The organism is Rhodobacter viridis (genome assembly GCF_003217355.1).
GTDB lineage: Bacteria > Pseudomonadota > Alphaproteobacteria > Rhodobacterales > Rhodobacteraceae > Rhodobacter > Rhodobacter viridis.
Map to the genome: position 1 here is coordinate 1 of NZ_QJTK01000005.1, position 111,133 is coordinate 111,133.

107 protein-coding genes, 3 pseudogenes and 1 other annotated feature (1 of these 111 cut by a window edge) are annotated in these 111,133 nt (G+C 66.1%); of the genes and pseudogenes, 52 read left to right on the plus strand and 58 right to left on the minus strand.

Going from position 1 to position 111,133, the window contains the following annotated elements; all coding sequences use genetic code 11:
• Positions 1 to 53: 53 nt before the first annotated feature.
• Positions 54 to 239: a hypothetical protein gene (locus tag C8J30_RS19350; protein WP_110805381.1), complete on the minus strand. Its 186-nt coding sequence runs from the start codon at positions 237 to 239 to the stop codon at positions 54 to 56.
• Positions 108 to 221, plus strand: a sequence feature (AL1L pseudoknot). Its footprint overlaps the gene before it by 114 nt.
• Before the next feature lie 162 nt (positions 240 to 401).
• Between C8J30_RS19350 and C8J30_RS19355 the strand changes: the two are divergent.
• Positions 402 to 689: pseudogene (locus tag C8J30_RS19355) on the plus strand (hypothetical protein); the annotation flags it as partial.
• 313 nt (positions 690 to 1,002) lie between these two features.
• Positions 1,003 to 1,089 (plus strand): annotated as a pseudogene (locus C8J30_RS19360) (hypothetical protein); the annotation flags it as partial.
• Between the two features lie 254 nt (positions 1,090 to 1,343).
• Here C8J30_RS19360 and C8J30_RS08275 read toward each other — a convergent pair.
• Together C8J30_RS08275 and ftsY are read right to left on the minus strand one after the other, a co-directional pair.
• A complete protein-coding gene (locus C8J30_RS08275) occupies positions 1,344 to 1,958 on the minus strand; it encodes an inner membrane-spanning protein YciB (RefSeq protein WP_110805382.1) in 615 nt (204 codons plus the stop codon).
• Between the two features lie 270 nt (positions 1,959 to 2,228).
• Complete coding sequence (gene ftsY / locus C8J30_RS08280; RefSeq protein ID WP_110805383.1) at positions 2,229 to 3,647, minus strand: signal recognition particle-docking protein FtsY; 1,419 nt, start codon at positions 3,645 to 3,647, stop codon at positions 2,229 to 2,231.
• 368 nt (positions 3,648 to 4,015) lie between these two features.
• On the opposite strand from ftsY, the gene C8J30_RS08285 reads away from it, so the two are divergent.
• Entirely contained in the window at positions 4,016 to 5,353 is a 1,338-nt protein-coding gene (locus C8J30_RS08285; RefSeq protein ID WP_245909733.1) for an alkane 1-monooxygenase, read from the plus strand.
• A 70-nt stretch (positions 5,354 to 5,423) separates the two neighbouring features.
• Entirely contained in the window at positions 5,424 to 5,834 is a 411-nt protein-coding gene (locus C8J30_RS08290) for a hypothetical protein (RefSeq protein WP_146227880.1), read from the plus strand.
• A gap of 112 nt (positions 5,835 to 5,946) precedes the next feature.
• On the opposite strand, the gene xseA is transcribed toward C8J30_RS08290, so the two are convergent.
• Both xseA and C8J30_RS08300 read right to left on the minus strand, forming a co-directional pair.
• Positions 5,947 to 7,416: an exodeoxyribonuclease VII large subunit gene (gene xseA, locus C8J30_RS08295; RefSeq protein ID WP_110805385.1), complete on the minus strand. Its 1,470-nt coding sequence runs from the start codon at positions 7,414 to 7,416 to the stop codon at positions 5,947 to 5,949.
• Positions 7,417 to 7,452: 36 nt separating this feature from the next.
• The gene (locus tag C8J30_RS08300) at positions 7,453 to 7,830 is read right to left on the minus strand and encodes a peptidoglycan-binding domain-containing protein (protein WP_110805386.1); all 378 of its coding nucleotides are present in this window, start codon (positions 7,828 to 7,830) and stop codon (positions 7,453 to 7,455) included.
• Between the two features lie 189 nt (positions 7,831 to 8,019).
• Between C8J30_RS08300 and purD the strand changes: the two genes are divergently transcribed.
• Positions 8,020 to 9,282 (plus strand): phosphoribosylamine--glycine ligase, encoded by a 1,263-nt coding sequence (gene purD / locus C8J30_RS08305; RefSeq protein WP_110805387.1) that lies wholly within the window; start codon positions 8,020 to 8,022, stop codon positions 9,280 to 9,282.
• A gap of 177 nt (positions 9,283 to 9,459) precedes the next feature.
• On the opposite strand, the gene C8J30_RS08310 is transcribed toward purD, so the two are convergent.
• Positions 9,460 to 10,839 (minus strand): L-serine ammonia-lyase, encoded by a 1,380-nt coding sequence (locus C8J30_RS08310; protein ID WP_110805388.1) that lies wholly within the window; start codon positions 10,837 to 10,839, stop codon positions 9,460 to 9,462.
• Between the two features lie 214 nt (positions 10,840 to 11,053).
• Between C8J30_RS08310 and C8J30_RS08315 the strand changes: the two genes are divergently transcribed.
• The 8 genes from C8J30_RS08315 to C8J30_RS08350 all read left to right on the plus strand — a co-directional run bounded on the left by C8J30_RS08315 (position 11,054) and on the right by C8J30_RS08350 (position 18,762).
• Positions 11,054 to 12,022 (plus strand): Hint domain-containing protein, encoded by a 969-nt coding sequence (locus tag C8J30_RS08315; RefSeq protein ID WP_110805389.1) that lies wholly within the window; start codon positions 11,054 to 11,056, stop codon positions 12,020 to 12,022.
• A gap of 99 nt (positions 12,023 to 12,121) precedes the next feature.
• Positions 12,122 to 12,907, plus strand: a complete 786-nt coding sequence (gene rpiA / locus C8J30_RS08320; protein ID WP_110805390.1) for a ribose-5-phosphate isomerase RpiA — start codon at positions 12,122 to 12,124, stop codon at positions 12,905 to 12,907.
• The gene (locus C8J30_RS08325) at positions 12,876 to 13,370 is read left to right on the plus strand and encodes a hypothetical protein (protein ID WP_146227881.1); all 495 of its coding nucleotides are present in this window, start codon (positions 12,876 to 12,878) and stop codon (positions 13,368 to 13,370) included. The genes rpiA and C8J30_RS08325 overlap by 32 nt, the downstream gene beginning before the upstream one ends.
• Positions 13,371 to 13,414: 44 nt before the next feature.
• The gene (gene gorA, locus C8J30_RS08330) at positions 13,415 to 14,767 is read left to right on the plus strand and encodes a glutathione-disulfide reductase (protein ID WP_110805392.1); all 1,353 of its coding nucleotides are present in this window, start codon (positions 13,415 to 13,417) and stop codon (positions 14,765 to 14,767) included.
• 89 nt (positions 14,768 to 14,856) lie between these two features.
• Positions 14,857 to 16,035, plus strand: coding sequence for an FtsH protease activity modulator HflK (gene hflK / locus C8J30_RS08335; protein WP_110805393.1), 1,179 nt, complete (start codon positions 14,857 to 14,859; stop codon positions 16,033 to 16,035).
• On the plus strand, positions 16,032 to 16,940 hold the full coding sequence (hflC, locus tag C8J30_RS08340; protein ID WP_394341923.1) for a protease modulator HflC: 909 nt from the start codon (positions 16,032 to 16,034) through the stop codon (positions 16,938 to 16,940). The genes hflK and hflC overlap by 4 nt, the downstream gene beginning before the upstream one ends.
• Positions 16,940 to 17,131 carry a DUF2065 domain-containing protein gene (locus C8J30_RS08345; protein ID WP_110805395.1) on the plus strand — a complete coding sequence of 64 codons (192 nt, stop codon included), beginning with the start codon at positions 16,940 to 16,942 and terminating at the stop codon, positions 17,129 to 17,131. Before hflC ends, C8J30_RS08345 begins: the two co-directional genes overlap by 1 nt.
• 122 nt (positions 17,132 to 17,253) lie before the next feature.
• A complete protein-coding gene (locus C8J30_RS08350; protein ID WP_110805396.1) occupies positions 17,254 to 18,762 on the plus strand; it encodes a DegQ family serine endoprotease in 1,509 nt (502 codons plus the stop codon).
• 51 nt (positions 18,763 to 18,813) lie between these two features.
• Here the strand turns inward: C8J30_RS08350 and C8J30_RS08355 are convergent, their stop codons facing one another.
• Complete coding sequence (locus C8J30_RS08355; protein WP_110805397.1) at positions 18,814 to 19,416, minus strand: peptidoglycan-binding domain-containing protein; 603 nt, start codon at positions 19,414 to 19,416, stop codon at positions 18,814 to 18,816.
• 174 nt (positions 19,417 to 19,590) lie between these two features.
• Here C8J30_RS08355 and fdxE point away from each other — a divergent pair, with 174 nt between their 5' ends.
• The 6 genes from fdxE to C8J30_RS08385 all read left to right on the plus strand — a co-directional run bounded on the left by fdxE (position 19,591) and on the right by C8J30_RS08385 (position 24,139).
• Entirely contained in the window at positions 19,591 to 19,914 is a 324-nt protein-coding gene (gene fdxE / locus C8J30_RS08360) for a ferredoxin FdxE (RefSeq protein ID WP_110805398.1), read from the plus strand.
• 335 nt (positions 19,915 to 20,249) lie between these two features.
• Positions 20,250 to 21,134 (plus strand): formyltetrahydrofolate deformylase, encoded by an 885-nt coding sequence (purU, locus tag C8J30_RS08365; RefSeq protein ID WP_110805399.1) that lies wholly within the window; start codon positions 20,250 to 20,252, stop codon positions 21,132 to 21,134.
• A gap of 307 nt (positions 21,135 to 21,441) precedes the next feature.
• Positions 21,442 to 22,734: a lipoprotein-releasing ABC transporter permease subunit gene (locus C8J30_RS08370; RefSeq protein WP_110805400.1), complete on the plus strand. Its 1,293-nt coding sequence runs from the start codon at positions 21,442 to 21,444 to the stop codon at positions 22,732 to 22,734.
• Positions 22,727 to 23,407 (plus strand): ABC transporter ATP-binding protein, encoded by a 681-nt coding sequence (locus C8J30_RS08375; RefSeq protein ID WP_110805401.1) that lies wholly within the window; start codon positions 22,727 to 22,729, stop codon positions 23,405 to 23,407. Before C8J30_RS08370 ends, C8J30_RS08375 begins: the two co-directional genes overlap by 8 nt.
• Positions 23,407 to 23,727 carry an arsenate reductase family protein gene (locus C8J30_RS08380; protein ID WP_110805402.1) on the plus strand — a complete coding sequence of 107 codons (321 nt, stop codon included), beginning with the start codon at positions 23,407 to 23,409 and terminating at the stop codon, positions 23,725 to 23,727. The genes C8J30_RS08375 and C8J30_RS08380 overlap by 1 nt, the downstream gene beginning before the upstream one ends.
• A gap of 130 nt (positions 23,728 to 23,857) precedes the next feature.
• Complete coding sequence (locus tag C8J30_RS08385; RefSeq protein ID WP_110805403.1) at positions 23,858 to 24,139, plus strand: helix-turn-helix domain-containing protein; 282 nt, start codon at positions 23,858 to 23,860, stop codon at positions 24,137 to 24,139.
• Positions 24,140 to 24,291: 152 nt separating this feature from the next.
• Here the strand turns inward: C8J30_RS08385 and C8J30_RS08390 are convergent, their stop codons facing one another.
• The 4 genes from C8J30_RS08390 to proS form a co-directional block, all read right to left on the minus strand.
• Positions 24,292 to 24,498 carry a cold-shock protein gene (locus tag C8J30_RS08390; protein ID WP_055212694.1) on the minus strand — a complete coding sequence of 69 codons (207 nt, stop codon included), beginning with the start codon at positions 24,496 to 24,498 and terminating at the stop codon, positions 24,292 to 24,294.
• A gap of 366 nt (positions 24,499 to 24,864) precedes the next feature.
• On the minus strand, positions 24,865 to 26,811 hold the full coding sequence (gene thrS, locus C8J30_RS08395) for a threonine--tRNA ligase (protein ID WP_110805404.1): 1,947 nt from the start codon (positions 26,809 to 26,811) through the stop codon (positions 24,865 to 24,867).
• Between the two features lie 277 nt (positions 26,812 to 27,088).
• Positions 27,089 to 27,724: an outer membrane protein gene (locus tag C8J30_RS08400; protein ID WP_110805405.1), complete on the minus strand. Its 636-nt coding sequence runs from the start codon at positions 27,722 to 27,724 to the stop codon at positions 27,089 to 27,091.
• 185 nt (positions 27,725 to 27,909) lie between these two features.
• Positions 27,910 to 29,247 carry a proline--tRNA ligase gene (gene proS / locus C8J30_RS08410; protein WP_110805407.1) on the minus strand — a complete coding sequence of 446 codons (1,338 nt, stop codon included), beginning with the start codon at positions 29,245 to 29,247 and terminating at the stop codon, positions 27,910 to 27,912.
• A 235-nt stretch (positions 29,248 to 29,482) separates the two neighbouring features.
• Here proS and C8J30_RS08415 point away from each other — a divergent pair, with 235 nt between their 5' ends.
• The 6 genes from C8J30_RS08415 to C8J30_RS08440 all read left to right on the plus strand — a co-directional run bounded on the left by C8J30_RS08415 (position 29,483) and on the right by C8J30_RS08440 (position 36,691).
• Complete coding sequence (locus C8J30_RS08415) at positions 29,483 to 29,884, plus strand: DUF1842 domain-containing protein (protein WP_110805408.1); 402 nt, start codon at positions 29,483 to 29,485, stop codon at positions 29,882 to 29,884.
• A gap of 241 nt (positions 29,885 to 30,125) precedes the next feature.
• Positions 30,126 to 31,064 carry an ABC transporter permease gene (locus C8J30_RS08420; RefSeq protein ID WP_110805409.1) on the plus strand — a complete coding sequence of 313 codons (939 nt, stop codon included), beginning with the start codon at positions 30,126 to 30,128 and terminating at the stop codon, positions 31,062 to 31,064.
• A complete protein-coding gene (locus tag C8J30_RS08425) occupies positions 31,061 to 31,912 on the plus strand; it encodes an ABC transporter permease (protein WP_110805410.1) in 852 nt (283 codons plus the stop codon). Before C8J30_RS08420 ends, C8J30_RS08425 begins: the two co-directional genes overlap by 4 nt.
• Positions 31,909 to 33,564: a dipeptide ABC transporter ATP-binding protein gene (locus C8J30_RS08430; protein ID WP_110805411.1), complete on the plus strand. Its 1,656-nt coding sequence runs from the start codon at positions 31,909 to 31,911 to the stop codon at positions 33,562 to 33,564. Before C8J30_RS08425 ends, C8J30_RS08430 begins: the two co-directional genes overlap by 4 nt.
• Complete coding sequence (locus C8J30_RS08435; protein ID WP_110805412.1) at positions 33,561 to 35,075, plus strand: ABC transporter substrate-binding protein; 1,515 nt, start codon at positions 33,561 to 33,563, stop codon at positions 35,073 to 35,075. The genes C8J30_RS08430 and C8J30_RS08435 overlap by 4 nt, the downstream gene beginning before the upstream one ends.
• Before the next feature lie 56 nt (positions 35,076 to 35,131).
• On the plus strand, positions 35,132 to 36,691 hold the full coding sequence (locus tag C8J30_RS08440; protein WP_110805413.1) for a D-aminopeptidase: 1,560 nt from the start codon (positions 35,132 to 35,134) through the stop codon (positions 36,689 to 36,691).
• Positions 36,692 to 36,697: 6 nt separating this feature from the next.
• Here the strand turns inward: C8J30_RS08440 and C8J30_RS08445 are convergent, their stop codons facing one another.
• Positions 36,698 to 37,069, minus strand: coding sequence for a VOC family protein (locus tag C8J30_RS08445; RefSeq protein WP_110805414.1), 372 nt, complete (start codon positions 37,067 to 37,069; stop codon positions 36,698 to 36,700).
• A 67-nt stretch (positions 37,070 to 37,136) separates the two neighbouring features.
• Positions 37,137 to 37,829: a helix-turn-helix transcriptional regulator gene (locus tag C8J30_RS08450; RefSeq protein WP_110805415.1), complete on the minus strand. Its 693-nt coding sequence runs from the start codon at positions 37,827 to 37,829 to the stop codon at positions 37,137 to 37,139.
• 181 nt (positions 37,830 to 38,010) lie between these two features.
• Here C8J30_RS08450 and C8J30_RS08455 point away from each other — a divergent pair, with 181 nt between their 5' ends.
• The 6 genes from C8J30_RS08455 (at position 38,011) to C8J30_RS08480 (ending at position 44,541) form a co-directional block, all read left to right on the plus strand.
• On the plus strand, positions 38,011 to 38,484 hold the full coding sequence (locus C8J30_RS08455; protein ID WP_110805416.1) for an NYN domain-containing protein: 474 nt from the start codon (positions 38,011 to 38,013) through the stop codon (positions 38,482 to 38,484).
• An 82-nt stretch (positions 38,485 to 38,566) separates the two neighbouring features.
• Positions 38,567 to 38,830, plus strand: a complete 264-nt coding sequence (locus tag C8J30_RS08460; RefSeq protein ID WP_146227882.1) for a hypothetical protein — start codon at positions 38,567 to 38,569, stop codon at positions 38,828 to 38,830.
• Between the two features lie 114 nt (positions 38,831 to 38,944).
• The gene (locus tag C8J30_RS08465; protein ID WP_110805418.1) at positions 38,945 to 40,048 is read left to right on the plus strand and encodes an AI-2E family transporter; all 1,104 of its coding nucleotides are present in this window, start codon (positions 38,945 to 38,947) and stop codon (positions 40,046 to 40,048) included.
• Between the two features lies 1 nt (position 40,049).
• Positions 40,050 to 40,727 (plus strand): P-loop NTPase family protein, encoded by a 678-nt coding sequence (locus tag C8J30_RS08470; RefSeq protein WP_110805419.1) that lies wholly within the window; start codon positions 40,050 to 40,052, stop codon positions 40,725 to 40,727.
• Between the two features lie 47 nt (positions 40,728 to 40,774).
• Complete coding sequence (locus C8J30_RS08475; RefSeq protein ID WP_110805420.1) at positions 40,775 to 42,949, plus strand: RNA degradosome polyphosphate kinase; 2,175 nt, start codon at positions 40,775 to 40,777, stop codon at positions 42,947 to 42,949.
• A gap of 38 nt (positions 42,950 to 42,987) precedes the next feature.
• Positions 42,988 to 44,541 (plus strand): Ppx/GppA family phosphatase, encoded by a 1,554-nt coding sequence (locus tag C8J30_RS08480; protein WP_110805421.1) that lies wholly within the window; start codon positions 42,988 to 42,990, stop codon positions 44,539 to 44,541.
• 26 nt (positions 44,542 to 44,567) lie between these two features.
• Here the strand turns inward: C8J30_RS08480 and C8J30_RS08485 are convergent, their stop codons facing one another.
• Genes C8J30_RS08485 through C8J30_RS08500 form a run of 4 tightly spaced genes read right to left on the minus strand, consistent with a single transcriptional unit; the run spans position 44,568 to position 47,271 of the window.
• Complete coding sequence (locus C8J30_RS08485) at positions 44,568 to 45,017, minus strand: hypothetical protein (RefSeq protein ID WP_245909734.1); 450 nt, start codon at positions 45,015 to 45,017, stop codon at positions 44,568 to 44,570.
• An 18-nt stretch (positions 45,018 to 45,035) separates the two neighbouring features.
• Positions 45,036 to 46,064, minus strand: coding sequence for an endonuclease/exonuclease/phosphatase family protein (locus C8J30_RS08490; protein WP_110805422.1), 1,029 nt, complete (start codon positions 46,062 to 46,064; stop codon positions 45,036 to 45,038).
• Positions 46,064 to 46,768, minus strand: coding sequence for a molecular chaperone DjiA (locus tag C8J30_RS08495; protein WP_110805423.1), 705 nt, complete (start codon positions 46,766 to 46,768; stop codon positions 46,064 to 46,066). The genes C8J30_RS08490 and C8J30_RS08495 overlap by 1 nt, the downstream gene beginning before the upstream one ends.
• Positions 46,769 to 46,785: 17 nt before the next feature.
• On the minus strand, positions 46,786 to 47,271 hold the full coding sequence (locus C8J30_RS08500; RefSeq protein ID WP_110805560.1) for a GNAT family N-acetyltransferase: 486 nt from the start codon (positions 47,269 to 47,271) through the stop codon (positions 46,786 to 46,788).
• A gap of 153 nt (positions 47,272 to 47,424) precedes the next feature.
• Here C8J30_RS08500 and nhaA point away from each other — a divergent pair, with 153 nt between their 5' ends.
• Complete coding sequence (nhaA, locus tag C8J30_RS08505; RefSeq protein WP_110805424.1) at positions 47,425 to 48,585, plus strand: Na+/H+ antiporter NhaA; 1,161 nt, start codon at positions 47,425 to 47,427, stop codon at positions 48,583 to 48,585.
• Between the two features lie 166 nt (positions 48,586 to 48,751).
• Here the strand turns inward: nhaA and scpA are convergent, their stop codons facing one another.
• The 8 genes from scpA to C8J30_RS08545 all read right to left on the minus strand — a co-directional run bounded on the left by scpA (position 48,752) and on the right by C8J30_RS08545 (position 59,241).
• Positions 48,752 to 50,881, minus strand: a complete 2,130-nt coding sequence (scpA, locus tag C8J30_RS08510; protein ID WP_110805425.1) for a methylmalonyl-CoA mutase — start codon at positions 50,879 to 50,881, stop codon at positions 48,752 to 48,754.
• Positions 50,829 to 51,791 carry a hypothetical protein gene (locus tag C8J30_RS08515; protein WP_110805426.1) on the minus strand — a complete coding sequence of 321 codons (963 nt, stop codon included), beginning with the start codon at positions 51,789 to 51,791 and terminating at the stop codon, positions 50,829 to 50,831. Before C8J30_RS08515 ends, scpA begins: the two co-directional genes overlap by 53 nt.
• Before the next feature lie 233 nt (positions 51,792 to 52,024).
• On the minus strand, positions 52,025 to 53,602 hold the full coding sequence (locus C8J30_RS08520; protein WP_110805427.1) for a hypothetical protein: 1,578 nt from the start codon (positions 53,600 to 53,602) through the stop codon (positions 52,025 to 52,027).
• Positions 53,599 to 55,602 (minus strand): acetyl-CoA carboxylase biotin carboxylase subunit, encoded by a 2,004-nt coding sequence (locus C8J30_RS08525; protein WP_110805428.1) that lies wholly within the window; start codon positions 55,600 to 55,602, stop codon positions 53,599 to 53,601. The genes C8J30_RS08520 and C8J30_RS08525 overlap by 4 nt, the downstream gene beginning before the upstream one ends.
• A gap of 153 nt (positions 55,603 to 55,755) precedes the next feature.
• Complete coding sequence (locus tag C8J30_RS08530) at positions 55,756 to 55,995, minus strand: hypothetical protein (protein WP_110805429.1); 240 nt, start codon at positions 55,993 to 55,995, stop codon at positions 55,756 to 55,758.
• A gap of 337 nt (positions 55,996 to 56,332) precedes the next feature.
• Positions 56,333 to 56,731 (minus strand): hypothetical protein, encoded by a 399-nt coding sequence (locus tag C8J30_RS08535; RefSeq protein WP_110805430.1) that lies wholly within the window; start codon positions 56,729 to 56,731, stop codon positions 56,333 to 56,335.
• Positions 56,732 to 57,158: 427 nt separating this feature from the next.
• The gene (locus tag C8J30_RS08540) at positions 57,159 to 57,698 is read right to left on the minus strand and encodes a DUF6497 family protein (protein WP_245909735.1); all 540 of its coding nucleotides are present in this window, start codon (positions 57,696 to 57,698) and stop codon (positions 57,159 to 57,161) included.
• A 10-nt stretch (positions 57,699 to 57,708) separates the two neighbouring features.
• Positions 57,709 to 59,241, minus strand: a complete 1,533-nt coding sequence (locus C8J30_RS08545; RefSeq protein ID WP_110805431.1) for an acyl-CoA carboxylase subunit beta — start codon at positions 59,239 to 59,241, stop codon at positions 57,709 to 57,711.
• Positions 59,242 to 59,417: 176 nt separating this feature from the next.
• On the opposite strand from C8J30_RS08545, the gene C8J30_RS08550 reads away from it, so the two are divergent.
• Together C8J30_RS08550 and C8J30_RS08555 are read left to right on the plus strand one after the other, a co-directional pair.
• Complete coding sequence (locus tag C8J30_RS08550; protein ID WP_110805562.1) at positions 59,418 to 59,768, plus strand: DMT family protein; 351 nt, start codon at positions 59,418 to 59,420, stop codon at positions 59,766 to 59,768.
• Positions 59,769 to 59,838: 70 nt separating this feature from the next.
• The gene (locus tag C8J30_RS08555; RefSeq protein ID WP_110805432.1) at positions 59,839 to 61,023 is read left to right on the plus strand and encodes a multidrug effflux MFS transporter; all 1,185 of its coding nucleotides are present in this window, start codon (positions 59,839 to 59,841) and stop codon (positions 61,021 to 61,023) included.
• On the opposite strand, the gene C8J30_RS08560 is transcribed toward C8J30_RS08555, so the two are convergent.
• Positions 61,017 to 61,577: a hypothetical protein gene (locus tag C8J30_RS08560; protein WP_110805433.1), complete on the minus strand. Its 561-nt coding sequence runs from the start codon at positions 61,575 to 61,577 to the stop codon at positions 61,017 to 61,019. The genes C8J30_RS08555 and C8J30_RS08560 overlap by 7 nt on opposite strands.
• Before the next feature lie 109 nt (positions 61,578 to 61,686).
• Here C8J30_RS08560 and C8J30_RS08565 point away from each other — a divergent pair, with 109 nt between their 5' ends.
• On the plus strand, positions 61,687 to 63,084 hold the full coding sequence (locus C8J30_RS08565; RefSeq protein ID WP_110805434.1) for a helix-turn-helix domain-containing protein: 1,398 nt from the start codon (positions 61,687 to 61,689) through the stop codon (positions 63,082 to 63,084).
• 60 nt (positions 63,085 to 63,144) lie between these two features.
• Here C8J30_RS08565 and C8J30_RS08570 read toward each other — a convergent pair whose 3' ends face one another.
• From C8J30_RS08570 to betI, 6 genes are all read right to left on the minus strand, one after another.
• The gene (locus tag C8J30_RS08570; protein ID WP_110805435.1) at positions 63,145 to 63,384 is read right to left on the minus strand and encodes a YdcH family protein; all 240 of its coding nucleotides are present in this window, start codon (positions 63,382 to 63,384) and stop codon (positions 63,145 to 63,147) included.
• Positions 63,385 to 63,460: 76 nt separating this feature from the next.
• Positions 63,461 to 64,015 carry a DUF1003 domain-containing protein gene (locus C8J30_RS08575; RefSeq protein WP_110805436.1) on the minus strand — a complete coding sequence of 185 codons (555 nt, stop codon included), beginning with the start codon at positions 64,013 to 64,015 and terminating at the stop codon, positions 63,461 to 63,463.
• 81 nt (positions 64,016 to 64,096) lie between these two features.
• Positions 64,097 to 64,732 (minus strand): thermonuclease family protein, encoded by a 636-nt coding sequence (locus C8J30_RS08580; RefSeq protein WP_110805437.1) that lies wholly within the window; start codon positions 64,730 to 64,732, stop codon positions 64,097 to 64,099.
• A gap of 69 nt (positions 64,733 to 64,801) precedes the next feature.
• Positions 64,802 to 66,457: a choline dehydrogenase gene (betA, locus tag C8J30_RS08585; protein WP_110805438.1), complete on the minus strand. Its 1,656-nt coding sequence runs from the start codon at positions 66,455 to 66,457 to the stop codon at positions 64,802 to 64,804.
• 83 nt (positions 66,458 to 66,540) lie between these two features.
• Positions 66,541 to 67,992, minus strand: coding sequence for a betaine-aldehyde dehydrogenase (betB, locus tag C8J30_RS08590; RefSeq protein ID WP_110805439.1), 1,452 nt, complete (start codon positions 67,990 to 67,992; stop codon positions 66,541 to 66,543).
• Positions 67,989 to 68,573, minus strand: a complete 585-nt coding sequence (gene betI, locus C8J30_RS08595; protein ID WP_110805440.1) for a transcriptional regulator BetI — start codon at positions 68,571 to 68,573, stop codon at positions 67,989 to 67,991. The genes betB and betI overlap by 4 nt, the downstream gene beginning before the upstream one ends.
• Before the next feature lie 117 nt (positions 68,574 to 68,690).
• Between betI and choX the strand changes: the two genes are divergently transcribed.
• From choX to choV, 3 genes and pseudogenes are all read left to right on the plus strand, one after another.
• Positions 68,691 to 69,617, plus strand: coding sequence for a choline ABC transporter substrate-binding protein (gene choX, locus C8J30_RS08600; RefSeq protein WP_110805441.1), 927 nt, complete (start codon positions 68,691 to 68,693; stop codon positions 69,615 to 69,617).
• A gap of 169 nt (positions 69,618 to 69,786) precedes the next feature.
• Positions 69,787 to 70,721 (plus strand): annotated as a pseudogene (gene choW / locus C8J30_RS08605) (choline ABC transporter permease subunit).
• Entirely contained in the window at positions 70,718 to 71,779 is a 1,062-nt protein-coding gene (gene choV / locus C8J30_RS08610) for a choline ABC transporter ATP-binding protein (protein ID WP_110805442.1), read from the plus strand. The pseudogene choW and the gene choV overlap by 4 nt, the downstream one beginning before the upstream one ends.
• Before the next feature lie 66 nt (positions 71,780 to 71,845).
• On the opposite strand, the gene C8J30_RS08615 is transcribed toward choV, so the two are convergent.
• Entirely contained in the window at positions 71,846 to 72,733 is an 888-nt protein-coding gene (locus tag C8J30_RS08615; protein ID WP_110805443.1) for a DMT family transporter, read from the minus strand.
• Positions 72,734 to 72,951: 218 nt separating this feature from the next.
• On the opposite strand from C8J30_RS08615, the gene C8J30_RS08620 reads away from it, so the two are divergent.
• The 7 genes from C8J30_RS08620 to C8J30_RS08650 all read left to right on the plus strand — a co-directional run bounded on the left by C8J30_RS08620 (position 72,952) and on the right by C8J30_RS08650 (position 77,819).
• Positions 72,952 to 73,383 (plus strand): hypothetical protein, encoded by a 432-nt coding sequence (locus tag C8J30_RS08620; protein ID WP_110805444.1) that lies wholly within the window; start codon positions 72,952 to 72,954, stop codon positions 73,381 to 73,383.
• 96 nt (positions 73,384 to 73,479) lie between these two features.
• Entirely contained in the window at positions 73,480 to 74,112 is a 633-nt protein-coding gene (locus C8J30_RS08625; protein ID WP_110805445.1) for a nitrous oxide reductase accessory protein NosL, read from the plus strand.
• A 54-nt stretch (positions 74,113 to 74,166) separates the two neighbouring features.
• Entirely contained in the window at positions 74,167 to 74,688 is a 522-nt protein-coding gene (locus tag C8J30_RS08630; protein ID WP_110805446.1) for a nitrous oxide reductase accessory protein NosL, read from the plus strand.
• Positions 74,685 to 75,014, plus strand: a complete 330-nt coding sequence (locus C8J30_RS08635; RefSeq protein ID WP_110805447.1) for a hypothetical protein — start codon at positions 74,685 to 74,687, stop codon at positions 75,012 to 75,014. The genes C8J30_RS08630 and C8J30_RS08635 overlap by 4 nt, the downstream gene beginning before the upstream one ends.
• Positions 75,011 to 76,150, plus strand: coding sequence for an ABC transporter permease (locus tag C8J30_RS08640; protein ID WP_110805448.1), 1,140 nt, complete (start codon positions 75,011 to 75,013; stop codon positions 76,148 to 76,150). The genes C8J30_RS08635 and C8J30_RS08640 overlap by 4 nt, the downstream gene beginning before the upstream one ends.
• Positions 76,147 to 76,824 (plus strand): ABC transporter ATP-binding protein, encoded by a 678-nt coding sequence (locus tag C8J30_RS08645; protein WP_110805449.1) that lies wholly within the window; start codon positions 76,147 to 76,149, stop codon positions 76,822 to 76,824. The genes C8J30_RS08640 and C8J30_RS08645 overlap by 4 nt, the downstream gene beginning before the upstream one ends.
• Positions 76,821 to 77,819: a hypothetical protein gene (locus C8J30_RS08650; protein ID WP_110805450.1), complete on the plus strand. Its 999-nt coding sequence runs from the start codon at positions 76,821 to 76,823 to the stop codon at positions 77,817 to 77,819. Before C8J30_RS08645 ends, C8J30_RS08650 begins: the two co-directional genes overlap by 4 nt.
• A 179-nt stretch (positions 77,820 to 77,998) precedes the next feature.
• Here C8J30_RS08650 and C8J30_RS08655 read toward each other — a convergent pair whose 3' ends face one another.
• The 4 genes from C8J30_RS08655 to C8J30_RS08670 form a co-directional block, all read right to left on the minus strand.
• Positions 77,999 to 78,739, minus strand: coding sequence for a YebC/PmpR family DNA-binding transcriptional regulator (locus tag C8J30_RS08655; protein WP_110805451.1), 741 nt, complete (start codon positions 78,737 to 78,739; stop codon positions 77,999 to 78,001).
• A gap of 72 nt (positions 78,740 to 78,811) precedes the next feature.
• Positions 78,812 to 79,180, minus strand: a complete 369-nt coding sequence (locus tag C8J30_RS08660) for a hypothetical protein (RefSeq protein ID WP_110805452.1) — start codon at positions 79,178 to 79,180, stop codon at positions 78,812 to 78,814.
• A 7-nt stretch (positions 79,181 to 79,187) separates the two neighbouring features.
• Complete coding sequence (locus tag C8J30_RS08665) at positions 79,188 to 80,975, minus strand: SLC13 family permease (RefSeq protein WP_110805453.1); 1,788 nt, start codon at positions 80,973 to 80,975, stop codon at positions 79,188 to 79,190.
• Between the two features lie 131 nt (positions 80,976 to 81,106).
• On the minus strand, positions 81,107 to 81,922 hold the full coding sequence (locus C8J30_RS08670) for a TIGR00282 family metallophosphoesterase (RefSeq protein WP_110805454.1): 816 nt from the start codon (positions 81,920 to 81,922) through the stop codon (positions 81,107 to 81,109).
• A gap of 291 nt (positions 81,923 to 82,213) precedes the next feature.
• On the opposite strand from C8J30_RS08670, the gene C8J30_RS08675 reads away from it, so the two are divergent.
• The gene (locus C8J30_RS08675; RefSeq protein ID WP_245909736.1) at positions 82,214 to 82,795 is read left to right on the plus strand and encodes a CHAP domain-containing protein; all 582 of its coding nucleotides are present in this window, start codon (positions 82,214 to 82,216) and stop codon (positions 82,793 to 82,795) included.
• A 45-nt stretch (positions 82,796 to 82,840) separates the two neighbouring features.
• Here the strand turns inward: C8J30_RS08675 and C8J30_RS08680 are convergent, their stop codons facing one another.
• From C8J30_RS08680 to mgtE, 6 genes are all read right to left on the minus strand, one after another.
• Positions 82,841 to 83,194, minus strand: coding sequence for a zinc ribbon domain-containing protein YjdM (locus tag C8J30_RS08680; RefSeq protein ID WP_110805455.1), 354 nt, complete (start codon positions 83,192 to 83,194; stop codon positions 82,841 to 82,843).
• Between the two features lie 12 nt (positions 83,195 to 83,206).
• Positions 83,207 to 84,997: a patatin-like phospholipase family protein gene (locus C8J30_RS08685; RefSeq protein WP_110805456.1), complete on the minus strand. Its 1,791-nt coding sequence runs from the start codon at positions 84,995 to 84,997 to the stop codon at positions 83,207 to 83,209.
• On the minus strand, positions 84,981 to 86,018 hold the full coding sequence (locus C8J30_RS08690) for an HNH endonuclease family protein (RefSeq protein WP_110805457.1): 1,038 nt from the start codon (positions 86,016 to 86,018) through the stop codon (positions 84,981 to 84,983). Before C8J30_RS08690 ends, C8J30_RS08685 begins: the two co-directional genes overlap by 17 nt.
• Positions 86,005 to 87,888: an AAA family ATPase gene (locus C8J30_RS08695; RefSeq protein ID WP_181420818.1), complete on the minus strand. Its 1,884-nt coding sequence runs from the start codon at positions 87,886 to 87,888 to the stop codon at positions 86,005 to 86,007. Before C8J30_RS08695 ends, C8J30_RS08690 begins: the two co-directional genes overlap by 14 nt.
• Positions 87,889 to 88,345: 457 nt before the next feature.
• Positions 88,346 to 88,906 carry a 5-formyltetrahydrofolate cyclo-ligase gene (locus tag C8J30_RS08700; RefSeq protein ID WP_110805459.1) on the minus strand — a complete coding sequence of 187 codons (561 nt, stop codon included), beginning with the start codon at positions 88,904 to 88,906 and terminating at the stop codon, positions 88,346 to 88,348.
• A complete protein-coding gene (mgtE, locus tag C8J30_RS08705) occupies positions 88,903 to 90,285 on the minus strand; it encodes a magnesium transporter (protein ID WP_110805460.1) in 1,383 nt (460 codons plus the stop codon). Before mgtE ends, C8J30_RS08700 begins: the two co-directional genes overlap by 4 nt.
• A gap of 99 nt (positions 90,286 to 90,384) precedes the next feature.
• Between mgtE and guaD the strand changes: the two genes are divergently transcribed.
• A complete protein-coding gene (guaD, locus tag C8J30_RS08710) occupies positions 90,385 to 91,698 on the plus strand; it encodes a guanine deaminase (protein ID WP_110805461.1) in 1,314 nt (437 codons plus the stop codon).
• A 98-nt stretch (positions 91,699 to 91,796) separates the two neighbouring features.
• Here the strand turns inward: guaD and C8J30_RS08715 are convergent, their stop codons facing one another.
• The 3 genes from C8J30_RS08715 to C8J30_RS08725 form a co-directional block, all read right to left on the minus strand.
• Positions 91,797 to 93,134, minus strand: a complete 1,338-nt coding sequence (locus C8J30_RS08715; RefSeq protein ID WP_110805462.1) for an 8-oxoguanine deaminase — start codon at positions 93,132 to 93,134, stop codon at positions 91,797 to 91,799.
• Positions 93,135 to 93,233: 99 nt separating this feature from the next.
• On the minus strand, positions 93,234 to 94,055 hold the full coding sequence (locus C8J30_RS08720) for an inositol monophosphatase family protein (RefSeq protein WP_110805564.1): 822 nt from the start codon (positions 94,053 to 94,055) through the stop codon (positions 93,234 to 93,236).
• A 96-nt stretch (positions 94,056 to 94,151) separates the two neighbouring features.
• Positions 94,152 to 94,514 (minus strand): helix-turn-helix domain-containing protein, encoded by a 363-nt coding sequence (locus C8J30_RS08725; protein WP_013066617.1) that lies wholly within the window; start codon positions 94,512 to 94,514, stop codon positions 94,152 to 94,154.
• 345 nt (positions 94,515 to 94,859) lie between these two features.
• On the opposite strand from C8J30_RS08725, the gene C8J30_RS08730 reads away from it, so the two are divergent.
• Together C8J30_RS08730 and C8J30_RS08735 are read left to right on the plus strand one after the other, a co-directional pair.
• Positions 94,860 to 95,819, plus strand: a complete 960-nt coding sequence (locus C8J30_RS08730; RefSeq protein ID WP_110805463.1) for an NADPH:quinone oxidoreductase family protein — start codon at positions 94,860 to 94,862, stop codon at positions 95,817 to 95,819.
• A gap of 123 nt (positions 95,820 to 95,942) precedes the next feature.
• Positions 95,943 to 96,659: a Bax inhibitor-1/YccA family protein gene (locus C8J30_RS08735; protein WP_110805565.1), complete on the plus strand. Its 717-nt coding sequence runs from the start codon at positions 95,943 to 95,945 to the stop codon at positions 96,657 to 96,659.
• Between the two features lie 66 nt (positions 96,660 to 96,725).
• Here C8J30_RS08735 and fghA read toward each other — a convergent pair whose 3' ends face one another.
• The 9 genes from fghA to C8J30_RS08780 all read right to left on the minus strand — a co-directional run bounded on the left by fghA (position 96,726) and on the right by C8J30_RS08780 (position 104,367).
• Positions 96,726 to 97,556 (minus strand): S-formylglutathione hydrolase, encoded by an 831-nt coding sequence (gene fghA, locus C8J30_RS08740; RefSeq protein WP_110805464.1) that lies wholly within the window; start codon positions 97,554 to 97,556, stop codon positions 96,726 to 96,728.
• An 8-nt stretch (positions 97,557 to 97,564) separates the two neighbouring features.
• Complete coding sequence (locus C8J30_RS08745; RefSeq protein ID WP_110805465.1) at positions 97,565 to 98,674, minus strand: S-(hydroxymethyl)glutathione dehydrogenase/class III alcohol dehydrogenase; 1,110 nt, start codon at positions 98,672 to 98,674, stop codon at positions 97,565 to 97,567.
• Between the two features lie 17 nt (positions 98,675 to 98,691).
• Positions 98,692 to 98,958 (minus strand): metal/formaldehyde-sensitive transcriptional repressor, encoded by a 267-nt coding sequence (locus C8J30_RS08750; RefSeq protein WP_110805466.1) that lies wholly within the window; start codon positions 98,956 to 98,958, stop codon positions 98,692 to 98,694.
• 123 nt (positions 98,959 to 99,081) lie between these two features.
• A complete protein-coding gene (locus tag C8J30_RS08755; protein WP_110805467.1) occupies positions 99,082 to 99,780 on the minus strand; it encodes an aspartate/glutamate racemase family protein in 699 nt (232 codons plus the stop codon).
• A complete protein-coding gene (locus C8J30_RS08760) occupies positions 99,780 to 100,493 on the minus strand; it encodes an ABC transporter ATP-binding protein (RefSeq protein ID WP_110805468.1) in 714 nt (237 codons plus the stop codon). The genes C8J30_RS08755 and C8J30_RS08760 overlap by 1 nt, the downstream gene beginning before the upstream one ends.
• A 2-nt stretch (positions 100,494 to 100,495) precedes the next feature.
• Positions 100,496 to 101,278: an ABC transporter ATP-binding protein gene (locus C8J30_RS08765; RefSeq protein ID WP_110805469.1), complete on the minus strand. Its 783-nt coding sequence runs from the start codon at positions 101,276 to 101,278 to the stop codon at positions 100,496 to 100,498.
• Positions 101,275 to 102,246, minus strand: a complete 972-nt coding sequence (locus C8J30_RS08770) for a branched-chain amino acid ABC transporter permease (RefSeq protein WP_110805470.1) — start codon at positions 102,244 to 102,246, stop codon at positions 101,275 to 101,277. The genes C8J30_RS08765 and C8J30_RS08770 overlap by 4 nt, the downstream gene beginning before the upstream one ends.
• Before the next feature lie 3 nt (positions 102,247 to 102,249).
• A complete protein-coding gene (locus tag C8J30_RS08775) occupies positions 102,250 to 103,119 on the minus strand; it encodes a branched-chain amino acid ABC transporter permease (RefSeq protein WP_110805471.1) in 870 nt (289 codons plus the stop codon).
• A gap of 57 nt (positions 103,120 to 103,176) precedes the next feature.
• Entirely contained in the window at positions 103,177 to 104,367 is a 1,191-nt protein-coding gene (locus tag C8J30_RS08780; protein WP_110805472.1) for an ABC transporter substrate-binding protein, read from the minus strand.
• 195 nt (positions 104,368 to 104,562) lie between these two features.
• Between C8J30_RS08780 and C8J30_RS08785 the strand changes: the two genes are divergently transcribed.
• Positions 104,563 to 105,288, plus strand: coding sequence for a GntR family transcriptional regulator (locus tag C8J30_RS08785; protein ID WP_110805473.1), 726 nt, complete (start codon positions 104,563 to 104,565; stop codon positions 105,286 to 105,288).
• On the opposite strand, the gene C8J30_RS08790 is transcribed toward C8J30_RS08785, so the two are convergent.
• Entirely contained in the window at positions 105,215 to 106,189 is a 975-nt protein-coding gene (locus tag C8J30_RS08790; RefSeq protein WP_110805474.1) for a LysR family transcriptional regulator ArgP, read from the minus strand. The genes C8J30_RS08785 and C8J30_RS08790 overlap by 74 nt on opposite strands.
• A gap of 71 nt (positions 106,190 to 106,260) precedes the next feature.
• On the opposite strand from C8J30_RS08790, the gene C8J30_RS08795 reads away from it, so the two are divergent.
• The gene (locus C8J30_RS08795) at positions 106,261 to 106,890 is read left to right on the plus strand and encodes a LysE/ArgO family amino acid transporter (protein WP_110805475.1); all 630 of its coding nucleotides are present in this window, start codon (positions 106,261 to 106,263) and stop codon (positions 106,888 to 106,890) included.
• A 75-nt stretch (positions 106,891 to 106,965) separates the two neighbouring features.
• On the plus strand, positions 106,966 to 108,963 hold the full coding sequence (locus C8J30_RS08800) for an amidase (RefSeq protein WP_110805476.1): 1,998 nt from the start codon (positions 106,966 to 106,968) through the stop codon (positions 108,961 to 108,963).
• Positions 108,964 to 108,975: 12 nt separating this feature from the next.
• Here the strand turns inward: C8J30_RS08800 and C8J30_RS08805 are convergent, their stop codons facing one another.
• Both C8J30_RS08805 and C8J30_RS08810 read right to left on the minus strand, forming a co-directional pair.
• Positions 108,976 to 110,202: a glycosyltransferase gene (locus C8J30_RS08805; protein WP_110805477.1), complete on the minus strand. Its 1,227-nt coding sequence runs from the start codon at positions 110,200 to 110,202 to the stop codon at positions 108,976 to 108,978.
• Positions 110,199 to 111,133: the 3' portion of an ABC transporter ATP-binding protein gene (locus C8J30_RS08810; RefSeq protein WP_110805478.1), read on the minus strand. The gene runs 658 nt beyond the window's last position; 935 of the gene's 1,593 nt are visible here — the last part of the coding sequence; the start codon falls outside the window, past its right edge — the gene reads right to left on this strand; it ends in the stop codon at positions 110,199 to 110,201. Before C8J30_RS08810 ends, C8J30_RS08805 begins: the two co-directional genes overlap by 4 nt.

The window sequence follows — 111,133 nt, forward strand, 5'->3', positions numbered from 1 at the left end:
TTGAACTCCTTCGTGAACTTCCGTCTCACCATGTCCGATCTCCGTTTCCTTGGTCACGATCTTATCTTCGTGTCCACGAAACCGGCAGCAGGCCAGCGTGACAGGATCGACTTTGCGATGGCGGAGCTTGACCGCCGGTCGAAGGGAGGGTCGAGTTCATCCTCGACCATCGCGGTGAACATGGGGTCGAGCCGATCTGCAAGCTGCTGCCGATCGCCCCGTCCGCCTCTCATGAGCATGTGGCCAGGCGTGCCGATCCGGCGCGTCTGTCGGATCGCGCCAAGCGCGACGAGGCGCTTCGGCCCGAGATCCGAGCCGTGTTTTCGCTGCCAACAGGCAGGTCTACGGTCGCTTCAGGGGCTTACACGGCCCCACCGGGGCCACGGTCCCCTTTCGCCATCGGCGACAGTTATGACAATGCGCTGGCCGAGACGATCGGCGGCCTGTTCAAAGCGGAGGAAATCCACCGTCGTGCTCCGTGGCGCAGCTTCGAGGCCGTCGAATACGCAACCCTCGAATGGATCGACTGGATCAACAACCGCCGCCTGCTCGAGCCTGTCGGGAACATCCTGCCTGCAGGGCGCCAAGCGCAAGATCTCGGCGCTGAAGTCCGATCTGCGTCGCACGACCGAGCAGCTCAGCATGCTGAAAAGCAAAATGTGGGGCGAGAGTTCCGAGAAGGGTCGTGAAGCGATCGAGGATGACGACACCGATCTCGCCGATATCCCCGATTTCGAGCTGGAAGAGACCGAGAAAAAGAAGGGGCGCGGGGGGACGAAACTGCCCGACGACCTTGAGCGGCGGCATGTCGATCATTTTCCGCCGGAACGCCACTGCCCCTGCGGCCGCGAAAAGAAGTCGATCGGTGTCGAGACCCGGGAACGCCTGGTCACGATCCCCGAACGGCAGGTGGTGGAAGTCCATCACTATCACAGCTGTGCCTGCAACCGGATCCTCTGCAAGGAGAACAAACCGATGTCCGCCAAAGCTGAACGCTACATCATGCGCGGCCGCAAGGCCGATCTCGACACCGTGATCGAGACCGCGCGCCTGAACGATGTCGATCCGGTCAAATACGTGCGCTGGGTCGTGGGCGAGATCGAAAGGGGGCGCGAATTGACCGATTACAGCCGCCTGATGCCCCGGGATTACAAGGCTGTGGCTCCGGCGCTCGCAAACCCGCCGAAAAAGATGGCGCAGCATCAGGAGACACCACATTCGAGGACGCGATTCGAGTTCAACAGGCTTCAGACGAGCCGAACGCCAGCTTGGGGACGAAATCCATGTCGATCCCCGGCCAGATGCACCGCTTACGATATTTTGGCCCCGCCAAGACTTTGGGCTCAGGCCTCGGGCTTGTCGCTGTCCTCGGGGGCGAAGCGGGTGAAGAGCGGGCTTTGCGCGGCAAAGAAACCCATCAGGAGCACGGTCAGGCCGAAGGTCTTGAAATTGACCCAGGTCGCATCTGAGAAATTGCGCCAGATCACCTCGTTCGCGACGGCGAGGAACAGGAAGAAGCCGACCAGCCGTTTCGTCAGGATCGTCCAGCCCTCGGGCCGCATCGGGATCGCACCATCCATCACCAGCTGCAGCCAGGGCTTGCCGCGCAGCAGGCCAAATCCCAGCAACCCGGCAAACAGCAGATAGATCAGCGTCGGCTTCATCTTGAAAAAGCGCGGATCGTTGAACCAGACCGAGAGCCCGCCAAAGACGGTAACCAGGATCAGCGTCGCCACCTGCATCGGCGCCAGATGACCCGAGAGCCGCCACAGCACCGCCATCGACAGCATCAGCACCGGCACGAAGACGGCGGTGGCCAGAACGAAGCCGCCATAGGTCTCGCCGCCAAAGCGCACCGGATGGTCGCGCAACAGGAAGAAAGCGGCAAAGAAAACGACAAGCGGCCCGAAATCAAGCGCGAGTTTCAGCCCCTGCGGTACCGGTTTGCGTTCTGCCATTTCTCCCCCTCCGCGGCTTCCCGCGCTCCGGGCGCCTCTCCCATCGGGCGACCCGTGCCCGTTAGATAGGCAAGCCCGCGCGCAAGGACAGGGCTTTTCGTCGCGAGCGCGCATTCCTGACGGGATTGTGTCCTTCGCGCCGCAACCCGCTTGCCTTTTCCTTGGGCGAAACGCCGGGGGGGTTGCGCGTCAGCGCAAAGCGGGGGGCAGCGCCCCCCGAAGCGCCGGGCGAGCGGCGGGCCTGCCCGCCCGAGGCGGGCGCATCCGCCCTCAGGCCTCTTCGAGACCGACCAGAGCCGCGGCAAATTCCTCGGGATCGAAGGGCGACAGATCGTCGATCTGCTCGCCCACCCCGATCGCATGGATCGGCAGGCCGAACTTGTCGGCCAGCGCCACCAGCACGCCCCCCTTCGCCGTGCCGTCGAGCTTCGTCATCACGAGCCCCGACACGTCGGAAATCTTGCGGAACACCTCGACCTGCAACAACGCGTTCTGCCCGGTCGTCGCATCCAGAACCAGAAGCGTGTTATGCGGCGCAGACTCGTCGATCTTGCGGATCACCCGCACGATCTTCGCCAGCTCCTCCATCAGGTCGGTGCGGTTCTGCAGCCGCCCGGCGGTGTCGATCATCAAGAGATCCACCCCCTCGGCCTTCGCCCGCGTCAGCGCGTCAAAGGCGAGCGAGGCGGGATCGGCCCCCTCGGGCGCGGTCATCACCGGCACGCCCGCCCGGTCGCCCCAGACCTTCAGCTGCTCGACCGCCGCGGCGCGGAACGTGTCGCCCGCGGCAATGATCACCGACTTGCCCGCGGCGCGGAACTGCGAGGCGAGCTTGCCGATCGTCGTCGTCTTGCCCGAGCCGTTCACGCCCACCACCAGCACCACCTGCGGGCGGCGCGCATAGATCGGCATCGGCCGCGCCACCGGCTCCATGATCCGCGCCACTTCGGCGGCCAGCAGATCCTTCAGCTCGTCAACCGAAAGCTTGCGCCCCATCCGCCCCTCGGCGAGGTTCGCCGTCACCCGCAGGGCGGTGTCGACCCCCATGTCGGCGGCGATCAGCACTTCCTCGATGCTTTCGAGCATCGCATCGTCCAGCACCCGGCGCGGCACGTCGGCCCGGCTGACCAGACGACCGAGCAGGCCCTGCCGCGCAGGTGCGGGCGCCGCCACCGGTTCCGGCACAGGCTCGGGCTCCTCGGGTTCCGGTTCGGGCTCGGGCTCCGGTTCGGGCGCAGCGCCCCCCCGGCCCAGCAGGCGGCCAAAGAAGCCGCGCTTCTCGGGCTCAGGCTCGGGTTCAGGCTCCGGTTCGGGCTCGGGTTCATCTTCCGGCTCGGGCTCAGGCTCCGGTTCATATTCCGGCTCAAGCTCCGGCTGAGGTTCAGGCTCGGCTTCGGCTTCCGGCTCACTCTCGACCTCAGGCTCCGGCTCCACCTCGGGCTCAAGCGTGGCCACAGGCTCCGCCTCGGCCTCCGGCGCGGGCTCGACGGCGGGTTCCGCGTCGACTTCAGGCTCGGGCTCCGGCTCGGCCACAGGCTCGGGCGCAGCCGCGACCTCCGGCTCGGGCAGTGCCTCGACTTCGGGCTCGGGCGTGGTGTCCGGGGCCTCGGCGATGATCGCATCGAGCCCCTCCTCGAGTTTCGAGGACGAGCGGGTGAGCCGGGACTTCAGCTTGTTGAAGAACGACATCGGAGCCTCCGTTTTGCAAACCCCTAGCGGATCGAGGGGAAAGAGGGAAGGGAGAAGCCAGGACCAGGGGCCAAGGGCACGGCAGGACGCAGAGAAGAAAGGCCCGACTCGGGCCCTTTGCAACACCGCGGCGCCGCCTCGGAACGCGGGCGGATTTCCGCATCCCGGACCGATCCGGCAAAGACGACGCATCGCCACAGCACCCCGATCAGCACGAAATCCGTGCGAAATCTGCCGATTTCCCCCGCAACTGCGGCCGTCATGGGCGAAAAACGACCTTGCGGCAAGTCGTCGCCCTGCGGATTTCTCAAAGCTGGCTACAGTGCGCGCTCAAGTCGGAGCCATCTCATGCCGGAGTACCCCGCATCATGACTGAAAAGCCCGCTGAACTGTCCTTCGCGAAATTCATGGTCGCCCTACGCAGCCTGCGCAAGATCGGCCGCGAAATCCCCGAAGTCGACACTTTTGCTCTCTTCGCCTTCGCCCCAGTGCCGCTGATCTTCCTGGGCGCGCTCTTCGGAGGCCTCTTCTCCTGGCTCGCTGTCGCCTGGATCACGGTCGGCATCTTCGTCGTCGACCGCCGCGCGCCGAAGCCCTCCCCCGATGCCCCCGAGGGCTCGGAATTCCCCGCCGCCGACAAGCTTTCCTCGGCGCTCGCGATCACCCATTTCGTGCTTCTGCCGATCGTCGTCGCCTCGCTCGCGGGCTACGCGGGCATCTCGACGATGGGCACGCTTGGCCTGATGATCGCCGCCGCGCTCTGGTTCGGGCAGATCTCGAATGCGAACGCGCATGAGCTGATCCACCGCGCCGACCGGAAATTGTTCAATCTCGGCAAGTGGGTCTACATCTCGCTGCTCTATGGCCACCACGTCTCGGCGCACCGGCTGGTGCACCATGTCGCGGTGGCGACGCCGGCCGACCCGGCCACGGCGACGCTGGGCGAAAGCTACTGGAACTATGCTTCGCGCAGCTGGTCGGACTCGTTCAAGGCGGGCTACGCCAAGGAACAGGCGATCATCGATGCGCGGGTGAAGGCCAATCCGGGCAAGCCGACGCTCAAGGAGCGGATCAACCGCATCAACCCCTATGCCACCTATGTTCTGGGAGGCATTTGGTTCGTGATCGGCGCCGGACTTCTCTTTGGCTCGGCCGGGTTTGCGAGCTTCCTGTTCCTCTGCGCGCTGACGCAGGCGCAGCTGATGCTGTCGGATTATGTCCAGCACTACGGGCTGGTGCGACAGGAAACGGCGCCGGGCGAATATGAGCCGGTGAGCAAGGCGCACAGCTGGGATGCGATCGAGACGGGTTCAGCGCTGATGATGCTGAACGCGCCGCGCCATTCCGATCACCACGCCCATCCGGCGCGCCCCTATCCGGCGCTGCAACTGGGCGATCTGAAGGAACAGGGGCGTCCGATCCTGCCCTACAGCCTGCCGGTGATGGCGATGCTGGCGCTGGTGCCCTCGCAATTCGCCAAGCTGATGGATCACCGCGTTCTGGCCGTGCGCAAGGGCGAAAGCGTCTACAGCGAGCCGAAACCCAAGCTCGCCCCGGCCCCGGCAGCGGCGGCCCCGACGGAAGGCGAAACGCCGCTCGTTCTGACCGGTGCCGAACCGGCCGAGGCCCCTGCCCCGCAAGTGAGCGTGGCCCCCGCGGCTCCGGCCGCCCCCGTTGCGGCGGAACCGGAAAAGGCCGACGCCTGAAAACTTTCACGCAGGCGTGGCTTTCCACGCCCGCGCAGATCCGGCAAGCTGGGCGCAAAGGGAGACCCCGATGCGCCCAGTTTTCGTTTCACTTGCCCTGATGCTCGCGCCCCTTGGCGCGCTGGCCGAGGACATCGGCCCCCCGCTCACGGCAGAGCAATTCGACGCGCAGACGCTCGGCAAAACGATCACCTATTCCGCGGGCGGCGTGACCTACGGGATCGAGGAATACCGCCCCGGCCACAAGGTCGTCTGGGCCTTCGCCGAGGGCGATTGCGAGGAAGGAGACTGGTTCCAGAAGGGCGAGCAGATCTGCTTCGACTACCACAGCCCCGATGTCGGGCTGCAATGCTGGACCTTCCACATGCAGGGCAACGCGCTGGTCGCCTGGTTCGAAGGCAAGAAGGACAGCTCACCGCTCGTCTCGCTCGACACCAGCACCGCGCCGCTGAACTGCCCCGGCCCGGAGGTCGGGGTCTGAAAGGCCGCGCCCGGCCCTGCGGGCAGAAAGAGGCGTATTTGAGCCAAGAAGAAACATGGGCTTCTTCTTGGCTCAAATACGCTCTTTGCGCGGGTTGCCCCGTGAAAACCCCTCAGAACAACGAGCCCTGATCGGGTGGGGCCTTGGCAGGTTTGCGGGGTTTGGCAGGCGGTTTCTGGGCCGCCTGCGGCGGGGGGGGCGGCGCGTCGGAGGGGAGGACGCGCAGACGGCCATCCTGAAACTCGATCGCGAGCGGCGCGCAGGTCGCGGCGGTGGCGGCGGTGGTCAGCACCTGATCGGCCGGGCCACGCACCACCGCATAGCCGCGCCGCAGGGTCTCCTGATAGCCCAGCGTCTGCAGCATCGCGATGAGCCGCGCGAACCGGTCCTGCGCCCGGGTCAGCCGGGTCTTCTGCGCGCGCTCGAGCCGGTCGGAGAGCGAGGCCAGCCGGTCGCGCTCGACCCGCAGATAGGTCTGCAACAGCCGCGGCGAGATCCGGGCCTCGAGCGGCGCAAAGGCCGCGCGCTTGCGCACGACGACCATGCGCAGCGCGGGCGAGAGCCGGTCGGCGACCAGATCGAAGCGCTGGCGGCGCGGCCGGGTGATCGCCTCTGGGCGGCCGAGCGCGCGTGACAGATCGGCAAGGCGCTGCGCCCGGGTGCTGAGGCGCAGTTGCGTTGCCCGGGCGATGCGGGCCTGCATCTCGGCAAGCCGGATCGCCAGTTCCGCCCGCACCGGCACGGCCATTTCCGCCGCCGCCGTAGGCGTGGGGGCGCGCCGGTCGGCGGCAAAGTCGATCAGTGTCGTGTCGGTCTCATGGCCCACCGCGGAAATCAGCGGGATCTTGCTTTCCGCCGCCGCCCGCACGACCACTTCCTCGTTGAAGCCCCAGAGGTCTTCCAGCGAGCCGCCGCCGCGCGCGACGATGATCAGATCAGGCCGCGGCACCTTGCCTCCGGGCGTCAGCGCGTTGAAACCACGGATCGCCGCCGCCACCTCGGGGGCGCAGGCCTGCCCCTGCACCGCCACCGGCCAGATCAGCACCCGGCGCGGAAAGCGGTCGCGCAGCCGGTGCAGGATGTCGCGGATGACCGCCCCCGAAGGCGAGGTGACCACCCCGATCACCGCGGGCAGCCAGGGCAGCGGTTTCTTGCGGGCCGGATCGAACAGCCCCTCGGCCGTCAGCGCCTTGCGCCGCGCTTCGAGCATCGCCATCAAGGCCCCCGCTCCCGCGGGTTCGACATCATCGACGATCAGCTGATATTTCGACTGCCCCGGAAAAGTGGTCAGCTTGCCGGTGGCGATGACCTCCATCCCCTCCTCGGGGCGGATCTGCATCCGCGCCACCTGCCCCTTCCAGCTGACCGCGGCGATGACGGCATTCGGGTCCTTGAGGTCGAAGTAAAGATGCCCGGAGCCGGGACGGCTGACCCGCCCCACCTCGCCGCGCACCCGCACACGGCCGAATTCGCCCTCGATCACGCGTTTCACCGCCCCGGAGATTTCCGAGACGGTGAATTCGGGCGTGTTGCCGGAGGGCGTGTTTTCGGGGGCCGCCGGGCCATCGTCAAGCAGATCCATGCCCCCTGTTTGCCCCAGCCTATGGCCTGCGGCAAGTCAGTGCACGATGCAACTCACGCAGAAACCCGCCTCGGGCGTCATCCACATGTCATAACCGCCCTGCGCAAGGTCGCGCAGATAGGCTGCCCGCGCCGCGCGGGTGCTGACATCGGGCAGATCCTGCCCCTGCGACCGGCGGATGATGTGGCGCACCGAGGCCGCGATCGCCTGCTCGGTCTCCGGGCCCCAGTCCCCGTCGACATCGCCCTGATAAAGATCGGCAAGCACCAGCATGCTTTGCACCTGCTGCCGCTGGGCGGGCGTCAGCGCCTCGAAAGCCTCGGCAAAGCCGCCGCCGTTGCCCGCAGCCGCGGGCAGGACCAGCGCGCAAAGCGCTGCCGGAACCAGCTTCAGAAAGGCCCGTCGTCCGCGCATCGCTTTCCCCCGTTCGTCAGCCCGGCGTCGCGCGGGCTTGAGGCCCTTTCCCGGTCCCGATGTGGCAGCTTCGCGGCAAGTTCCGCGAATTTTCGGCACTTGCGGACACGCTCCGCCCCCAGCATTCACAGTTGAAAGGCATCTGGGTCCGGCCTACAAGCCCGCAGGCTTTGATCCAAGGGGCGCGCGATGAACATTCTCATTCTGGGCAGCGGCGGGCGTGAACATGCGCTGGCCTGGGCGGTGAAGCAGAACCCGAAATGCGACCGGCTGATCGTCGCGCCGGGCAATGCGGGCATCGCGCTGCTGGCCGAGGTCGCGGCGATCGATCCCTGCGATGCGGCGGCAGTTCTGGCCTGTGTCGAAGAAAACGCCGTGGATTTCGTCATCATCGGCCCCGAGGCGCCCTTGGCCGCGGGCGTGGCCGATGCGCTGCGGGCGGCGGGCGTGCTGACCTTCGGTCCCTCGGCCGCGGCGGCGCAGCTTGAGGCCTCGAAGGGCTTCACCAAAGAGATTTGCGACGCCTGCGGCGCGCCGACGGCGGCCTGGGCGCGGTTCAACGACCTCGATGCCGCGCTGGCCTATGTCCGCGCCCAAGGCGCGCCGATCGTGGTCAAGGCCGATGGTCTGGCCGCGGGCAAGGGCGTGATCGTGGCGATGACGCTTGACGAGGCCGAGGCCGGCCTGCGCGAGATCTTCGGCGGCGCTTTCGGCGCGGCGGGCGCCGAGGTGGTGATCGAAGAATTCATGGCGGGCGAGGAAGCGAGCTTCTTCATCCTGTCCGATGGCGTGAACGTGCTGCCCGTCGGCACGGCGCAGGACCACAAGCGCGTGGGCGATGGCGACACCGGGCCGAACACCGGCGGCATGGGCGCCTATTCCCCGGCGCCGGTTCTGACCACCGCCATTCAGGAACAGGTGCTGGCCGAGATCGTTCGCCCGACGGTGGCAGAAATGGCCCGCCGCGGCATGCCGTTTCAGGGCGTGCTTTACGCCGGTCTGATGATCGAGAACGGCCGGGCGCGGCTTGTCGAATACAACGTCCGCTTCGGCGATCCGGAATGTCAGGTGCTGATGCTGCGCCTTGGCGGTCAGGCGCTTGATCTGCTGCAAGCCTGCGCCGAGGGGCGGCTGGATCAGATCACCGCGCAATGGGCCGAGGATCATGCCCTGACCGTGGTGCTGGCCGCGCAGGGCTATCCGGGTGCCTATGTGAAGGGCAGCGAGATCAGGGGCCTCGACACCCTGCCCGAGACCGCGTCGCAGATGGTCTTCCATGCCGGAACGACGGCGACGGACGGCAAGATCACCGCGACGGGCGGGCGCGTCCTGAACGTCACCGCCCGCGCCGCGACCCTCGCCGAGGCGCAACAGCGCGCCTATGCGATGGTCGATGCGATCGACTGGCCCGAGGGCTTCTGCCGCCGCGACATCGGCTGGCGCGCGCTCTGACCCTGCGCGCGGGGGCGCTGCCCCCGCACCCCCGGGATATTTCAGGCAAGATAAAGCAGGTCGTTTCCTTTTATCTTGCCGCAAATATCTCGGGGGAGCCCGCTTGCGGGCGGGGGCAGAGCCCCCGAAGCGCCCGACGCGCGGCGGGCTTGCCCGCCCAAGGCGGGCGCAACCACCTCAGCAGTTCGGCACGTTCACCGCCAGACCGCCAAGCGATGTTTCCTTGTAATGCTCGTGCATGTCGCGCCCGGTCTGCCGCATCGTCTCGATCGCGGCATCAAGCGGCACGAAATGCGTGCCGTCGCCGCGCAGCGCCAGCGAGGCCGCCGAAATCGCCTTGATCGCCCCAAGGCCGTTCCGCTCGATGCAGGGCACCTGCACCAGCCCCTTCACCGGGTCGCAGGTCATGCCAAGATGATGTTCCAGCGCAATCTCGGCCGCGTTCTCGATCTGCTCGGGCGTACCGCCCAGCACCGCCGCCAAGCCCGCCGACGCCATCGCCGCCGCAGAGCCCACCTCGGCCTGACAGCCGCATTCGGCGCCGGAAATCGAGGCATTCGTCTTGATGATCCCGCCGATTGCCGAAGCCGTCAGCAGGAAATCCCCCACCCGGCTCGTCGAGGCCCCGGGCACGTGATCCAACCAGTAGCGGATCACCGCGGGCACAACCCCCGCCGCGCCATTCGTCGGCGCCGTCACCACCTGCCCTCCGGCCGCGTTTTCCTCGTTCACCGCCATCGCATAACAGGAAATCCAGTCGTTGATCGTATGCGGCGCCACCATGTTCAGCCCGCGTTCAGATTCGAGCGCCAGATGGATCGCCTTCGCGCGGCGCTTCACCTTCAGCCCGCCCGGCAGCACGCCATCGGTCTCGAGCCCGCGCGTCAGGCAATCGTTCATCACCTGCCAGACCCGGGCGAGACCCGCCTCGATCTCCTCGTCCGAGCGATACCGCCGCTCGTTGCGGCGTTTCATCTGCGCGATCGTCAGCCCCGCGGCATGGGCCATCGACAGCATCTCGTCCGCCGTGCGGAACGGATAGGGCACCGGCGAGGGCGCCGCGAGCGCCTTGTCATCGACCGCGGCATGTTCCGCCTCGGTCAGGACAAACCCGCCGCCGATCGAATAGAAGGTCTCGCGCAGGATCACGTCGCCCTCGGCGTCGCGGGCCTCGATCACCATGCCATTCGCATGGCCGGGCAGCGGATGGCCGTAATCGAAGATCAAATCGTGCTCGGGATCGAATTGCAGCGGCGCGAGACCCGGCGGCGTCAGCATGTGGGTCTCGCGGTTGGCGGCCAGCGCCGCCTCGGCCTTCTCGGCCTCGTAGCTCTCGGGCAGGAACCCGGCGAGGCCCAGGATCGTCGCGCGGTCGGTCGCGTGGCCCTTGCCGGTGAAGGCGAGCGAGCCGTAAAGCCGCACCCGCAGATGGCGCGGATGGAAAGGCGAGGCGCGGAGCATGTCGAGAAACCGCCCGCCGGCCACCATCGGCCCCATCGTATGCGACGAGGACGGGCCGACGCCCACCTTGAAGATGTCGAAAACGCTCAGAAACATGGCGCACTCCCTTTGACGCCATGCTGCCCTGTCGCGCCCCGCAACGAAAGCGCGAAAGCGACATTTCCGCGCACGCAAGCGGTGCAGCCCCTCACGTTCGCGGCACGCCGGTCCTGCCCGTCTCGGCGGGCGGCGGGAAATTCGGTAAATGGGTTAATGTGTTAAGCCCTGTTTCACCGGTTTTGGCGATACTGCCGCAAAGGCGGGAGATGCCATGCCCACACTCTGTTTCTGGCCGCTCACCGACGTCACCTCCGCTGGCCCCGATCCGTTCGGTTCGGTTCCCGGCGCGGAGGAGGCCGCGGTGGGGCGCGCCCATTTCGCATTGCGCCCCGGGGCGGCGATGCGCTTCATCGACCTGCCCGACGACGGCGGGGCGGAGGCTGACGCGCCAGCGATCGAGCCCGATGTCTCCTATCTGATCCGGCCGCTCGCGTCGGAGGATGTGGCCGATACTGCCGTCGTGCATCTGATCGACACGCCCGCCACCGGGCGCGGTCTGGCCTCCTCCGAACGGCTCAAGCCCGGCCGGGCCTACCGCATCACCGGGCTCGAGGCCGAGGGGATGCTGACCCCCTTTGCCAGCCAGTCGATCTGTTTTGCCGCCGGAACCCTGATCGCGACCCGGCGCGGGCCGAAACCGGTCGAGGAATTGACGCCCGAAGACCCGCTGCAGACCTCGGACAATGGTTACCGCCCGGTGCAATGGGTCGGGCGCTGGCGCGTCGGCGGTCTGGGCGCGGCGGCGCCGGTGCGCTTTGCGCCGGGGGTGCTGGGCAATGACCGGGCGCTGTTCGTCTCGGGCCAGCACCGGGTGCTGATCCGCCCGACCACCGGCCCGCTCGCCGGGGAAGAGGTGCTCGTCGCGGCGAAGGCGCTCGTCGGCCTGCCGGGGATCGCGCGGGCGCCCTGCGAGCGGGTCGAATGGGTGCATGTGATGATGCCGACGCATGAGGTGATCTTTGCCGAAAGCGCCCGCGCCGAAAGCATGCTGGCCGGGCACAAGACAATGATGGTGATGGAACCGACGCAGGCCAAGGCGCTGCGCCAGAGCCTGAGCCACGATCCCTTCACCGGCCTGCCCGCGCGCCCGATCGTGCCCACGCCGAAGGTCGAGAAACTGATCTTGCAGCACCGCCGCGGCCATACCCCCCTTGAAAGCGCGGGACTGATGCGGCGCTGAGACATCCGCCCGGCCGGGGCGCAAAATTCCCTCGCACGGGCTGGGGCCCTTGGGTATAACGTCGCGGAACATTCCAAGGTCCGAGCGACAGGAGCCGCCATGCCCGCCGAGCTTTCCCCCATCGACAAGGCGAAATTCGCCGCCGCGCGTCGTGCCGTCGATTTCGTCGACGACGGGATGAAGGTCGGTCTTGGCACCGGCTCCACCGCCGCCTGGATGGTGCGCTGCCTTGGCGAGCGCGTGCGCGAGGAAGGCCTGCGCATCATCGGCGTGCCGACGAGCTCGCGCACCGCGGATCTGGCGCGGCAAGTGGGCATCTCGGTCGTGGGCCTCGATGAAGCGAAATGGCTTGATGTCACCATCGACGGCGCCGATGAATTCGACGCGCAGCTGCAGCTGATCAAGGGCGGCGGCGGGGCGCTGTTGCAGGAAAAGATCGTCGCCACGGCCTCGGATCGGATGATCGTGATCACCGACGCCTCGAAGGAAGTGGTGAACCTGGGCGCCTTTCCGCTGCCGGTCGAGGTCGTGCCCTTCGGCTGGCAGACCACCCGCGCCCTGATCGAGGAAATGCTGATCGCCACCGACGTTCTGGGGCGGCAGACGACGCTGCGGCTGAATGGCACGCAGCCCTACATCACCGACGAGGGTAACTATATCGTCGATCTGCACCTCAACCGCATCGGCAACGCGCGGGCTTTGGCGGTGGCGCTCAACCAGATCCCCGGCGTGGTCGAGAACGGGCTGTTCATCGACATTTGCGACATGGTGATCATTGGCGGCGCCGAGGGCCAGGTCGAGCTGCGCGACATCAACGCGGGCACGATTGCCCATGAACGGATCGATTTTGCCGATGACGAGAACATCTTCGCCGACCTCGACTGAGACCCGCCCGGATCTGGTGATCCCCGGCCGGTCGGTGCTGCCTCTGGTGATGGGGGCGGTGATCGGCCTGATCGGCGTGGTGCAGATCATCACGCCGATCCTGACGCTGGCCGCCTTCTTCGGCGAGGGCTTTCGCGACGACATGATCCTGAATGCGATCGTCGGCGCGGTGGGGGCGAGCCTGTGCTTCTATCTGGCCTGGGTGGTGCTCTCGGTGCCGCGTCCTGTGCTGGTCTTCCGCGCCGACCGCGTTGAAATCGCCAAGCTTTTCGGCAAATACGCCAGCGTGCCCTACGCCGAGATCAAGGGCGACGGCGCCCCTGCCCCGGCCGGAAAGGCGCCCGCGCGGCAGCGCGAGCTGTCGGTGCCGGGCTGGGTGATGACCGCCGAGGAAAACGCCGCCTGGCAAGCGGAACTGGCCGCGCGGGCGCCCGCCCTTGCCGGAACGGCGGCGCGGGGCTAAGTCCTTAGGCGCGGCATCCGGCCGCGGCTTGGAAAGGACGGCAGATGAGCTTCGATTTCGACCTCTTCGTGATCGGCGGGGGGTCCGGCGGTGTGCGGGCAGCCCGCATCGCGGCTGGCTATGGCGCACGGGTTGCGCTCGCCGAAGAAGATCGGATGGGCGGCACCTGCGTCATCCGCGGCTGCGTGCCGAAGAAGCTGATGGTCTTTGCGTCAAGCATGCCCGCGGCGGTGGCCGAGGCCCGCGCCTATGGCTGGGACGCGACGATCGGCGGTTTCGACTGGGGCGCGTTCAAGGGCAAGCTGCATGCGGAACTCGACCGGCTCGAAAAGATCTATCGCGCCGGGCAGCAGACTGCGGGCGTGACCGTCCACAACAGCCGCGCCACCGTGAGAGGCCCGCACGAGGTGCAATTGGCCGATGGCACGGTGATCAGCGCCAAGCACATCCTGATTGCGGTCGGCGGGCGCCCCTTCGTGCCCGCTTTCGAGGGCGCCGAGCATGTGCTGACCTCGAACGACCTCTTCCATCTGCCCGCGCTGCCGAAGCGCCTGCTGATCGTGGGCGGCGGCTATATCGCCTCGGAATTCGCCTGCGTCTTCAACGGGCTGGGGGTCGAGGTTGCGCAATGGAACCGCTCGCCGCTTCTGCGCAGTTTCGATACCGAATGCCGCGATCTGATCGTGGCGCAGATGAAGGCGCGCGGCATCGACGTGCATGAAAACGTCATCATCGACCGGGTCACGAAGACCGAAACCGGCGTCGTCGCGCATTGCGGCGACGGCCGGTCGCAGGAATTCGATGCCGTGGTCTATGCCACCGGGCGGGTGCCGAACACCTCGGGGCTGGGGCTGGAAGCCGCGGGCGTGAAGCTCGCCACGAATGGCGCGGTGCTGGTTGATCAATGGTCGCAGACCAATGTCCCCTCGATCTTTGCCGTGGGCGATGTGACCGACCGGATCAACCTGACCCCCGTCGCGATCCGCGAGGGCCACGCTTTCGCCGACACGATCTTTGGCGCGAAACCGCGTGCGAGTGATCACGAGCTTGTCGCCTCGGCCGTCTTCACCCGGCCCGAATTCGGCACCTGCGGCCTTTCGGAAGAAGCCGCCCGCAAGGCCGGCCCGATCGAGGTTTATACCAGCGCCTTCAAACCGATGCGCTCTGCCTTTGCCGGGGCCGAGGAGCGCGTCTTGATGAAACTGATCGTCTGCAAGGACACGCGCAAGGTGCTGGGCTGCCACATCGTCGCGCCGGAAGCGGGCGAGATGATCCAGATGGCCGCGATCGCGATGAAGATGGGCGCGACCAAGGAACAGTTCGACGCCACCTGCGCGGTGCATCCGACGATGGCCGAGGAACTGGTCACGATGCGGACACCGACGCGGCATTCCTGAGCGAAGCGATTGACATTGCCCCGGCCGAAGCGGTTGACTTTGCGCAAACAATCCCCACTTCGGGGCAAGAGCATTCGAAAGAGGACAGCATGACCAACGGAGGACCCTGGGGCTCGGGTGGCGGCGACGATCGCGAACCGCCGCGCCGCCCCGGCCCGCGCCGGCCAAACGACACCGCGCCCATTCCGGAAATCGACCAGATCGTGAAGAAGGGCACCGAGCAGCTGCGCGTCCTGATGGGCGGTCGCGGCGGCAATGGCCGCCCGGGCGGCGGCGGGCGCGATGACGGCCCGGCCTTCACCCTTGGCACGCTCGCCATCGGCGCGGCGGCGCTGGCGGCGGTCTGGGCCTGGACCTCGTTCTACACGGTCCAGCAGAACGAGCGCTCGATCGAGCTGATGTTCGGCAAGTATTACGCCACCGGCAATCCGGGCCTGAACTTCGCGCCTTGGCCCGTGGTCTCGAAAGTGGTGATCCCGGTCACCGACGAACGCACGACCGAAGTTGGCACCGGCCGGGCCCGGCCGATCAGCTCTTCGGAAAGCAGCGACGGCATTTTCTCCTCGGGCCGCAGCGCCGATTTCGTCACCGATTCCGGGCTGATGCTGACGCGCGATCAGAACATCGTCGATGTCAGCTACCAGATCGTCTGGAACGTCTCGGACCCGTCGAAATTCCTGTTCAACCTCGCCGACCCGGAAGACACGATCCGCGCCGTCAGCGAATCCGCGATGCGCGACATCATCGCGCGCTCGGAACTGGCGCCGATCCTGAACCGCGACCGCGGCACCATCGCCTCGGATCTGCGCACCGCCGTGCAGGCGACGCTCGACAGCTATGCCGCGGGCATCAACATCGTGCGGGTGAACTTCAACCGCGCCGACCCGCCGCGCGAGGTGATCGACAGCTTCCGCGACGTGCAGGCCGCGCAGCAGGAGCGCGACAAGCTGGAGAAAGAGGCCGACGCCTACGCGAACCAGGTGACGGCGGGCGCCCGCGGTCAGGCCGCGCAGCTGGTGCAGCAGGCCGAGGCCTATCGCGCCTCGGTGGTCAACGATGCCCAGGGTCAGGCCGCGCGCTTCACCTCGGTCTACGAGGAATACCGCAAGGCTCCCGACGTGACGAAGCGGCGGATGTTCTATGAAACCATGAGCACGACGCTGGGCGGCGTGAACAAGGTGGTGATCGACGGGCAATCGGGCACCGTGCCCTATCTGCCGCTGGACCAACTGCGGCCCGTGCAGACGACGAACGGGGGGACGAACTGATGAAAGCGCAATTCGTGATCCCGCTCGCCATCATCGCGATGGGGCTGGGGCTGTCGTCGATCTACACCGTGGACGAGCGCGAAAAGGCGCTGGTGCTGCAGTTCGGCGAAGTCACCGCGGCGCGGACCGAACCGGGCATCGGCTTCAAGATCCCCTTCGTGCAGAACGTGGTGAAATATGACGACCGGATCATCTCGCTGACGACGCAACCGCTGGAAGTCACGCCGCTCGACGATCGTCGTCTGGTGGTCGATGCCTTCGCGCGCTGGCGCATCGTCGATGCGGTGAAGTTCCGCGAAGCGGTGGGCGATGGCGGTGAAAGCTTCGCCAAGAACCGGCTCGACGGCATCCTGAACAACGCGATCCGCGAAGTCATGGGCTCGGTGCCTTCGACCGCCGTTCTGTCGAACGACCGCACGGCGCTGATGAACAAGATCCGCGACATCGCCAAACGCGAGGCGAATGCGCTGGGCGTCGACGTGATCGACGTGCGTCTGACCCGTACCGACCTGCCCGAGCAGAACCTCGCCGCGACCTATGCGCGGATGCGGGCCGAGCGCGAGCGCGAGGCGGCGGACGAGCGCGCCCGTGGGGGCGAAGCGGCGCAGCGTGTGCGGGCCACGGCCGATCGCGAAGTGGTCGAACTCACCTCCGAGGCGCGCAAACAGGCGGAAATCGTCCGCGGTCAGGCCGATGCCGAGCGCAACCGGATCTATGCGGAAGCCTATGGCAAGGACGAAAGCTTCTTCGCCTTCACCCGGGCCCTGCAATTCTATGCCGAAAGCCTGAAGCCGGGCACTTCGTCGCTGGTGACGGAACCGGGCAGCCTCTACTTCGACTATGAGCGTTTCGTGAAATCGCTTGAAGCCGGGGTTCCGCCTGCAGCGCCTGCGGCCGGAAACTGATGGCATCGGTTTTCACCGCTTTGGGCCTTGTGCTCGTGATCGAGGGGCTGGCACTTGTGCTGGCCCCTTCGCGCATCGAGGAGGTGCTGGCGCTTCTGGCCAGCATCGGCCCGGTCGGACGGCGCCGGATCGGCCTTGCCGCCGTCGCCGCGGGCGTGGGCATCGTCGCGCTGGTGCATGCCTTCACATGAGCCTCTCCACCCTCTCACACCGAAGTGACACCCCGCGACGGGCTTTCATTTGAACGGCGTGACGCTTACGCTTTTATAAGAGGCCAAGCCGGAGCACCGGCCAAGGACCACGGGAGACCCGCATGACCAAGACCGCCCCTTCTCTCACGACGCCGCGCCTCGCCCGACCGATCCTGATCGCGGCGATGCTCTCGACCGCGCTCAGCCTGTCGCCGCTGGCGATGACGCCCGCGCTGGCCGGGCCGGTGCCCGAAAGCTTCGCCGATCTTGTCGAACAGGTGAAACCGGCGGTGGTGATGATCACCACCTCGACCACGGTTTCCGAACCCGCGGGCGGCATGCCGGGCTTCCCGCCCGGCTCGCCGTTTGAGGATTTCTTCAAGGAATTCGGCATGCCGAACGGGCCGCAGGGCGGACCTCAGGGCGGGCCGCAGCGCCAGCACCGCGCCGATGCGCTCGGCTCGGGCTTCGTGATTTCCGAAGACGGCTACATCGTCACCAACAACCACGTCATCAAGGGCGAAGACGGCAACACCGTCGCCGATGAAATCTCGATCGAATTTGCCAATGGCAAGAAGCTCGACGCGAAGATCGTCGGCACCGATCCGAAGACCGACATCGCGCTTCTGAAGGTCGAGAGCAAGGAGCCCCTGCCCTTCGTCAGCTTCGGCGACAGCGACAAGATGCGCGAAGGTGACTGGGTGATGGCGATGGGCAACCCGCTGGGCCAGGGCTTCTCGACCTCGGTCGGCATCGTCTCGGCGCGCAACCGCGAACTGAGCGGCACCTATGACGACTACATCCAGACCGACGCCGCGATCAACCGCGGCAACTCGGGTGGGCCGCTCTTCAACATGGATGGCACGGTGATCGGGGTGAACACCGCGATCCTGTCGCCCAATGGCGGCTCGATCGGGATCGGCTTCTCGATGGCGTCGAACGTCGTCTCGAAGGTCGTCGGCCAGCTGAAGGAATTCGGCGCCACCCGCCGCGGCTGGCTGGGCGTCAAGATCCAGGACGTGACCCCCGACATGGCCGAGGCGATGAACCTGGCCACGCCGGAAGGCGCGATGGTGTCGGAAGTTCCCGAAGGCCCGGCGAAAGTGGCCGGGATCAAGTCGGGCGACGTGATCACCAGCTTTGCGGGCGCGCCGGTGAAGGACACGAAATCGCTGACCCGCCGCGTCGCCGATGCGCCGGTGGGCGAGGCGGTCGATGTGGTGGTGATGCGCGGCGGCAAGGAAGTGACGCTGCAAGTGACGCTTGGGCAGCGCGAACTGGCCGAGAACAGTGATGCCGGCGCGAACACCGGCGCTCAGGCCCCCGCCGAGGCGGGCGGTGCGGTGCTCGGCATGACGCTCTCGCCGATCACCGACGCGATGCGGGCCGAGCGCAACCTGCCGGCCGATCTGACCGGGCTGATGGTGACCGATATCGACGAAACCGGGACCGCCTTCGACAAGGGGCTGCGTCCGGGCGATGTGATCGTCGAGGCGGGCCAGCAGCCGGTCGCCGCGCTTGCGGATCTGCAGGCGCGCGTGGCCGAGGCGAAGGATGGCGGGCGCAAATCGGTGCTCTTGCTCATTCGCCGCGATGGCGAGCCGCGCTTCGTGGCCGTACCGCTGCAATAAGCCCTTCAAAACGGATCGAAAGGCACCCTTCGGGGTGCCTTTTCTTTTTCCTTACGGCCCTTCGGGCGTCTCGAGCCAGGACACGACGCCCATCTCGCGCGCCGCGCGCAGCGAGAGCTCGGCACTCAGCAAGCCGCGCTGGGTCTGATAGCGGCGGATCGCCTCGCGCGTGGCGGCGCTCATCTGACCGTCGAGCGGGCCGTCATAAAGCCCCCGCACCCAGAGCGCGCGCTGCAGGACCGCGGTCCGCGCCATCGTCATCTGCGAGGCGCAGACCGAGGCGAACCACATCCGCCCGCCGCCCGAGACGATGCGCGCCTGCGTGGTGGTGCGGTAGGTCGCGGGGGCAATCACGACGCCGGTTTTCGGGTCGCGGGTCTCGGGATCGACGAGCACATGTTCGGTCACCGTCTCGACCACCGCCGGGCGGCGTTCCTCGGTGAAACAGCCCTTCGCCTCGGGCCCGGGGCGGGTTTTCAACCACTCGCCCGCCAGCGAATTCGCCGGGGGGGCGACGATCGGCGTGGGATCGGGCTCAGCCTTGTCCGCGGCGGGTTTGTCCCGCGTCGCGGGGGCGTCCGCCTCGGTGCACCCGGCAAGGGCCGCGCAGAGCGCGAGCAGGGCAAGGGTCGGGCGAGGCAGGGAAAAACGCATGTCGGTTCCGGGTCGGTGTCGGCGCGACCATAGCGGCTTTGCCCCGCGGCGCAAAGGGGGCGGCGCGGCGGCAACGGGGGCAGCAAGGATGCGGCCAAGCAGCGCTGGCAATGGCTGCGCCTTTGTCCTAAAGGAAAAGCGGACCCAGCGCGGCCACAGGCACACGAGGATTTCATGGCGAAGATCATCTTCATCGAACACAATGGCACCCGTCACGAGGTGGAGGCGAAACCCGGGCTGACGGTGATGGAAGCGGCGCGCGACAATGGCGTTCCGGGCATCGACGCCGATTGCGGCGGCGCCTGCGCCTGCTCGACCTGCCACGCCTATGTCGATGCGGCCTGGGTGGACAAGCTGCCGAGGGCGCTGCCGACCGAAACCGACATGATCGATTTCGCTTTCGAACCGAACCCGGTGACCTCGCGGCTGACCTGCCAGATCAAGGTGACCTCGCTTCTGGACGGGCTGGTGGTGCATCTGCCCGAAAAGCAGATCTGATCTTTCTGCAAGGGCCGCCTTCGGGCGGCCTTGTCGTCGCAGGCCGGGCTTTCGCCTCGGGGCTTGCCCGAGGCGACCCACGGGGGGCTCCGCCCCCCGCACCCCCCGGCGTATTTTGCCAAGGAAAAGCCGAAACCCGTCCCGCATTGGCGCGTTGGCGCCCGGGCCAGCACGCGCCAACGCGGGGAATGGCGCAGACCTGAGCAATTGCGACACGCAGCGTGACGTATTTTGACGATCCGCTGTCGCATCCCGGCAGGCCGCTTGCCGCAGGGCGGGGAATATGTGCTAGACGCCTCCGAGACACTCTGTAGGGGCCGCGAAAGGAACCGGGAATGACGACCTATGTGCTGACCGTGAACTGCCACTCGACCCGCGGGATCGTGGCGGCGATTGCCAACTATCTGGCCGACAGCGGCTGCAACCTGACCGATTCGAACCAGTATGACGATCTGCTGACCGGCCAGTTCTTCATGCGCGTCACCTTCGTCTCGCAAACCGGGGCCACGCTCGAGAGCCTGAAGGCGGGTTTCGAGCCGGTCGCCAAGGAATTCGACATGGAATGGGCGATCCATGACGCCGAGAAGAAGGTCAAGGTCCTGCTGATGGTCTCGAACTTCGGCCATTGCCTGAACGACCTGCTGTATCGCTGGCGCATCGGCGCGCTGCCGGTCGAGATCGTCGGCGTCGTCTCGAACCACATGACCTACCAGAAGGTCGTGGTGAACCATGACATCCCCTTCCACCACATCAAGGTGACGAAGGAGAACAAGCCCGAGGCCGAGGCGCATTTGCTCGATGTGGTCGAGGAATCGGGGGCCGAGCTGATCGTTCTGGCGCGCTACATGCAGATCCTGTCGGACAAGCTCTGCCAGAAAATGTCGGGCAAGATCATCAACATCCACCACTCGTTCCTGCCGAGCTTCAAGGGCGCCAACCCCTACAAGCAGGCCTATGAGCGCGGCGTGAAGCTGATCGGGGCGACCTCGCACTATGTGACCGCGGACCTTGATGAAGGCCCGATCATCGAGCAGGAAACCGTCCGCATCACCCATGCGCAAAGCCCCGATGATTACGTCAGCCTTGGTCGCGACGTCGAGGCGCTGGTGCTGGCCCGCGCGATCCATGCCCATGTGCAGCACCGCACCTTCATCAATGGCAACAAGACCGTGGTCTTCCCGGCCTCGCCCGGCGGCTACACCTCCGAGCGTATGGGCTGAGCGGCGGTCCGAGGCGCCTCGCGCCTTGGAGTGAAGGCTCCCGTGGAGCCTTCGAAGTCGCGAACGCCCGGAGCGCAAGCGCAGGGCGGGGCAGTTGCCAGACAGCGTCGGAAAGTGGGGGGCTCTGCCCCCCCTTTTGGTTTCACCAAAAGTCCCCCCGAGATATTTGTGGCAAGATGAAAGCTGCGGGATTTCCTCCGGCGAGGAGCGCCGCAGCCACTGGCCCGCCCTCGCGGCATCTTTATGCATCGTGGCTTGACCTTTGACCGCCCAGAGGCCAGCTTGCGCCGACCTTTGGGAGCGCTTCATGGCCACTCGCACCGCGCCGTTTTCCGGCTTCGAATTTCTGATCGCCTGGCGCTACCTGCGCGCGCGTCGCGCCGAGGGCGGCGTCAGCGTGATGACCTGGATCAGCCTGATCGGCATCATGCTCGGCGTCGCGGCGCTGATCATCACGCTCGCCGTGCGCGCGGGGTTTCGGGCCGAATTCGTCGATACGATCCTCGGCTCGAACGCCCATGTCACGGTCTATTCCGCGCCGATGGAAGTGGCGCCCGATACCGACATCTTCTCCAGCCTGATGCCCGATTACGAGGCCCGCGCCGCGCGGCTGCTGAAGGTGCCCGGCGTCACCCGCGCCGCGCCGCTGATCCGCGGTCAGGTGATGGCGACGATGAACGACCGCTCGAACGTCGCGGAGGTCTACGGGATCTCCTACGAGAACCTGATGACCATCCCCCGCGTCGCGCATTCCGACCAGATCGAGGGCGACATCGACAGCTTCGGGCAAGGCATCGCCATGGGCTCGGAACTCGCGCGCGAACTGGGCGTCGCGGCGGGCGATACGGTCAAGCTGATCTCGCCCAATGGCGTGAAGACGCCCTTCGGCGTCTCGCCGCGGGTGAATGCCTATACCGTCGTCTACATCTTCACCGCCGGGCGCTGGGACATCGACCGCACCCGCATCTACATGCCCTTCGCCGAGGCGCAGAGCTTCTTCAACCGCGAGGGCGGCGCCGACGAGATCGAGGTCATGGTGAAAGACCCCGAACATGTCGACGACCTGACGCCCGATCTGATCGCGGCGGGGGGCGCGGGCACGATGCTCTGGAGCTGGCGCGATGCCTCGGGGTCTTTCCTGCGGGCGCTGACGATGGAGGACAACGTGATGTTCGTGATCCTGTCGGTGCTGGTGCTGATCGCGACGATGAACATCACCTCGGGGCTGATCATGCTGGTGAAGAACAAGGGCCGCGATATCGGCATCCTGCGCACGATGGGGCTGACCGAGGGCTCGGTGATGCGGGTCTTCTTCCTGTGCGGGGCCTTCACCGGCACGATCGGCACGGCGCTCGGCGTCGGGCTTGGGGTGCTCTTTGCGCTCAACATCAGCCATGTGATGGATGCGGTGAACTGGATCAGCGGCGGTGGCGCCTGGGACCCGTCGATCCGCGGCATCTACGAGCTGCCCGCCAAGCTGATCCCCTGGGACGTGGCCAAGGCGGTGGGTCTGGCGCTGGGCCTGAGCTTCGTCGTGACGATCTTTCCGGCCCGCCGGGCGGCGCGGCTGAACCCGGTGGAGGCGCTGCGCTATGAATGACGTGCTGAAGCTGGAACAGCTGGAAAAGAGCTATAACCCCGGCAAGCCGAATGCGATTGCCGTGCTGAAAGGGGTGAATCTGACAATTCCGTGCGGGCAGGTGGTGGCCCTTGTCGCGCCTTCGGGCGCCGGGAAATCGACGCTTTTGCACATTGCCGGGCTGCTTGATACGCCCGATTCCGGGCGGGTGATCCTGCAGGGGCAGGACATGACCGGGGCGAAGGACGCCGCCCGCACCGCGGCGCGGCGCGAGGCGCTTGGCTTCGTCTATCAGTTCCACCACCTGCTGCCCGAATTCACCGCGCTGGAAAACATCACCTTGCCGCAGCTGGCCAATGGCACGAGCCGCAAGGCGGCCGAGGCGCGGGCGCGCGATCTTCTGGCCCGGGTCGGGCTGACCGAGCGCGCCGGGCACCGGCCCTCGGCGCTGTCCGGGGGCGAGCAGCAGCGCGTGGCCTTCTGCCGGGCGCTGGCCAATGCCCCTGCCCTGCTGCTGGCAGACGAGCCGACGGGCAACCTTGATCCGGGGACCTCGGAGACGGTGTTCTCGGCGCTGATGGAACTTGTGCGCGCGACCGGGCTTTCGGCGCTGATCGCGACGCATAACCTTGAGCTGGCGGCGCGGATGGACCGGGTTCTGCGGCTCACGGACGGGCAGTTGGTGGAGGCGTGATGATCGTTTACGGGATCAAGACCTGCGGCACGGTGCAGAAGGCGCTGGCGGCCCTGACGGCGGCGGGCAAGGCCCCGGTTCTGCGCGACATCCGCAAGGAGCCGCTGACCGCGGACGAACGCGCAGAGTTCATCGCGGCCTTCGGCGAGAAGCTGATCAACCGCAGCTCGACCACCTGGCGGGCGCTTTCCGAGGCCGAGCGCGCCGCCCCGATCGAGGCGCTTTTGCAGGCCCATCCGACGCTGATGAAACGCCCGGTGATCCGGGGCAACGGACTCACGCTCGGCTGGGACGCCGCCGTGCAAATGGCTCAATTATAACTCTTTATTACCACTGACGCGTCCAAGTAATCTCAAAGTTGCCGCGTCTTATAACTTCTGGATTATAGGCCGGCGCGCCTTTTCGCGCTACTTTTCCCGTGGGGAAGAGGCGAGATACAGGCAGGACGTCATGACCGCAATTCCGAAGCCGCGGATAGAAATCCCGCGGGAGGAAATCCGCTCCCAGTCGCAAAGCTTCTGGACACAACTCGCGTGGATCAGCGCGGGGGCTTCACCGCTTATGGCTTGGCGCCGCGCGGCACGGATGAGTGTGGCCGATCTGGCCCGCGCCTCGGGCGTCGCGCCCGACGTCATCACCGCGATCGAGTCGCGCGATCACATCCCGAACCGGCTGGAGCTGGTGGCGCTCTCGGCCTCGCTTGGCCTCAGCGTCGGCGATCTCGAAGACTGAGCCCGCATCGGGCTCTTCCTGCGCTTGCAAGCCCTGCCCGCGCGGCGGGGCTTTTCGTTTGCCCTGTCCGGCATCGGAGCCGGCCGCCGGGGACGGCGCAAGAAAAAAGCCCGCGTGGGCGCCGCGGGCCTTCTCGACGGCAGGAGCGTCGTTCAGAGAAGTTTCAGATCGCCCGCCGACGAGCGGCCGTCGCGCCCCGAGATCAGTTCGAAGCTGATCTTCTGGTTGTCGCTGAGCGACTTCAGCCCGGCGCGTTCAACCGCCGAGATGTGGACGAACACGTCCTTGCCACCCCCATCGGGGGCGATGAAGCCATAGCCCTTGGTGGTGTTGAACCATTTCACGGTTCCGGTAGCCATATCTCTCTCCTCGTATTGGCCCGACGCGACATTGCGCCAGAACGTGCAGCCAGGTCTTCCAAGTCTTCCGGCTGCCCCAAAAGGGAGCGGTAGGAAAGTCCAAGTTCACGCAAGGGGAAGCGTGCCATACACATTCCAAAAAGCAACGGCCAAAGCGCCGCAGGTGCTGATTTCAAGGCCTGCGACATTTTTGCATCCATAAGTTGAAGATAGAATAGTTTCAGAGTGTTGCGAGGGATTCGAAGTCATGAACAAAGTCGGAACATTCGCGCGCCAGCGCCGCCCCCGCGCCATAGGCGCGCAGGTCTTGAAAAACAAAGAACGCCACAGGTTTCCCTGTGGCGTTCCGGTGTTTCCAACGCGTTTTCAGCGCAGATCGGGCGGCGTCGCCTCGGCTTTCAGCGCGGCCACGATGGCGTCGAGCCCCACGGTTTCGGTGCGGGTATCGCCCAGACGGCGGACGGACACGGTGCGCGTCTCGACCTCTTTCGCGCCGATGGCGAAGATGTAGGGCACCTTGCCCAGGCTGTGCTCGCGGACCTTGTAGTTGATCTTCTCGTTGCGGGTGTCGCATTCGGCGCGAATCCCCGCCGCGATCAGCGTGGCCGCGACTTCTTCCACGTAATCATCGGCTTCCGAGGTGATCGAGGCGACAACGACCTGCCGCGGCGCCAGCCACAGCGGCAGCTTGCCCGCATGCGATTCGATCAAGATGCCGATGAAACGCTCGAACGACCCCAGACAGGCGCGGTGCAGCATCACCGGGCGGTGCTTGGCGCCATCCTGACCGATGTAATTCGCATCGAGCCGCTCGGGCAGGTTCGGGTCCACCTGCAGCGTGCCGCATTGCCAGTCGCGGCCGATCGCATCGGTCAGCACGAATTCGAGCTTCGGCCCGTAGAAGGCGCCCTCGCCGGGGAAAATCTCATACTCATGCCCGGCCGCGGTGACGGCATTCGCCAGCGAGGCTTCGGCGTGATCCCAGCTTTCCTCGGTCCCGATCCGCTTTTCGGGCCGGGTCGAGAGCTTGATGCGCCATTTGTCGAAGCCGAGATCCGCGTAAACCGAGGACAGGAACTCGATGAATTTCTTCGTTTCCGCTTCGATCTGATCTTCCATGCAGAAGATATGCGCGTCGTCTTGCGTGAAACCGCGCACCCGCATGATGCCATGCAGCGCCCCCGAGGGCTCGTAGCGCGCGCAGGAGCCGAATTCCGCCATGCGCAGCGGCAGATCGCGGTAGGACTTCAGCCCGACGTTGAAGATCTGCACGTGGCAGGGGCAGTTCATCGGCTTCAGCGCGTTGATCACCTTTTCCCGCGCGCCCTCTTCGTCGACTTCGACGATGAACATGTTCTCGCGGTAGTTTTCCCAGTGCCCCGAGGCCTCCCAGAGCTTGCGGTTAACCACCTGCGGCGTGTTCACCTCGACATAGCCATCGGCGCGCTGGCGGCGGCGCATGAAGTCCTGCAGCGTGGTGTAGATCGTCCAGCCGTTCGGATGCCAGAACACCTGCCCCGGCGCTTCCTCCTGCATGTGATAGAGGTCCATCTCGCGGCCGAGCTTGCGGTGGTCGCGTTTGGCGGCCTCTTCGAGCATGGTCAGGTGGGCCTTGAGATCATCGCGCGAGCGGAAGGCGATGCCGTAGATGCGCTGCAGCATCGGGCGCGTGCTGTCGCCCAGCCAATAGGCGCCCGCGACATGGGTCAGCTTGAAGGCGTCCGCGGGCACCTGCCCCGTATGCTGCAGGTGCGGGCCGCGGCAAAGATCCTGCCAGCCGCCGTGCCAGTACATGCGGATGTTTTCGCCTTCGGGGATGCGATTCACCAGTTCGACCTTGTAGGGTTCGCCGGTCTTTTCGTAATGCGCGATGGCATCGGCGCGCGACCAGACCTCGGTCTTCACCGGCTCGCGGGCGTTGATGATCTGCTTCATCCGCGCTTCGATCGCGCCCAGATCTTCGGGCGTGAAGGGCTCGGCGCGGTCGAAGTCATAGAACCAGCCGGCATCGCGCACCGGGCCGATGGTGACCTTCACATCGGGCCACAGCTCCTGCACGGCGCGGGCCATGATATGGGCCAGATCGTGCCGGATCAGCTCCAGCGCCGGAACCGGGTCCTTCATCGTGTTGATGGAAATCCGGGCGTCCTGCGTGATCGGCCAGGCGAGGTCCCAATGCGCGCCATCGAGTTGCGCCGAGATCGCGGCCTTGGCCAGCGAGGGCGAGATCGAGGCTGCCACCTCGGCCGCCGTCACCCCTGCAGGGTACTCGCGCTTCGCGCCATCGGGAAAGTGGAGAGAGATCTGGGACATGTGTCCTCCTCGTCGGTTTGGCGGCTACAAAGCGCCCGGTTGCGGGTTATGATGACCGGTCTATGCGACGCGGCGGCAGGACTGTCAACCACGCCGCGCTGCGGGCAGCAGAAAGGGGGGCTCTGCCCCCCTCTTGGCCTTCGGCCAATTCACCCCCCGAGATATTTGGAGCAAGATAAAAGGGATCAGGATTTATCTTGCCACAAATATCTCGGGGGGAGTCCCGAGAGGACGGGGGGCAGAGCCCCCCTTCCCGATTGTTCACACGCGGTCCGGCTCAGAACCGGAAGCCCGCGCGCAGCTGCACGGTGTTGAAGTTGGTGTCGACGCTGCTCGTCGAGCCGTCGAAATCGGTGCTGAGGTCGCGGCGGATCAGTTCCGCACCGACCGTCCATTTGTCATTCACCGCGTAATCGACGCCCAGACCGTAGTTCACGCCATCGGCCGCGCCGTTGGTCTGGCCGTCGCCGTTCTTCCAGTCGCCGCGCGAATAGCCGACGAAGGCATAGGGCAGCGCCTTGCCATAGGCCATCCCGGCGCGGGCCTTCAGGTCGATCATGTTGTCGAACTTGCCCGGCGCGCCATCCAGATTGAAGTCGGTCGCCTGCGCCGCGATCTCGCCACCGTAGACGAGCGCGCCATTTTGCAGGTTGTAGCCGCCAAAGACCCCATAGCTGCCGCGGCCGATGTCAAAGCCGGTATCGGCCGAGCCGGGGGTCTTGTAGTTGGCGCCACCGCTGGTGGACGAGCCGCCGGTCACACCGGCGTAGAAGCCCTCCCAGGATTGCACCGGCGCGGGCGCGGGAACCGCGGCGACGGGCTCGCTTTCGACCACCGGGGGCGTCAGGCCACCGGCAAAGGCGGGGGCAGCAAGGCTCGCCATCGCGGCGATCGCAACACTGAGCTTTTTCATCTTACTATTCCTTCAGTCAAGATGCGTCATGCCCGCAAGATTTGCCTTTTTCCGAGCAAGTTCAATATTTTGACCGGGAACATCGAAACACGTTCGCTCAAGACCTTGTGCCTTGGCCGTGATGAAAAGGCCCGCGTCCTTGCGGCGCGGGCCTTCTTTTCAACCGGTTCGGCGCCCGGACGGGCTCACAACCCGGCGTAGATCTGCACGATGCGATCGACCGCGGCCTCGGCCGACATTTCCTCGCTTTCGCCGGTCCGGCGCGAGGTCAGCTCGACCACGCCATTGGCCAGACCGCGCGGGCCGACGGTGATCCGCCACGGCAGGCCGATCAGATCCATCGTGGCGAATTTCGCCCCGGCCCGCTCGTCGCGGTCGTCGTAAAGCGGGTCGAGCCCCTTCGCCACCAGCGCCTTGTAAAGCCCGGTGCAGGCCGCGTCAGTGCCCGCATCGCCCTGTTTCAGGTTCACGATGCCGACATGGAAGGGCGTGACGCCTTCCGGCCAGATGATGCCCTTGTCGTCATGGTTCGCCTCGATCAGCGCGCCCAGAAGGCGCGAGACGCCGATGCCGTGCGAGCCCATCTCGACCGGGACGCGGGTGCCGTCGGGGGTGACGACGGTGGCGCCCATCGACTCGGAATACTTCGTGCCGAAGTAGAAGATCTGCCCGACTTCGATGCCACGGCCGACGCAGCGGCGCTCTTCCGGGATCTGGTTGAACACCGACTCGTCATGGGTTTCGTCGGTGCGGGCGTAAAGCGTGGTGAATTCCTCGCAGATCGAGGCCACCTGCGCGCGGTCGTCGTAATCGACATCGCGCTTGCCCAGTTTCAGCTCCGGCACCTTGGCGTCGTAGAAGACTTCGCTTTCGCCGGTCTGCGCCAGCACGAGGAATTCATGCGTGTTGTCGCCGCCGATCGGGCCCGAGGCCGCGCGCATCGGGATCGCCGTCAGGCCCATGCGCTCGTAGGTGCGCAGGTAGCTGACCATGTGGCGGTTGTAGGCGTGCAGCGCGTCTTCCTTGGTCAGGTCGAAGTTGTAGCCGTCCTTCATGTAGAATTCGCGGCCGCGCATGACGCCGAAACGCGGGCGGACCTCGTCGCGGAACTTCCACTGGATGTGGTAAAGCGTCAGCGGCAGGTCCTTGTAAGACGAGACATGGGCGCGGAAGATGTCGGTGATCATCTCCTCGTTCGTCGGACCGTAGAGCATGTCGCGGTCGTGCCGGTCCTTGATGCGCAGCATTTCCTGACCGTAGTCGTCATAGCGGCCGCTTTCGCGCCACAGATCGGCCGGCTGCAGCGTCGGCATCAGCAGCGGGATGTGACCGGCGCGGATCTGCTCTTCATGCACGATCTGTTCGATGCGCTTGAGCACCTTGAAGCCGAGCGGCAGCCACGAATAGATCCCGGCCGCCTGCTGCTTGATCATGCCCGCGCGCAGCATGAGCCGGTGCGAGACGATCTGCGCCTCGGCGGGGTTTTCCTTGAGAACGGGGAGGAAGTAGCGGGACAGGCGCATGGACAAGCCTCGGGACAGGGGTTTTCGTTGCGCAATTGGGTAGAGGAAACGCGGTCTCGGGGCAAGATGGGCCGGGCGCGCAGGCAGGGTCGAAAATCCGGCTGGCAGGGCTGGCCGATTCGCCCTATGGTTGCATTCCAATCATCCATAGGTTGCAATTTGTTCCCGGGCGGCTCCTGTCAATCGGGAAGACGTCGATAGCTTCATACCGAACCGTTCAGGAAAGGTCGAACCCATGTCGCAATGTCTCTATCTCGTCACGCTGCAACTGCGAAAGGATCACTTCGTCGGGGGTGCCTCTGCCCAACTTCGCTTGGGCGTCGATACCGTCGATCTGGAAGTCTCTGGGAATGTCACAGGCACCCGGCTGGAAGGGACACAATTCCCGCAGCAGTTCAATGGCGCGGTGAATGGCGGGTATCATGACCTCAACAAGGACCCGGAAAAACGCGTCGTGGTGGTGCATGGCCGGGTCGTGGAAGAAAGCCGCGGCGGTCAGCCGAGCGCCCATCTGAACAGCTTCACCGCGCTTTTGCGGGTGAACACGCAATGGGAAGGCACGGCGCAATTCTGGATCGGGGACGCCGAATATCCCTGTGACGTGACGCAGCTTCGCGTGCCCGAACCGGCCGAGTGATCCTGCACGCCCGCCCCCGCGGCCGCGGGATCGCGCCGCGTTTTCCGGGGCGGTCCGACAGCCGATCCGCGTGCCGCCCCGGGGGACACATGACCTGGGCGCATGGCGGCCATGCCCATGAAAAGTCAGATTGTTACCGAAAACGACATGTTCGCGGTGTTTCTGAACAGAGTTTCCCTTCCCGGGCAGAGCAATCTGATCCGGTGAGGCCTTCCGGGCCCGCCAAGACCCGAAGGCCCGAATGCACCGCTACCGCTTCATCCTGTTCCGCCCGCTGCAGTTCATCCCCGTCCTGTTCGGCATTTCGATCATCACCTTCGTTCTGGTGCGGCTGATCCCGGGGGATCCGGCACGGATCCTGCTCGGCACGCGGGCGACACCGACGGCGATTGCGAAGATCCGTGCCCAATACGGTCTCGATGACCCGATGTGGATGCAATATCTCTATTTTCTCAAGAACCTCGCCGCGGGCGAGATGGGAAAATCGACGCTTTACAAGATCGATGTGCTGCGGCTGATCGCGACGCGGATCGAGCCGACGCTGGCGCTGGTGGTGATGGGCGTGGTTCTGGCGCTGCTGATCGCGGTGCCCTTTGCCGCGCTCTCGGCCCGGCGTCAGGGCGGATTGGCCGATCATGGCGTGCGACTGGTTTCGACCGCCGGGATCGGTTTTCCCTCATTCTGGCTGGGCGCGATGCTGATCTTGCTGTTTTCGATCCGGCTCGACTGGCTGCCGGTCTCGGGCTACGGCGAGACCCCGGTGGACAAGCTGCAACACCTGATCCTGCCGGGGCTGACGATTGCGCTGTCGCTGTCGGCGGTGCTGACGCGCTCGCTGCGGGCGGGGATGATCGCGGGGCTGTCCTCGGATGTGGCCACCGCCGCACGGGCGCGCGGGATGCCGGAAAACACCGTCTTCTGGCGCCATGTGGTGCCGAATGCGCTGGTGCCGACGGTGAACCTGCTCGCGGTCAACATCGGCTGGCTGATCGGCGGCACCGTCGTCGTCGAGAGCGTCTTTGCCGTACCGGGGCTTGGCCAGCTGATGGTGCGCGGCATTTTCAGCCGCGATTACATGGTGGTGCAGGGCGTCGCGCTGACCTTTGCCGTGGCGACCGTGCTGATCAACTTTGCCGCCGATATCATCACCGTGGCCCTCGACCCGAGGATCAAGCTGTGACGGCCCCTGCCCTGTCCCGTCGCGCGCCGCGCTGGCGTGCCTTCCTGCGCCGCCGCACCATGCTGGTCGCGGGTCTCGCGATCCTCGCCAGCTTCGTGCTGCTTGCCCTGCTCGCGCCCTGGGTCGCGCCCTCAGATCCGATCTTTCAGGACACGACGGCGAAGCTCTTGCCCCCCTCGCTGGCGCATCCGATGGGCACCGACAATTTCGGTCGCGACGTGCTGGCACGGGTGATCTGGGGGGCGCGGATCGACCTGCAGATCGCGGTGATCGGCGTCGTCTTTCCCTTCCTGATCGGCACCGGCGTCGGCACCGTCGCGGGCTTCTTCGGCGGCTGGGTCGATGCGCTTTTCATGCGGATCATCGATGTCGTGTTGGCCTTCCCCTTTCTGGTGCTGATGCTCTCGATCATCACCATCCTCGGGCCGGGGCTTGGCAGTTTCTACATCGCGATGGCGCTCGTCGGCTGGGTCAGCTACGCGCGGCTGATCCGGGCGCAGATCCTTGTGCTGAAAACGCAGGATTTCGCCGTCGCGGCGCAATCGCTCGGCTTTTCGCGGGCGCGGATCATGTTTCGCCACCTGCTGCCGAATGCGCTGGCGGGCTCGCTTGTCTTCGTCATGTCAGATGCGGTGCTGGTGCTCTTGAACGGCGCGGCGATCAGCTATCTGGGCCTTGGCGTGCAACCGCCCTTGGCCGAGTGGGGCGTGATGGTCGCCGAGGCGCAGGGCTTCATCACCCAGGCCTGGTGGATCACGCTGTTCCCCGGCCTTGCGATCGTGACGCTGGCCTTCGGCTTTTCGCTGACGGGCGATGCGCTCGCCGATCTGCTCGGGGTGCATGAATGAGCGCGCAACTGGAAATCCGCGGCCTCTCGGTCGTCTATCGCGATGCCGGGGAAGAGCGCGAGCTGCTGCAAGACATCAGCCTTGATCTGCAGCGGGGCGAAATCCTTGGGCTGGTGGGGGAATCCGGTTCGGGCAAAAGCCTGCTCTGCCGCACCGTGATCGGGCTGATGCCCTCGCGCAGCCTGACGATGACCGCGGGTACAGTGACGCTTGACGGCGTGGCGATCCACGACACCGACATGGCCGGGCTGCGCGGGCGCCGCATCGGCATGATCTTTCAGAACCCGACGAGCCATCTGGATCCGGTGATGACGATCGGCAAGCAGATCGCCGAGGGGCTGCGCCATCACAAGCGCCTGTCGGCCGTGGCGGCGAAGGCCGAGGCGATCGGGCTGTTGCGGCAGGTGGGCTTTCCCGATCCGGGCCGCGCCTATGGCAGCTATGCGCATGAATTTTCGGGCGGGATGCGGCAACGCGCGATGATCGCGGTGGCTTTGGCTTGCGATCCCGAAATCCTGATCGCCGACGAACCGACGACCGCACTCGACGTGACGATTCAGGCGCAGATCCTGCGGCTCTTGATCGAGCTGCGCGACCGGCGCGGGCTCTCGATCATCCTGATCACCCACGATCTGGGCGTCGTTGCGCAAAGCTGCGACCGCATCGCCGTCATGCGCGCGGGCCGGATCGTCGAAGAGGGCGAAAAGCGCGCGCTTCTGGCTGATCCGCGCCATCCCTACACAAGGCAGCTGATCGACTCGCATCCGACGATGACGCACGCGGGCGACGAACCCGCGCCGCATCCGCATGACCGCAAGCCGATCTTCGAGATCGACGATCTGCGCGTGCATTTCCCCGCGGGCGGCGGTTTTCTGACCCCGAAACGCGAGTTTCAGGCGCTCAAGGGCGTGTCGCTGCGGGTCTGGCCGGGCGAGACGGTGGGGATTGTCGGCGAAAGCGGCTCGGGCAAAAGCACGCTCGCCCGCGCGATCCTGGGCCTGACCCGCATCACCTCGGGCCAGGTCAGCTTCGAGGGCCATGTGCTCACCCGCGATCCGAAAGCGACGCTGAAACATCTGCACCACGGCGCGGCGATGGTGTTCCAAGACCCGTTCAACGCGCTCAATCCGCGCCTGACGATCGGCGAGACGCTGGCCGAGGTGCTGCGCACGCAGGGCGAAACCCCGGCGGCCGAGATCGAGACCCGGATCGGCGAGTTGCTCGACATGGTCGGGCTCGAGCGCAGCTATGCCACCCGCCGCCCGCGCTCGATGTCGGGGGGCCAATGCCAGCGCGCGGGCATCGCGCGGGCGCTCGCCGTCAATCCGCGGGTGATCATCGCCGATGAATGCGTGGCCGCGCTCGACGTGACGATTCAGGCGCAGATCGTGGCGCTTTTCCGCGATCTGATCGCGCGCACCGGGCTGACGCTGATCTTCATCGCGCATGATCTGGCGATCGTGCGGACGCTGTGCGAGCGCGTCGTCGTCATGCATCACGGCGCCATCGTCGAGGAAGGCCCCTCGGCGCGGATCTTCGCGCGGCCCGAACAGGCCTATACCGCGGCGCTGATCGCCGCCGTCCCCGACATAGACCCGGACCGACCGTTGAACGGCGGCCAGACAACCTTGCAACAGGAGAGTGCGACATGATCAGAAAGCTAACCCGCGCGGCCATGCTGGGCCTTGCGATGACGACGGCGCTTGTCTCGGTGGCCGAGGCGCAGGGCGTGCTGTCGATCGGCCGACGCGAGGATTCGACCACCTTCGACCCGATCGCCACGGCGCAGAACATCGATTTCTGGGTGTTCTCGAACGTCTTCGACGTGCTCGTGCGGGTGGACAAGGCGGGCCAGAACCTGCTGCCGGGTCTTGCCGAAAGCTGGGAGGTCTCGCCCGATGCGCTGAGCTATACTTTCCATCTGCGCGACGCGAAATTCTCGGACGGCACGGCGGTCACCGCCGAGGACGCCGCCTATTCGCTGACCCGCATCCGCGACAGCGAGCTGTCGCTCTGGTCGGACAGCTACAAGATCATCAAGGATATCCAGACCCCCGACGCGAAGACGCTGGTGATCACGCTCAACGGTCCCTCGGCGCCGTTCCTGTCGACGCTCGCCATGCCCGGGGCCTCGATCATCTCGAAGGCGGCGATGGAAAGCATGGGCGAGGAAGCCTTCGCCGAAAAGCCCGTCGGCTCGGGCGCCTTCATGGTGGATGAATGGCGGCGCGGTGATCGGGTGATCCTGAAGAAGAACCCGAATTACTGGGATGCGACCGATGTCAGCCTGGACGGCGTGGAATGGATTTCCGTGCCCGATGACAACACCCGGATGCTGGCGGTGCAGGCGGGCGAACTCGATGCGGCGATCTATGTGCCCTTCTCGCGCGTCGAAGAGCTGAAGAAGGATGCGAAGCTGAACGTGATCGTCGATCCCTCGACGCGCGAAGATCACCTGCTGATGAACCAGCAGCATGCACCGCTTGACAATGTGAAGGTGCGTCAGGCGCTGGATTATGCCGTAGACAAGCAGGCGATCGTCGACACCGTGACCTTCGGCATCGGCGAGGTGGCGAATTCCTACATCCCGAAAGGCGCGCTGTATCATAGTGACGCGAATGGCGCGCGTGGCTTCGATCCGGCGAAGGCCAAGGAGCTGCTGACCGAGGCGGGTGTCGGGCCGATCACCCTGAATTATGTCGTCAACGCCGGCAACGAGGTCGACGAGCAGATCGCCGTCCTGCTGCAACAGCAGCTTGGCGCGGTCGGTGTCACGCTGAACCTGCAGAAGATGGACCCGAGCCAGACCTGGGACATGCTGGTGAACGGCGAATATGATCTCTCGGTGATGTACTGGACGAACGACATCCTCGACCCCGATCAGAAGACCACCTTCGTTCTGGGCCATGACGTGAACCAGAACTACATGACGCGCTACCAGAACGAGACGGTGAAGACCCTCGTGGCCGAGACGCGGCTGGAGATGGACCCGACCAAGCGCGAGGCGCTTTACGCGGAGATCCAGAAAACCGCCAAGGCCGACGTGCACTGGATCGACCTCTACTACAGCCCCTATCTGAGCGTCACCCGCAAGGGGATCGAGAATTTCGGCCAGAACCCGCTTGGCCGGTTCTATCTCGAAGAGACGAAGAAGACCTATTGAGCCCTTTGCGGCGGCCGGTCACGGCCGCCGCCCTTCCCTTCGCCGCAGGACATGCCATGACCCAGATCGACCTTTCTGCGCTGGAAACGGCGCTTGATGCGCTGCCCAAACGCCATCCCGGCCCCGGTGGGGTTGCAGGCGTTCTCAAGGATGGCGTGGTGATCGCCACCCGGGCCTGGGGCTATGCCGATCTCGACACCGCCCAGCCGATGACGGCCAGGACCCGGCTGCCGATCTGCTCGATCTCGAAGCAGTTCACCTGTCAGGTGCTGCTGGCCGAGGTGGAGGATCTGGCCCGTCTCGATGCGAAAGTCGCGGCCTTCCTGCCGAAATTCACCGGGCCTCTGCCGACGGTCCGGCAACTCTGCGACAACCAGTCGGGCCTGCGCGACTACTGGGCGCTGACGGTGCTGCAGGGTGCAAAGGCCGAGCAGACTTTCACGCGCGGCGATGCCCTGCCGCTGATCGCGCGGATGAAGACCGGGCATTTCCCGCCCGGCACCGCCTATTCCTATTGCAACTGCAACTACCGGATCGTGTCGGAGCTGATCGAGGCCGAAACCGGCGCCGCCCTGCCCGATCTCTACCGCAAGCACATCTGGGGTCCGGCGGGCATGACCACCGCCGTGCTGACCGCCGACACCCGCGCCCCCGAAGACGGGGTGATCGGCTACGAGGGCTCGGATGCGACGGGCTTCTTTCCGGCCGACAACGGGATTTACTGGATCGGCGATGCGGGGATCTCCGCCTCGCTCGACGACATGCTGGCCTACGAGCGCTGGATCGACGCAACCCGCGAGGACGAGACCAGCCTCTACCGCCGCATCTCGGCACAGCCGCATTTTTCCGACGGGACGCCCGCCGCTTACGGCTTCGGCCTTGCACAGCACGATATCGCCGGGCAGCGCTTCACCGGCCATGCGGGCGCCCTGCGCGGCTTCCGGGCGCAGCGGCTGAATGCGCGCGACGCCCGGCTCTCGGTCGTGGTGATCTTCAACCACGAGGGCGACACCTTTGGCGCGGCGCAAAGCCTGATCGAGGCGGCGCTCGGCCACAAGACCCCCGCCCCCGCGCCCCTCCCCGAGGGCTGGGACGGCCAATGGCTCGCCGATGACGGGCTGATTGTGCAGATCGAAAGCGGGCGGCGCAGCGCCAGCCTGCGCTATGCAACCGGGGGCGAGACGGTCACTCTGGCCGCCGACGGCACGCTTTGCGGCTCGGGCGTGGTGCTTGCCCGGACGGCCGAGGGGCTGCGGATGACGCGCAGCAAGGACAACACCGCCCCCGCGCTAGTGGCGCTTCCCGCGCTCGACAGCGCCGATGCGGCCGAGATCGCCGGGCGCTACAGCTCGGCGGAACTCGAGGCCGATCTGGTGATCGAGGCCCGCGACGGCGCCGCTTTCGCCCGGTTCGAGGGGATGCTGGGCGCGGGCCGGATGGAGCGCATGGCCCCCGCCGGACGCGATGTCTGGACGGTGGCCACGCGCCGCTCTATGGATGCGCCCGCGCCGGGCGACTGGACGCTTGTCGTCACCCGCGACGCCACCGGTGCGGTGCACGGGCTGACGCTTGGCTGCTGGCTCGCGCGCGGGGTGGTTTACAGCCGGGCGTCCTGAGCCGGGTCAGACCTCCGGCGCCTCGGCCAGCGCATAGACGCGCAGCCGGTGCCCGTCGGGATCGACCGCAACGAAGCTGGTGCCGAAGTCGAGATCGGTCGGCGGCATCAGCATCGTCACGCCCCTCGCCAGCCAGTCGGCATGGGTCTGCGCCACCTGCTCCGGCGCGACCTTGAAGCCCAGATCGCAGGCCCCGGGCGCGTGCTCGGGCCGGGGCTGCACCCCGTCCTTGCGCCACAGGCCCAGCGCGAGGCCGGAGTCGAGCACGAACAGCGCAAAGGTCGGACTTTGCTCGACCGGCGGGCGGCCCAGAAGGCGGCTGTAAAAAGCGACACTTGCGGCCGGATCGGCGACGTAGAACAGCAGGATGTTGGACATGTTCGGCTCCTGTGGAACGGGGTTGCCGGACTGTCTTACGAGTCACTACTGTCAGTTTCTGTCAGCATCATGCGCCGGGTGGCAGGCCCTGCCGCTTGCGCCATTCTGCCAGAAGCACTTGCCGCCGTTTCGGAGCCCGCGCGTCGAGCAGCTCGGCGCTTTCGATCCGGTCGGCCCGGAAGCTGCGAAAATCGGCACGCCATTCGCACCAGCCGACCAGCAGGCGGACCTGATCGAAAAACGCATAGGCAAAGGGCCAGATCACCCGCGTGCTCGTGCGGTCGGCCCCGTCGCGATAGGTGATGGCCAGCTTGTGCTCGGTCCGGATCGCCTTGCGCAGCAGAACCGGATCGACCGCCGGGGCCGAGAGCGCCGCGCCGGGACCAACAAGCAGCGGTGCCGCCTCCATCGCCGCCCGCATCTCGGCCGGAAACGCCGCCGCGATCCGGGCCAAAGCGCTTTCGGCCTGCTGGCGCAGGCTCTCGTCGCCGCGCTTGGCCACCCAGCGCGCGCCCAGCACCAGCGCCTCGATCTCCTCGGCGGGAAAGGACAAGAGTGGCAGCAGGAACCCCGGCCGCAGCACATAACCCACACCCGGCTCGCCCGCGACATCGGCACCCATCGCCTGCAGGCTGGCAATGTCGCGATAAAGCGTGCGCAGGCTGATGCCCAGCTCGTCCGCCAGCGCCTGCCCGCTGACCGGAAAGCGATGGCGACGCAGCACGTCGAGCAGATCGAAAAGGCGTTCGGAACGGGACATGGTCAGAGCCTAGCACGGATCCTGACAAGATGTGACAGGAGGTGTCGGCACGCGCAGATGATTGGCTCCGCCGGGCAAAGAAGTCTGCGGCCTTTTGCCGACAAGCCCAGCGCGACCTTGACCCTGCGCCATCAATCGCTTTCGATCGCGGCGCCGATACTGCCGTCTTTCGAGCGTTTTCATGATCTATTTGCTTGCCCTGATCCCCGTCCTTCTTGTGATCACGCTGGTCGTGCTGTTGCGCCGCCGACGCCCGCACATCCTGATCGACGGATCGAACGTCATGCACTGGCGCGACAACAGCCCGAGCCTCGAGCCGGTGCGCGCGGTCGTGACCCTGACCAAGAAGGCGGGCTTCACTCCCGGCGTCGTCTTCGATGCCAATGCGGGCTACAAGCTCGAGGGGCGCTATCGCGACGACCGCCATCTGGCGCGGGCGCTGGGCCTGCCCGAAGCCCAGGTGCTGGTGGTGTCGAAGGGCCAGCAAGCCGATCCGGTGCTTCTGGCCGTGGCGCGGGACCGCGGCGCCCGGATCGTGACGAATGACCGCTTTCGCGACTGGGCCGCGCCCCACCCCGAAATCGCGACGCCGGGCCATCTGATCCGCGGCGGCTGGCGCGACGGGGCGGTCTGGCTCGATCTGGGCGAAGAGTGATCGGCGAAATCCGCCCCTTCCGCGGCTTGAGCGGAAAATTTCATTTGGCGTCAGGGCAAAGCCTTGCCATGCTGCAGCCATGATGACCAACGCGCCCTTCCTGATCGAAAGTGACCATGCCTTGCTGCGCCACCACCTGCGCGGCATTCGCATCATCGAGCTGCGCCAGATCGGCGGCACGCCCGAACACGGCGCCGAAATGATGGCGCATCTGGAAAACCTCGGCTTTGCGGTGAAATTCCGCAAACTCGAACGCATGTCACCCCCGCCGCTGCTGCGCATCGCCTTCCGCTATCCCGGCCCCGGCACGGCCGAAATGACCATCGCCCCTGACGTCGGCGCCTGAAGCGCCGGGGCGCTCCCGACGTCGGCCGCCGATCCGGCGCCGTTTCACGCCATCGGCACTTGCAACCGCAGCACAAAACCCCGATTTTGCGCCGGTAATCGCAAGGAGAGGCGCATGGCCCTGCCGGTTCGCAGCCAAATCACCATCTGGGGCATCGCGGCCGCGGTGCTTGTTCTGGTGCTGTGGAAACTGGGCGACGTGCTGCTGCCCTTCCTCGTCGGCGGCGCCATCGCCTATTTCCTTGATCCGCTCGCCGACCGGCTGGAGCGCGCGGGCCTGTCGCGCACGCTTGCCACCACGACCATCGCGCTGATCGCGACGCTGGCGCTCGTCGTTCTGGCGCTCGCCATCGCGCCGCTGCTGGTGCGCCAGCTGATCGGTCTGGTCGAGACCGCCCCGGCGATCGCCGCCCGGCTGCAAAGCTTCCTTGTCACCACCTTCCCCTCGATCATGGAGCATGGCTCGGTGATCAACGACTCGCTCGCGAGCCTTGGCAATGCGATCAAGGCCCGGGGCGGAGAGCTGGCGCAGGGGCTGTTGTCCTCGGCGATGACGCTGGTGAATGCGGTCGTCTTCATCGTCGTCGTGCCGGTCGTGACCTTCTACATGCTGCTCGACTGGGACCGGATGGTGGCGCAGATCGACGGGCTTCTGCCGCTCGATCACGCGCCGACGATCCGGCGTCTGGGCGTCGACATCGACCGGGTGCTGTCGGGGTTCGTGCGCGGGCAGGTCTCTGTCTGTCTGATCCTGGGCGCCTTTTACGCCGCGGGGCTGATGGCGGCGGGGCTGAGCTTTGGCCTGCTCGCGGGCGCCATTGCCGGGGCGCTGACCTTCATTCCTTACGTCGGCGCCCTTGTCGGCGGCGTGCTGGCGATCGGGCTGGCGCTGTTTCAGTTCTGGGGCGACTGGATGTCGATCGGCATCGTCGCCGGGATCTTCGCCATCGGCCAGTTCCTCGAAGGCAACGTCATCACCCCCCGCCTTGTCGGCAATTCGGTCGGTCTGCATCCGCTGTGGCTGATCTTCGCCCTGTCGGCCTTCGGCACGCTTTTCGGCTTTGTCGGCATGCTGGTCGCGGTGCCGGTCTCGGCGATGATCGGGGTGCTGATCCGCTTCGCGATCGAACATTACCGGCTGGGGCGGCTTTACCGGGGCCTTGCCGGGCTGGACGAGGCGCCGACGACGCTCTCGGACGCGACCGAGGACAAGGCCTGACATGTCCCGCCAGCTGACCCTGCCCTTGCCGGTGCGTGTCGCCGAGGGACGCGAGGATTTCTTCGTCGCCCCCGCCAATGCGCTGGCGCTGAGCCTGCTCGATGCGCCGGAAAACTGGCCGCAGGGGCGGATGCTGCTGCTGGGCCCCGAGGGCGCTGGGAAAAGCCATCTGGCCGCGATCTGGGCCGCCGAGCGCGGCGCGGCGCTGCGCACCGCCGCCGACCTGACGCCCGAGACCGTGGCGGTGCTCGCCGCCGCGGGCGCCGTGGTGATCGAGGATGCGCAGCATCTGGCCGGTCACGCTGCGGCGGAACAGGCGCTCTTTCATCTGCTGAACCTCACCGCGGCCGAGGGCGGGCGCTGCCTGATGACCGCCCCCTGCCCGCCGCGCGACTGGGGCATCCGGCTGCCCGATCTGAAAAGCCGTCTCGACGCCACGCAATCGGTGCGCATCGCGCCGCCCGACGAGGCGCTTCTGGCCGCCGTGCTGGTGAAGCTGTTCGCCGACCGGCAACTGACCGTGCCGCACAGCCTGATCGACTGGCTGGTTCTGCGCATGGAGCGCTCGCTCGGCATGGCGCGGAGCGTCGTTGCGGCGCTCGACGCAAGGGCTTTGGCCGAGGGACGCGCAATTACCCGTGCGATGGCTGCCGAAGTGCTGGACAGGTTGCAAGGCTGAGGCCAAACTGTCATCGCGCCGTTACAATCGAGAAGCATAAGCGCCCCATGACACTCGCCGATTTCCTTGCCGCCCCCTATCCTGCCCCCGTTGCCATTCCGGACGAAGAACGCGTTGGTCCGAAACGCTTTTTCAACCGGGAACTGAGCTGGCTCGCGTTCAACTGGCGCGTGCTCGAAGAGGCGGCGAACCCGCGCGTGCCGCTTCTGGAACGGCTGCGCTTCCTGTCGATCTCGGCCAACAACCTTGATGAATTCTACACCGTCCGCGTCGCGGGCCTGATGGAACTGGTGCGCGAACGCAACATCGTGCCCTCGGACGACGGTCTGACGCCGGCCGAACAGCTGGTGCTGATCAACGCCGACGCGCGCAAGCTGATGGAAACGCAGCAGACGACCTTCAACAAGCTGCGCCGCGAGATGGAGGCCGAGGGCATCCAGCTTCTGACCCGCACCAAGATCAACGCGCGCGACCGGGCGTTTCTGGCCGAGCACTTCCTTGCCAATGTCTTCCCGGTGCTCTCGCCGCTCGCCATCGACCCGGCCCACCCCTTCCCCTTCATTCCGAACACCGGCTTCTGTCTGGCGCTGGAACTGGAACGCGAAGTGGACAAGCGCCGGATGCAGGCACTCTTGCCGATCCCGCAGCAGATCGCCCGTTTCGTCCGCCTGCCCGGCGAGGCCCGCTTCCTGCCACTTGAAGAACTGCTGCTGCTGCATCTCGGCATGCTCTTCCCCGGCTATACCGACACCGGCCATTGCGCCTTCCGGGTGCTGCGCGACAGCGACCTTGAAGTCGAGGACGAGGCCGAAGATCTGGTGCGCGAGTTTGAAACCGCGCTGAAACGGCGTCGCCGCGGTCAGGTGATCCGGCTCAAGATCACCTCGGGCGCGCCCGAGGCGCTGCGCCGTCTGATCATGGACGAATTGCAGGTCGCCCCCGATGCGGTGGTCGAGGTCAAGGGGCTTCTGGGCATCGCCGATCTGTCGCAGCTGGTGCTGAACACCCGCCCCGACCTGCTCTGGCCGCCGTTCAGCCCGCGCGTGCCCGAACGGGTCGAGGATCACGCAGGCGACATGTTCGCCGCGATCCGGCAGAAGGACATCCTGCTGCACCACCCCTACGAGACCTTCGATCTGGTGATCCGCTTCCTCAATCAGGCGGCGCATGACCCGAACGTGCTGGCGATCAAGCAGACGCTTTACCGGACCTCGAAAGACAGCCCCGTGGTCGATGCGCTGTGCGAGGCGGCCGAGTCGGGCAAGTCGGTGACGGCGCTCGTGGAACTGAAGGCGCGCTTCGACGAGGCCGCGAACATCCGCCAGTCGCGGCGGCTGGAACGCGCCGGGGCGCATGTGGTCTATGGCTTCATGCATTTGAAAACGCACGCGAAAATCTCGACCGTTGTGCGGCGCGAGGGCGATGCGCTGGTGACCTATACCCATTACGGCACCGGCAACTATCACCCGATCACCGCGCGGATCTACACCGACCTGAGCTTCTTCACCTGCGATGCGCAGCTGGGCCGCGACGCGACCAAGGTATTCAACTACCTTTCGGGCTATGTGCAGCCCGAGGGGCTGGAAAACCTCGCGATCTCGCCGATCACGCTGAAGCCGCGGCTCCTTGAGCTGATCGCGGCAGAAGGCGAGCATGCCCGCGCGGGCCGTCCGGCCGAGATCTGGGCGAAGATGAACAGCCTGATCGACCCCGAGGTGATCGATGCGCTTTATGCCGCCTCGAATGCCGGGGTGAAGATCTCGATCGTCACCCGCGGCATCTGCGGCGTGCGGCCCGGCATCAAGGGCCTGTCCGAGAATATCCGGGTCAAATCCATCGTCGGGCGCTTCCTTGAGCATTCGCGGATCGTCTGCTTCGGCAACGGCCACGGCCTGCCTTCGGAGCAGGCGCGGGTCTTCATGTCCTCGGCCGACTGGATGGGGCGCAACCTGACGCGGCGGGTCGAAACGCTGGTCGAGGCGAAGAACGAGACGGTGAAGGCGCAGATCGTCGGGCAGATCATGACCGCGAACATGGCCGATACCGCGCAAAGCTGGCTTCTGGGCCCCGATGGCAACTACACCCGCCATCTGCCTGAAGGAAAAGAACTTTTCTCCTGCCACCGCTACTTCATGGAGAACCCGTCGCTCTCTGGCCGCGGATCGGCCGGGGCAAAGGACGTTCCTGCCCTTGCTCATTCCCCCCTCGACACGATAAGTTGATACCGCTCACACCCGGTTACGACTCAGCAGGCTGCCCGATGAACGCAAAGACCGTTGCCCCGCATTCGGACAACGAAGACTGGGATCCGTTCGGCCGCGAACTCTTCGACGACCCTTCGGCGCGGGCGCTGTCCCGCGTCGGTGTCGTCGATGTGGGTTCGAACTCGGTGCGGATGGTGGTCTTTGACGGCGCCGCCCGCTCGCCCGCCTATTTCTACAACGAAAAGGTGATGGCGGGTCTGGGTCAGGGTCTGGCCGAGACCGGCATGCTGTTTCCCAAGGGCCGCGCCCGGGCGCTCGCTGCGCTGAAGCGCTTTGCGCTTCTGGCGAAGGGGATGGACATCGGCCCCCTCACCTGCGTCGCCACCGCCGCCGTGCGCGAGGCGAAGGACGGGCCGGAATTCCAGAAACAGGTCGAGCATGAAACCGGCCTGCGTCTGCATGTGATCGACGGCGCCGAGGAGGCGCGGCTCTCGGCGCAGGGCGTGCTCGTCGGCTGGCCCGAGGCGCAGGGGATCATCTGCGACATCGGCGGCAATTCGATGGAACTCGCCGTTCTGGGCGGCGGCAAGGTCGGCGCGCGGGCCACCTCGCCCTTGGGGCCGTTCCGGCTGCAACAGGTGAAGGGCGGCCGCAAGGAGCTGACCGCGCATATCCGCGAGCACATGGCGAAGCTGGTGAGCGCCGTCGGGCTGGGCCACGAGCGGCTGTATCTGGTCGGCGGCTCGTGGCGGGCGATTGCCCGGCTCGACATGGAGCGGCGCAACTACCCGCTTCTGGTGCTGCACGAATACCGGATGGACCCGGAAAACCTGCTGAAAACGCTCGAATGGATCGGCAAGCAGGACATGACGGCGCTGCGCACGAAAACCGGCACCTCCGAAGCGCGGATGGAGCTGGTGCCGCTCGCTTCGCTGGTGCTGCGCGAGCTGATCGAGACCTTCAAGCCGAAGGAGATCGACGTTTCCTCCTATGGCATCCGCGAGGGGCTGCTTTACGAAAAGATGCCCGACAAGCTGCGCGCCCGTGATCCGCTGATCGAGGCCTGTCGGCATGCCGAACGCACGATGTCGCGGCTGCCGGGCTTCGGCAAACGGCTGCACGCCTTCATCGAGCCGCTCTTTGGCGAGGTGTCGCCGAAACGCTACCGGCTGATGCGGGCGGCGTGCCTGTTGCACGACACCACCTGGCGCACCCACCCCGACTACCGCGCCGAGGCCTGTTTCGACAACGTGACCCGCGCCAACATGGCCGCGCTGAGCCACCCCGAGCGGGTGTTTCTGGGCGTCTCGCTGCTGCACCGCTACAAGAATTCGCGCGCGGGCAGCCGGTTCGAGCCGCTCTTCTCGCTGCTCTCGCCCGAACAGCTGCGCGAGGCCGAGATTCTGGGCAAGGCGATGCGGTTTGGCGCGATGTTCTCGATCCAAGACCCGGGCGATGCCGGGGAGCTGAGCTACAATGCCACGACGAATGCGATCGAGCTGCGGCTGACGAAACGCGGCGCGGGGCTGTTTGGCGAGGTGGCCGAGGCCCGCTTCGCCTCGCTCGCCGCGGCGATGAAGGCGACGCCGATGGTGGTGCTGCCGGGCTGATCGCGCGGGTGCAGGCGACTAAACGACTAAAGATCCGTGACCGGCCCCGGCTCGGCCGGTTTCGCCCGGTCATCGGGCGCAGGCAGCGGCGGCGGTTTCGGTGCCCCCGGCAGACGGCGGATCACGATATCGCCGTTCGGCAGCCGCTCGGGCGCCTGATAGTTCCGCACGTCGTCAATCAGCGCCAATATCTCGCGCAGCTTCGGCCCCAGCTGTTCGGCCGCCGCGCCCAGCCCCTTTTGCATATCCTCGATTTCGGGCGCCATTTCCTGCAAGAGCCCGCGCAGGAACATGTCTGCGCCCCGCTCGACCAGCGACTTGCCCGCCGCCATGTCATCGCGCGGCGTCGGCGGGGGGACCTCGACGTCCGGCGCAGGCGGGGTCAGGCGCTGCGGCGGGTCCTCGGCCCAGACCACCCAGCCGCCCAGAAGAAGGGCGGCCGCGGCAGATCCCAACAGAAGCGGATGCGGTTTCATGCCGCCACTATAGGCGGCTTACAGCGCCAAATCTACCGAGACGGGAAAGTGATCCGAGGCCTGCAGCAACGCCTCGCGCAATTCCGCCACCCGGTAACAGCCCGGATCGTCAAACGGATGCCAGATCCGCCACTTCGGTGCATGCGCGCACAAATCGGGCGAGAGCGCGATATAATCGAGCATGGCCGAGAAGAACTGCCCCGGCGGCGGCTCGGGGATGAAGAACCGCGCCGAGGCGGGCAGCGCCGTCGTCTTGCCGCGCGGCAGCCTTGCATGCGGGTCGTGCAACTGCCGCGCGGGCGGCCCGCCAGTGCCCAGAACGATCTCGAGACCCGAGCGCCCGAACAGCTGCTCGTATTCGTCAAGCCCCGGCCCGTCGTTGAAATCGCCAAGCACGATCAGGCTTTCGCCCGTATCCAGAACCTCATCGACCCGACGCCGCAGCCACAGACATTGCGCCAGCTGCTTGCGCCGGTTCTCGATCGCCAGCCGCACCTCGCCCGCCGGATCCGTCGCCCCATGCGGCGCCTTCGATTTCAGATGCACCCCGATCAACCGCAGCCGCTTGCCCGTGGCGGGACCGGTCAGCACCTCCAGTTGCATTTCGAGCGGCGGTTTTGAAAAATGCACCGTGTCGAGCCGGTCATCGATATCCAGATCGATCTGCAACGACAGGTCGAACCGCGGCGCGCTGACGCTGCCCTCGGAGGGCTCATGCGAGAGGCAGAGCACATCGGGGTCGTAAAGCGCGGCAATTTCCTGCTGGGTGTCGTTTTCAAACCCCAAAAGCGCCCGACGCTGCCGCAGCCCGTATTTCGCCGCAAAGGCCTCCAGCATCGCCACGGTCTTGCGACGCATATTGTTGTCGGGGGCCTCGATGATCACGATGCAATCGGCCTCAAGCGCGGTGAAGACGATGCCGAGCGCGCCCAGCTGCTCGGCCCGGGTGACGCCATAGCGCCCCGAGTCCTGCGCATCTTCCAGAATCCGGCCGCGCCGATCAAAGAGCGAGGTGAACCATTCGACATTGTAACAGGCGATCCGCATCAGAGCGCCGCCTGTTTCGCCCCGGCCGAGATTTCTTCCCAGGCGCGGTTGAGCGCGATCACCCGCTCCTCGGCCAGTTTCACCGCCTCGGGCGGCAGGCCACGCGCCATCGCGCGATCGGGGTGGGCCTCGCGCACCATCGCCTTCCACTGCGCCCGTGCCGCGGCCAGATCGCTGCCCGGCGCCAGTTCCAGCACCGACCACGGATCGGGCACGGCATCGGGCACATAGGTGGCGCGGATCGAGCGGAAACAGGCCTCATCCAGCCCGAAGATCGACGAGACCTCCTGCAGGAAGGCGTCTTCGTTCTCGTGATATTCGCCATCCGCCATCGCGATGGTGAAAAGACCCTCCAGAATGTCCTGCAACACCGGCGCGCCGGGGCCGAACATCGCGGCGATCTTGCGGGCATAAGCGTCAAAGCCCGCCACATCGGTCCGCGCCATGTCGAAGACGCGGGCGGCATTCTGTTCCTCGTCCGGCGGGATCTGGAAGATGCGCCGGAACGCCGTCACCTCGTCGCGCGTCACCAGACCATCGGCCTTGGCCATCTTGGCACCAAGCGCGATCACCGCGATGGTGAAGGCCACGGTGCGTTCGGGCGGGGTTTTCAGATGATCGAAAACCGCCGAGAGTCCCTCGCCCCGAGCGAGAGCCGAAAGCGCCTCGCCGATGCGGGCCCAGAGAGAAAGCGGCTTGTCCATGCGGTCAGTCTAAACCGTCACAGCAGCTTTTGCATCAGCACAAGGTCGATAAAACGGCCAAATTTGTACCCGGCCTGCGCAATTCGTCCGGCCTCGACATAGCCGACGGCGGCATGAAAGGCGAGACCGGCGGGGTTTTCCGCCGAGACGCCCGCCACCATCAGATGCACGCCGCGGGCGCGGGCGTGCTCCTCGATCGCGGCCATCAGCGCCCGGCCGACACCCTTGCCGCGCGCCGCGGGAGCGAGGATGATCGTGTGCTCCATCGAGCGCGCATAGCCGAGCCCCTTGCGGAACTGGTCGTAGCTCGCAAAGCCCAGCACCTGCCCGTCGATCTCGGCGACGACAAAGGCGCGGTCATCACCTTGCCGCGCGGCGATCTGCGCGCTCAGGCTGTCGACCGTATGCGGGGTCGGCGAAAACCCCACCGTCGCGGTTTCAATGAGCGGATTCCAGAAGGCGAGAATGGCCGGAACATCGGCGGGCGTGGCAGGGCGGATCATCTTGAGACTCCTTTCGCGCACCATGGCCCGTGGCATTCCCAGATGCAATCGCGGGCGCAGGGGCGGAAAACGACGCCGCGAGAGGTCGATTTTTCTTGAACGGGGGCCATCAGTCCCCATGTCGGAAGGGAAAACACAGGGACAGGAGGGGCCGTGCTGGGACGGATCGAGAGACTTTTCGCGCATGAGGCCGCCGGGGGCATCGTGCTGATGCTGGCGACGGCGCTGGCGCTGGTGCTGGCGAATACCGATCTTTCAGGGCTTTACGCGCAGGTCCTGCATCTGAAATTCACCATCGCTCTGGGCGAGACGGGGCTGTCGAAGCCCCTGATCCTGTGGATCAACGACGGGCTGATGGCGGTCTTTTTCCTGCTTGTCGGGCTGGAGTTGAAGCACGAGATGCGCGAGGGGCGGCTGAAGACGCCCTCGAACGTGGTGCTGCCCGGGGTGGCGGCGCTGGGGGGCATGCTCGCGCCCGCGCTGATCTATCTCGCCTTCACCTGGGCCGACCCGGTGCACCGGACCGGCTGGGCGATCCCGACCGCGACCGACATCGCCTTTGCGGTCGGCGTCGTGGCGCTTCTGGGCAAGCGGGTACCGCCCGCGCTGAAGCTTTTTCTGCTGACGCTGGCGATCCTCGATGACCTTGGCGCCATTCTGGTGATCGCGCTGTTCTACACGGCCGAGTTGAAACCCGCCTATCTGGCACTGGCCCTGATCCCGATCGCGCTGATGGCACTGCGGCTCTGGACGGGCGCGCATCGGATTGCGCCGACGCTGATCCTCGGCGCGGTGCTTTGGGTGCTGGTGCTGAAATCCGGGGTGCATGCGACGCTGGCGGGGGTGGTCACGGCCTTCTTCCTGCCGATCCGCGACCGCCACGGCAAGTCACCCCTGCATGCGCTGGAACACGCGCTCTCGCCCTATGTCGCCTTCCTGATCGTGCCGATCTTCGCGCTGGCCAATGCGGGCGTGGGGCTGACGGGCCTCGGCCTCGCCGATCTGGCGGCGCCGCTGCCCTTGGCGATCGCGCTGGGTCTGGTGATCGGCAAGCAACTGGGCGTCTTCGGGGCCACTTTCGCGCTGGTGAAACTGGGCTTTGCCCGCCTGCCCGAGGGCGCAAGCTGGCTCCAGCTTTACGGCATCGCCGCGCTCGCCGGGATCGGCTTCACCATGTCGCTCTTCATCGGCTCGCTGAATTTCGAGACCGATGCGCAGATGAATGCGGTGCGGCTGGGGGTTCTGGCGGGCTCGCTGGTCTCGGCGCTCGTAGGCTATGCAGTGCTGCGGCTTGCCCCGCAACGGGCCGCGTAGGGGGGCGCTGCCCCCCTCTTCCCTGCGGGAATTCACCCCCCGGGATATTTTCGGCAAGATAAATCAGCACGAAAAAGGCGCCCCTTTCGGAGCGCCTTTTGCTTTTATCTTGCCCCAAATATCCCGGGGGAGTCCGAAGGACGGGGGCAGAGCCCCCTCTCCGGTGTCAGCTGCGCGCCGCGCGGATCAGATCGAGGATTTCGCGCGCCGCGGCGGGGATGTTGGTCCCCGGCCCGAAGATCGCCTTCACCCCGGCCGCCTTCAGGAAATCGTAGTCCTGCTGCGGGATCACGCCGCCACAGATGACGAGGATATCCTCGGCGCCCTTTTCCTTCAGCGCTTCGATCAGCTTCGGCGCCAGCGTCTTGTGACCCGCCGCGAGCGAGGAGATGCCGACCACGTGCACGTCGTTGTCGACCGCATCCTGCGCCGCTTCCTCGGGGGTCTGGAACAGCGTGCCCACATCGACGTCGAAGCCGATGTCGGCAAAGGCCGTCGCGATCACCTTGGCGCCGCGGTCATGGCCGTCCTGCCCCATCTTCACGACAAGCATCCGCGGACGGCGCCCCTCGGCCTCGGCGAAGCTGTTCACATCGGCCTGGATCTGCGCAAAGCCCGCGTCGCCTTCGTAAGCCGCGCCATAGACGCCCGAGAGCGTCTTCACCTCGGCGCGGTGACGCCCGAAGATTTCTTCCATCGCCATCGAGATTTCCCCCACCGAGGCCCGGGCGCGGGCCGCTTCGACGGCGGCTTCGAGAAGGTTGCCGCCCTCTTTCGCGCGCCGGGTGACTTCGGCCAGAGCGGCCGCACATTTCGCTTCGTCGCGGGTCTCGCGCATCTTCGTCAGCCGCGCGATCTGGCTGTCGCGCACCGCCATGTTGTCGATGTCGAGAATGTCGAGATGCTCTTCCTTGGCGAGACGATACTTGTTCACGCCAACGATCACATCCTCGCCGCGGTCGATTGCGGCCTGACGCTTGGCGGCCGATTCCTCGATCCGCAGTTTCGGCATCCCCGAGGCCACGGCCTTGGTCATGCCGCCCATCTCTTCGACTTCCTCGATCAGCGCCCAGGCCTTCTCGGCCAGTTCCGCCGTCAGCGCCTCGACATAATAGCTGCCCGCGAGCGGATCGACGACCTTGGTGACGCCGGTCTCTTCCTGCAGGATGATCTGGGTGTTGCGCGCGATCCGGGCCGAGAATTCGGTCGGCAGCGCAATCGCCTCGTCCAGCGCGTTGGTGTGCAGCGACTGCGTCCCGCCCAGCGCCGCCGACATCGCCTCATACGCCGTGCGGATGACGTTGTTGTAGGGGTCTTGCTCCTGCAGCGACACGCCCGAGGTCTGGCAATGGGTGCGCAGCATCAGCGAGCCGGGTTTCTTCGGCTCGAATTCCGACATGATGCGGTGCCACAAGAGGCGCGCCGCCCGCAGCTTCGCCGCTTCCATGAAGAAGTTCATGCCGATGGCAAAGAAGAACGACAGACGCCCGGCGAAATCATCGACGTTCATGCCACGCGCCAGCGCCGCGCGCACATATTCGCGCCCGTCGGCCAGCGTATAGGCGAGTTCCTGCACCAGGTTCGCGCCCGCTTCCTGCATGTGGTAGCCGGAAATCGAGATCGAGTTGAACTTCGGCATCTCTTTCGAAGTGTATTCGATGATGTCCGCAATGATCCGCATCGAGGGTTCGGGCGGATAGATATAGGTGTTGCGGACCATGAACTCCTTGAGGATGTCGTTCTGGATCGTGCCCGACAGAAGCGCGCGGTCGACGCCCTGTTCTTCGCCGGTGACGATGAAGTTCGCCAGCACCGGGATCACGGCGCCGTTCATCGTCATCGAGACCGAGACCTTTTCGAGCGGGATGCCGTCAAACAGGATCTTCATGTCTTCGACCGAGTCGATCGCCACGCCGGCCTTGCCGACATCGCCGACGACGCGCGGGTGGTCGCTGTCATAGCCGCGGTGGGTGGCCAGGTCGAAGGCGACCGAGACGCCCTGTTGCCCTGCGGCCAGCGCCTTGCGGTAGAAGGCGTTGCTTTCCTCGGCGGTCGAGAAGCCCGCATATTGCCGGATCGTCCAGGGACGGCCCGCATACATCGTCGCCCGCACGCCGCGGGTGAAGGGGGCAAAGCCCGGCAGGCTGCCCATATGCGGCAGCTCGGCCGTGTCTTCGGCGGTGTAAAGCGGTTTGACCGCGATGCCTTCGAGCGTGTTCCAGGTCAGCGCGTCAAGCGGCTTGTCACGCAGCTCCTTCTGAGCGAGCTTCGCCCAGTCCTCTTTCTTCGTGGTCATGGGACTTTCCTTCTTCCTCTGTCGGCCATCCCGGATGTGCCCCCGGTTGGCCATGGTCTTGCGTCGGTTCGGTCTCAAAGCAGGTGATCCCCGGGCGCGGCACCGAAAGCCAGGCCAGGTCTTCCAGATAGCGCGTCATCATCCAGCCGCGCTGGTCGAGCGTGAAGGGCGAGGGGCTGCGGGTCGGCACGGCATTCATCGCGCGGCCGTGGTCGTAAAGCCCGTCGGGCAGCGCGACAGTGCCGAGCATCGCCTGCATCTGATCGTGGTTGCGGCCGACCATGCGCTCGAACGGCCAGACGGTGACCGGGCGGCCCTGCCCCTCCTCGCGCAGGATCTGCACGAGGCGTTTCCAGCCGCGCGGATGGCGGGCGAGACGGTCAAGCCCGCGCGCATCGGGCAGGCGACGGCCGCGGCGGCCCTGATCGGCCAGAAGCGAGGCCCACCAGCCGTCATAGCGGCGGATCGTCAGCGCAAGGCCGGTCAGATGCGGCCCGAGCGCGGCAACGATGCGGCGCAGCCGCGCGCCCGCATCGGGGTAAAGCGTTTCCTGTTCAAGACAGTGCGGCATCGTGCCGAGGAAATTTTCCTCGGAGATCACCAGCGCGCGGGTGCCCGCCTCTTCCAGACGGTCGATCTGCATCCGGATCGCGGTGGCCGAGGCACGGGCGATGCGCTCATCCTCGGCGTCAAGCCATTCGGGGCGCTTCATCAGCCCGGCGAAAAGGCCCCCGCGCGTCACCTGCGGCCCCCAGACGGCGATGCCCGCGGCCCGAAGCGCGTCTTCGTTCTGCAGCGCCCAGGACTGCAGCGAGGTGGTGGCGGTGCGATGAGCCCCCAGATGCACGATCACGTCCATAGCGCTATCCATGCGGGCGATGCGCCCGCGCGGGATGCGCGAACCGATCATGCCCCGTGCAAATCCTGCACCCGGATCTTGCAACAGGGGCTTAAGGTTAAAATTGCGGCGATTGGACCGGAGCGCTTGACGCTGCGGCAGGCGCAGCCCTGCGAAACGGGCCACAACCCGTTGATCTGTATTTTTTTTGCACCCCGCTGCCGGGCGGAAAACCGCGTCGCAGGCGGGCGATGCGACAAATTCGAAGCAAATGCGCGGAACGGCAGCGGATTGGCGCGGGGCGGTCATGGCGCCCCCCCGGTCAGCGGATCAAGCCGGATCACCGCATCCTTCGGCAGCGTCATCGCGAAATCGGCCAGTTTCGCCTGCAGCTCCTGCGCCACCTCGGGACGCGCGGCGTAGAAGTCCACGCTCATGTCGCCCAGCGCGCCATGCGGGTTTTCCATGTCGAGCTGGCCAAGGCGGACCCAATCGGGGCTTTTGCCGATGCGCAGCCAGCTGTCGTAGATCATCACCAGATCGACGCCATGCGCGCGCACCAAGGGGCCGGCCCAGCCCGGCACGCCCGCGCTCAGGCGGGCGTTCAGCGCCTCGAGCGAGCCCAGCCCCCAGAGGTCGAGCACGTCATTCGGGTTCTGCCAGGCGACCCAGCCGATGTCGTTCACCGCGACCGGGGCCTTGACCCAGTCCTTGGCAAAGCGGGCCATCTGCGCCTGTTGCAGGTGGATGGCGCGCGGGTTCCAGATGGTGCGCAGCGTGATCGGGGTCCAGAAGCCGACCGCCGCGAACAGCGCAAGGGCGGTGAACAGCCCGCTCGCCCAGGCGGCAAGGCGGGACCCGGCGCCGGTGGTGACCAGCATCAGCCCGGTCAGCTCGGCCATCAGGATGTAATGTTCGTAGCGGTTCATCCAGCCGATCTGCGCGGCCAGAAGATGGGCAAGCCCGGCGATGCCGAGCACGGCCAGAAGCCAGCCGCGACCGTCGCGGCGGCAGCCGGGCGCGAGCAGCGGCAGGGCAAGGCAGGTGGCGGTCATCGCGGCGAGGATCAGCCCCGGCAGGCTGCCGAGATTGGTCCCGAGCGTCGCGATCAGCCGGGTGATGCCGCTCGTGCCCGCGCCCACCATCGCGCGTTTGGCGATGACCGAGGCGGGCAGCGGTTCGAGCCCGAGATGCAGCAAAAACGTCATGAAGCCCAGCACCGGCGCCGCGATGCCGATGCCAAGGGCCGTCGCCATGCGCACGCGCCCCCGCAGCGCCAGCGTGGCGCAGACAAGACCCGACAGCGCCAGCCCCTCGAGCCGCAGCAGCGGCGCGGCCAGCGTTCCCGCGATCAGCAGCAGGCCGATGCGGCCCTCGCGCAGATAGGACCAGAGCCCGATCACCGTCGCCATTGCGGCCACGGCATGCAGGCTGTTCTCCATGCCGGTGAAGCCCACGCCCGCGATGTTGAAGCCAACGGGCACAAGCGCCGCCAGCGTCCAGCGCCCGCGCGCGCCAAGGCCCGAGTTTGCGAGGGCAAAGCCCCAAAGCCCGCCCGCCAGCGCCACCGAAAGCGTGTTCCACAAAAGCGGCAGAACCCCCTGCACCGCAGTGCCCGCGAAAGGCACCAGAAGCAGCGGATACAGGATCGAAGACGAGGCCGAGGCATATTCGCCGGGGTTGATGCCGTAGCCCCCCGCGGCGATCCCCTCGGCCATCGACAAATGGATGTAGACGTCGTCAAGCGGATAGTCGAAGGCCCCCCCCGCAAGCACCAGCGCCACGCCTTGCAGCGCGGCGAAGGTCGCAAGCGCGATCAGCGCCGAGACAGGGACCAAGGTCCCTGCCCCGGGCTTCGCGCCGATGCGGGGGTCGGCGATCATTCGAATTCCATGATGATGTCATCGACCTTCAGCGAGGCCCCGGCCGCGCAGTTGATCTTCTTCACCACGCCCTTGCGCTCGGCCTTGAGGATGTTTTCCATCTTCATGGCTTCGACGGTGGCCAGCGCCTGACCTTCCTGCACTTCCTGACCTTCCTCGACCGAGATCTTCACGATCAGGCCGGGCATCGGGCAGAGCAGGAACTTCGAGGTATCCGGCGGCAGTTTTTCCGGCATCAGCAGGGCAAGATCATGCTGACGCGGCGTGCGCACATGCACCTTCAGATCGGCGCCGCGGACGCGGATGCGGAAGCCCATCGGGATCTTGCCGACCTTCAGCACCAGCGGCTCGCCCCCGACCGAGAGTTTCGCCAGCGATTTGCCCGGGGTCCAGTCGCTTTCGACGCGCAGGCTCATGCCGTCGGCGAAGGTCACGGTCGAGCCCGCCTTGTCGGCGGCGATCTTCAGCGGGAAGCTTTCGCCCTGAAGCGAGACCACCCAATCGTCGCCCACCCGGCGCTCGTGGTTGCCGAGCGTGCCCGAGATCTTGGTGCGGCGGATTTCGGCGACGCGGTTCATCGCGGCGGTGGCGGCGGCGACGCGCTTCAGCATCTCCTCGTCCAGCGTCACGCCCTGGAAGCCCTCGGGATATTCCTCGGCGATGAAGGCGGTGGTGATGTTGCCCTCGACGAAGCGGTCATGATCCATCACCGCCGCGCAGAACGGCAGGTTGTGGCCGATGCCTTCGACTTCGAACGTGTCGAGCGCCAGACGCATTTCCTCGATCGCGGCTTCGCGGGTCGGGCCCCAGGTGCAAAGCTTGGCGATCATCGGGTCGTAATACATCGAGATCTCGCCGCCCTCGTAGACGCCGGTGTCGTTGCGCACGATCCCGCCCGAGGCGGTCGGCCCTTCGACCGGGGGCTTGTACTTCGTCAGGCGGCCGATCGAGGGCAGGAAGTTGCGATAGGGATCCTCGGCGTAGAGGCGGCTTTCCATCGCCCAGCCGTTGATGCCGATGTCTTCCTGCTTGAAGGGCAGCGGTTCCCCGGCGGCGACGCGGATCATCATCTCGACAAGGTCGATGCCGGTGATCAGTTCGGTGACCGGATGTTCCACCTGCAGACGGGTGTTCATCTCGAGGAAGTAGAAGTTGCGATCGCCGTCGACGATGAATTCCACGGTCCCGGCCGAGGTGTAACCCACGGCTTTCGCCAGCGCGCAGGCCTGTTCGCCCATCGCCTTGCGGGTGGCCGGGTCGAGGAACGGCGAGGGCGCCTCTTCAATGACCTTCTGGTTGCGGCGCTGGATCGAGCATTCGCGCTCGTTCAGATAGACGCAATTGCCGTGCTGGTCGGCCAGCACCTGAATTTCGATGTGGCGCGGTTGCGTCACGAATTTCTCGATGAAGATGCGGTCATCGCCAAACGACGCCGCGGCTTCGTTTTTGGACGACTGGAAGCCTTCGCGGGCTTCGGCCTCGTTCCACGCGATCCGCATGCCCTTGCCGCCGCCGCCGGCCGAGGCCTTGATCATCACCGGATAGCCGATTTCGTTGGAAATCTTCACCGCTTCATCGGCGTCGGCGATCAGGCCCATGTAGCCCGGAACGGTGCTCACACCGGCTTCCTTGGCGAGTTTCTTCGAGGTGATCTTGTCGCCCATCGCCTCGATCGCGGGCGACGGCGGGCCGACGAAGATCACGCCCGCGGCTTCGAGCGCCGCGGCGAAGTCACGGCGTTCCGACAGGAAGCCGTAGCCCGGGTGCACGGCCTCGGCGCCGGTGGCCTTGATCGCCGCCATGATCTTGTCGATCACGATATAGGACTGGTTCGCGGGCGGCGGGCCGATGTGAACGGCCTCGTCGGCCATCTTGACGTGCAGCGCCTGCGCGTCGGCGTCGGAATAGACGGCCACCGTCTTGATGCCCATCTTGCGCGCCGATTTGATGACGCGGCAGGCGATCTCGCCGCGGTTGGCGATCAGGATTTTCTTGAACATGGTCAGTCCCTTCCTCCGGGCGCGGATTGGCCCGCGCCCCCTTTCGTGATGTCATGTGCCGTCAAGGCGGGCGAAACGAAACGCCACCGAGGGGGGAACCCTCGATGGCGGCATGAGTTTGCGACCCGCGCAGGCGGGTGGATGATCGTGCGATCAGCGGTAGCAGGGACCGCCGACACCGACGTTGCAGCTGGCGCCACCGGCCAGCGCGCCGATCGCCGCGCCAGCGATCGCATTGCTGTCGGTCGCATCCGCGATGATGGCACCGGCGGCGGCACCGGCGAGCGCGCGCCCGCCTTGGGTTTGCAGCACCGGGGCCCCGCTTTGGGTTTCCATGCAGCCGGCCAGAGCCGAAGCCGCGACGAGAGCGAGAAGAAGGGAAGTGCCACGCATGAGTATTTGCCTCCAGCAAGGGTTATGATTGACCCAGAGTCTAGCGCATCAACGCAGCAGCACAACGGATAGTTCCGCGGCGGGAAACAAACTTGTTCCGCGTCGGCAAGGGTTTGCCCATCGGCCCCCGCGCGGGCAGGCGCGGCAAAGATGTGGCGCGGCCCGGCGTGAGAGCCGGACCGCGACAGCAAGACGCTAACATGGAGGTTGGACGGCGCGGCTTCGAAACACGCCATCTGCACTCCGATATGGGGCGCAAATGACGCATTGCCAGAGGCGGGCCCGAAAGCCCCGCCAAAATAGGCGGTTTCTTGCCGATATGCCGTCCGGACCGCGGTCATTCCCAGTCGTCCTCCGCGTCGTCCTCGTCCCAGTCGAAGGCGTCGGGATCGGCGAAAACTTCCGGGAAGCTCGCCTCGGCGCGCTTGCGGTCGATGCGCAGGAGTTGCTCGTAGCTGCAGGGATCGGCGGGTTCGGAGGCCCAGACGACCTCGCGCCCGATCAGCCAGGACAGGCGACCGGCGTCGAGATTGCCCCGCTCGAAGGGTTCTTCGCCAAAATGGTTCCACAGGGCCGCCATGAAGCCCGCATCGGCGCGACGGTCGGGCGCGGCCCGATCCTTGTAACGCTCGCGGCGGACGATCTTGGTGGCGCCCTTCTTGGCATTGGCGCGACGGATGACGAACTGGAAATCTGACCCGGGAAGACGCCCCGGGAAGCCACGGTGTTTCAGCATGATGTGCCCCTTTCCAGCGCGGGGTCGCACATCAGACCCGTCCCGCGCAAGCGCGGAACGGGAAGGCCGGGGGCTTGGGCCGGGCCCTGCCCCCGAAACCGATTACTTGTACTTGCCGGTTTGGACCGGTTCGACGGTGACCGGAGCGACCGGCTCGGTTTTGGGCGCGCAGGCGGCCACGAAAGCGATCGCAACGAGGGCGAAGAGGACTTTGTTCGACATGGGTGTCTCCTGTCAGGACCGCACAGCGGACGGAGTGCCCCGCCCATAAGGTCCTTGATTGTCATTTTTCGAACCGGATGATTCCGGTCGCGCGTCAACTTAGCCCGGTCGCCAAGGGGGATGAAGCGAAAAGCGCGTGAACACAAAAGTTTCGGGGCAACCGTGACCGGGCCCCCATCCTTTGTGTCTTGGCGCAGCATCGCCATCAGAAAAGCTCCCACTGACAGGCCCCATCGGTGATGGAATAGGCCTCGAAAAATTGCACCGCGGTTTCATCGGAAGCCCCGAACGGCACCACGCGGTCGGCCAGATCGAGGACGAGTTCGGCCGGTTGCGGCCCGGTCTTGGAAACGCGCGGCAGGGCGTAGCCGTCGCACAGGGCCTGCAGATCGGCCGAAGCCTTTTCGGCGTCATAGCCCGCCCCGGCCACGGCCGGAGCGACGAAGCGGAAGCGCAGGGTCATCCCCTGCGGACCGGCGGTGTCCATCCGGGTCTCAAGCCAGTGCAGCGCGATTCCCGAGGGCACGGCAATCGCCGGGCCGGAGGGCGTAGGCACGGGGCCCGTCTCCTGCGCCGGCGCGGGAAGATCTTCCCCTCCGGTCGGGGCGGGCATCGCGGGGATCATCTCCCCCTCGCCCGCCTCGTCTTCCTGGGCATGGATGGGCCGGGCGGTCAGGGTCACAGCGAGGACGATCGCGATCGCCCCCCGCAAGGCTGCGCCTGCCTGCCCGGCCCCACGAAGCATTCCGCGCCCCTCAGAGCGGAATGTTGTCGTGTTTCTTCCACGGGTTGGCCAGCTTCTTCGAGCGCAGGCTCGCGAAAGCACGGGCCACCCGGCGACGGGTGGACGAGGGTTTGATCACCTCGTCGATGAAGCCGCGTTCGGCCGCCACGAACGGGTTGGCGAAGCGGTCTTCGTAGTCCTTGGTGCGGGCGGCGATCTTGTCCTTGTCGCCCAGTTCCGAGCGATAGAGGATCTCGGTCGCGCCCTTGGCGCCCATCACCGCGATTTCGGCGGTCGGCCAGGCGTAGTTGAAATCACCGCGCAGGTGCTTCGACGCCATGACGTCATAGGCGCCGCCATAGGCCTTGCGGGTGATCACGGTGACTTTCGGCACGGTGGCTTCGCCGTAAGCAAACAGCAGCTTCGCGCCGTGCTTGATGACGCCGCCATATTCCTGACCGGTGCCGGGCAGGAAGCCGGGCACGTCGACGAGCGTCAGGATCGGGATTTCGAAAGCGTCGCAGAAACGCACGAAGCGCGCGGCCTTGCGCGAGCTGTCGATATCAAGGCAGCCCGCCAGAACCATCGGCTGGTTCGCGACGATGCCCACGGTCTGACCTTCGATGCGGACGAAACCGGTGATGATGTTGCCCGCGTAATCTTTTTGAATCTCGAAGAAATCGCCCTCGTCGGCGATCTTCGCGATCAACTCCTTCATGTCATAGGGCATGTTGGGGTTGGCCGGGATCAGGGTGTCGAGGCTTTCCTCGACGCGATCGACCGAGTCGAAGAAGGGCCGCACCGGCGCCTTTTCACGGTTCGAGAGCGGCAGGAAGTCGATCAGGCGACGGGTCTCGGCAATCGCCTCGACGTCGTTCTCATAGGCGCCGTCGGCAACCGAGGATTTCTTCGTGTGGGTCGAAGCCCCGCCCAGCTCTTCGGCGGTGACGATCTCGTTCGTCACCGTCTTCACCACGTCGGGGCCGGTCACGAACATGTAGGAGCTGTCCTTCACCATGAAGATGAAGTCGGTCATCGCGGGCGAGTAAACCGCGCCACCGGCGCAGGGCCCCATGATCAGGCTGATCTGCGGCACCACGCCCGAGGCCATGATGTTGCGCTGGAACACTTCCGCATAGCCTGCGAGCGAGGCCACGCCCTCTTGAATCCGCGCGCCGCCCGAATCGTTCATGCCGATCACCGGGGCGCCGTTCTGCATCGCCATATCCATGATCTTGCAGATCTTCTCGGCATGGGTTTCCGACAGCGAGCCACCGAAGACGGTGAAGTCCTGGCTGAACACATAGACCATGCGGCCGTTCACCGTGCCCCAGCCGGTGACGACGCCGTCGCCCGAGATGTGCTCGGCTTCCATGCCGAAATCGACGCAGCGATGCGCCTTGAACATGTCGAATTCTTCGAACGAGCCTTCGTCGAGCAGAAGTTCGATGCGTTCGCGCGCCGTCAGCTTGCCCTTCTTGTGCTGGGCCTCGATGCGCCGCTCGCCGCCGCCAAGCCGCGCGGCCGCACGCCGGCTTTCCAGCTCGCTCAGGATGTCTTTCATGGGGTCCCCTCCGAGAATTTCCGTGCAACCTACCGGAACGAAAGATTGTTACCAAGCGGATTCGGGAAAATTTGCAAATAATTCTCAAGCCGCGCAGTGCGAATTGCAACACTGCAAATAATCTGGCATCGGCAGCCCGGTTGCGTTAGGGGAAAGCCAGCCAGTTCGAGGTGATCATGACCCTGCCCGCCCCTCTCGTCACCTTTCTTTTGCTGACCGCGTCGAATGTCTTCATGACTTTCGCCTGGTATGGGCATCTGCGCTTCAAATCGGCGCCGATGATCGTGGCGATCGGCGTCTCCTGGGGCATCGCCTTCTTCGAATACTGCCTGATGGTGCCCGCCAACCGCATCGGCTACGGCATGATGTCGGCGGCACAACTGAAAGTGATGCAGGAGGTGATCTCGCTCACCGTCTTCGTCGGCTTCAACACCTGGTGGCTGGGCGAGCCACCGACCTGGCGCACCTTGGGCGGATTCGTCCTGATCATCGCTGGCGCGGGGCTGATCTTCTCGAACAAGGGCTGAGCCCGGCCGATCTTGTGACGCATACATTTTCCCCCGTGGACAAAATGACGCGCGCGGCCTAGCCGGGCGCATGGCCTTCCTGAACCGCAAGACGCCGCCGCATATCGTCACCCTTGTGCTCACCACCGGGGTGGCGGCGCTCAGCCTCAACATCTTCCTGCCCTCGCTGCCCGGCATGGCCCGGCATTTCGGCGTCGATTACGGGCTGATGCAGCTCGCCGTTTCGGCCTATCTGGCAGCCTCGGCGGTGGCGCAATTCGTGGTCGGGCCAATCTCCGACCGCTTCGGACGCCGCCCGGTGCTGCTTTGGGTGGTGGCGATCTTTACCCTGGCCTCGGTCGCGGCGCTTTTCGCGCCGAACGCGCAGGCCTTTCTGGCCGCGCGCTTCGTGCAGGCGGTCGTGGCCACCGCCTTCGTGATCTCGCGCGCGGCGGTGCGCGACATGGTCCCCGGCCCTGCGGCCGCCTCGATGATCGGCTATGTCACGATGGGGATGTCGGTGGTGCCGATGATCGGCCCGGCAGTCGGCGGCCTGCTGGACGGGCTTTTCGGTTGGCACGCCAACCTTGCGGTGCTGGCCGTCTCGGGGGCGGCTCTTTTCGCGCTGATCTGGGCCGACATGGGCGAGACCGTCTCGGGCGGCGGCCTTGGCTTTGGCGCGCAGATGCGGGCCTATCCGATCTTGCTGCGCTCGAGCCGGTTCTGGGGCTATGCGCTCTCCGCCGCCGCCTCGGCGGGGCTTTTCTACGCCTATCTCGGCGGCGCGGCGCTGGTGGGCGAGCAGGCCTTCGGCCTTTCGCCGGTCGAGGTCGGCTATTTCTTCGCCCTGCCCTCGCTCGGCTATCTGATCGGCAACTGGGTCTCGGGGCGGTTCTCTCTGCATCTGGGCATGGACCGGATGGTGCTCTGGGGCACGACGCTTGCCACCGCCGCGATTGCCGTGGCGCTGATCGCCAAGGCGGCGGGCGTGCTTGGCCCCGTCGTCTTCTTCACCGCCGTCGGCATCACCGGCATCGGCAACGGGCTTTCGCTGCCCTCGGCCAATGCGGGGCTGATGTCGGTGCGGTCGGATCTGGCGGGCACGGCCTCGGGCCTTGGCGCGACGATGACGATCGGCACCGGCGCCGTTCTCGCCAGCCTGACCGCGACGCTGCTTGGCCCCGAGGTCGAGGTGGCGCGGCTTCTGTGGGTGATGTTCGCCTCTTCGGCGCTGTCCGTGGGCGCGATCCTTTGGGTGATGCGGCGGCCTCAATAACCGTAGGCGGGCGAGGTCGCGACCCTGTCCCCGATGGCAATCGCCTCGCGCTCGAGCGGGATCAGATTGTCCGGCAGCACCAGCGTTTCGGCAAGATAACGCCGCAGCATCGGCTCGGGCCCGAGACGCTCGTATTGCGCCACATGCGCGAGCTCATGCGCCAGAAGCCACTCCGGCACCGGCGCCTTCGTCACCGTGATGCCATAGCCCGTCGTCAGCCCCCAGGCACGGCTGACGGGGAAAAGCGTCGCGAGCCGCGGATCCGCCATCGGCGGGATCTTTGCGACCCGCAGAAGTCGCACCTTTTCCGGATGTTGCACGCCGACCTTGCGGGCGATCTCCTGCTCGGCGGCACTCAGCCTGCGCCCCTCGGACAGCGCACGGGCGTCCCGCGCCATCTCCTCGGCGCGCAGCGCGGGCGTCAGTTCGGCGATCTGCGCCGCAAGCGCCGGATCGGGCGCGGCAATCCGGGCCACCTCGGCCGGCGTGATGTCCGGCGGCACATGGCTGCAGCCGCACAAACCCAAAACGATCAGACCCAACAGCCGCCGCATATCCCCTCCGCATCCCGCCCAAGCTAGGACGCTTTGTCCCAGCAATGCAACCTCCCCTTGCAGGCGCCGTTTGCAAAGGCTACGAAACCTTTGCAAAGCGGAGGGCATCATGGCCACGCAAAAACTCTATGCCGGTGTGAAACTGCGCGAAACCCGGGCGCGGCTCGGGCTGACGCAGAAGGCTTTCGCCGATCGCCTGGGCGTGTCGCTGCCCTATCTGAACCAGATGGAGAACAACCACCGCCCGGTTTCAGCCGCGGTGGTGCTGGCTTTGGCGGGCGAGTTCGGGCTCGACGTGACCGAGCTTTCGGCGGGCGATGCCGAACGTCTGGTCAGCGACATGCGCGAGGCGATGGCGGACCCGGTTTTCGCCGATGGCGGCACGCCGCCCTTGGCCGATCTGCGGCTGGCGGCGTCGAACGCGCCCGCACTGGCCCGCGCCTTTCTGGAACTGCATCGCGCTTACCGTCAGGCACATGAACGGCTGGCTTCGCTCGACGAGGCTCTGGGCCGCGAAGGCGCGCAGACGGTGGTTTCGCCCTGGGAAGAGGTCCGCGACTTCTTTCACTATTGCGACAATTACATCGATGCGGTCGATCGCGCCGCCGAGCGGTTTTCCTGCCCGGATGGCAAGAGGTTGGACCCGATCATCCGGGCCTGCGATGCCCTGCGCGCCCGGGGTGTCGAAGTTCACTTTTCGAACATTTCCGAGCTGCGCTCGCGCGAGGGCGATCGCATCCTGATTTCCGCCCATGCCAGCCGCTCGACGCAGGCGTTTCAACTGCTGCATCAGGTCGCGCTGATCACCCAAAACGAGCTTCTGGAAGCCACGCTCGACCTCGCGCGGTTCCAATCCGAGACCTCGCGGGCAATCGCCAAGATCGGTCTTGCGAACTATTTCGCGGGCGCGGCACTGCTGCCCTATCGCGCCTTCCTCGAGGCCGCGCAGGACACCCGCCACGATCTGGAGCGGCTGGCCGATGCCTTCGGCGCCAGCATCGAGCAAGTGGCGCACCGGCTCTCGACGCTGCAACGGCCGGGCGCGAAGGGGATTCCCTTCTTCTTCGTCCGCGTCGATCAGGCGGGCACGATCACCAAACGCCACTCGGCGACGCGGCTTCAATTCGCCCGCTTCGGCGGCGCCTGCCCGCTCTGGAACGTGCATCAGGCCTTTGAAACGCCGACGAAATTCCTGCGCCAACTGGCCGAGACGCCGGACGGGGTGCGCTATCTCTGCCTTGCCCGCGACGTGTCGAAAACCGGTGGCAGCTTCACCGCCCCGGTGCGGCGCTATGCGATTTGTCTCGGCTGCGAGGTCAGCCACGCCCGCGGCCTCGTCTATGCCGACGACATGGAACTGGGCAATCCGCGCGCCTATCAGCCGATCGGAATCTCCTGCCGGATCTGCGAACGCAAGGATTGTCACCAGCGCTCGGTGCCGCCGCTTGAACGCCGCTTGCGCGTCGATCCGAACCGGCGCGGCATGCTGCCCTACGACATCGCCTGACCCCCAGACATCGAAAAGCCCCGGAAACTCCGAGGCTTGTCGATCAGTCTGTGGAGGTCGTCAGGAATGGTGCAGCATGTAGGCGATTTCATCCTTGATGTGCGCGCGTTGCTTGCGCAGGTCCACCTCGGCGAAATGTTCGACCGGTTCGACGTTGGTCTCGGCCCGATGAACCTTGTCATTCACCGCGTCGTAATCTTCCAGAAGCTTCGCGAAATGCGCATTGGAGACCTTCAAAGCGTGCAGCTTTTCCATCTCGAACGGGAATTCATCGGACAGCGTATGCGGGGTGTTCGACATGGGCCTCTCCCTTTTCGGTCGTCATTTCTTACGACTCAAGCCTAGACCCGACCCGCTTGCGCCACCTTGACCCGTGTCAAGTTGCCCCCCCGTCGCGCTTTTGCGCAGCGCCCACCGCCGCCGCAATCGCATCGAGCCGCGCGTCCAGCGTCGCAAACCGCCCTTCAAGCGCAACCATCCGCAAATCATCAAGTTTTTCATGCAACCGCATGATCTCGATTTCCGCCTTCAGGTTCACCTCGTAATCATGCGCCGCGGCAAGGCGATCTTTTTCCGCCTGCCGGTTCTGGCTCATCATGATCACGGGCGCCTGCACCGCGGCCAGCATCGACAGGATCAGGTTCAGGAAAACAAAGGGATAGGGGTCGACCGCCGTGGCCAGAATCACGGTGTTGAGTACCACCCAGCCGACCAGAACCAGCGCGAACAGGCCGATGAAACTCCACGAGCCGCCAAAGGCCGCGACCCGATCGGCAACCCGCGCGCCAAAGTCGGGCTGATGCAGGCTCAGATCGCGCGCCACCGTGCCATGTTCCGCCACATGGCGCAGAACGCGCAGGTCGCGTTCATTCAAGTCCTCAAATTTCTTGCGTAAAAGCCGCTCGGAAAGGATGCGAAGCTTGGCGTCCATGAGGCCTCCTGCCGTTTGCGCCATGCTGCGACGGCGTGGGCCGGATGTCCACCGACGAGGGCGTGAGATGCGGGCGTGAGATCAGCTGCCCATCGGTCGCCAACCCGCCGCCAGCGCCTCGGCCTCGGTGCAGAACCAGCGCTCGCCCTTCTTCGGGTCGATCTTCGTGCGGTCATAGTCGCGCGTGCCGGGCAGATGGAAGATCTGCCCCTTTTTCGAAATGTTGCCCTTGATCCGGCAAGCCCCGGGTGCGCCTTGCGCCGCCCCATGCCGAAACGCCTCGGGCGCCAGATGCGCCCCGGCCCAGATGCCGCGATGCGCCGCCCGCGCGGCCGATTCCTCGGGGGCATAATCGAGCGCGTATTTGCGGTAAGCCTCGGCCATGCCGTCGGAAACCAGTGCCGCGTTCACATCGCGCCCGCTTGCGCTGCAGACCGCCAGAAGCCGGCCGTATCGGTCGCGTCCCCGGCCCTCGCAGCGCACAAGATCCGGGGTCAGCGCGACAAGCCGATCCCGGGCCACCTGCCCACAGGGCCAATCCCGCCCCTCTGCATCCTTGCACAGCTGATCATGTTCGGGCGCATCGATCCCGAACAAACGCACCTTCTGCGCGCCGATCGCCAGCGTATCGCCGTCGACCACGCGCGCATGCCCCAGCAAGACGTCAGCCTGTGCCGGGAGCGCCAGCACAAGCCCGATCAGGACCCACTTCACCATGCGCGGAAGTTAACAGAACGTAACGCGAACGCAAGCCCGAGCGCCAATCATGCTTACCGCTGCCCATCCCTACCGCTGCGAGCTGCGCCAGTTCGGGTTGATCCAGGGCTGGGCGTTCTCGGCGGGCAGACGACGGCCGAGAATATGGTCGGCGACCTTCTCGCCGGTCATGATCGAGGGCCCGTTCAGGTTGCCGTTCGTCACCCGCGGGAAGATCGAGCTGTCGGCGACGCGCAGCCCCTCGACGCCGATCACGCGGGCATCCGGGTCGACCACCGCCATCGGATCATCCGCCCGCCCCATGCGCGAGGTGCCGCAGGGGTGATAGGCGCTTTCGGCGTGATCGCGGATGAAGGCATCGATTTCCGCATCCGACTGCACCGAGGCCCCGGGCTGGATCTCGTGCTTCACATGCTGGGTCATCGGCGCCTGCGCAAAGATTTCGCGCGTCAGCCGCACGACCTTGCGGAACTCCTCCCAATCGTCGGGATGCGACATGTAGTTGAAGCGAATCTCGGGGTTTTCATGCGCATCGGCCGAGCGCAGCCGCACCGTGCCGCGCGATTTCGAGCGCATCGGCCCGGTGTGGACCTGAAAACCATGCCCCTCGGCGGCGGCCTTGCCGTCATAGCGCACGGCGATCGGCAGGAAGTGATACTGGATATCGGGATATTCGACGCCCTTGTCGGAGCGGATGAAGCCGCAGGCCTCGAACTGGTTCGAGGCGCCCAAGCCGCGCTTCGTCAGCACCCATTGCGCACCGACCGTCAGCTTGCCCCAGAGGTTCCAGTACTTGTACAGCGTCAGCGGCTCTTTCGAGGCGAATTGCATATAGATTTCAAGGTGATCTTGCAGGTTCGAGCCGACACCGGGCCGATGCGCCAGAACCTCGATCCCATGCGATTTCAGATGCTCGGCATCGCCGATTCCGGACAGCATCAAAAGCTTCGGCGTATTGAGCGCCGAGGCCGCCAGCACCACTTCGGCGCGCGCCTTCAAGACCTTGATTTCGCCGCCCTTTTCATATTCGACCCCGACGGCGCGACCGTTTTCGATCACCACCTTGCGGGCCAGCCCCCGCACGATCTTCAGCCGCCCGGTCTTGATCGCGGGCCGCAGATAGGCCGAGGCCACCGACCAGCGCCGCCCCTGCCAGATCGTCGCTTCCATCGGGCCGAAGCCCTCTTGCTGTTCGCCATTGTAATCCATCGTGACCGGGTAGCCCGCCGCCGCCCCCGCCTCGATGAAATGCTGGAACAGCGGGTTCTTGCGCGGGCCACGGGTCACATGCAGCGGGCCTTTCGAGCCGCGCCAGGTCGCGTCGGCGCCATCATGGCCGCCATGCCAGCTTTCCTGCCGCTTGAAATAGGGCAGCACATCGGCATAGCCCCAGCCCGCCGCGCCCTGCTCGGCCCAATGGTCGAAATCGCAGGCGTGGCCCCGCACATAGACCATGCCGTTGATCGAGGACGAGCCCCCGATCACCTTGCCGCGCGGCGTCACCAGACGACGGTTGCCCAAGAACGGCTCGGGCTCGGTGCCCATGCCCCAGTCGTAGCGGTCCATGTTCATCGGATAGGACAGCGCCGCGGGCATCTCGATGAACGGGCCCCAATCGGTGCCGCCGAATTCGATGATCGCCACGCGATGCCCGGCCTCGGCCAGCCGATAGCCCAGCGCCGAACCGCCCGACCCTGCCCCAACGATCACATAATCCGCATCCATCGCGCGACCCTCTGCCTGAACCCTGTTTTTTCTTGGCGCAAATACGCCGGGGGGTCCGGGGGGGGGACCCCCCGGCCTGCGTCTCAGTAGGGGCTTTCGACCGGCCCCATGCCGACATAGACCGCCTTCACCTGCGTATAATGCTCGATCGCGGCCTTGGAATTTTCCCGCCCGACGCCCGAGGATTTCACCGCCCCGAAGGGCATCTCGACCGGGGTCAGGTTGTAGGCGTTGATCCAGGTGGTGCCCGCCTGCAGCTGCGCGATCACCCGGTGCCCACGCGCCAGATCGGCGGTGAAGACCCCCGCCGCCAGCCCGAAATCGGTGCCATTCGCCCGCGCGATCACCTCGTCCTCGGTTTCGAAATCCAGCACCGCCATGACGGGGCCAAAGACTTCCTCGCGCGCGATCGTCATGCTGTCGGTGACATCGGCAAAGACCGTGGGCTGCACGAAAAGCGCCCCCTCGGCCCCTGCTGCCCCCCCGCAAACAAGCCGCGCGCCCTCGGATTTCGCCGTCGCGATATAGCCCAGCACCTTCGCATGCTGCGCGGCACTGACAAGCGGGCCGAATTGCGTCGTTTCATCCAGCGGATCGCCCGCCTTGATCGCGGCGGTGCGCTCGGCCAGCCGGGTCAGGAAGCGCTCCTTGATCGCTTTATGCACGAAGACCCGGGTGCCGTTCGAGCAGATCTGCCCCGAGGAATAGAAGTTGCCCAGCATCGCCGCGCCGATGGCGCTTTCCAGATCGGCATCCTCGAAGACGATCAGCGGCGATTTCCCGCCCAGCTCCATCGTCACATGCTTCATCCCCGCGCCCGCCGCCGCATAGACCTTGGCCCCCGTCGGCACCGAGCCGGTCAGCGAGACCTTGGCCACGCGCGAATCGGTCGCAAGCCGCCCGCCGACCGCGCCGCGGCCCTGCACGACGTTGAAGACCCCCGCGGGCATCCCCGCCTCGACGAAGATCGCCGCCAGCTGCAGCGCGCCAAGGGGCGTGATTTCCGAGGGTTTGAAGATCATCGCATTGCCGGTCGAGAGCGCCGGGGCGGCCTTCCAGCAGGCGATCTGGCTGGGATAGTTCCACGCGCCGATGCCGACGCAGACGCCCAGCGGCTCGCGAATCGTATAGGCGAAATCGCCGCCCAAGGGGATCGTCTCGCCGGTCAGCGTCGGTGCAAGCCCGGCGAAATACTCAAGGCTGTCGGCGCCCGAGGGCCAGTCGGCGACAGACGTTTCCTGAATCGGTTTTCCGGTATCGAGCGTTTCCAGAAGCGCCAGTTCCGCCCTGCGAGCGCGAATCAGATCGGCGGCGCGGCGCAGGATGCGCGCCCGCTCCACCGGCTTCAGCGCCGCCCAGGCGCGTTGCGCCGCTTGCGCCCCCGCAAGGGCCTCTTCGATCACCGCAGGCGTCGCCTCGTGCAGGATCGCGATCACCTCGCCCGTGCCGGGAAAGATCACCTCGATCTCGGCTCCGGCCGCGTCCTCGACCCAGTTGCCATTGACGAAATGGCTGGCCTCGGGCTGTGCCCTCATGACCGCACCTCCAGTTCCCGGTTCAGATATTCATTCACGATTTCAAGCGCATAGCATCGATCCGGGGCATTCTCAGCCAAAGCGGCGCGGATGTAGACGCCATCGATCATCGCGCCCAGACCCCGCGCAACGGCCTCTGCGCGCCCCCCCACCAGAGGGCGCAATTCATGCTGCAGGTTCGAGCGCAGGCGGCGCTGATAGACCCGCAAAAGCCGCATCGCCTCGGGATTCGTCTGCGCCAGAACGTAGAAGTTCAGCCAGGCCGAGATCGCCTCGCGCCGGAAGCTGCCCGGCGAGAACGACCCCGCGATGATCGCGCGCAGCCGCGATTCGGGGCCGGGATCCGCCGCCGCCAGCGCCCCGCGCACCTCGGCGCCGTAAAGCGTCAGGATTGCCCGCATCGCAGCGAGGAAAATCTGCTCCTTCGAGCCAAAATAATGATGCGCCAGTGCAGAGGACATGCCTGCACGCCGCGCAATCTGTGCTACGGTCACTTCCAGCGACCCCGCCTCGCCCACCGTTTCGATCGTGGCTTTCACCAAGGCCGCCCGTCGAATAGGCTCTGCTCCAAGCTTCGGCATGTCTTTTGCGACTCCGCTCAAAAAAGAACTTGCTTTTAGGAGCTACAGGCAAGTTTATTGACTCGTCAATCAACAAAAAGCCTGATCACTGAACCGGGCAACCAACGGGAGACCCTGATGACGCTTCGTTCCTTCCTTCTTGCCGGGGCTGCGACACTTTCGCTCGCCCTGCCTGCCGCCGCCGATTGCTCCAAGGTGACCTTCTCGGACGTGGGCTGGACCGACATCACCGCCACCACCGCGGTGACGACGACGATCCTGCAGGCGCTTGGGTATGAAACCGACATCAAGCTGCTCTCGGTGCCGGTGACCTATACCGCGCTTTCCTCGGGCGATGTGGACGTGTTCCTCGGCAACTGGATGCCTTCGATGGAGGCAGACCTTGCGCCCTACCGCGATGACGGCTCGGTCGAGACGGTGCGCACGAACCTTGTCGGCGCGAAATACACGCTGGCGACGAACGCGGCGGGTGCGGCGCTCGGCATCAAGGATTTCGCCGATATCGCGAAACACAAGGACGAACTCGAGGGCAAGATCTACGGGATCGAGCCGGGCAATGACGGCAACCGTCTGGTGCTCGACATGATCACCGCGGGCAAATTCGATCTGGCGGGCTTCGAGGTTGTCGAAAGCTCGGAACAGGGGATGCTGGCCGCCGTCGCCAAGGGCGAGAAGGAAAACACCCCGGTCGTGTTCCTGGGCTGGGAACCCCACCCGATGAACGCCAATTTCAAGATGAGCTACCTGACCGGCGGCGATGACGTCTTCGGGCCGAACTTCGGCGGCGCCGAAGTGCGCACCAACGTCCGCAAGGGCTATGTCGCCGAATGTGCGAACACCGGCAAGCTGCTCACCAATCTCGAATTCTCGCTGGCGATGGAAAACGAGATCATGGGCAAGATCCTGGATGACGGCATCGACCCGCCGACCGCCGCGCATGACTGGCTGGCGGCCCATCCGGAAGTCCTGGCCCCCTGGCTCGCGGGCGTGACCACCAAGGACGGTGGCGACGGGCTCGCAGCCGTAACGGCGGCGCTGAAGTAAGCCTTGCGCTGACTTGACGATCCGACAGGCGGGCCCCGCCTGTCGGCCTTCCGAACCACGCAAGGCAAGCGACATGCTACAGCAAACGATGCGCCTGATCGGCACCATCGCCGCGTCGATTTTCGGCGCCATCCTGCTCAAGACGGTGCTGGAGAAACTGGCCGGACTGATGATCGGCACCGGGCTGATCTCCGGCCACAACGGCACCGATCTTTTTACCGGCAAGTGGAAGATCCCTGTCGGCCCCTGGGCAAAGCACATCTTTGAATGGATGCGCGACAGCTTCTCGCTCGTCTTCGATCATCTGGCCGGCATCTTCGAGACGCTGATCGCCTGGATCATGGCGATCTTCGCGACGCCCTTGGACATTTCCTGGTCACCGGAGCGGCCGACTACACGCCGCTTTATCCGGTGGAATATCAGCCCTTCGTGCTGACGGGCTTCTTCCTTGGCATCTCGTGGTTCCTGCAGCGTCGCGTGTCGATCCTGCTGACCGTGCTTTTCGGTCTGCTCTACGTCTTCAATCAAGGCTACTGGAAACCGACGACGGAAAGCCTGACGCTGGTGATCTCGGCCTGTGTCGTGTGCATGTCGGTCGGCGTTCCGATCGGCATCGCCGCCGCGCACCGGCCGCGGCTTTACCTCGCGATGCAGCCGATCCTTGATCTGATGCAGACGCTGCCGACCTTCGTCTATCTGATCCCGGCGATCGTGTTTTTCGGCATCGGCATGGTTCCGGGCCTGATCGCGACGGTGATCTTCGTGCTGCCCGCGCCGATCCGGCTGACGCATCTCGGTGTGTCCACCACGCCGCAACCGCTGCTGGAAGCCGCCCGCGCCTTTGGCGCCACGCCGCGGCAGGTGCTGTGGAAGGTGGAACTGCCCTATGCGCTGCCGCAGATCATGGCGGGGCTGAACCAGACGATCATGCTCTCGCTTTCGATGGTGGTGATCGCGGCGCTTGTGGGCGCGAACGGGCTTGGCGTGCCGGTGGTGCGGGCGCTGAACTCGGTCAACACCGCGCTTGGCTTTGAATCGGGGATGATCATCGTCGTCGTCGCCATCGTGCTCGACCGGATGATGCGCTTCGGGGGATCGAAATGAGGCATGCCACCATGATCACCGACCCGAAGCTGACCGCGGGCGTCGCGGTGCGGTTCGACAATGTCTCGATCGTCTTTGGCGATCACCCCGACCGCGCCCTGCCCCTGATGGACGAAGGCCTGTCGCGCGCCGAGATCCAGGCCCGCACGGGTCAGGTTCTGGGGGTGCATGACTGCTCGCTGTCCGTTGCCGAGGGCGAGATTCTCGTGCTGATGGGCCTTTCGGGCTCGGGCAAGTCGACGCTGCTGCGCGCGGTGAACGGCTTGAACCCGGTCTGCCGCGGCAAGGTCGAGGTCTGCGACGGCAACGGCCTTGTCGATGTCACCCATGCCGATCCGCAGACCCTGCGCCGCATTCGGCAGACCCGCGTCGCGATGGTGTTCCAGCAATTCGGCCTGCTGCCCTGGCGAACGGTGCGCGAAAACGTCGGGCTGGGCCTCGAGCTTGGCGGCATGTCGAAAGCCGAGCGCCGCGACCGCGTCGATGCGCAACTGAAGCTCGTGAACCTGACCGACTGGGCCGAGCGCAAGGTGGGCGAGCTCTCGGGCGGCATGCAGCAGCGTGTGGGCCTTGCCCGCGCCTTTGCCACCGAAGCGCCGATCCTTCTGATGGACGAGCCCTTCTCGGCGCTCGATCCGCTCATTCGCGCGAAGCTGCAGGACGAGTTGCTCGAACTGCAATCGACGCTGAAGCGCACCATCGTCTTCGTGTCGCATGACCTCGACGAGGCCTTCAAGCTTGGCAATCGCATCGCGCTGATGGAGGGCGGGCGGCTGGTGCAGATGGGCACGGCGCGCGAGATCATCGCCAATCCGGTCGATGATTACGTCGCCGAATTCGTCGCGCACATGAACCCGCTCGGTGTGCTGACGGCCGAGGACATGGCCGAAGCCGGCCCCGCCGAGGGTACGCCGATTGTGCCGGAAACCCCGGTGATCAAGGTGATGGAACTTTTGAAAACCGTTCCCGCCGTAGCCCTGACCGACGGGCGACGGATCACCCGCGAAGGCGTGATCGCCCGGCTGATCGACCCGCGCGGCACCGCCGCCAAGGGGTAAAGAGGCGTATTTTCCCCAAGAAGAAACGGAAACCCGGAGTCCTTCGACTTCGGGTTTCTTCTTGGCTCAAATACGCTCTTTCGAAGCCTCCCCCCGCGACTCGCGCCAGGTCAGGAAGACCACCGCAGCCAGGATGATGGCGCCGCCCAGGATCACCCAGGGATCGACAGACTCGCCAAAGACCGACCAGCCGAGCGCCGTCGCCCAGACCAGTTGCAGAAAGGTCACCGGTTGCGTCACCGTCATCGGCGCGCAGGCAAAGGCGCGGGTCATGCAGTAATGCCCCGTGGTCGCAAAGACCGCGACCGCGCCGAGCCAGAGCACCTGCGTCAGGCTCACCGGCTGCCAGACATAGGCGGCAAAGGGGGCAAGGCCGATGGTCACCGACAGCGCCATCACCGCCACGACCACCGACGCCGGGGCGAGTTGCGTGAGCCGCTTCATCACCAGATAGGACAGGCCGAAGCCGAAAGCCGCGCCGAGCTGCGCCAGATGACCCGGCGACAGCTCGCGCAGGCCGGGGCGCAGCACGACCAGCGCACCGATCATCGCGACGCCGATCGCGATCATCCGCGCCGGGCGAAAGCCCTCGCCGAACAAGAGCCCCGCGCCGATCGTGACGACGATCGGATTGAGATAGCCGATGGCCGTCACCTCCGAGATGGTGATCCGCGCCATCGCATAAAACCACAGCATCACCGCCACGGTATGCAAAGCACCGCGCAGCGCGAAGAGTTTGAAAAGGCTCGGCGAAAGTCCGGTGCGCACGAGCGGCATCAGCGACGGCGCCAGAAACAGCAGCCCCCAGGCGAAGCGGATGAAGGCGGATTCGGCCGCGGGCAGCGCGGTGCCCAGATAGCGCACGATGCCGTTGACGAAGACGAAGGCGAGCCCGGTGGCCAGCATCCACAGCACGCCCTCGACGGGGTGATTTTTCTCGGAAATCGCAGTCATGCCCCTTGCTGCCCTGCGCCGCGCGGGCGCGCAAGCGGGCGATTGTGCGGGATACAGGGCGCGACCGATCGGCTCGCGACACTTGACCTCGGTCAAGGCGCGGGACGGGCGCCCCGGGGTAACCAGTCAGGGCGGTCGCCCGAAAATGCGGCAGGAAAGCTGTTGCGTTCTGCCCGGGCGGCCACAATCCTGTGCGAAACCTGCTGTCGCGAGCCCTGATGATCCGCCCTGCCCGCTCCCAGATGCCCTTCACCACCGGCGTTTTCGCCCGGTGGCTGGCGGTGCTGGCGCTGGCGCTGCAGAGCCTTTTCTTCGCCGAACACCTCAGCGCTTCGGCGCTGCATGATCTGGCGGGGCTTGGCCCCGGCGCGCGGGCGGGCTTCTTGCAGCTTTGCACCGGCGAGGGCGTGGCGCTTTACGACCCCGCCTCGGGCAAGGTCGTGGAGCACGCGACCAGCCATGCCCCCTGCACGATCTGCGCCAGCGCCGCCGTCTGCGCCTTTGCCACGCCCGAGCCGCCGGTTCTGGTTCCGCCCGTGCCGCAGCTTCTGGCCGCGCTCAAGCCCGCGACCCTGTTCTCCTTCGCCTTCATCGCACCCTTGCCGCGCAGCGGCCTGATCCGCGCACCGCCAGTGACTCTGGACCTCTGACAGGGGCTTGCGCGGGGCAGCGTCCCGCCCCGCCTGCCCCTTGGGTCCCATCCTGCCCAGCCCTGATCCCTGCAATCATCCGTTTTGGAGACAGCGATGAAACGTCGTGAATTTCTTGCCGCCACCGCCTCTGCCGCCGCGCTTGTGCCGCTGGCTGCCCGGGCCGAAATGGCGATGTCCCCGGCCGAAAAGCCGGTCAGCCCGATGCAATGGACCGATGAGAACGGTCTGACCCGCTTCCTCAAGGTCGATACCGATCCCGTGACCGACGATCTCGGCAAATATCCGCGCTGCCCTTATTGCGGCATGATGCGGGGGATGTTCCCGGCCTCGCGCCATCTGATCGTCTATGAAAACGACACCGTCGACGGCACCTGCTCGATCCATTGCGCGGCGATTTCGCTGGCGCTGAACATGGATGCCGGACCGAAGACGATCTACGCGGGCGATGCCGGGGCGGAGGGCGAGATGAAGCCGCTCGCCGATACCGCGGCGATGACCTATGTGATCGATCCCGCGAAACCGGGCACGATGTCGGCGGTGTCGAAACTGGCCTATGCTGATCGCACCAAGGCCGAGGCCGCCGCCAGCGCCGGGGCGACGCTCGCGGATTTCGACGCGGCGCTGATGGCCGCCTATGTCGAAATGGCCAAGGACACGACGATGATCCGCAAGCGCCGGGGTGAGAAACGGCATGAGATGGGTATGAAGATGCCCGGCTCGAATTGACCTTTTGCAACATTCCGGCCGTGTTTTCGGGCACGGCCGGGAATGGAGTAGCACATGTACAATATTTCCCGCCGCAGCGCGCTGAGCCTTCTGGCAGGTGTCTCGGCCCTTGCCTTTGGCATGCCGCAGCCCGCCCGCGCCGATGCTGCACCGATTGATCTGCCGAAACCCGGGCCACGCGACACCTGCGCGGTCTGCGGCATGTTCGTCGCCCGTTACCCCGAATGGGTGACGACTTTGGTCTTTGCCGATGGCACGGCCTTCTACTTCGACGGCCCGAAGGACTTCTTCAAATTCCTTGAGGACGTGCCGCACTACGCCGCCGGGCGCAGTCGCGATCAGATCGCAACGATGGCCGTGACCGATTACTACGGCGTGCGGCAGGTCGCGGCGCAGGAGGCACTCTTCGTCGTCGGATCGGATGTGCTCGGCCCGATGGGACATGAGTTCGTGCCGCTGGCGACCGAGGCCGATGCGGCGGATTTCATGAAGGATCACGCGGGCAAACATCTCTTCCGCTTCGCGGAAATCCCCGCGGGCCTTCCCGCCAAACTCGATGCGGGTCAGTTCGAGTGAGCCTGCGTCCCGCGACCCCGGTGCTGAGCGCGCTCGCCGCGCTTTTAGCCCTCGCCGGGGTCGAGGGCACACATGCCCGGCTGACCGCCCCACGCGAAGCCGCGCGTCTGGCCGACGAGGCGCAGCTGGTGCGCGCCCTCGGCCTCACTGATCTCGCGCTTTTCACCGAGGCGCGGTACACCCGCCATCCCGCCTTGGCCGATCTTGCGACAGCCTTTCAGGATAACCCCTTGTCTTTCGAACATTTTCCTTCTGGCAGCCTGATCGCCCCGCCCGAGCATTTCGGGCCAACGGCGCTTGGCTTCGCCCCGGAGGATCTGCGATGAGCGCGCTGAACCGCCAACGCGCGCTTCTTGATTTCACCGTCGCGGCGCTGGCGCGGCGGCGGATCAAGAATCTGGCGCTGGTCGCGGTCTTTGCCACGGTGGTCTTTTTGCTCGCCTCGGCGATGTTCTTTGCCTCGAGCCTGCGGCGCGAGGCCGAGGCGACGCTGGCCGGGGCCCCCGATCTGATCGTGCAGAACCTCAGCTTGGGCCGTCAGGCGATGATCGACGCGGCAGACCTGCCGAAAATCGCGGCGATCCGCGGCGTCGCGACGGCCGAGGGGCGGCTGTGGGGCTATTATTACGACCGGATCAGCGGCGCGAATTACACGGTGATGGTACCCAGTGCCGCCGATCTGGTGCCGCCCCCCGGCGAGGTGATCGTGGGCGAGGCCGTGCCGCGGGTGCGCGATTTCAAATGGCAGGGCACGCCGCTTTTCCTGTCGCGCCACGAGGGCGATCTGGTGCGCTTCGACATTGCCCGGACGCTCGGCTCCGATGTGGCGCTGATCAGCGCCGATCTGGTACTGATGAACGAGGTCGATTTTCGCAGCTTTTTCAATGTGCCAGCGGGGAAGTTCACCGATCTCGCCGTCACGGTGCGCAACCCGCGCGAGCTTTCGACCGTGGTCGAAAAGGCCAGTGCCGCGCTGCCCGACGCCCGCTTCGTCACCCGCGAGGACATCGCCCGCACCTATCAGAAGCTCTTCGACTGGCGCGAGGGGGTGATGGTGGCACTGGCCTTCGTCGCGATGCTGGCCTTTGCGATCTTCGCCGCCGAGAAGGCGACCGGGCTTTCCGCCGAGGAGGCGCGCGAGATCGGCATCCTGAAGGCGATCGGCTGGGATACCCGCGACGTGATCGCGATGAAACTGTGGGAGGGTGGGCTCGTCTCGGGCGGGGCGTTCCTGCTGGGCACGGTGATCGCCTATGCGCATGTGTTCTGGGCGGGGGCGCCGCTTTTTGCCTCGGTGCTGAAGGGCTGGGCGGTGATCTATCCCGATTTCCGCCTGACGCCCGCCATCGACGCGCTGCAGCTGGGCACGCTCTTGCTTCTGACCACCCTGCCCTATGCCGCCGCGACCGTGGTTCCGGTCTGGCGCACGGCGGCGGCCGATCCGGATGCGGTGATGCGATGATTTCTCTGCACGGCGTTTCAAAGACCTATAACGAAGGCCGCCCCAATCAGGTCACGGCGCTGCACGGCATCGACCTTGCGATCGCACCGGGGGTGACGGTGTTCATGGGGCCTTCGGGCTCGGGCAAGACGACGCTCTTGAGCCTTGTGGGCTGCATGGCGCGGCCGACGACGGGGCGGATCACGCTCGACGGCGAGGTGATTTCCAGCCTGCCCGAGCGCTTCCTGACCGATCTGCGCCGACGCCGCTTCGGCTTCGTGTTTCAGCGCTTCAACCTGATCCGGGGCTTGTCGGTGCTGGAAAACGTGATGCTGCCCGCGGCGCCGCTCGGCGAGGAGCGCGCGGTGGTCGAGGCCCGGGCGCTGGCGCGGCTCGAAAGCCTCGGTCTGGCGGGCAAGGCGCGGATGCCGGTCGAGGTGCTCTCGGGCGGCGAGACGCAGCGGGCGGCGATTGCCCGGGCGATGGTCAATGACGCGCCGGTGCTGATCGCCGACGAGCCGACCGCGAACCTTGATACCGCGCTCACGCATCGCTTTCTCGACATCGTGGCCGCGCTGCGGGCCGAGGGCAAGACGGTGATCCTGACCAGCCACGATCCGCGCATCATCGCGGCCGCGCCGGTGACGGCGGTGGTCGAGATGCAGGACGGCACGGTGCTCGAGGTCAGGTCATGATCTTTCACACCCCGATCCTGACGCTGCTTCTGGTCTCGGCGCTGGCCGCGCTGGTGGCGCTCTGGTCGGCGGGCTTCGGGCTTTCGGTGCTGCGGCGCTGGGATCTGGCAAGCTGCAGTCGCGGGCAACTCATGATGGAGCGACGCACCGAACTCGTCTCGACGCTGTTCGCGATGGTGATGGCGGCCGAGGCGGCGGCACTCTCTCTTTTCATCTTCAACGCGGATCGGATGGCGGCGCTGTTCGTCGGCGCGATGTGCGCGGTGGGTACGCTGAACGTGAACGGCTACGGCTTTCCGGCGCTTTATGCGCAGATCGCCACCTTCTTCGCCGCGGCGGTCTGGCTGGTGCTTGACCACGTTGACCGGCTTGGGCGCGACTATCCGCTGACGCGGGCAAAATATGCGGCCGTGCTGGCGATTGCGCCGCTGGTGCTGCTCTCGGGCGGGCTGCAGCTTGCGTATTTCCTCAACCTGCGCACCGATGTGATCACCTCCTGCTGCTCGAAGCTCTTCACCCCGGCGAATGCGGGGATCTCCGACGAGATGGCCGGGGTCGATCCGGCAACCGCCTTGTGGGCGCTGGGGATCGCCGGGGGGCTTGTGGCGGCGACCGGCATCCGCGCGCTGCGCAGCGGACGCGGGCACGGGCTTTTCGCGCTGGCAGGCGCGGGCTATTTCGGCGCGGCCCTCGTCGCCATGGTCTCGACGATCGCGCTTTATCTCTACGAGAACCCGAACCACCACTGCCCGTTCTGCATCCTGAAGCCGGACTATGGCTATATCGGCTATGCCTTCTACCTGCCGCTTTTCGGGGCGACGGCGCTGGCGCTTGGCCTCGGCGCCGCAAGCCCCTTCGCCGCGCGCGCGAGCCTGCGCGCCCCCCTGCCCGCGGTGATGCGCCGTCTGACCCTTTGGGCGCTGGCGGGCTTTGCGGCCTATGGCTTGGTCACCGTCTGGGTGATCCTGCGCTCACATCTGATCCTGTTCGGCTGATCGACGACAGGTCATCTCCGCCCCCGGGATGCGCCCCCCATCCACGCACTGCTTCTTCTTGGATCAAATACGCTGGGGGGTCCGGGGGGCGAAGCCCCCCGGCGGGTCGGCGCGCCACGCGCGGCGAAACCAAAGGGCGCCCCGAGGGGCGCCCTTTGCAATTCCATCCCCGAAGCTCTTCAAAGCTGCGCGGCGACATCCTCGGGAACGTCGAAATTATGCGTCACCGTCTGCACGTCGTCGTCCTCTTCCAGCGCATCGATCAGCTTCATCAGCTTCTGCGCGGTTTCCAGATCGACCTCGGTCGTGGTCTGCGGCTTCCAGATCAGCTTCGATTCGGTCGATTCGCCGAGCGCCTTTTCCAGCGCCTCGGACACTTCCGACAGCGCCTCGACCGAGCAATAGATCCAGTGGCCTTCCTCGTCGCTTTCGACGTCATCGGCCCCGGCCTCAAGTGCCGCCATCATCACCGTATCCGCGTCGCCCACCGAAGCCGGATAGGAAATCTCGCCCATACGGTCGAAGCCGTGGCTCACCGAGCCGGTCTGGCCCATGTTGCCGCCCGATTTGGTGAAATAGCTGCGCACGTTCGAGGCGGTGCGGTTCAGGTTGTCGGTCAGCGCCTCGATGATCACCGCGATGCCGTTCGGGCCGTAGCCCTCATAGCGGATTTCGGTATAATCCGCCGCATCGCCCATCTGCGATTTCTTGATCGCGCGGTCGATCACGTCCTTCGGCATCGATTGCGCCTTGGCGGCCTTGACCGCCAGACGCAGACGCGGGTTCTTGTCGGGATCAGGGTCGCCCATCTTCGCGGCGACGGTGATTTCCTTCGCCAGCTTCGAGAACATCTTCGAGCGGATCGCATCCTGCTTGCCCTTGCGGTGCTGGATGTTCGCCCATTTGGAATGGCCTGCCATGCCCCTACTCCGTCCGATTGCTGTGTTGCGGCCCCTATAGCCAAAGGCCGGGCTTACCGCAAGTCGGCCGCGTCAGCCGGGTTGATGACCGAAGTTCGCCGACTGCCGGTCCGCACCGCCCTCCGGGGTGACCCAGTCGAAGACGTGGCCATCCGAACTGCGGGTCAGGCGGACCGTGGCATAGGGCTCCATCAGCGCCTCCGCCCCCGGCACATGGATCTTGTGCCGGATCGTGACGCTGTACGCCATCGCCACCGCACAGCCCGGCAACGTGCCCGAGGGGGCGGCGGCGATATCGGCTGCGCAGCGGCTGCCGTCGCTGAAATGCACCGTCAGACGATTGGACAGCAGATCGATCCGCTCGGGGTTGGGTTCGGGCGCAGGCAGCGCGGCACAGGCCGAAAGCGCAAGGGCAGCGGGCAGAAGGACAGCGAAACGCATGGGAACCTCAGGGAACAAGCGGCCAGACAAGGGGGATCACCAGCACGGCGACGATCCCGGTGATGATATCGAGCGGAATGCCCAGACGCAGGAAGTCAGAGAATTTGTAGCCGCCCGGCCCGTAGACCATCATGTGGGTCTGATAGCCGATCGGCGTCGCAAAGGCCACCGAGGCCGAGAACATCACCGCCACCGCGAAAGGCCGCGGATCCAGCCCGAGCGTATGCGCCAGCTGGATCGCGATCGGGGTGAAGATCACCGCCACCGCATTGTTCGACAAGAGTTCCGTCATCGCAAGGCCCAGGAAATAGACCGCCGCCAGCGCCGCGATCGGCGGCAGGTCCTGCATCAGCGGCGCCACCGCATCGACGATCAGCTTGACCGCGCCCGAGGCATCGAGCCCTTCGCCCACCACCAGCATGGCGAAGATCATCGCCAGCAGTCGGCCATCGACATAGGAAAAGGCCTCGTCGGCATCGATGCAACGGGTCAGCAGGATCACCGCCACCGCCACCATCGCCAGCTCCATGATCGGCGCCACATCGAGCGCCGAAAGACCGACGACGGCGAGCAGCGCCAGAACCGCGATCGGCATCTTGCCACGGCGGAACGCCCGCGCCGTCGGGCGGGACACGTCGACCAGATCCATGTCCTGCGCCAGCCGCGCGATATCTTCGGGCGCGCCCTCGAGCAGCAGCGTATCGCCGACGACGACCACCAGATCGTCAAGCTTGCGACCGATGTTCTGGTTGCGCCGATGCGCCGCCAGCACATAGACCCCATAGCGCCGCCGCAGCCGCAGTTCGCCCAAGGACCGCCCGATCATCCGGCACCCGGGCGAGATCAGCACCTCGACCGTCTCGGTGGCGACCGAGGACAGCTTGTCCACCACCCGCACATCCTTGTTGGTCTGCATGCCGAGCAGCTCGGAAACCTCGGTGCGCAGCACCACCCGGTCCCCCGCCTCCAGCACCGCCGCCGCCAGATCGCGGCGCAAGCTCGCATCGCCGCGCAGCACGTCGATCACCCGCACGCCGGTACGCTTGAAGATGTCGATGTCGAGCACGCTCTTGCCGATCAGCGCCGAATCCTCGGGAATCGCCACTTCGGTGAAATATTTCATCTTCGGGCGCCCGCCCCCCAGCGTCGCCGCCATCGACACCCGGTCGGGCACCAGCCGACGCGAAAACAGCGCCATGAAGATCGAGCCCGCCAGACAGATCGCCAGACCCAAAGGCGCAATCTCGAAGATCGTGAACGGCTCCATCCCGTCCTTGCGCACCACCCCGTCGACCAGAATGTTGGTCGAGGTGCCGATCAGCGTGATCATGCCGCCCATGATGGTGAAATAGGAAAGCGGCATCAGCAGCCGCGACGGCGGCACATCGAGCTTGCGCGCGGCCTGCATGAAGATCGGGATCATCACCGCCACCACGGGGGTGTTGTTCATGAAGGCCGAGGCGCCCATGACGATGACGAACAAAAGCACCGTCGTCAGCGCCGGACGTTCCCCGATATGGCTCTCGACGGTGCGGGTGGCGCGGTCCAGCGCGCCGGTGCGCACCAGCGCCCCCATGATCAGGAACATGAAGGCGATCGTCCAGGGCGCCGAGTTCGACAGCGCGCCCACCGCCTCCTTGAACGGCACAAGGCCCAGCACCAGCATCAGCGCCGCCCCGCCGATGGCGATGACTTCGGGCGGATCCTTTTCGCGCACGAAGAGAATGAACATGCCCAGCACGATGGCAATGGAAAGCCAGGCTTGCGCGCTTGCGCTCAGTCCAAGGTCGATCATCTCAGGCCTCTCTGGTTCGCCGAGATACTAGCCGCCCAAGCCGTTCGGGCAAGCTTTCATCGCGGCTTTCCGCGCCATCTTTCGGTGTCGGCGGAAAAATGCTGTTTTTTCGGACATATGGCGGAAGGTGCTCAGACGGGCGTCGCCTCGGGCAGACGGCCGCCGACACGCACCGGAGCGATCCGCGTGGCCTTGCCGCTGCGGTCGTCGGTCTCGACATAGACGCCCGAAAGCGTCACCGGCCCCTCGGCCGGGGTGAAGCGATCGCGCGTCATCCCGGTCAGGAAGCGGCGCATCGGTTCGGCCTTTTCCATGCCGATGATGCTGTCGTAATCGCCGCACATGCCCGCATCGGAAAGATAAGCGGTGCCGCCCTTCAGGATCACCGCATCGGCGGTGGGCACATGGGTATGGGTGCCGACGACAAGGCTGGCCCGGCCGTCGCAATATTGCCCCATCGCCATCTTTTCGGACGTCGCCTCGCAATGCACGTCGACCAGAATCGCCTGCGCGAGCCCGCCCAGCGGATGCGTGCGCAAGACCGTGTCGATCGCCGAGAAGGGATCGTCGAAGGGGCGCTTCATGAAGACCTGCCCCAGAACCTGCGTCACCAGCACCTTGCGGCCGCGGCGGTCCTCGAACAGGCGCGCGCCCTTGCCCGGCGCTTCCTTGGCATAGTTGAGCGGCCGGATCACCCGCGGCTCGGTTTCGATGAAGCGCATCATGTCCTTCTGATCGAAAGCATGATCGCCCAGCGTCACCACATCGGCACCCGCAGCCAGCAGCAGTTTCGCATGCTCGCCGGTCAGCCCCATGCCGCCCGAGGCGTTTTCGCCGTTCACCACGACGAAATCGAGCCCCCAGTCGGCGCGCAGCTTCGGCAGCCGTTCCGCCACTTCCGCGCGTCCCGCGCGCCCCATCACATCGCCAAGAAACAAGATCTTCATGGATTTCCTTTGGCCGAAGCCCCGCCGGAAAGCAACCATTGCCTTGCGTAAAAGCGTCGCGCCGACCCATTTCAGGGACAGCTTGGCGCCTCCGAAAGCCCCACGGCCCCATCGGGCGACCTAAGGAAAAATTTCAGCATCGGCAAAAATCCGCCGCCCAAAAACCCGAGTCGTGGCAGATTTCCGCCCGTTCCCGAGCCCGCCCGTTCAGGAAGCTTTAACTCCGCCCAAGATCCCCGGTATGGCTTGGGCCGCAACGAAGCCACTCACTCACTTTTCGTTTCAGGTCCGATGAAAATCACGCTCAAATCCTCCGGGCAGCTTGTCCGGCTGCCCCTTGCCATTGCCGCTCTGGCCGCCCTGTCGGCCTGTGGCAGCTTTGGTGGCGGCGATCAGGCCCCGCGGATGAACTTCGCCTCGGCGCAGGACCGGCCCGACGAGGTCGACCCCGCCCGGCGCGACAATGCCGTGGCGATCGCCAAGGAACTGCGCGCCCGCGGTGGCCGGGTCTGGTGCGTGCCGTTTGCGCGCAATGCCTCGGGCATCGATCTGCAGGGCAATGCCGGCACCTGGTGGTCGAAGGCCTCCGGCCGTTACGAGCGCAGCCACACCCCCGAAGTCGGTTCGGTCATGGCGTTCTCGGCGACGCGCAAGATGCCGATGGGCCATGTGGCCGTGGTGTCGGAAGTGGTGTCGGACCGCGAGATCAAGATCGATCACGCGAACTGGCAGCGCAACCGGATCTCGCTGGGCATGACCGTGCATGACGTGTCGAAAAAGAACGACTGGAGCCAGGTGCGGGTGATGAGCCAGGAAAGCGCCGCGGGCCGGGTCTATCCGGTGGCGGGCTTCATCTCCAAGGACGAGGGCTGAGGCCCCCGTCCCCGGCAAGACAAAGGGCGCCCTGGGCGCCCTTTCTTATTCCTGGACCTTCTTGACGAATTGCGACTTCAACCCGATCTGGCCCACGCCGGGCAGCTTGCAGTCGATGTCGTGATCGCCCGGCACCAGCCGGATGCCGCGCACCTTGGTGCCGACCTTGACGACCTGCGAGCTGCCCTTGAGCTTGAGATCCTTGATCACCGTCACCGTGTCGCCATCGGCGAGCAGGTTGCCCACGGCATCGCGGATCTCGCCCAAGGCGCCAGCCTCGGCGGTTTCGCTCCCGGGCGCCCATTCATGGCCGCATTCGGGACAGGTCAAAAGCGCGTCCACCTGATAGGTGAACGTGCTGGCGCATTCGGGGCACGGCGGCAGGGTGTCATCGGTCATGATGGCCCGGCCTTACACGTCCGGATAGAGAATGGCCAGATGCGGCCAAGCCGCGGACGGTTTGGGCTCCTGATCGAGGGGGGTGGTGTCCATGTCGGCGATATGGCGCATCCGCGACGAGCTGGCGGGCAGTTTCGACTTGTCGTCATCGCTCAGCGGGTCGCGGTAGAAGGTCATGCCCAGATCGGCGATCCGCTGTGCCCGGGCGATCAGCTTTTCGCGCAAGGCGGGCGGCAGATTGTAGTGCTCGAACGGATGATTGCGCGCCAGCTGCGGGTAGATCGGCGCCGGGCCCGCGCCCGAGGCCAGCCAGTGATCGGCGAAATCCATCAGCACCCGTTCCAGCGCCGGAAGTTCGGTCAGGAATCGGCGCCACTGGTGTTCCTCGAGCTTGAACCGCTCGACCAGCGCCTCGCCCGCCTGCGCGCCATAGCCGGTCAGCCGGGTGATCGTCTCGGGCGCCATCTGCAGGTTCAGCCCGCCCTCGTCCTCGGTCAGGTTGACCGTCACAATGCGCTCGCGGAACCCGGTCAGCACCGATTGCAGCGAATCCTGCCAGTCCTTGGCGCTGTCGAAAAGCGCCATGACAAAGCCGCCCAGCCCGGAAATCCTGTGCGTCGGCAGAAGCCGGCCCTTGCGCGGATCCCTCGGCATCTTGATGCGCGGCGTTGCCTCGTCGCCCTTGTCCACCCGTGCGGGGTCGAATTCGCCCAGCGAAATCCCGAAGGTGGGCGAAAGCGGCAGCACATGGTCGAAGAAATGCACCGGAAAGTTCGACGACAGCCCCCCGTCCGAGAACAGGCAGCGACAGAGCCTCGCCGCCGGTTCCGCCTTGACCAGCGTGTAATCGACCCGGTGCAGCGGCACGGCGGAAATCAGCATCGGAAACGACAGGCTCATCCGCGCCAGCACGACCACCGGCAGATCGTCAAAGCGGAACAGCCGCAGCCGCCCCGTGGGATCGGCCCAGTCCGCCTTCACCGGTTCGGAGTTCGCCACCATATGCGCCACGATCCGGTCGGGGAAAATGCGGGCGAATTCCTCGGGGTCGAAGGCATGCAGGTTGTTGCGCATCGGCAGGACAAAGGGGCGGTGCGTGGTGATGTCGGTGGTCACCGTCTGCACCCGGATGCCCCGCTCGGCGAGCATCTTCAGCGTCAGCGGCGCAGGACCGACGGCGCCAAAGGCGATCTCGTCGATGCGCCGGGCCATCCAGTCCGACAGGCCCGTGTCTGGCTTGTAGCCCTTTTGCGTGCGCCCGGTGCAGATGCCGTAGTCATTCGCGGCCAGCCCCTCGGTCGCCTGTTTCTTCGCCTCCCAAAGCGGCCAACCAAGCCCCCCCGCCGCCATCACCACAAGACCCAGAAGCAGCCAGCCCCAGACCACGGTCGAGGACGCGAAAAGCGCAAGGATCACCATGATGATCCCCAAGGCCGCGCCCTGCACCATCTCGCGCGGGTAGCCGCGCATCAACGCCCAGAGGATCGGCAGCGGCTTGCCCTTTTGCGCGGCAAGCAGCAACCGGAAGAGCGGCGCCAGTTCCGGCACCGGCTGGAATTTCTCAAGGACGGTGGTCGACAGTTCCTCGGCCAGCCCCTCGATCTTGTCAAAGCCGCCCTTGTCGCGGCCATATTCCGCAGCCGCCGCGAAGACCGCGGCAATGGCCCCGGCCGAGGTGCCGCCAATTTCGGAAAATCGGTAGTGATCCGACAGCTTTTTCAACGCCTTGGGATAGACCACCCCCGAGGTGATCCCCCCTTTCAGCACCAGATCGCAACTCGGAAGGTCAGTCGTCTGTGACATGGGTTTCCTCCGTCATATGGCCAAGCCGATCGGTCCAGCGGTCGATCCACTGGCCCACCATGGCCGAATAGGGTTGGTCGGGCGCGGCCATGGCGGCGATCGCCGCCGTCAGCCGGTCGGCGAAATCGGCCACGATCCGCGCGCCGGTCCGGGCTTGCGCGTCCCTGCTTTGCGCCAGATCCTCGGCCAGCGCATGGGCCTCGATCACCAGCGCGCCCAGCATTTCGAGATGCCGCAAGATCCGCGTGCGCGCCTGCACGAGGCCAAGGCGATTGAGCCCGTAAACCTGGATCGAGACCGCGCCGCGCGCCGAGACATGCGGGGCCACGGCGTCGGGCGTGATCGCGGCGCCGACCAGCGGCAGCACCAGCCCCTCGCCCGGTTCGGTGCGGGCGGGCAGCACAAGGCCCAGCGGCTCGGGTGCATCGACCAGAAAGGTCAGATGCGCGGCCGGATCGTCGCGGCAAGGGTCCAGCAGATAGGGCCGTTCGAGCGCCGTTTCCGCCGCGGGGTCGTCCGAGGTGCCAAAGGCGCGGCTGCCCGCAAAGACCGGAAAGGCGGTTTCCTTGCCCACTGCCAGCGCGGTCGTGGCACTGCGCGCCAGATCGGCGAGCGCCCCCGAGGTCGGATTGGGCAAAAGCTGATAGCGGCGCCGGTTGCAGTCGATGCAGGACGGCAGCAGGTTCGTCCATTCCATCGCGAGCCACCAGTAGCCCAGGTGCTCGGGCGCATCCTCGACCTCGGATTTCGGCCGGTAATGCTCGATATCGACGGGCGCCTGCGCCGCGTAATCGCTTTCGCAATAAGCACATTTGCCATGGAACAGACGTTCGAGAGCGGCCCGCACGCCCTCGTCCTTGTAGACCTTGTAATCGAACCCCTTGCCACGCGGTTCGCCACGCGCAATCGCGTCGCGCTGTGCCTTGACATGTGCGGCGGCTTTCGCGCGTTCGGCCGCGGCACGGCTTTGCGGGCCGTCCATCGCTTGCGGCACCGGCCCCGTGCGCTCAACGTGGCGCATCGCGGTCCCCCTTCAGGATCGCCACGATCCGCGCGCGGGTTTCGTCGCGCAGGCGGCGGCGGTTTTCCTCGGTCCGGCTGGACTGGTCGCGCAGGTAATCGGCGACCGCCTCTTGCACCAGCATCGAGACTTCAGACCGCCCGACCGGCAGCGCCTCGGTGACTTCGCCGCGGAATTTCTCGATCAGTTCCGCCTGTTTCGCGGCCTTCGCCGGGTCGGTTGCATCAAGGCCAGACAGCGCATCGACCAGATCCGCCATCGCCGCCCCGGCGCGAGGATCGTCGGTGTCGTAAAGCGCGAAGAAATCGGATTTCAGCAGTTGCTCGATCGTCAATTGCCGCACGTCGGGCAGCGCGATCAGCGCATCGACCTTGACCGGAAGCGCGCTGCCCGCGGCCTCGCCCGGGATGCGGCGCAGAACCAGCACCTCGCCCTTGTCCATGCCGCGCAGGCACAAAGGATCATGCGTCGTCGCGATCAGCGTCATGCCCGGCAGGGCGCGGCGCAGCCCGTCCATCACCTGCACCTTCCAGCGCGGATGCAGATGTGCCTCGACCTCGTCGATGAGCAAAAGCCCCCGCGCCGATTTCAGGCTGGGAAAGCGCCAGGGCGTGGCGTCGTCGATCAGCCAGCGCATCACGTCGCACGAGAGCGCCAGCATGGTCCGAAACCCCGAGGAGACGGCATCGAGCGGCGTGGCGATCTCGTCATCGTCCTTTTTGGTGATGACCATGCAGGCGGTGTCGCTGCGTTCGATGCGCTCGAAATCGCCACCGGGGCCGAAGATGAAGCGCAGGGCGGCCACGACCTCGTTGAAGCGGTCTTCGGGCAGGCGAAGCAGCCATTTGCCGGGGTTCGACAGCAATTTGTCGTTGCGAAACAGCGTGAGGATGCCGCGGCCCGGGGTCCAGTCGTGGTTGTCCTGACGATAGTGGCGATAGGCGCCATAGGCGAAAACGGGCAGGGTTTCGGGCCGCGCGCCTTCGGTGCGAAAGCCGCGCGGGGTGAGTTTGAGCAGGAGTTGGCTTTGCGCGCCCGCCGCGTCCTGCAGGGTCAACCGCACGACGCCGGTCTTGCGGGGCTCCAGTCGGCTGCCCATCTGCGCGGGGTCAAGCAGATGGTCTTTGGCCGAAATATCAAGGGCTCTGCGGTCAGGGGGCGCGGCCAGCGCCAGCGCGATGGCTTCCAGAAGCGAGGATTTGCCCGCGGAGTTTTCACCCAGGATCAGCCGCGCCGCCCCGCGCCCGTCGGCGGGTGGGGGCAGATCAAGGTCAAGCCGCTCGATCCCCTTGAAGCCGCGGATCTCGACCCGGGTCAGCGTCGGCGGGGGGATGTAGGGGGCAGGTTCGGGGATCACCTCTGCCAGCAGATCGGGGCTTATCGCGCTCGAGAGCGTGCCCAGCGACAGCATCATCCCTTCGGGCAGAGCGGGCGGCTCGGCCCCGGTCTTGAAGATGTCGGGCGGCGGAAGCTCGCCGGTTTGCTGGCGGGCAAGGTTGGTGAGGAAGCCGGTGAAGTCATCGCGGGAGTTGTCCACGGAAAGGAAATCCTTCGGCGCGGTCAAGACCGCACTCTTGAGGACAGCCTGTTCCCGTTCCCGCACAAGGGTTTCACGGTTCAGGTTGAAGTGCTCGACCGTGGCAGCGCCGCGGTCGGAAATCGGTGTCCAACTGCCATCGATGTTTGCGCGCAAGTGATCCTCGATGCGCTGGTCAACACAAGGGTCCAGAAACAGAGGGTCTTCGCGGGCGCCATCCTCGGCCTCGGCGGGGTCGAGCGGCCAGACCCCGGTTCCCTCCGAGACGTAGCGTTCGTAAAGCGCCACCGAGGGCAAGGGGGGACGTTTTCCCGTGACGGGAAAGAGGTTCATCTGACGTGGGCGGCAGTCGGCGCAAATGAGATAGAGGTTTTGCCAAGCATCCGCGAGCCAGCCATAGGCCCAAGCGTCCGTCTGCGCATCCGTGGAAAGCGCATCGGAAGTTGGGCGAAATCGAAACGGCACTGATCGACCGGGCCCGTCGCAGAAAACGCATTTTCCACCAAAAACCGGGGCCAATTCGGATGTAAGAACCATCGAAATCGGCAAATGCCGATCCGGCGGCCTTGTCTGCGCCCTGCGCTTTTCATCCAGCTTCAGCCACGCCAGATAGGCCTCCCGCATCCGCTGAAATTCGGGGGCGGAAAGGGATTTCGGGGCCTCGCGCGGACGTTCGATGAAACGCATGGGACAAGAACCGAAAGAAGATCGTTGACCCAGCATAGCAGATTCGCGCCGCAACGCACCCGAAGGGTTGCGCGCGCGTCAAAAATCCGCGCTTCGGTTGTGCTTAGCCGGGATGGGGGTAGATCGGGCCGCGCTCGGTCACGATCAGATCAAGCGGCTGATCGGTCGGCTCGGTCGGCACCGCCTCCATCTCCTGCGCGCCAAAGGCAAAGCCGATCGCCGTGGCGGGGCCCGCCGCGCGCAGGCGTTCCAGCGTGCGGTCGTAAAAGCCGCCGCCATAACCCAGCCTAAACCCACGCCGGTCAAAGGCGACGAGCGGCACGATCAGCACCCGCGGCGTGATTTCGGCGCCGGTTTCAGGGATAAAAGCGCCGAAGGGGCCGGGGATCAGCGCCGCCTCGGGCGTCCATGTGCGGAACAGCAGCGGCTGGCCCTCGCCGAGGATCACCGGCACGCCCACCGGCCCCAGATGCGCCGCCATCGCCGGACGCGGGTCGATCTCGGTGCGGATCGGCAGATAGCCCGCCATCGGCGCCCCTTCAAACCGCATCAGCGCCGCCAGAAGATGCTCGCAGGCGTCGCCCTGCCCCGACGCGAAAGCGGTCTTGCGGGCGGCAAAGGCGGCCTTGCGCGCCTCGGCCTTGAGCGCCGCCAGATCGGTCATACCAGCACCCATGTCGCAAGCCCAAGGAAGGCGAAGAAGCCCATCACGTCGGTGAGCGTCGTCACGAAAGTGCCCGAGGCCAGCGCCGGATCAAGCCCCAGCCGTTCGAGCGTCAGCGGCACCATCACGCCGCCCAGCGCCGCGACCATCTGATTGACGATCATCGCCAAGCCCAGCACCAGCCCCAGCGCCGGATGGCCGAAGATCACCGCGCCCGCAACACCCAGAAGCATCGCCAAGCTGAGACCGTTCACCACGCCCGCGCCGATTTCGCGCAACACCACGCGGCGCGCGTTCGAGGCGGTCAGATCGCGCGTCGCCAGCGCCCGCACCGCGACGGCCAGCGATTGCGTGCCCGCGATGCCGCCGGTCGAGGCGACAATCGGCATCAGCGCGGCGAGCGCCACAAGCGACGAGATCGTGGCCTGAAACTGCGAGATCACCACGGCCGAGAGCGAGGCGGTGAAGAGGTTCGCCACCAGCCACGGCAGACGCTGGCGCACGGTTTCCAGCACCGAGTCGGAAATCGAGCTTTCCTCGCCCACGCCCGCGAGACGCAGGATGTCTTCCTCGTGCTCCTCGTCGAGCACGTTCATCGCATCGTCGATGGTGATCACGCCAACGAGACGGCCGTCATCATCGGTCACCGGGGCGGAAATCAGGTGATACTGGTTGAAGGCATAGGCGACGTCGCCCTCTTCTTGCCGGGCGGAAATGGTGCGGAAACTGTCCTCGGTGATCGCGGTCAGCCGCGTATCGGGCTTTGACGACAGGATCTTGCCCAGCGTCACATAGCCCACCGGATGATAGGCCGGATCGACCAGGATGACGTGATAGAACTGATCGGGCAGCCAGTCCTCGCTGCGCAGGAAGTCGGTCGCCTCGGCCACGGTCCAGTGCTGGGGCGCGACGACAACCTCGCGCTGCATCAGACGGCCGGCCGAATATTCGGGCCAGGTCAGCGATTGCTCGACGGCGGCGCGGTCGGTTTCATCGAGCGCCTCGAGGATGGCCTCCTGCTGGACCTCCTCCAGATCCTCGATCAGGTCGACGACGTCATCCGAATCGAGTTCGCGCACGGCTTCGGCCAGAACATCGGCGGGGATCTGTTCGATCACCTCCTCGCGGATCGATTCGTCGATCTCGGTGAGGATTTCGCCATCCATCTCGCGGCCGTAAAGCCGCAGGATCTCGCGCCGTTCGGAGGTGGTGACCTGTTCGAGAAGGTCGGCGATGTCGGCGCCGTGCAGGGGTTCGAGCAGATCCGAAACCAGCTCCGCATCGCCCGCTTCGGTCGCGGTCAGAACGCGTTCGACCAGATCTTCGGTCAGCGCGGGCAGGTCTTCGGCTTCGTGCTCTTCTGCCCGCTCTTCCGCCATGCCGCCCCCTGATGTGCCGTATTCTGGTTTGCCGCCACCTTATCGCAGCCGCCTGCGACAAAAAAGCCGTGATTGCCGAAGCATGGCCGCGGCCCTAGCATGAGCGCGCACGGGAAAGGAAGGTGGCGCGTGGAGATTTTGCTGGGTCAGGTGCTGCGATTTGCGTCGGATGCGAGGATCGAGGGGCCGAGCGCGGCGCGGCATGACCGTCAGGGCGCGGTGGCCATCGAGGCGGGGAAGATCGTCGATGTCGGTCCGGCCGAGGCGGTGCTGGCGCGCCACCCGCAGGCGCATCGCACCGATCTGGGCGAGAAGCTGATTTCGGCGGGCTTCATCGACGCACATGTGCATTATCCGCAGACCGCGATCATCGCGAGCTGGGGCAAGCGGCTGATCGACTGGCTGAACAGCTACACCTTCCCCGAGGAAATGCGCTTTGCCGATCCGGCCTATGCGGCCGAGATCGCGTCCCGCTATCTGGATCTGGCGCTGGCGCATGGCACGACCTCGATGTGTTCCTATGCGACGATCCATTCCTCCTCGGTCGATGCCTTCATGGGCGAGGCGGCGCGGCGGGGGATGCGGGCGCTTTCGGGGCGGACCTGCATGGACCGCGACACCGCGCCCGCGGGGCTGCGCGACACCGCGCAGGCCGCCTATGACGAAAGCAAGTCACTGCTCACGCGATGGCATGGCCGCGACCGGCTGGGCTATGTGATCACGCCGCGGTTCTCGCCCACCTCCACGCCCGATCAGCTGCTGGCGCTGGGGTCGCTCTGGGCCGAGCATCCGGATTGTCTGATGCAGACGCATCTGAGCGAGCAGGTCGACGAGATCGCCTGGGTGAAAAGCCTGTATCCGGCGGCGCGGGATTATCTCGACACCTACGAGACCTTCGGCCTGCTGGGCGAAAACGGCGTCTATGGCCATGCGATCCATCTGGAGCCGCGCGAGATTGCCCGGCTGCGCGATGTCGGCGCGGGGCTGGCGCATTGCCCGACCTCGAACACCTTCATCGGCTCGGGGCTCTTTGATGCGGCGGGGCTGGCCTCGGCCGGGATCAGGATCGGGCTGGCCACCGACACCGGGGGCGGCTCGAGCTTTTCGATGCTGCGCACGATGGCGGCGGCCTATGAGATCGGGCAGTTGCGGCGCGGTGCGCTGCACCCCGCGGCGCTCTGGTATCTCGCCACGGTCGGCGCGGCGCAGGTTTTGCGCATCGATCAGGCGGTGGGCAATATCGCCGTCGGGATGGAGGCGGATCTGATCGCCGTCGATCTGGCCTCGACCCCCGCGATCGCCCAGCGCGCCGAGCGGGCGGGCGATTTCTGGGAGGCGCTTTTTCCGACGATCATGATGGGCGACGATCGCGCGATTGCCGGGGTCTGGGTGGCCGGGCGGCGGATGAAGTAACGGGGGGCGGAGCGGGGCTCTGCCCGTTCGACGGGGCGTCCTTCCCCCGGAAGGCCGCCTTGCCCGTCTCGCCCCGAGATATTTGCAGCAAGATGAAATCAGCGCGCAAGGGCGCGGGCGAGGTGGTTCGCGCGCTCGATGACGCGGGGCAGATCGAGCGTGGTGATCTGACCGTCACGGACGATCTGACGGCCTTCGACAAAGAGATGCTTCACCCGCGTCGGGCCGGACAGAAGCAGCGCCGCGACCGGATCCCAGACGCCTGCCGCCTCCAGCCCCGAGACGTCCCAGATCGCCAGATCGGCGCGTTTGCCGGGCTCCAGACTGCCCAATTCGGGGCGCCCCAGAACCTGCACGCCGCCCAGCGTGGCGATCTCCAAGGCCTCGCGCACCGACATCGCATCGGCGCCATTTTGCACCCGTTGCAACAGCATCGCCTGCCGGGCTTCGGCGATCAGATTGCCCGCGTCATTGCTGGCCGAGCCATCGACGCCCAAAGCCACAAGCACCCCCGCATCGCGCATCGCCCGGACCGGCGCGATGCCGGAGCCAAGGCGACAATTCGAACAGGGGCAATGGGCTACCCCGGTCTTCGAGCGGGCAAAAAGGTCAATTTCCGAACCGGAGAGCTTGACGCAATGGGCATGCCAGACATCGGCGCCGGTCCAGCCCAGATCCTCGGCATACTGGCCGGGACGGCAGCCGAACCGGTGCAGGGAATAGGCGATATCCTCGTCATTCTCGGCCAGATGCGTGTGCAGCATCACCCCCTTGTCGCGCGCCAGAAGCGCCGCGTCGCGCATCAGTTCGCGCGAGACCGAAAACGGCGAACAGGGGGCCACGCCCACCCGCACCATCGCGCCGGGGCGGGGATCGTGATGGGCGTCGATGACACGGATGCAATCGTCCAGGATCGCCGCTTCGCGCTCGACCAGACTGTCGGGCGGCAGGCCGCCCGCGCTTTCGCCGATCGACATCGCGCCGCGGGTCGGGTGAAAGCGCAGCCCCAGTTCGGCCGCGGCGGCGATCGTATCGTCGAGCCGCGCGCCGTTCGGGTAAAGATAGAGGTGATCCGACGAGAGCGTGCAGCCCGAGAGTGCCAGCTCCGCCAGCCCGATCTGCGCCGAGGTGAAGATCTCCTGAGGCCCCATCTGCGCCCAGATCGGGTAAAGCGTCTTCAGCCAGCCGAACAGAAGCGCATCCTGCCCGCCCGGCACCGCGCGGGTGAGCGTCTGATACAGATGATGGTGCGTGTTGATCAGGCCGGGCGTGACAACGCAGCCCGCAGCCGAAACGACCTCGCCCGTGGTCACAAGCCCCTGCCCCACGGCGGCAATCTCGCCGCCGCGGATCAGCAGATCGGCGCCGCGCAACTCGCGCCGCGCTCCATCCATGGTGACTAGGACGTCAGCCCCCCGGATCAGAACTTCCCGCATCGCAACCTCCCGCGCAACGCCCCGACCTCGGGGAAGTCCGAAGGGGCCCGAGGGCCCCTTCGGGCGGGGGTGCGGGGGCGGCAGCCCCCGCCTGCCCCCTCAACCGTTCAACACCGCCATGGCGGCCGCATGGATCTCGGCATTCGCCGCCGCGAGCACGCGCCCGCCCTCATGCGCCGGACCGCCCGTCCAGTCGGTCACGATCCCGCCCGCCGCCTCGATCACCGCGATCGGACCGCCGACGTCATAGGGCTGCAACCCCGCCTCGACGACCAGATCGATCTGACCGGCCGCGATCAGCCCGTAGGCATAGCAATCGGTGCCGTAGCGCGTCAGCTTCACCTGTTTCGAAAGCCGCGCGAAAGCCGCGCCCTCCTCGGGCGTGCCGACCTCGGGGAAGGTGGAATACAGGATCGCCTCGGCGAGCGGCCGCGGCCCGCGCGTGCGCAGATCGGCCTGCCCCAAAGGCCCGCTCACCCGTGCCTGTCCGAACCCGCCCAGAAAGCGCTCGCCGATATAGGGCTGGTCGATCAGCCCCATCAGCGGCGCCCCGGGCTTGGCGTCGCCTTCTACCGAGAGCGCGATCAGCACCCCCCAGGTCGGCGTGCCCGAGAGATACCCCCGCGTGCCGTCGATCGGGTCCAGCACCCAGGTCAGACCCGATGTGCCCCGCGTCACCCCGAATTCCTCGCCCCAGATCCCGTCCGAAGGCCGCCGCTCGGCGAGGATCGCGCGCATCGCCTGTTCCGCGGCGCGGTCGGCCACGGTCACCGGATCGAAGCGCACGACCTCCTTCGTCTCGGCCGCGATCCCGCCCGGCGTGCGGAAATGCGCCAGCGTCGCGACGCGGGCGGCATCGGCCAAGGCTTCGGCGGTGGCGATCAGATCGGCCTTTTCGGCCTCGCTCAGAGGGGGCGGCATGGACGGCGGCATGGACGACGGCATGGGGGGGCTCCGGAAATACGAAAGGGGAGCGTCACCGCTCCCCATATCTTCAACCCCGATTGCGCGACCTTATCAAGCCACGTCGGAGAGAACCTTCGCCAGTTCGAACAGACGGCGCCGCTGCGCCTCCGGGATCGCGTAGTACGAACGCACCAGGGCCAGCGCTTCCTTGTCGGAGAACAGATCCCCTTCCTGCGCGGCCGTGTTCGGGTCTTCGCCCGACAATCCTTCGAAGAAGAACGACACCGGCACGTCAAGCGCGTCGGCAATGTCCCAAAGCCGCGAGGCCGAGACACGGTTCATCCCCGTTTCGTATTTCTGAATCTGCTGGAACTTGATGCCGACCTTGTCGGCGAGTTGTTGTTGCGTAACCCCCACCAGCCAGCGGCGGTGACGGATACGCTTGCCCACATGGACATCGACCGGATGCTTCATTCATTCTTCCCCGGAACTCTTCGGATGTATGAAACTAGCATAGCGCGAATTGCCGTGCCGGTTGCAAAATCTGGAAACTATCCAAAAAGATAGGTGATTTGTCAGGCAGGGCGCTACTTTATGCCGCACAGGCAGACCGCGCCCATCACGTTTTGTCAAGACCGGAGCGGCAAAGGGGATTTTGACCGCCCGATATTCGCAACTTGCATCGCAAATTGCACTTTCCGCTGCGTCACCTTCAAGCTTCGCGCTCCGGTTGATTCGGCAGTCAACCACCATCCCGAGGCTGGCCACACCGTTCCGGGCGGGCTAGGCTGAGGCTCCCGATCTCACCGACAGGACAAGATGCGCGCCTTCCTTCACACCGATCCGACGACGCCACCCGCCCTTGCCGATCTGCCGCTGCCCGCGCCCGGTCCGGGCGAAGTCGCGGTCGCCATCGCGGCCTGCGGGCTCAATTTTGCCGATCTGCTGATGCTTCAGGGCAGCTATCAGGCGACGCCGCCGCTGCCCTTCGTGCCGGGGCTGGAGGCGGCCGGAACGATCACCGCCGCGGGTCCGGGCTGCCGCCTTGCGCCGGGCACGCGCGTTGCGATCCATGCCGGGCACGGCGGGCTCGCCGAGGCCGGGGTCTTTGCCGAAGACCGCTGCACGCCCCTGCCCGACGGACTGGATTTCGAGACCGCCGCCGCCTTTCAGATCGCCTATGGCACCTCGCATCTGGCGCTGACCCTGCGCGGGCGGCTCAAACCGGGCGAAACACTCGTCGTGCTCGGCGCGGCCGGGGGTGTTGGGTTGACCGCGGTCGAGATCGGCGCACGGATGGGCGCGCGGGTGATTGCCGTCGCGCGCGGCGCCGAGAAATGCGCGATCGCGGCCCGGGCGGGTGCGGCAGAAACGCTCGATGCCGAAACGCCTGATCTGAAGGCCGCGCTGAAGGCGCTTGGCGGCGCCGATGTCGTCTATGATGCCGTGGGCGGGGCGCTCGGCGAAGCCGCGTTCGGCGCGCTCAAACCCGGGGGGCGGTTCTTGCTGATCGGCTTTGCCGCGGGCCAGCCGCCCGAGCTGAAGCTCAACCACGCCTTGGTGAAAAATCTCGAGATTCACGGGCTTTACTGGGGCGGTTATCTCGATCTCGATCCGGCGGCGCTGCAACGCTCGATGACCGAGCTGTTCGCCCTTGCCGCTGACGGGCGGCTTCGCCCGCATATCTCGGCCCGCTTCCCCCTGTCGCAGACCGCCGAGGCGCTCGAGATGTTGCGCAGCCGCCGCTCGACCGGCAAGATCGTCGTCACGATGGGGTGAGCCCACCCCGCCGGCGGCCGATTTTCTGCCGCCGGGTTCTTGAAACCCGCAGGGTCCTTTCCGATATCGGACCCGACGGCGGCCCCCTCGCGCGTGCCGCTGCAAAAGACTGGAGACAAGCACATGGCTAATTTCAACACGATGCAAAGCACCGCGGCTGGCCGTGCGAGCTACATCGACGCGGGTCTGCGGACCCATATGAACAAGGTCTATGGCCTGATGTCGGTGGCGATGATCGTCACCGGCGCCGTGGCCTTCGGCGTGAGCCTGAACGACCAACTGCTGATGACGCTGTTCGGCACGCCGCTGAAATGGGTCGTGATGTTCGCCCCGCTCGCGGTCGTCTTCGCCTTCTCGGCGATGATCCACAAGATGCAGACCTCGACCGCGCAGATGGTGTTTTTCGGCTATTCGGCGCTGATGGGCCTGTCGCTCGCCTCGATCTTCAAGGTCTACACCGGCGTGTCGATCGCCCAGACCTTCCTGATCACCGCGATCGCCTTCGCCTCGCTCTCGCTTTACGGCTACACGACGAAGCGCAACCTGTCGGCTTTCGGCTCGTTCCTGATGATGGGCGTGATCGGCCTGATCGTCGCGTCGCTGCTGAACATCTTCATCGCCTCGTCGGCGCTGCAATTCGCGATCTCGGTGATCGGCGTGCTGCTGTTCGCGGGCCTGACCGCCTATGACACGCAGAACATCAAGAACACCTATCTGCAACTCGCCCAGTCGGATGCCGATTTCCTTGGCAAGGCCGCGATCCTTGGCGCGCTGCAGCTCTACCTCGACTTCCTGAACCTGTTCATGTTCCTGCTGCAGTTCCTCGGCAATCGCGACTAAGACAACCTCCAAACCAACCTCCGGGAAAGGCCCTGCGGTTCGCCGCGGGGCCTTTTCCGTTTGATCTCAGCCGTGCAGGGCCGCGGCGTGATGGGCGAAATGATCGCCAAGGAAGCTGGCGATGAAATAGTAGCTGTGGTCGTAGCCCGGATGACGGCGCAACCGCAGCGGATGCCCGAGCCGCGCCGCTTCCTCGGCCAGAAGCCAGGGCTTGAGCTGACCGTCAAGGAAGCTGTCCGCCTCGCCCTGATCGATCAGGATCGGCAGACGCTCGGTCGCGCCCGCAAGGAGCGCCGTCGCATCCCACTCGGCCCAAGCCGCGCGGTCCGGTCCCAGATAGGCCGAAAACGCCTTTTCGCCCCAGGGCACCTGCATCGGCGCGACGATCGGCGAGAAGGCCGAAACGGCAAGGTAGCGGCCGGGATTGCGCAGCGCCGCGACCAGCGCCCCGTGCCCGCCCATCGAATGCCCCATCACCGAACGCCGGTCAGAGGCCGCGAAGTCCGCCTCGATCAGCGCGGGCAGTTCCTGCACGACGTAATCGTGCATCCGGTAATGCGCCGACCACGGCGCCTCGGTGGCATTCAGATAGAACCCCGCCCCCTGCCCCAGATCATAGGCCGGATCATCGGCCACCCCCTCGCCACGGGGCGAGGTGTCGGGGGCGACGACGATCACCCGATGCTGGGCCGCATAGGCCTGCGCCCCCGCCTTGGTGATGAAGTTCTGCTCGCTGCAGGTCAGCCCCGAGAGCCAGTAGACGACCGGCAGCCGCTCGCCCGGCTCGCGCGCCGGGGTGAAAATGCCAAAGTTCATCTCGCAGCCGAGCACCTCGGAGGTGTGTTTCCACACCTCCTGCGTGCCGCCGAACGCGGCGTGGGTTTCCAGACGGTCCATCCCGATCCTCAGAACTTGATGACGGAACGGATCGACTTGCCTTCATGCATCAGATCGAAGGCCTCGTTGATCTGATCGAGCGCCATCGTATGGGTGACGAAGGGCTCAAGCTCGATCTCGCCCTTCATCGCCTGCTCGACCATGCCCGGCAGTTGCGACCGCCCTTTCACCCCGCCAAAGGCGGTGCCCATCCATTTGCGCCCGGTCACCAGCTGGAACGGCCGGGTCGAGATTTCCTGCCCCGCGCCCGCGACGCCGATGATGATCGACTGCCCCCAGCCGCGATGCGCGCATTCGAGCGCCGCGCGCATGACATTGACGTTGCCGATGCATTCGAAGCTGTGATCGACGCCCCAGCCGGTCATCTCGACGATCACCTGCTGGATGGGCTTCGCGTGATCCTTCGGGTTGACGAAATCGGTGGCGCCGAACTGCCGCGCCAGATCGAATTTCGACGGGTTGGTGTCGATGGCGATGATGCGCCCGGCCTTCGCCTGCCGCGCGCCCTGAATGACCGCAAGGCCGATGCCGCCCAGACCGAAGACGGCGACGCTGTCGCCTTCCTGCACCTTCGCCGTGTTGTGCACCGCGCCGATGCCGGTGGTCACGCCGCAACCCAGCAGGCAGACCTGCTCGTGATTGGCTTCGGGGTTGATCTTGGCAAGCGAGACCTCGGCCACGACGGTGTATTCCGAGAAAGTCGAGCAGCCCATGTAGTGATAGATCGGCTGGCCGTTGTAGGAAAAGCGCGAGGTGCCGTCGGGCATCACGCCCTTGCCCTGGGTCGCGCGGACCGAGGTGCACAGGTTCGTCTTGCCCGATTTGCAGAACAGGCACTCGCCGCATTCGGCGGTGTAAAGCGGAATGACGTGATCGCCCGGTTTGACCGAGGTGACGCCCTCGCCGACCTCGACCACGACGCCCGCGCCTTCGTGGCCGAGCACGACCGGGAACAGGCCCTCCGGGTCATCGCCCGACAGCGTGAAGGCGTCGGTGTGGCACACGCCGGTGTCGGTGATGCGGATCAGCACCTCGCCCTTTTTCGGGGGCGCAACATCGATTTCCACGATTTCAAGGGGTTTGCCGGGGGCAAAGGCGACGGCGGCACGCGATTTCATAAGGATCTCCCTGTGAGTTACTTGAGGTAGCTGCGCACCAGCGCCAGCAATTCCCCGGTTTTGGCGCCGCCCTCTCCCTCGGGCGGACCGAATTCGTCGCGGATATGGGCTTCCAGCACCTCGGCCATCAGCCCGTTCACGGCGCCGCGGACGGCGGCGATCTGTTGCAGGATCGGCCCGCAGTCGGAGCCGGTTTCCAGCGCCCGGGTCAGGGCTTCGCACTGACCGGTGATCCGTTTCACGCGGGCCAGAATCCGCTTCTTGTCCTCGGGGTCGTTCGGCACGGCTTTCCCTCCCCGCGGGGATCTATACTGCGGGGGAGTATATCGCGCTTTGCCGACAAGGCCAGCGATTCCCGCGCCCGACGGGACGCGGGATCACGGCAGCCCGGTTTTGGAAAGGGTCGTTCAGCCCTTGTCGAACCGCGGCGGCGCGTAACCGCCAAGCCGCGAGGTGGCCAGACCAAGCCGCACCATCCCCTCGGCCAGCGCGACGGCGCAGACGACGCCGTCAAGCACCGGCAGCCCATGCGCGCGGCCCAGACCCTCGGCCAGATCGGTCATCCCCGCACAGCCCAGCACGATCGCCTCGGCCCGGTCCTCGGTGATCGCCTGCGCCACCTCGGCGCCGATGCGGGCACAGGCATCGCTGAGCGGGTCTTCAAGCTCGAGCACCGGAATTTCCGAGGCCCGCACCCGGGCGCAGCGCGCCGCCAGACCGTAGCGGGTCAGGTTGTGCTCGAGCGCCGGGACCGAGCGGCCGAGCGTGGTGACGACGGAAAACCGGTTCGAGAGCATCGCGGCCATGTGGAAGGCCGCCTCGCCGATGCCGATCACCGGCTTTTCGGTCAGGCAGCGCGCGGCATCAAGCCCGGTGTCATCGAAACAGGCGATGATCACGGCGTCATAATCGTCGCGCCCGCCGATGATCCCCAAAAGCCCGGCAAGGCTCATCGCCTCGTCGTAATAGCCCTCGATCGAGGCGGGGCCGTGGGTCGGGTTCACCGCGATGATCTCGGTGCCCGGCGCCGCGACGCGACGGGCGGCGGCCCCGGCCTTTTCGGTCATCGTTGCGGTGGTGTTCGGATTGATCAGCAAAAGCCGCATCACATGTCGCCCCCAAGATAAGCCGCCTTGATGCGCGGATCGTGCATCAGATCGCGCGAGAGGCCCGACAGCGCGACGGTGCCGGTCGAGAGCGCATAGGCACGGGCAGAGATCGACAGCGCCATGCGGCTGTTCTGTTCCACCAGCAGCACCGACACGCCCTCGTCGCGGCTGATCGCCACGATCGCGCGGGCGATGTCCTGCACCAGCTTCGGCGCGATGCCGAGCGAGGGCTCGTCGAGCAGCAGCAGTTTCGGCGCCGCCATCAGCGCACGACCGATCACCATCATCTGCTGCTCGCCCCCCGAAAGCGTGCCCGCCTGCTGCCCGAAGCGCTCCTTCAGCCGCGGGAACCGGGTCAGGACGGCATCAAGCGAACGCGCGATCCCGGCCGTGTCGGAGCGGGTGAAGGCGCCCATCAGCAGGTTGTCCTTGACCGACATCAGCGGGAAGACCCGCCGCCCCTCGGGCACCATCGCGATGCCCATCTTCACGATCTCGGCCGGGGATTTGCCGTCGATCCGCGCGCCGCGATAGGTGATCGTGCCCGAGCGCGGTTTGCGCAGGCCCGTAATCGCGCGCAGGATCGAGGATTTCCCCGCCCCGTTCGCCCCGATCAGCGCCACCGTCTCGCCTTCCGACAGCGACAGCGACACGCCCTTGAGCGCATAGACATGGTCGTAATAAAGTTCGACATTCTCGAGGCTGAGCATGGTCACATCCCGATCGCGGCGTCTTCCGAGCCGAGGTAAGCCTCGATCACGCGCGGATTTTCCTGAATTTCGGCTGGGGTGCCCTCGGCGATCTTCTCGCCGAAATTGAGCACCACGATCCGGTCGGAGATCTTCATCACCGCCGGCATGTCATGCTCGACCAGAAGCACCGTGATGCCCCGCTCGTCGCGCAAGCGGCGCACCAGCGCCACCATCCGCATCGTCTCGTCATGGTTCATCCCGGCGAAGGGCTCGTCGAGCAGCAACACCGAGGGGTTGGTGGCGAGGCCAATCGCCATGCCCAGCGCGCGCAGATGCCCCTGCGGCAGGTTCGAGGCCAGCTCGCCCGCAATGGGTGCAAGGCCCAGAAACCCGATGATCTCGTCGGCCGAGGCGGCAAAGGCGGTCTCATCCGCCCGCGCCGCGCTGGAGCCGAAGAAGAAGCCCGCCAGTGACGCCTTGGCGCGCAGATGATGCGCGACGATGACGTTTTCGCGCACGGTCATCGCGCGGAAGATCGTGGTCTCCTGAAAGGTCCGCACCACCCCCTTGCGCGCCACCGCATGGGGCGACAGGTTCGAGATCTTCTCGCCGCGAAACAGTACTTCGCCCGAGGTCGTACGCAGGAACGACGAGATCATCTTGAACAGCGTCGATTTCCCCGCGCCATTCGGGCCGATCACGGACAGGATCTCGCCCTCGGCGACGTCAAAGGAAATGTCGTTATTCGCAACAAGCCCGTCGAAGCGCTTGGTGACATTGCGGATTTGCAGGATCGGGCTCATTTCCCCCCCTTGCCGCGCAGCATCGCGGGCAGGCTCAGAAGACCGTTCGGCACGACCAGCATCGCGGCGATCAGCAGCGTCGAATAGATCAGCATCTGGTATTTCGCGGCGGCAAAGAGAAGCGACCAGCCGAAGTATAGGACCAGCGTGCCGAGCATCGGGCCGAAGACGAAGCCAAGCCCGCCCAGGAAGCAGTTCAGCATGAAGTTGACGCTGTCGGCGACCTGAAAGGACGAGGGGTAGATCGACTGCGAGATCACCACGAAGCCCGCCCCGGCGATGCCGCCCATGAAGGAGGAAATCGCATAGGCCAGCACGCGCAGGAAGGCGATGTTGACACCGATCGAGGCCGCCAGATCCTCGTTTTGCTGCAGCGAGCGGAACAGGTGGCCAAGCCGCGAGCGGGTGATGCGCCAGAGCACGAGATAGGCAAGGCACATCAGCGTCACGGCCATCAGGTAAAAGGCCAGCTTCGGGTTTTCGAGCGTGGCGAAATCGGGGATGAGCGTCAGGCCGAAGACCGACACCTCGCCCGGCAGCGGGATCGAGGTGATGCCGCGCGCGCCGTTCGTCACCGGCAGGGCCAGCGCCGAGAGCCGGGCGACCTCGGTCAGGACCAGCGTCACCATCGAGAAATAGACGCCCCTCAGCCGCAGGATCGGCAGGCCGATCAGCACTGCCAGCGCGGCGCAAAAGAGCCCCGCCAGCGGCAGCGTGGCCCAGAAGTTGAAGCCCAGCTTGGTGATCAGCACCGCCGCGACATAGCCGCCCGCCAGCGCATAGGCGCCCTGCCCGATGTTGATGCGGCCGATGTAGAAGGTCAGCCAGACCCCGGCCGAGCCGATCGACAAAAGCGCCACCGAGGTGAGCGTGTAGTAGAAATCCCACCGGCCGGTGAGGCTGATCAGCCCCGGCACGCCGATGTAAAGCGCCAGCAGGAAGGCCGCGACGGAAAGCGAACGGATCATGGCTCAGCCCCAGGGTTTGCCCATCAGCCCCTGCGGGCGGAAGGCGAGGAAGATCATCAGCGAGGCGAAGATGACGAGATAGGTGATGTCGCCATAGGCGGCGAGCAGCGACAGCCCGACGGATTCCAGCATGCCCAGGATGAAGCCCCCGGCGATCGCGCCCGAAATCACCCCCGCGCCACCAATCATGATCATCATGAAGGCCTTGATCGAGGTCGGCCCGCCCATGCCCAGATTGACGCCGACGATCGAGACCAGAAGCCCGCCGACGAGCCCGGCCAGCATCGCACCCAGCGCGAAACCGATCATCGAATAGCGCTCGACATCGACGCCCATCAGCTCTGCCGCCATCCGGTCCTGCGCCAGCGCGCGCATCGCGCGGCCGGTGCGGGACTGGCGCATGAACAGGATGAACGCCCCGATCAGCGCGACGGCCAGCGCCCCGATCAGGATGCGGTCATAGGGCATGACGATGCGGAAATCCCAGTTGAAGACGCCGCCCACGATCTTCGGAATGCCGCGCTGCTTCTCGCCAAAGACGAGCAGCGTCACCGCATCCAGAAAGAAGGCGATCCCGGCCGCCAGAAGCATCGTCGATTCCTCGCGCTTCGAGCGTCGGATGACGGGGGCGAAGAGGAAGCGCTCGGCAAAGGCGCCAAGCGCCGCCAGCGCCACGGCCGAGGCCAGAAGCCCGACCAGAAACGGCAGATGGAACTGCGCCACCACCGTATAGGTGATGAACCCGCCGATCACATACATCTGCCCGTGGGCGAAGTTGAGCACGTTCATCAGCGAGAAGATGAGCGTGAGACCGAGCGCGATCAGCGCATAGGAGGCGCCGAGAAAGAGCCCGTTGACGATGATCTGCTCCATGTCCGCTCCGCGAAAGGGAAAAGGGCCCGGCCGTCAGCGGCCGGGCCAGATCCGGTCTCAGTCGACCGTCGCGACGAACAGCGTCTGGAACGCGCCGTCCTTGTATTCGTTCACCACGAGCGGCACCGAAAGCTGACGCTTCTGCCCGAACGAGGTGGTGCCGACATAGGTCATCTGCGCATCGCCCTTCATGTAGGGGTTGGGCGCGGCGAAGGTCTCCATCGCGGTCTTGAAGGCGGCGATGTCGGAGATGCCCTTCGGATCGGCCTTCAGCGTGTCGAGGATGTATTCGAGCGCATAGACCTTGGTGTTCGACTCGTCGTTATATTCGCCGAACATCTCGGTGTATTTCGCCACGAATTCCTTCATGTAATCCGAGGCGATCTCGGGGGTCGAGGCGCCACCGACCGAGATGAAGCCATTCGCCGCCTCGCCCGCGCCTTCCTCGATCACCTTCGCATCCTGCGCGGTTTCGGTCGAAATCAGCCCGGTGTAGCCCAGATCGCGGGCCGAGCGGATCATCTGCGGCGCGGCCGCCGGGGCGACGCCCGAAAGCACCAGCAGGTCGGGCTGGGTCTTCAGCACCGGCAGCAGGACCGGGGTGAAATCGGTGGTGTCGACCTGATAGGTCACGTCCGACGAGGTCACCTCAAGGCCGAGCGCCTTGGCCGCCTCGACGCCGCTGTCGCGCTGGCTCAGCGGGTCGGATTCATTCGCCGCGACGAAGGCGACCTTGGTGACGCCCTTGTTGTCCTTCAGGTATTTGTAGATCGCCGGGCCGGACTGATAGCTCGCCACCATGCCCAGGATCGCGTTTTCGGCGGGGGCGGTGTAAAGCTCTTTCGGGAAGGCATAGGGGACGTAGATGATGTTGTTCGCCTCGGCCACCGGGCGCACCGCGGCCGCGCCGTCATCGACGTTCGGGCCGACGACATAATGGATGCCCTGCTGCGCCATCTGCTCCATGCCGGCGATCGCGCGTTTCGGGTCTTTCTGGTCGTCGAAGGTGACGATCTCGATCTTGTAGGTCGTGCCGCCGATCTCGACCCCGCCCTTTTCGTTCAGCATCGCGGCGAGCGTCTGCATCGAGCGCACGTTCGACGTGCCCCAGGCCGCAGCCGGACCCGAGGTGACGCCGACGAAGCCGATCTTCAGCGTCTCTTCGGCCATGGCGGCGGTGGCGGAAAGGCTGAGGCTTGCCAGAACCGCCAGCGCGGTGGAGCGAAGCATCATGGTGCGTCTGTTCATTTGGAAACTCCCTGTTGGGCCCGTCTTGTCGGTCAGCGGTTCGTCCTGCTCCGAAGCTTAGCCGGAGCGGCAGGCTTAGGGCAAAAGATTGTTAACAATCCTGTCAACCATCGTGTTAGATGGCTTGGCCCGGTCGCTGCGCTTGTTGCACCCGGTGCAAGCGTGTATTTCCCAGCCGAAACAGGCCTGTTCACGATGGACCCGATGACGGAGACGCCCGAAGACGACAGCGACGCTTTCGCGGCCGGTGAGGAAATCACCGAAACCGAGATCGTCGCGCGCATTTTCGAGGCAGTGATGGAACGGCGCCTCGCGGCCGGGACCAAGCTTTCCGAATCGGAACTGTGCAAGGCTTTCGGGGTCGGGCGGATGCGGATCCGGCGCTGTCTGCTGCTTTTGGCCAGCCATGACGTGGTCGAATTGCGCTCGAACCGGGGCGCCTATGTCGCCAGCCCGAGCGTGAAACAGGCCCGCGACGTGTTCGAGGCGCGGCTTGCGATCGAACCTGCCGCCGCGCGTCTGGTGGTGGAGCGCGCGACCGAGGATCAACTGGCGGCGTTGCAGGCCTGTCTGGCCGAAGAGGCCGAGGCGCATCAGCGCGGCAACCGCCATGCGGCGATCCGGCTGTCGGGCGAGTTCCACCTGCGGCTCGCCGAGGCGACGGGCAACGAGACGCTGCTGCGGCTGCTCAAGGAGCTGGTGACGCGCAGCTCGCTGATCGTGGCGATCTATGGCGCGCCGGGGCTGGAGACCTGCCGCGACCATGACCATGCCTCGCTGCTGGCCGCGCTGCGGTCGCGCGACGCCGATACCGCCGAGCGGCTGATGCGCGCGCATCTGGGCGACATCATCTCGACGCTGGATCTGTCGGGACCGGCGCGGATCGGCTCGGATCTGGTGCAGGTTCTGGCAAAGCGCTGAGCCCTGCGACGGGGAAAAGACTGCGCGCGGCCTCGGCCGCCACCTCGCGCGTGAGCGTCTCAAGCAACCGCGCCCCCAGCCGCGCATGTTGCCAATGCAGCACCACATCCATCCCCGCGCCGGGCACAAGCTCGACCAGCCGCCCCTCGGCCAAGGGCACCGCGGCCAGCGGCAAGGGATGCAGCGCCCAGCCAAGCCCGACAAGGCTCGCATCCAGAAACCCCTGCGTCGAGGGCACCTGATGCGTCGGCGCCGTCAGCGCCTGATCGAAATGCTGCCGCAGCCAGCGCGCCTGCAACCCGTCCTTGCGGTCGAATTGCAGCACCGGCGCGCGGTTCAGCGCCGCGGCGGTGACCCCTTCTGCGAAATACCGCGCCTGAAACGCGGGGCTCGCGCAGGCGACATAGCGCAAGGCGCCGAGCCGCCGGGTCCGGCAGCCCGGCACCGCCGCAGGCTCGGCCGTGACCGCCGCCAGCACCTCGCCCGAGCGCAACCGCGCCGCGGTATGCGCCTCGTCATCCAGCACCAGATGCAAAAGCGCCCCCGTCGCCTCGGAAAACCGCGCCGCGGCGGGCAGGAACCAACTGCCGAGCGAATCCGCATTCACCGCGACCGGCAGCGCGGGCACCCCCGGCCCCGGACCCGCCAGCGCCGGAAGATCGCTGGCCAGTTCGCCCTCCAGCAGTCGAACCTTCTCGACATGGGCGCAAAGCCGCGCCCCCGCCTCGGTCGGCACCGGCGGCTGGCTGCGCACGACCAGCGCCGCCCCCACCCGCTCCTCCAGCGCGCGAATACGCTGCGACACCGCCGAGGGGGTGACGCCCAGCACCACAGCCGCGCGTTCGAACCCGCCTTCGCGGATCACCGCCGCCAGAGCCGCGAGCAGAGGATAGTCGAGCATCTTAAGCCTGCCTTCATCAGCTTTAGCATCCTGAATTTGACTACACCGCCAAGGCCGGGCAAGGAAGCCCCATGACCCAGATCGCCCCCCTCCTCACCGGTTTCGCCCTGTCTTTCGGTCTCATCGTCGCCATCGGCGCGCAGAATGCCTTCGTGCTGCGCCAGGGGCTGCGGCGCGAGCATGTCGGCATCCTCGTCACCTTTTGCGCCCTGACCGACCTTTTGCTGATCGCGGCCGGGGTCGCGGGCCTTGGCGCGGTGCTGGGTCAGGCGCCAAGACTGGTCACCAGCCTCTCGCTCGGCGGGGCGGTGTTTCTGGGCTGGTACGGGATTTCCGCGCTGCGCCGCGCGCTGCATGCCGAGCAGCTGGTGGCGGAAAACGGTGGCGAGACGCTGAGCCGGCTCGGGGCGCTGGCACGGGTCGCGGGCTTCACCCTGCTCAACCCGCATGTCTATCTGGATACGGTGCTGCTGGTCGGCTCGGTCGGTGCGGCGCAGCCCTCGGGCGCGCATCTGCCCTTCGTCTTGGGCGCGGGGCTGGCCAGCGGGATCTGGTTCGTCACGCTTGGCTATGGCGCGCGGCTGCTGGCGCCGCTCTTTGCCCGCCCGCTCGCCTGGCGGGTGCTCGATCTGCTCGTCGGCGCGACGATGCTGCTGCTTTCGGCGGGGCTGTTGCGGCGCGTGCTCGTTGCCGTGATGTGACCCGCGGGGCGGGGCTATGCGAAGGCGGCAGCGGCGGTTATCCTTGCGGATCAGCCCCTTGCCAAAGAGCCCCGGATGACCCTCGTCGATGCCAGCCTTGCCGATCTGCGCGCCGCCCTTGCGCGGGGGGATGCCACCTCGGTCGGGCTCGTTGCGGGCTACCTGACCCGGATCGTCCGCTTTGACCGACAGGGGCCGCGGCTGAATGCGCTGACCGTGCTGAACCCGCAGATGTTCAGGGACGCCCGCGCCGCCGATCTGCGCCGCAACGCGAGCAAGCCCCTCGGGCCGCTGGACGGCATTCCCTATACCGCCAAGGCCAGTTTCAAGGCGAAGGGCCTGCCGGCCGATGCCGGATCGCCCGCCTTTGCCGATCTGATCGCCACTGACGACGCCTTTGCCATCGCCCGGCTGCGCGCGGCGGGGGCGGTGCTGATCGGGCTGACCAACATGCCGCCGATGGCGAACGGCGGCATGCAGCGCGGTCTGCATGGCCGCGCCGAGTCGCCCTATTCTGCCGATTGGCTGACGGCGGCCTTCGCCTCGGGCTCGTCGAACGGCTCGGGCACGGCGACGGCGGCGAGCTTCGCGGCTTTCGGTCTGGGCGAGGAAACCTGGTCCTCGGGGCGCACGCCCGCCGCGCTGAACGGGCTTTGCGCCTATACGCCCAGCCGCGGCCTGATCTCGACCCGGGGCAACTGGCCCTTGGTGCCGACGATGGATGTGGTGGTGCCGCAGACCCGCTGCATGACCGATCTGCTCGAGCTGCTCGATCTTCTGGTGGTGGATGACGCCGAGACGCGCGGCGATTTCTGGCGCGCGCAGCCCTGGGTCGCGCTGCCGCGCCCGTCCGAGATCCGCCCGGCGTCGTTCCCGGCCCTCGCCCGCGGCGCCAGCCTGAGCGGCAAGCGGATCGGGGCGCCGCGGATGTATCTGAATGCCGATCCGCTCGCGGGCAGCGCCGACCAGCCCGGCATCGGCGGCCCGACCGGGCAGCGGATCGAGACGCGGGCGTCGATCCTCGGGCTTTGGGAGCAGGCCCGCGCGGCGATGGAATCCGCCGGGGCCGAGGTGATCGCGGTCGATTTCCCCTTGGTCTCGAACTACGAGGGCGACCGTCCCGGCTGCCCGAAGCTGCCGACGCGCGGGCTCGTCTCGGCCGATTACCTGAAGACCGAGATCACCGATCTGTCGGTCTGGGCCTGGGATGATTTCCTGCGCGCGAATGGCGATCCCGGGCTCGCGCGGCTTGCCGATGTCGACGGCGCGCGGATCTTCCCGCGGCCCAGGGGCGCGCTTGCCGACCGCTACACCGGCTTTGACGATGACATTGCCGATTACCCGGCCCATGCCCGCGCCCATCCCTGCGCGGATTTCCGCGCCCTGCCGCATCTGGCCGAGGGGCTGCGCGGACTCGAAGCCACGCGCAAGATTGACCTTGAAGACTGGATGGACGGGCTCGGCCTTGATGCCGTCGTCTTTCCGGCCGTCGCCGATGTGGCGCCCGCGGATGCCGATGTGAGCCCGGCCTCGGCCGATCTGGCCTGGCGCAACGGGGTCTGGATCGGCAATGGCAATCTGGCGCTGCGCCATTGCGGCGTGCCGACGGTGACGGTGCCGATGGGGAGGATGGCGGATACCGGCATGCCCGCCGGGCTGACCTTCGCCGGACGCGGTTGGGAGGATGCGCAGCTGTTGCAGATCGCCTGCGCTTTCGAGGCCACCGGCGCCTATCGCAGCCCCCCGCCCCGCACGCCCGAATGTGACGCGCTGCCGCCTCTGCCCGCCACGGGCGCGGCGCCCGCGCCGCAGCTGACGGTCCGCGCCAGCCCCGCCGGGCCGGGGCGCTGGCAGCTGACGCTCGACTGGGTGTCAGAGGCGCCCCTGCAGTATCTTTCGTGCAATGGCCAGCCGCTGCCGCCCGCCCGCGAAGCCGAGATCCCCCACGCCCCCCTGCCCCATTCCGAATGGCAAAACCCGCATGGCCCGCTGGTGATCGCGCTTTTCGCCGATGGTCAGGCCGCTTTCGCCGAGGTCACGCTGCCCGATCCCGACACCGCCCCGGGGGCATGACACCGAGCCTGCTCAGCCCAGAGTGCCGCCCGCGGTTTCGACGAATTCGATCAGCCGCGGCAGGCACTGCGTCTGCAGATCATATTTCGCCACCACCGAGGCCCGGGCCGCCTTGCGCATCTCGAGGTAAGCCTCGGGCCGCGCCAGCGCATCGGTCAACGCCGCCGACCAGCCCTTGATGTCGAAGAAATCGACGAGCCGCCCGTTCACCCCGTCCTCGATCACCTCGCGCAGCGGCGCCGTGTCCGAGCCGATCACCATCGCGCCCGCCGACATCGCCTCCATCAGCGACCAGCTGAGGACAAAGGGATAGGTCAGATAGGCATGCGCCCGGCCGACCTGCATGATCGAGACGAAATCGGCATAGGCCACGCGGCCCAGAAAATGCACCCGCCTCAGATCGAGACGATCCTTCACCTCATCGAGGAATTTCTGCTTCCACGAGCCTTCGGCCGGGGCCGCGCCATAGCTTTGCCCCTCTTCGCCGATGATCAGCACCTGCGCCTCGGGCCGCGCCGCCAGCACCTCGGGCAGCGCGCGCATGAAGGTGTGATAGCCACGATAAGGTTCAAGCGAGCGGTTGGTGAAGGTCAGCACCTCGTCGCCCGCGCGGAGCGTCAGGCTGGTGCCCTGCACGGTATAGCTGGCCTCGGGGTTCGGCATCAGCCGCTCGGTGTTCACCCCGTCATGGCAGATGGTGATCTTCGCGCGCAGCTCCGGCGGGAAGGTCGAGGCCTGAAACTCGGTCGGCGACAGCGCCGCATCGGCCTGCACGATCGACTGGATCAGATGCGCCGAGCGCGCCGTGGTGGAAATCCGGTTTTCAAGGCCGGGCTTGGCGAATTCCGGGTCGAAATCGGTGTCCAATCCGGTCGTCTTGTACATCAGCTCGGCATAGACGAGGAGCTTCGCCTCGGGCCAGACCTCGCGCAGAAACAGCGTCTCGCCCCAGCCCGGATGGCCGAAGATCACATCGGGCACATAGTTGTGCTGCGTGCGCAGCTGCCGCGCCGCAAAGGCCGCGCGCATGCCGCGCTCGCAGACATCGGCATACATTTTCGTCAGCCGCGGCTCCAGCTTCACCTCGGCGGGCTTGCGGTATTTCACCACCTTCACCGGCGCGGGGCGGTTGTTGGTTTCCGTCGTCAGCGCCAGAATGTCGTGCCCGCGCGCGGCCAGCGCCGGGGCGAGATGCGGAAACTGGCCGGGGAAATTCTGATGAACGAACAGGATTTTCATGCGGTTTTTCCCAAAGCCGCGGCGATCAGCGCGCGGGTGTAATCGGTAACGGGTCGTTCGAAAATCTGCGCCGCGGGACCGGCTTCGACCACGCAGCCTTCCTTCATCACCATGATCTTGTGCGCCATCGCCCGCACCACACGCAGATCGTGGCTGATGAAAAGATAGGCCAGACCGTGGCGGCGCTGCAAGTCGCGCAAAAGGTCGACGATCTGCACCTGCACCGTCATGTCAAGCGCCGAGGTCGGCTCGTCCAGCACCATCACCCGCGGCCGCAGGATCATCGCCCGCGCGATCGCGATGCGTTGCCGCTGCCCGCCGCTGAATTCATGCGGATAGCGCGCCATCGCCGCCGGGTCGAGACCGACCTCGGTCATGATCTCGGCCACCATCTCGCGCCGGTTCCGCCCCGGTTCGACACCATGCACCGTCAGCCCCTCGGCGATGATCTGCTCGATCGTCATGCGAGGGGAAAGGCTGCCGAAGGGGTCCTGAAACACGATCTGCATGTCACGGCGCAGCGGCCGCAGCTGCTTGGCCTGCCAGTGCGAGATCTCTTGCCCGGCAAAGCGGATCGGCCCCTCGCTTTCGATGAGCCGCATCAGGGCGAGCGCCAGCGTCGTCTTGCCCGAGCCGGATTCGCCGACGATGCCAAGGGTTTCCCCCGCCCGCACCGTCAGGCTGGCTTCGTTCACCGCCTTGATGTGCCCGACCGTCCGGCGCAAAAGCCCGCGCTTGATCGGGAACCAGACCTTCAGCGCCTCGGTCGACAGCAGCGTTTCCGCGCCCTCACGCACCGGCTCGGCGCGGCCTTTCGGCTCGGCCGCCAGAAGCTTCTTCGTGTAGGGGTGCTGGGGATTGGCGAAGATGTCTTCGGTCGCGCCCTGCTCGACGATCTCGCCTTGCGACATCACGCAGACCTTGTCGGCGA

Coding starts and splice junctions, on each gene's coding strand:
- C8J30_RS19350 (WP_110805381.1), bottom strand. CDS start 239: ATGCTCATGAGAGGCGGACGGGGCGATCGGCAGCAGCTTGCAGATCGG.
- C8J30_RS08275 (WP_110805382.1), bottom strand. CDS start 1,958: ATGGCAGAACGCAAACCGGTACCGCAGGGGCTGAAACTCGCGCTTGAT.
- ftsY (WP_110805383.1), bottom strand. CDS start 3,647: ATGTCGTTCTTCAACAAGCTGAAGTCCCGGCTCACCCGCTCGTCCTCG.
- C8J30_RS08285 (WP_245909733.1), top strand. CDS start 4,016: ATGACTGAAAAGCCCGCTGAACTGTCCTTCGCGAAATTCATGGTCGCC.
- C8J30_RS08290 (WP_146227880.1), top strand. CDS start 5,424: ATGCGCCCAGTTTTCGTTTCACTTGCCCTGATGCTCGCGCCCCTTGGC.
- xseA (WP_110805385.1), bottom strand. CDS start 7,416: ATGGATCTGCTTGACGATGGCCCGGCGGCCCCCGAAAACACGCCCTCC.
- C8J30_RS08300 (WP_110805386.1), bottom strand. CDS start 7,830: ATGCGCGGACGACGGGCCTTTCTGAAGCTGGTTCCGGCAGCGCTTTGC.
- purD (WP_110805387.1), top strand. CDS start 8,020: ATGAACATTCTCATTCTGGGCAGCGGCGGGCGTGAACATGCGCTGGCC.
- C8J30_RS08310 (WP_110805388.1), bottom strand. CDS start 10,839: ATGTTTCTGAGCGTTTTCGACATCTTCAAGGTGGGCGTCGGCCCGTCC.
- C8J30_RS08315 (WP_110805389.1), top strand. CDS start 11,054: ATGCCCACACTCTGTTTCTGGCCGCTCACCGACGTCACCTCCGCTGGC.
- rpiA (WP_110805390.1), top strand. CDS start 12,122: ATGCCCGCCGAGCTTTCCCCCATCGACAAGGCGAAATTCGCCGCCGCG.
- C8J30_RS08325 (WP_146227881.1), top strand. CDS start 12,876: ATGACGAGAACATCTTCGCCGACCTCGACTGAGACCCGCCCGGATCTG.
- gorA (WP_110805392.1), top strand. CDS start 13,415: ATGAGCTTCGATTTCGACCTCTTCGTGATCGGCGGGGGGTCCGGCGGT.
- hflK (WP_110805393.1), top strand. CDS start 14,857: ATGACCAACGGAGGACCCTGGGGCTCGGGTGGCGGCGACGATCGCGAA.
- C8J30_RS08345 (WP_110805395.1), top strand. CDS start 16,940: ATGGCATCGGTTTTCACCGCTTTGGGCCTTGTGCTCGTGATCGAGGGG.
- C8J30_RS08350 (WP_110805396.1), top strand. CDS start 17,254: ATGACCAAGACCGCCCCTTCTCTCACGACGCCGCGCCTCGCCCGACCG.
- C8J30_RS08355 (WP_110805397.1), bottom strand. CDS start 19,416: ATGCGTTTTTCCCTGCCTCGCCCGACCCTTGCCCTGCTCGCGCTCTGC.
- fdxE (WP_110805398.1), top strand. CDS start 19,591: ATGGCGAAGATCATCTTCATCGAACACAATGGCACCCGTCACGAGGTG.
- purU (WP_110805399.1), top strand. CDS start 20,250: ATGACGACCTATGTGCTGACCGTGAACTGCCACTCGACCCGCGGGATC.
- C8J30_RS08370 (WP_110805400.1), top strand. CDS start 21,442: ATGGCCACTCGCACCGCGCCGTTTTCCGGCTTCGAATTTCTGATCGCC.
- C8J30_RS08375 (WP_110805401.1), top strand. CDS start 22,727: ATGAATGACGTGCTGAAGCTGGAACAGCTGGAAAAGAGCTATAACCCC.
- C8J30_RS08380 (WP_110805402.1), top strand. CDS start 23,407: ATGATCGTTTACGGGATCAAGACCTGCGGCACGGTGCAGAAGGCGCTG.
- C8J30_RS08385 (WP_110805403.1), top strand. CDS start 23,858: ATGACCGCAATTCCGAAGCCGCGGATAGAAATCCCGCGGGAGGAAATC.
- C8J30_RS08390 (WP_055212694.1), bottom strand. CDS start 24,498: ATGGCTACCGGAACCGTGAAATGGTTCAACACCACCAAGGGCTATGGC.
- thrS (WP_110805404.1), bottom strand. CDS start 26,811: ATGTCCCAGATCTCTCTCCACTTTCCCGATGGCGCGAAGCGCGAGTAC.
- C8J30_RS08400 (WP_110805405.1), bottom strand. CDS start 27,724: ATGAAAAAGCTCAGTGTTGCGATCGCCGCGATGGCGAGCCTTGCTGCC.
- proS (WP_110805407.1), bottom strand. CDS start 29,247: ATGCGCCTGTCCCGCTACTTCCTCCCCGTTCTCAAGGAAAACCCCGCC.
- C8J30_RS08415 (WP_110805408.1), top strand. CDS start 29,483: ATGTCGCAATGTCTCTATCTCGTCACGCTGCAACTGCGAAAGGATCAC.
- C8J30_RS08420 (WP_110805409.1), top strand. CDS start 30,126: ATGCACCGCTACCGCTTCATCCTGTTCCGCCCGCTGCAGTTCATCCCC.
- C8J30_RS08430 (WP_110805411.1), top strand. CDS start 31,909: ATGAGCGCGCAACTGGAAATCCGCGGCCTCTCGGTCGTCTATCGCGAT.
- C8J30_RS08435 (WP_110805412.1), top strand. CDS start 33,561: ATGATCAGAAAGCTAACCCGCGCGGCCATGCTGGGCCTTGCGATGACG.
- C8J30_RS08440 (WP_110805413.1), top strand. CDS start 35,132: ATGACCCAGATCGACCTTTCTGCGCTGGAAACGGCGCTTGATGCGCTG.
- C8J30_RS08445 (WP_110805414.1), bottom strand. CDS start 37,069: ATGTCCAACATCCTGCTGTTCTACGTCGCCGATCCGGCCGCAAGTGTC.
- C8J30_RS08450 (WP_110805415.1), bottom strand. CDS start 37,829: ATGTCCCGTTCCGAACGCCTTTTCGATCTGCTCGACGTGCTGCGTCGC.
- C8J30_RS08455 (WP_110805416.1), top strand. CDS start 38,011: ATGATCTATTTGCTTGCCCTGATCCCCGTCCTTCTTGTGATCACGCTG.
- C8J30_RS08460 (WP_146227882.1), top strand. CDS start 38,567: ATGACCAACGCGCCCTTCCTGATCGAAAGTGACCATGCCTTGCTGCGC.
- C8J30_RS08465 (WP_110805418.1), top strand. CDS start 38,945: ATGGCCCTGCCGGTTCGCAGCCAAATCACCATCTGGGGCATCGCGGCC.
- C8J30_RS08470 (WP_110805419.1), top strand. CDS start 40,050: ATGTCCCGCCAGCTGACCCTGCCCTTGCCGGTGCGTGTCGCCGAGGGA.
- C8J30_RS08475 (WP_110805420.1), top strand. CDS start 40,775: ATGACACTCGCCGATTTCCTTGCCGCCCCCTATCCTGCCCCCGTTGCC.
- C8J30_RS08480 (WP_110805421.1), top strand. CDS start 42,988: ATGAACGCAAAGACCGTTGCCCCGCATTCGGACAACGAAGACTGGGAT.
- C8J30_RS08485 (WP_245909734.1), bottom strand. CDS start 45,017: ATGAAACCGCATCCGCTTCTGTTGGGATCTGCCGCGGCCGCCCTTCTT.
- C8J30_RS08490 (WP_110805422.1), bottom strand. CDS start 46,064: ATGCGGATCGCCTGTTACAATGTCGAATGGTTCACCTCGCTCTTTGAT.
- C8J30_RS08495 (WP_110805423.1), bottom strand. CDS start 46,768: ATGGACAAGCCGCTTTCTCTCTGGGCCCGCATCGGCGAGGCGCTTTCG.
- C8J30_RS08500 (WP_110805560.1), bottom strand. CDS start 47,271: ATGATCCGCCCTGCCACGCCCGCCGATGTTCCGGCCATTCTCGCCTTC.
- scpA (WP_110805425.1), bottom strand. CDS start 50,881: ATGACCACGAAGAAAGAGGACTGGGCGAAGCTCGCTCAGAAGGAGCTG.
- C8J30_RS08515 (WP_110805426.1), bottom strand. CDS start 51,791: ATGATCGGTTCGCGCATCCCGCGCGGGCGCATCGCCCGCATGGATAGC.
- C8J30_RS08520 (WP_110805427.1), bottom strand. CDS start 53,602: ATGATCGCCGACCCCCGCATCGGCGCGAAGCCCGGGGCAGGGACCTTG.
- C8J30_RS08525 (WP_110805428.1), bottom strand. CDS start 55,602: ATGTTCAAGAAAATCCTGATCGCCAACCGCGGCGAGATCGCCTGCCGC.
- C8J30_RS08530 (WP_110805429.1), bottom strand. CDS start 55,995: ATGCGTGGCACTTCCCTTCTTCTCGCTCTCGTCGCGGCTTCGGCTCTG.
- C8J30_RS08535 (WP_110805430.1), bottom strand. CDS start 56,731: ATGCTGAAACACCGTGGCTTCCCGGGGCGTCTTCCCGGGTCAGATTTC.
- C8J30_RS08540 (WP_245909735.1), bottom strand. CDS start 57,698: ATGCTTCGTGGGGCCGGGCAGGCAGGCGCAGCCTTGCGGGGGGCGATC.
- C8J30_RS08545 (WP_110805431.1), bottom strand. CDS start 59,241: ATGAAAGACATCCTGAGCGAGCTGGAAAGCCGGCGTGCGGCCGCGCGG.
- C8J30_RS08550 (WP_110805562.1), top strand. CDS start 59,418: ATGACCCTGCCCGCCCCTCTCGTCACCTTTCTTTTGCTGACCGCGTCG.
- C8J30_RS08555 (WP_110805432.1), top strand. CDS start 59,839: ATGGCCTTCCTGAACCGCAAGACGCCGCCGCATATCGTCACCCTTGTG.
- C8J30_RS08560 (WP_110805433.1), bottom strand. CDS start 61,577: ATGCGGCGGCTGTTGGGTCTGATCGTTTTGGGTTTGTGCGGCTGCAGC.
- C8J30_RS08565 (WP_110805434.1), top strand. CDS start 61,687: ATGGCCACGCAAAAACTCTATGCCGGTGTGAAACTGCGCGAAACCCGG.
- C8J30_RS08570 (WP_110805435.1), bottom strand. CDS start 63,384: ATGTCGAACACCCCGCATACGCTGTCCGATGAATTCCCGTTCGAGATG.
- C8J30_RS08575 (WP_110805436.1), bottom strand. CDS start 64,015: ATGGACGCCAAGCTTCGCATCCTTTCCGAGCGGCTTTTACGCAAGAAA.
- C8J30_RS08580 (WP_110805437.1), bottom strand. CDS start 64,732: ATGGTGAAGTGGGTCCTGATCGGGCTTGTGCTGGCGCTCCCGGCACAG.
- betA (WP_110805438.1), bottom strand. CDS start 66,457: ATGGATGCGGATTATGTGATCGTTGGGGCAGGGTCGGGCGGTTCGGCG.
- betB (WP_110805439.1), bottom strand. CDS start 67,992: ATGAGGGCACAGCCCGAGGCCAGCCATTTCGTCAATGGCAACTGGGTC.
- betI (WP_110805440.1), bottom strand. CDS start 68,573: ATGCCGAAGCTTGGAGCAGAGCCTATTCGACGGGCGGCCTTGGTGAAA.
- choX (WP_110805441.1), top strand. CDS start 68,691: ATGACGCTTCGTTCCTTCCTTCTTGCCGGGGCTGCGACACTTTCGCTC.
- choV (WP_110805442.1), top strand. CDS start 70,718: ATGAGGCATGCCACCATGATCACCGACCCGAAGCTGACCGCGGGCGTC.
- C8J30_RS08615 (WP_110805443.1), bottom strand. CDS start 72,733: ATGACTGCGATTTCCGAGAAAAATCACCCCGTCGAGGGCGTGCTGTGG.
- C8J30_RS08620 (WP_110805444.1), top strand. CDS start 72,952: ATGATCCGCCCTGCCCGCTCCCAGATGCCCTTCACCACCGGCGTTTTC.
- C8J30_RS08625 (WP_110805445.1), top strand. CDS start 73,480: ATGAAACGTCGTGAATTTCTTGCCGCCACCGCCTCTGCCGCCGCGCTT.
- C8J30_RS08630 (WP_110805446.1), top strand. CDS start 74,167: ATGTACAATATTTCCCGCCGCAGCGCGCTGAGCCTTCTGGCAGGTGTC.
- C8J30_RS08640 (WP_110805448.1), top strand. CDS start 75,011: ATGAGCGCGCTGAACCGCCAACGCGCGCTTCTTGATTTCACCGTCGCG.
- C8J30_RS08645 (WP_110805449.1), top strand. CDS start 76,147: ATGATTTCTCTGCACGGCGTTTCAAAGACCTATAACGAAGGCCGCCCC.
- C8J30_RS08650 (WP_110805450.1), top strand. CDS start 76,821: ATGATCTTTCACACCCCGATCCTGACGCTGCTTCTGGTCTCGGCGCTG.
- C8J30_RS08655 (WP_110805451.1), bottom strand. CDS start 78,739: ATGGCAGGCCATTCCAAATGGGCGAACATCCAGCACCGCAAGGGCAAG.
- C8J30_RS08660 (WP_110805452.1), bottom strand. CDS start 79,180: ATGCGTTTCGCTGTCCTTCTGCCCGCTGCCCTTGCGCTTTCGGCCTGT.
- C8J30_RS08665 (WP_110805453.1), bottom strand. CDS start 80,975: ATGATCGACCTTGGACTGAGCGCAAGCGCGCAAGCCTGGCTTTCCATT.
- C8J30_RS08670 (WP_110805454.1), bottom strand. CDS start 81,922: ATGAAGATCTTGTTTCTTGGCGATGTGATGGGGCGCGCGGGACGCGCG.
- C8J30_RS08675 (WP_245909736.1), top strand. CDS start 82,214: ATGAAAATCACGCTCAAATCCTCCGGGCAGCTTGTCCGGCTGCCCCTT.
- C8J30_RS08680 (WP_110805455.1), bottom strand. CDS start 83,194: ATGACCGATGACACCCTGCCGCCGTGCCCCGAATGCGCCAGCACGTTC.
- C8J30_RS08685 (WP_110805456.1), bottom strand. CDS start 84,997: ATGTCACAGACGACTGACCTTCCGAGTTGCGATCTGGTGCTGAAAGGG.
- C8J30_RS08690 (WP_110805457.1), bottom strand. CDS start 86,018: ATGCGCCACGTTGAGCGCACGGGGCCGGTGCCGCAAGCGATGGACGGC.
- C8J30_RS08695 (WP_181420818.1), bottom strand. CDS start 87,888: ATGAACCTCTTTCCCGTCACGGGAAAACGTCCCCCCTTGCCCTCGGTG.
- C8J30_RS08700 (WP_110805459.1), bottom strand. CDS start 88,906: ATGACCGATCTGGCGGCGCTCAAGGCCGAGGCGCGCAAGGCCGCCTTT.
- mgtE (WP_110805460.1), bottom strand. CDS start 90,285: ATGGCGGAAGAGCGGGCAGAAGAGCACGAAGCCGAAGACCTGCCCGCG.
- guaD (WP_110805461.1), top strand. CDS start 90,385: ATGAGCGCGCACGGGAAAGGAAGGTGGCGCGTGGAGATTTTGCTGGGT.
- C8J30_RS08715 (WP_110805462.1), bottom strand. CDS start 93,134: ATGCGGGAAGTTCTGATCCGGGGGGCTGACGTCCTAGTCACCATGGAT.
- C8J30_RS08720 (WP_110805564.1), bottom strand. CDS start 94,055: ATGCCGCCCCCTCTGAGCGAGGCCGAAAAGGCCGATCTGATCGCCACC.
- C8J30_RS08725 (WP_013066617.1), bottom strand. CDS start 94,514: ATGAAGCATCCGGTCGATGTCCATGTGGGCAAGCGTATCCGTCACCGC.
- C8J30_RS08730 (WP_110805463.1), top strand. CDS start 94,860: ATGCGCGCCTTCCTTCACACCGATCCGACGACGCCACCCGCCCTTGCC.
- C8J30_RS08735 (WP_110805565.1), top strand. CDS start 95,943: ATGGCTAATTTCAACACGATGCAAAGCACCGCGGCTGGCCGTGCGAGC.
- fghA (WP_110805464.1), bottom strand. CDS start 97,556: ATGGACCGTCTGGAAACCCACGCCGCGTTCGGCGGCACGCAGGAGGTG.
- C8J30_RS08745 (WP_110805465.1), bottom strand. CDS start 98,674: ATGAAATCGCGTGCCGCCGTCGCCTTTGCCCCCGGCAAACCCCTTGAA.
- C8J30_RS08755 (WP_110805467.1), bottom strand. CDS start 99,780: ATGCGGCTTTTGCTGATCAATCCGAACACCACCGCAACGATGACCGAA.
- C8J30_RS08760 (WP_110805468.1), bottom strand. CDS start 100,493: ATGCTCAGCCTCGAGAATGTCGAACTTTATTACGACCATGTCTATGCG.
- C8J30_RS08765 (WP_110805469.1), bottom strand. CDS start 101,278: ATGAGCCCGATCCTGCAAATCCGCAATGTCACCAAGCGCTTCGACGGG.
- C8J30_RS08770 (WP_110805470.1), bottom strand. CDS start 102,246: ATGATCCGTTCGCTTTCCGTCGCGGCCTTCCTGCTGGCGCTTTACATC.
- C8J30_RS08775 (WP_110805471.1), bottom strand. CDS start 103,119: ATGGAGCAGATCATCGTCAACGGGCTCTTTCTCGGCGCCTCCTATGCG.
- C8J30_RS08780 (WP_110805472.1), bottom strand. CDS start 104,367: ATGAACAGACGCACCATGATGCTTCGCTCCACCGCGCTGGCGGTTCTG.
- C8J30_RS08785 (WP_110805473.1), top strand. CDS start 104,563: ATGGACCCGATGACGGAGACGCCCGAAGACGACAGCGACGCTTTCGCG.
- C8J30_RS08790 (WP_110805474.1), bottom strand. CDS start 106,189: ATGCTCGACTATCCTCTGCTCGCGGCTCTGGCGGCGGTGATCCGCGAA.
- C8J30_RS08795 (WP_110805475.1), top strand. CDS start 106,261: ATGACCCAGATCGCCCCCCTCCTCACCGGTTTCGCCCTGTCTTTCGGT.
- C8J30_RS08800 (WP_110805476.1), top strand. CDS start 106,966: ATGACCCTCGTCGATGCCAGCCTTGCCGATCTGCGCGCCGCCCTTGCG.
- C8J30_RS08805 (WP_110805477.1), bottom strand. CDS start 110,202: ATGAAAATCCTGTTCGTTCATCAGAATTTCCCCGGCCAGTTTCCGCAT.